The sequence below is a fragment of the Pseudotenacibaculum sp. MALMAid0570 genome (assembly GCF_040151415.1).
Classification (GTDB): domain Bacteria; phylum Bacteroidota; class Bacteroidia; order Flavobacteriales; family Flavobacteriaceae; genus Polaribacter.
This window is the reverse complement of record NZ_JBDKWF010000049.1, coordinates 229,857-345,199: the sequence shown is the minus strand read 5'-3', so window position 1 is coordinate 345,199 and position 115,343 is coordinate 229,857. Positions and strand designations below refer to the sequence as shown.

The 115,343-nt window shown below is 32.4% G+C and carries 112 protein-coding genes (2 of these 112 cut by a window edge); 48 read left to right on the top strand and 64 right to left on the bottom strand.

Features of this window, described 5'->3' with window-relative positions; translation table 11 throughout:
* The 9 genes from def to AAON49_RS11880 all read left to right on the top strand — a co-directional run.
* A protein-coding gene (gene def, locus AAON49_RS11920) for a peptide deformylase (RefSeq protein ID WP_349554862.1) crosses the window boundary here: on the top strand, window positions 1-270 show its final stretch. The gene continues 318 nt to the left of window position 1, outside the view; only the last 270 of its 588 coding nucleotides appear in the window; its start codon lies beyond the left edge, outside the window; the stop codon is at window positions 268-270.
* Between the two features lie 3 nt (window positions 271-273).
* The gene (locus tag AAON49_RS11915) at window positions 274-693 is read left to right on the top strand and encodes a DUF5606 family protein (protein ID WP_349554860.1); all 420 of its coding nucleotides are present in this window, start codon (window positions 274-276) and stop codon (window positions 691-693) included.
* Window positions 694-1,473 (top strand): nucleoside triphosphate pyrophosphohydrolase, encoded by a 780-nt coding sequence (gene mazG / locus AAON49_RS11910; RefSeq protein ID WP_349554859.1) that lies wholly within the window; start codon window positions 694-696, stop codon window positions 1,471-1,473.
* Window positions 1,473-2,558: a glycosyltransferase family 4 protein gene (locus AAON49_RS11905; RefSeq protein ID WP_349554858.1), complete on the top strand. Its 1,086-nt coding sequence runs from the start codon at window positions 1,473-1,475 to the stop codon at window positions 2,556-2,558. Before mazG ends, AAON49_RS11905 begins: the two co-directional genes overlap by 1 nt.
* Before the next feature lie 48 nt (window positions 2,559-2,606).
* Window positions 2,607-3,113, top strand: coding sequence for a nuclear transport factor 2 family protein (locus AAON49_RS11900; RefSeq protein WP_349554857.1), 507 nt, complete (start codon window positions 2,607-2,609; stop codon window positions 3,111-3,113).
* A 2-nt stretch (window positions 3,114-3,115) separates the two neighbouring features.
* A complete protein-coding gene (locus AAON49_RS11895) occupies window positions 3,116-3,442 on the top strand; it encodes a hypothetical protein (protein WP_349554855.1) in 327 nt (108 codons plus the stop codon).
* Window positions 3,443-3,449: 7 nt separating this feature from the next.
* Window positions 3,450-4,268, top strand: a complete 819-nt coding sequence (locus AAON49_RS11890; RefSeq protein WP_349554853.1) for a mechanosensitive ion channel family protein — start codon at window positions 3,450-3,452, stop codon at window positions 4,266-4,268.
* A 55-nt stretch (window positions 4,269-4,323) separates the two neighbouring features.
* Entirely contained in the window at window positions 4,324-5,574 is a 1,251-nt protein-coding gene (locus tag AAON49_RS11885) for a paraquat-inducible protein A (protein WP_349554851.1), read from the top strand.
* Between the two features lie 70 nt (window positions 5,575-5,644).
* Window positions 5,645-6,778, top strand: coding sequence for a serine hydrolase domain-containing protein (locus tag AAON49_RS11880; RefSeq protein ID WP_349554849.1), 1,134 nt, complete (start codon window positions 5,645-5,647; stop codon window positions 6,776-6,778).
* A 26-nt stretch (window positions 6,779-6,804) separates the two neighbouring features.
* On the opposite strand, the gene lon is transcribed toward AAON49_RS11880, so the two are convergent.
* Window positions 6,805-9,261, bottom strand: coding sequence for an endopeptidase La (lon, locus tag AAON49_RS11875; protein ID WP_349554848.1), 2,457 nt, complete (start codon window positions 9,259-9,261; stop codon window positions 6,805-6,807).
* A 243-nt stretch (window positions 9,262-9,504) separates the two neighbouring features.
* On the opposite strand from lon, the gene AAON49_RS11870 reads away from it, so the two are divergent.
* From AAON49_RS11870 to AAON49_RS11855, 4 genes are read left to right on the top strand one after another with little or no spacing between them, the layout of a single operon-like run.
* Window positions 9,505-10,071, top strand: a complete 567-nt coding sequence (locus AAON49_RS11870; protein ID WP_349554846.1) for an RNA polymerase sigma factor — start codon at window positions 9,505-9,507, stop codon at window positions 10,069-10,071.
* Window positions 10,061-10,585 (top strand): hypothetical protein, encoded by a 525-nt coding sequence (locus AAON49_RS11865; protein ID WP_349554844.1) that lies wholly within the window; start codon window positions 10,061-10,063, stop codon window positions 10,583-10,585. Before AAON49_RS11870 ends, AAON49_RS11865 begins: the two co-directional genes overlap by 11 nt.
* Entirely contained in the window at window positions 10,569-11,651 is a 1,083-nt protein-coding gene (locus AAON49_RS11860; RefSeq protein WP_349554843.1) for a hypothetical protein, read from the top strand. Before AAON49_RS11865 ends, AAON49_RS11860 begins: the two co-directional genes overlap by 17 nt.
* A gap of 22 nt (window positions 11,652-11,673) precedes the next feature.
* Window positions 11,674-12,402: a head GIN domain-containing protein gene (locus AAON49_RS11855; protein ID WP_349554842.1), complete on the top strand. Its 729-nt coding sequence runs from the start codon at window positions 11,674-11,676 to the stop codon at window positions 12,400-12,402.
* 53 nt (window positions 12,403-12,455) lie between these two features.
* Here AAON49_RS11855 and AAON49_RS11850 read toward each other — a convergent pair whose 3' ends face one another.
* Entirely contained in the window at window positions 12,456-13,634 is a 1,179-nt protein-coding gene (locus AAON49_RS11850) for a GlmU family protein (RefSeq protein ID WP_349554841.1), read from the bottom strand.
* Window positions 13,635-13,759: 125 nt separating this feature from the next.
* Window positions 13,760-14,536, bottom strand: coding sequence for a choice-of-anchor V domain-containing protein (locus AAON49_RS11845; RefSeq protein ID WP_349554839.1), 777 nt, complete (start codon window positions 14,534-14,536; stop codon window positions 13,760-13,762).
* A 385-nt stretch (window positions 14,537-14,921) separates the two neighbouring features.
* On the opposite strand from AAON49_RS11845, the gene AAON49_RS11840 reads away from it, so the two are divergent.
* Complete coding sequence (locus AAON49_RS11840; RefSeq protein ID WP_349554837.1) at window positions 14,922-16,238, top strand: lipase family protein; 1,317 nt, start codon at window positions 14,922-14,924, stop codon at window positions 16,236-16,238.
* Between the two features lie 35 nt (window positions 16,239-16,273).
* On the opposite strand, the gene carB is transcribed toward AAON49_RS11840, so the two are convergent.
* Together carB and rpmH are read right to left on the bottom strand one after the other, a co-directional pair.
* Complete coding sequence (gene carB / locus AAON49_RS11835) at window positions 16,274-19,126, bottom strand: carbamoyl-phosphate synthase large subunit (RefSeq protein WP_349554836.1); 2,853 nt, start codon at window positions 19,124-19,126, stop codon at window positions 16,274-16,276.
* 106 nt (window positions 19,127-19,232) lie between these two features.
* Complete coding sequence (gene rpmH / locus AAON49_RS11830; protein WP_349554834.1) at window positions 19,233-19,391, bottom strand: 50S ribosomal protein L34; 159 nt, start codon at window positions 19,389-19,391, stop codon at window positions 19,233-19,235.
* A 231-nt stretch (window positions 19,392-19,622) separates the two neighbouring features.
* Between rpmH and pyrG the strand changes: the two genes are divergently transcribed.
* The 3 genes from pyrG (at window position 19,623) to yidC (ending at window position 23,839) form a co-directional block, all read left to right on the top strand.
* A complete protein-coding gene (gene pyrG, locus AAON49_RS11825) occupies window positions 19,623-21,236 on the top strand; it encodes a CTP synthase (protein WP_349554833.1) in 1,614 nt (537 codons plus the stop codon).
* A 5-nt stretch (window positions 21,237-21,241) separates the two neighbouring features.
* A complete protein-coding gene (locus AAON49_RS11820) occupies window positions 21,242-21,814 on the top strand; it encodes an adenylate kinase family protein (RefSeq protein ID WP_349554832.1) in 573 nt (190 codons plus the stop codon).
* A 141-nt stretch (window positions 21,815-21,955) separates the two neighbouring features.
* Window positions 21,956-23,839 (top strand): membrane protein insertase YidC, encoded by a 1,884-nt coding sequence (yidC, locus tag AAON49_RS11815; RefSeq protein WP_349554831.1) that lies wholly within the window; start codon window positions 21,956-21,958, stop codon window positions 23,837-23,839.
* Between the two features lie 49 nt (window positions 23,840-23,888).
* Here yidC and AAON49_RS11810 read toward each other — a convergent pair whose 3' ends face one another.
* From AAON49_RS11810 to AAON49_RS11800, 3 genes are all read right to left on the bottom strand, one after another.
* Complete coding sequence (locus AAON49_RS11810) at window positions 23,889-25,196, bottom strand: sugar MFS transporter (protein ID WP_349554829.1); 1,308 nt, start codon at window positions 25,194-25,196, stop codon at window positions 23,889-23,891.
* A gap of 2 nt (window positions 25,197-25,198) precedes the next feature.
* The gene (locus AAON49_RS11805) at window positions 25,199-26,197 is read right to left on the bottom strand and encodes an isoaspartyl peptidase/L-asparaginase family protein (RefSeq protein ID WP_349554828.1); all 999 of its coding nucleotides are present in this window, start codon (window positions 26,195-26,197) and stop codon (window positions 25,199-25,201) included.
* A 92-nt stretch (window positions 26,198-26,289) separates the two neighbouring features.
* Complete coding sequence (locus AAON49_RS11800; protein WP_349554826.1) at window positions 26,290-29,202, bottom strand: GH92 family glycosyl hydrolase; 2,913 nt, start codon at window positions 29,200-29,202, stop codon at window positions 26,290-26,292.
* 63 nt (window positions 29,203-29,265) lie between these two features.
* Here AAON49_RS11800 and AAON49_RS11795 point away from each other — a divergent pair, with 63 nt between their 5' ends.
* Genes AAON49_RS11795 through AAON49_RS11785 form a run of 3 tightly spaced genes read left to right on the top strand, consistent with a single transcriptional unit; the run spans window position 29,266 to window position 34,812 of the window.
* Window positions 29,266-31,566, top strand: a complete 2,301-nt coding sequence (locus AAON49_RS11795) for a beta-N-acetylhexosaminidase (protein WP_349554824.1) — start codon at window positions 29,266-29,268, stop codon at window positions 31,564-31,566.
* Entirely contained in the window at window positions 31,566-32,285 is a 720-nt protein-coding gene (locus AAON49_RS11790) for a copper homeostasis protein CutC (protein WP_349554822.1), read from the top strand. Before AAON49_RS11795 ends, AAON49_RS11790 begins: the two co-directional genes overlap by 1 nt.
* Window positions 32,278-34,812 carry a beta-mannosidase gene (locus AAON49_RS11785; protein ID WP_349554821.1) on the top strand — a complete coding sequence of 845 codons (2,535 nt, stop codon included), beginning with the start codon at window positions 32,278-32,280 and terminating at the stop codon, window positions 34,810-34,812. Before AAON49_RS11790 ends, AAON49_RS11785 begins: the two co-directional genes overlap by 8 nt.
* Here the strand turns inward: AAON49_RS11785 and AAON49_RS11780 are convergent.
* The 11 genes from AAON49_RS11780 to AAON49_RS11730 form a co-directional block, all read right to left on the bottom strand.
* Window positions 34,751-35,707 (bottom strand): glycosyltransferase family 2 protein, encoded by a 957-nt coding sequence (locus AAON49_RS11780; protein ID WP_349554820.1) that lies wholly within the window; start codon window positions 35,705-35,707, stop codon window positions 34,751-34,753. The two genes, AAON49_RS11785 and AAON49_RS11780, sit on opposite strands and share 62 nt — an antisense overlap.
* 79 nt (window positions 35,708-35,786) lie before the next feature.
* Window positions 35,787-37,865, bottom strand: coding sequence for a T9SS type A sorting domain-containing protein (locus AAON49_RS11775; RefSeq protein ID WP_349554819.1), 2,079 nt, complete (start codon window positions 37,863-37,865; stop codon window positions 35,787-35,789).
* A 141-nt stretch (window positions 37,866-38,006) separates the two neighbouring features.
* On the bottom strand, window positions 38,007-38,822 hold the full coding sequence (locus AAON49_RS11770; RefSeq protein ID WP_349554817.1) for an enoyl-ACP reductase FabI: 816 nt from the start codon (window positions 38,820-38,822) through the stop codon (window positions 38,007-38,009).
* A gap of 44 nt (window positions 38,823-38,866) precedes the next feature.
* A complete protein-coding gene (gene recN / locus AAON49_RS11765) occupies window positions 38,867-40,519 on the bottom strand; it encodes a DNA repair protein RecN (protein ID WP_349554816.1) in 1,653 nt (550 codons plus the stop codon).
* Window positions 40,520-40,543: 24 nt separating this feature from the next.
* Window positions 40,544-41,431, bottom strand: coding sequence for a type IX secretion system protein PorD (gene porD / locus AAON49_RS11760; protein WP_349554814.1), 888 nt, complete (start codon window positions 41,429-41,431; stop codon window positions 40,544-40,546).
* A complete protein-coding gene (coaBC, locus tag AAON49_RS11755; RefSeq protein ID WP_349554813.1) occupies window positions 41,424-42,635 on the bottom strand; it encodes a bifunctional phosphopantothenoylcysteine decarboxylase/phosphopantothenate--cysteine ligase CoaBC in 1,212 nt (403 codons plus the stop codon). Before coaBC ends, porD begins: the two co-directional genes overlap by 8 nt.
* Window positions 42,635-42,955 carry a DNA-directed RNA polymerase subunit omega gene (locus tag AAON49_RS11750; protein WP_349554812.1) on the bottom strand — a complete coding sequence of 107 codons (321 nt, stop codon included), beginning with the start codon at window positions 42,953-42,955 and terminating at the stop codon, window positions 42,635-42,637. Before AAON49_RS11750 ends, coaBC begins: the two co-directional genes overlap by 1 nt.
* 2 nt (window positions 42,956-42,957) lie before the next feature.
* A complete protein-coding gene (locus tag AAON49_RS11745) occupies window positions 42,958-43,779 on the bottom strand; it encodes an outer membrane protein assembly factor BamD (RefSeq protein ID WP_349554810.1) in 822 nt (273 codons plus the stop codon).
* 116 nt (window positions 43,780-43,895) lie between these two features.
* Window positions 43,896-44,411, bottom strand: a complete 516-nt coding sequence (locus AAON49_RS11740) for a ferritin (protein WP_349554808.1) — start codon at window positions 44,409-44,411, stop codon at window positions 43,896-43,898.
* A 93-nt stretch (window positions 44,412-44,504) separates the two neighbouring features.
* A complete protein-coding gene (gene dapA / locus AAON49_RS11735) occupies window positions 44,505-45,380 on the bottom strand; it encodes a 4-hydroxy-tetrahydrodipicolinate synthase (RefSeq protein ID WP_349554806.1) in 876 nt (291 codons plus the stop codon).
* A 115-nt stretch (window positions 45,381-45,495) separates the two neighbouring features.
* A complete protein-coding gene (locus AAON49_RS11730) occupies window positions 45,496-46,011 on the bottom strand; it encodes a DUF6913 domain-containing protein (protein WP_349554805.1) in 516 nt (171 codons plus the stop codon).
* A gap of 64 nt (window positions 46,012-46,075) precedes the next feature.
* On the opposite strand from AAON49_RS11730, the gene AAON49_RS11725 reads away from it, so the two are divergent.
* From AAON49_RS11725 to AAON49_RS11715, 3 genes are read left to right on the top strand one after another with little or no spacing between them, the layout of a single operon-like run.
* A complete protein-coding gene (locus AAON49_RS11725; protein ID WP_349554803.1) occupies window positions 46,076-46,825 on the top strand; it encodes a 5'-nucleotidase C-terminal domain-containing protein in 750 nt (249 codons plus the stop codon).
* 1 nt (window position 46,826) lies between these two features.
* Entirely contained in the window at window positions 46,827-47,738 is a 912-nt protein-coding gene (locus AAON49_RS11720) for a bifunctional metallophosphatase/5'-nucleotidase (RefSeq protein ID WP_349554801.1), read from the top strand.
* 46 nt (window positions 47,739-47,784) lie between these two features.
* Window positions 47,785-48,171, top strand: coding sequence for a DoxX family protein (locus AAON49_RS11715; RefSeq protein WP_349554800.1), 387 nt, complete (start codon window positions 47,785-47,787; stop codon window positions 48,169-48,171).
* Window positions 48,172-48,216: 45 nt separating this feature from the next.
* On the opposite strand, the gene AAON49_RS11710 is transcribed toward AAON49_RS11715, so the two are convergent.
* From AAON49_RS11710 to AAON49_RS11680, 7 genes are all read right to left on the bottom strand, one after another.
* A complete protein-coding gene (locus AAON49_RS11710) occupies window positions 48,217-48,876 on the bottom strand; it encodes a lysoplasmalogenase (RefSeq protein WP_349554799.1) in 660 nt (219 codons plus the stop codon).
* A gap of 14 nt (window positions 48,877-48,890) precedes the next feature.
* Window positions 48,891-50,723 carry a sensor histidine kinase gene (locus AAON49_RS11705; RefSeq protein ID WP_349554798.1) on the bottom strand — a complete coding sequence of 611 codons (1,833 nt, stop codon included), beginning with the start codon at window positions 50,721-50,723 and terminating at the stop codon, window positions 48,891-48,893.
* Window positions 50,724-50,796: 73 nt separating this feature from the next.
* Window positions 50,797-51,459: a tetratricopeptide repeat protein gene (locus tag AAON49_RS11700; protein WP_349554797.1), complete on the bottom strand. Its 663-nt coding sequence runs from the start codon at window positions 51,457-51,459 to the stop codon at window positions 50,797-50,799.
* Between the two features lie 42 nt (window positions 51,460-51,501).
* The gene (gene ligA / locus AAON49_RS11695) at window positions 51,502-53,499 is read right to left on the bottom strand and encodes an NAD-dependent DNA ligase LigA (protein ID WP_349554796.1); all 1,998 of its coding nucleotides are present in this window, start codon (window positions 53,497-53,499) and stop codon (window positions 51,502-51,504) included.
* Between the two features lie 3 nt (window positions 53,500-53,502).
* Window positions 53,503-54,069, bottom strand: coding sequence for a DinB family protein (locus AAON49_RS11690; RefSeq protein ID WP_349554795.1), 567 nt, complete (start codon window positions 54,067-54,069; stop codon window positions 53,503-53,505).
* Between the two features lie 223 nt (window positions 54,070-54,292).
* Window positions 54,293-55,735, bottom strand: coding sequence for a glyceraldehyde-3-phosphate dehydrogenase (locus tag AAON49_RS11685; protein ID WP_349554794.1), 1,443 nt, complete (start codon window positions 55,733-55,735; stop codon window positions 54,293-54,295).
* Window positions 55,736-55,835: 100 nt separating this feature from the next.
* Window positions 55,836-57,215 (bottom strand): trypsin-like peptidase domain-containing protein, encoded by a 1,380-nt coding sequence (locus tag AAON49_RS11680; protein ID WP_349554793.1) that lies wholly within the window; start codon window positions 57,213-57,215, stop codon window positions 55,836-55,838.
* 134 nt (window positions 57,216-57,349) lie between these two features.
* Between AAON49_RS11680 and dapF the strand changes: the two genes are divergently transcribed.
* From dapF to AAON49_RS11655, 5 genes are all read left to right on the top strand, one after another.
* Entirely contained in the window at window positions 57,350-58,129 is a 780-nt protein-coding gene (dapF, locus tag AAON49_RS11675) for a diaminopimelate epimerase (protein ID WP_349554791.1), read from the top strand.
* A complete protein-coding gene (locus AAON49_RS11670) occupies window positions 58,126-58,650 on the top strand; it encodes a GNAT family N-acetyltransferase (protein ID WP_349554990.1) in 525 nt (174 codons plus the stop codon). The genes dapF and AAON49_RS11670 overlap by 4 nt, the downstream gene beginning before the upstream one ends.
* Window positions 58,643-59,671 carry an endolytic transglycosylase MltG gene (gene mltG / locus AAON49_RS11665; RefSeq protein ID WP_349554789.1) on the top strand — a complete coding sequence of 343 codons (1,029 nt, stop codon included), beginning with the start codon at window positions 58,643-58,645 and terminating at the stop codon, window positions 59,669-59,671. The genes AAON49_RS11670 and mltG overlap by 8 nt, the downstream gene beginning before the upstream one ends.
* Window positions 59,668-60,567 (top strand): DUF2279 domain-containing protein, encoded by a 900-nt coding sequence (locus AAON49_RS11660; protein WP_349554787.1) that lies wholly within the window; start codon window positions 59,668-59,670, stop codon window positions 60,565-60,567. Before mltG ends, AAON49_RS11660 begins: the two co-directional genes overlap by 4 nt.
* A 116-nt stretch (window positions 60,568-60,683) precedes the next feature.
* On the top strand, window positions 60,684-61,232 hold the full coding sequence (locus tag AAON49_RS11655; protein ID WP_349554786.1) for a peptidoglycan-binding protein LysM: 549 nt from the start codon (window positions 60,684-60,686) through the stop codon (window positions 61,230-61,232).
* A 63-nt stretch (window positions 61,233-61,295) separates the two neighbouring features.
* Here AAON49_RS11655 and AAON49_RS11650 read toward each other — a convergent pair whose 3' ends face one another.
* From AAON49_RS11650 to dnaA, 3 genes are read right to left on the bottom strand one after another with little or no spacing between them, the layout of a single operon-like run.
* Complete coding sequence (locus AAON49_RS11650; RefSeq protein WP_349554784.1) at window positions 61,296-62,000, bottom strand: SAM-dependent methyltransferase; 705 nt, start codon at window positions 61,998-62,000, stop codon at window positions 61,296-61,298.
* 1 nt (window position 62,001) lies between these two features.
* Window positions 62,002-62,451 carry a low molecular weight protein-tyrosine-phosphatase gene (locus AAON49_RS11645; protein ID WP_349554783.1) on the bottom strand — a complete coding sequence of 150 codons (450 nt, stop codon included), beginning with the start codon at window positions 62,449-62,451 and terminating at the stop codon, window positions 62,002-62,004.
* Between the two features lie 12 nt (window positions 62,452-62,463).
* Window positions 62,464-63,891: a chromosomal replication initiator protein DnaA gene (dnaA, locus tag AAON49_RS11640; protein WP_349554782.1), complete on the bottom strand. Its 1,428-nt coding sequence runs from the start codon at window positions 63,889-63,891 to the stop codon at window positions 62,464-62,466.
* A 171-nt stretch (window positions 63,892-64,062) separates the two neighbouring features.
* On the opposite strand from dnaA, the gene AAON49_RS11635 reads away from it, so the two are divergent.
* Window positions 64,063-64,461 (top strand): acyl-CoA thioesterase, encoded by a 399-nt coding sequence (locus tag AAON49_RS11635; protein ID WP_349554781.1) that lies wholly within the window; start codon window positions 64,063-64,065, stop codon window positions 64,459-64,461.
* Here AAON49_RS11635 and AAON49_RS11630 read toward each other — a convergent pair.
* Genes AAON49_RS11630 through ribD form a run of 4 tightly spaced genes read right to left on the bottom strand, consistent with a single transcriptional unit; the run spans window position 64,450 to window position 67,607 of the window.
* Window positions 64,450-65,058 (bottom strand): IMPACT family protein, encoded by a 609-nt coding sequence (locus AAON49_RS11630; RefSeq protein ID WP_349554779.1) that lies wholly within the window; start codon window positions 65,056-65,058, stop codon window positions 64,450-64,452. The two genes, AAON49_RS11635 and AAON49_RS11630, sit on opposite strands and share 12 nt — an antisense overlap.
* Entirely contained in the window at window positions 65,058-65,921 is an 864-nt protein-coding gene (locus tag AAON49_RS11625; RefSeq protein ID WP_349554777.1) for an EamA family transporter, read from the bottom strand. Before AAON49_RS11625 ends, AAON49_RS11630 begins: the two co-directional genes overlap by 1 nt.
* Window positions 65,918-66,532 (bottom strand): HAD family hydrolase, encoded by a 615-nt coding sequence (locus tag AAON49_RS11620; RefSeq protein WP_349554776.1) that lies wholly within the window; start codon window positions 66,530-66,532, stop codon window positions 65,918-65,920. Before AAON49_RS11620 ends, AAON49_RS11625 begins: the two co-directional genes overlap by 4 nt.
* Window positions 66,525-67,607, bottom strand: a complete 1,083-nt coding sequence (gene ribD / locus AAON49_RS11615) for a bifunctional diaminohydroxyphosphoribosylaminopyrimidine deaminase/5-amino-6-(5-phosphoribosylamino)uracil reductase RibD (protein WP_349554774.1) — start codon at window positions 67,605-67,607, stop codon at window positions 66,525-66,527. The genes AAON49_RS11620 and ribD overlap by 8 nt, the downstream gene beginning before the upstream one ends.
* Here ribD and AAON49_RS11610 point away from each other — a divergent pair.
* The 13 genes from AAON49_RS11610 (at window position 67,598) to AAON49_RS11550 (ending at window position 79,150) form a co-directional block, all read left to right on the top strand.
* Window positions 67,598-68,089 (top strand): GNAT family N-acetyltransferase, encoded by a 492-nt coding sequence (locus AAON49_RS11610; RefSeq protein ID WP_349554773.1) that lies wholly within the window; start codon window positions 67,598-67,600, stop codon window positions 68,087-68,089. The two genes, ribD and AAON49_RS11610, sit on opposite strands and share 10 nt — an antisense overlap.
* Window positions 68,086-68,949 carry a peptide chain release factor N(5)-glutamine methyltransferase gene (prmC, locus tag AAON49_RS11605; RefSeq protein WP_349554772.1) on the top strand — a complete coding sequence of 288 codons (864 nt, stop codon included), beginning with the start codon at window positions 68,086-68,088 and terminating at the stop codon, window positions 68,947-68,949. Before AAON49_RS11610 ends, prmC begins: the two co-directional genes overlap by 4 nt.
* Window positions 68,946-69,515 (top strand): sigma-70 family RNA polymerase sigma factor, encoded by a 570-nt coding sequence (locus AAON49_RS11600; protein WP_349554771.1) that lies wholly within the window; start codon window positions 68,946-68,948, stop codon window positions 69,513-69,515. The genes prmC and AAON49_RS11600 overlap by 4 nt, the downstream gene beginning before the upstream one ends.
* A gap of 71 nt (window positions 69,516-69,586) precedes the next feature.
* Window positions 69,587-69,991, top strand: a complete 405-nt coding sequence (locus AAON49_RS11595; protein WP_349554769.1) for an ArsI/CadI family heavy metal resistance metalloenzyme — start codon at window positions 69,587-69,589, stop codon at window positions 69,989-69,991.
* A 60-nt stretch (window positions 69,992-70,051) separates the two neighbouring features.
* The gene (locus AAON49_RS11590) at window positions 70,052-70,816 is read left to right on the top strand and encodes a cyclase family protein (RefSeq protein ID WP_349554767.1); all 765 of its coding nucleotides are present in this window, start codon (window positions 70,052-70,054) and stop codon (window positions 70,814-70,816) included.
* Between the two features lie 10 nt (window positions 70,817-70,826).
* Window positions 70,827-71,336, top strand: coding sequence for a hypothetical protein (locus AAON49_RS11585; protein WP_349554766.1), 510 nt, complete (start codon window positions 70,827-70,829; stop codon window positions 71,334-71,336).
* Between the two features lie 32 nt (window positions 71,337-71,368).
* Window positions 71,369-72,052 (top strand): tRNA (guanosine(37)-N1)-methyltransferase TrmD, encoded by a 684-nt coding sequence (gene trmD / locus AAON49_RS11580; protein ID WP_349554764.1) that lies wholly within the window; start codon window positions 71,369-71,371, stop codon window positions 72,050-72,052.
* Window positions 72,039-73,553 (top strand): ArnT family glycosyltransferase, encoded by a 1,515-nt coding sequence (locus AAON49_RS11575; RefSeq protein ID WP_349554763.1) that lies wholly within the window; start codon window positions 72,039-72,041, stop codon window positions 73,551-73,553. The genes trmD and AAON49_RS11575 overlap by 14 nt, the downstream gene beginning before the upstream one ends.
* Window positions 73,554-73,663: 110 nt before the next feature.
* Complete coding sequence (rplS, locus tag AAON49_RS11570; RefSeq protein ID WP_349554762.1) at window positions 73,664-74,014, top strand: 50S ribosomal protein L19; 351 nt, start codon at window positions 73,664-73,666, stop codon at window positions 74,012-74,014.
* Window positions 74,015-74,742: 728 nt separating this feature from the next.
* On the top strand, window positions 74,743-76,968 hold the full coding sequence (locus AAON49_RS11565) for an NADP-dependent isocitrate dehydrogenase (RefSeq protein WP_349554760.1): 2,226 nt from the start codon (window positions 74,743-74,745) through the stop codon (window positions 76,966-76,968).
* 71 nt (window positions 76,969-77,039) lie between these two features.
* On the top strand, window positions 77,040-77,849 hold the full coding sequence (gene murQ / locus AAON49_RS11560; RefSeq protein WP_349554758.1) for an N-acetylmuramic acid 6-phosphate etherase: 810 nt from the start codon (window positions 77,040-77,042) through the stop codon (window positions 77,847-77,849).
* Window positions 77,849-78,094, top strand: a complete 246-nt coding sequence (locus AAON49_RS11555; RefSeq protein WP_349554756.1) for a DUF6095 family protein — start codon at window positions 77,849-77,851, stop codon at window positions 78,092-78,094. Before murQ ends, AAON49_RS11555 begins: the two co-directional genes overlap by 1 nt.
* Window positions 78,095-79,150, top strand: a complete 1,056-nt coding sequence (locus AAON49_RS11550) for an ATP-grasp domain-containing protein (RefSeq protein WP_349554754.1) — start codon at window positions 78,095-78,097, stop codon at window positions 79,148-79,150. It abuts the gene before it with no gap.
* On the opposite strand, the gene AAON49_RS11545 is transcribed toward AAON49_RS11550, so the two are convergent.
* The 5 genes from AAON49_RS11545 to AAON49_RS11525 all read right to left on the bottom strand — a co-directional run bounded on the left by AAON49_RS11545 (window position 79,147) and on the right by AAON49_RS11525 (window position 83,643).
* Window positions 79,147-80,811 carry a serine hydrolase domain-containing protein gene (locus AAON49_RS11545; RefSeq protein WP_349554753.1) on the bottom strand — a complete coding sequence of 555 codons (1,665 nt, stop codon included), beginning with the start codon at window positions 80,809-80,811 and terminating at the stop codon, window positions 79,147-79,149. The two genes, AAON49_RS11550 and AAON49_RS11545, sit on opposite strands and share 4 nt — an antisense overlap.
* The gene (locus AAON49_RS11540; RefSeq protein ID WP_349554751.1) at window positions 80,808-81,224 is read right to left on the bottom strand and encodes a nuclear transport factor 2 family protein; all 417 of its coding nucleotides are present in this window, start codon (window positions 81,222-81,224) and stop codon (window positions 80,808-80,810) included. Before AAON49_RS11540 ends, AAON49_RS11545 begins: the two co-directional genes overlap by 4 nt.
* A complete protein-coding gene (locus AAON49_RS11535) occupies window positions 81,221-81,985 on the bottom strand; it encodes a type 1 glutamine amidotransferase domain-containing protein (RefSeq protein ID WP_349554749.1) in 765 nt (254 codons plus the stop codon). The genes AAON49_RS11540 and AAON49_RS11535 overlap by 4 nt, the downstream gene beginning before the upstream one ends.
* A gap of 77 nt (window positions 81,986-82,062) precedes the next feature.
* Window positions 82,063-83,106 (bottom strand): helix-turn-helix domain-containing protein, encoded by a 1,044-nt coding sequence (locus tag AAON49_RS11530; protein WP_349554747.1) that lies wholly within the window; start codon window positions 83,104-83,106, stop codon window positions 82,063-82,065.
* A 39-nt stretch (window positions 83,107-83,145) separates the two neighbouring features.
* A complete protein-coding gene (locus AAON49_RS11525; protein ID WP_349554745.1) occupies window positions 83,146-83,643 on the bottom strand; it encodes a DinB family protein in 498 nt (165 codons plus the stop codon).
* A gap of 236 nt (window positions 83,644-83,879) precedes the next feature.
* Between AAON49_RS11525 and AAON49_RS11520 the strand changes: the two genes are divergently transcribed.
* Window positions 83,880-84,656: a hypothetical protein gene (locus AAON49_RS11520; protein ID WP_349554743.1), complete on the top strand. Its 777-nt coding sequence runs from the start codon at window positions 83,880-83,882 to the stop codon at window positions 84,654-84,656.
* A gap of 33 nt (window positions 84,657-84,689) precedes the next feature.
* Here AAON49_RS11520 and ettA read toward each other — a convergent pair whose 3' ends face one another.
* The 9 genes from ettA to AAON49_RS11475 form a co-directional block, all read right to left on the bottom strand.
* Window positions 84,690-86,381 carry an energy-dependent translational throttle protein EttA gene (gene ettA / locus AAON49_RS11515; protein WP_349554742.1) on the bottom strand — a complete coding sequence of 564 codons (1,692 nt, stop codon included), beginning with the start codon at window positions 86,379-86,381 and terminating at the stop codon, window positions 84,690-84,692.
* A 46-nt stretch (window positions 86,382-86,427) separates the two neighbouring features.
* Entirely contained in the window at window positions 86,428-86,604 is a 177-nt protein-coding gene (locus AAON49_RS11510) for a CAL67264 family membrane protein (protein ID WP_349554740.1), read from the bottom strand.
* A 36-nt stretch (window positions 86,605-86,640) separates the two neighbouring features.
* Window positions 86,641-88,665 (bottom strand): oxidoreductase, encoded by a 2,025-nt coding sequence (locus tag AAON49_RS11505; RefSeq protein ID WP_349554738.1) that lies wholly within the window; start codon window positions 88,663-88,665, stop codon window positions 86,641-86,643.
* A gap of 111 nt (window positions 88,666-88,776) precedes the next feature.
* Window positions 88,777-89,649, bottom strand: a complete 873-nt coding sequence (locus tag AAON49_RS11500; protein ID WP_349554736.1) for a pirin family protein — start codon at window positions 89,647-89,649, stop codon at window positions 88,777-88,779.
* Between the two features lie 24 nt (window positions 89,650-89,673).
* Complete coding sequence (locus AAON49_RS11495) at window positions 89,674-90,111, bottom strand: MarR family winged helix-turn-helix transcriptional regulator (RefSeq protein WP_349554734.1); 438 nt, start codon at window positions 90,109-90,111, stop codon at window positions 89,674-89,676.
* Window positions 90,111-90,359, bottom strand: coding sequence for a glutaredoxin family protein (locus AAON49_RS11490; RefSeq protein WP_349554732.1), 249 nt, complete (start codon window positions 90,357-90,359; stop codon window positions 90,111-90,113). The genes AAON49_RS11495 and AAON49_RS11490 overlap by 1 nt, the downstream gene beginning before the upstream one ends.
* 72 nt (window positions 90,360-90,431) lie before the next feature.
* Window positions 90,432-90,647, bottom strand: a complete 216-nt coding sequence (locus AAON49_RS11485; protein WP_349554730.1) for a (4Fe-4S)-binding protein — start codon at window positions 90,645-90,647, stop codon at window positions 90,432-90,434.
* Between the two features lie 2 nt (window positions 90,648-90,649).
* Window positions 90,650-93,169, bottom strand: coding sequence for a S9 family peptidase (locus tag AAON49_RS11480; protein WP_349554728.1), 2,520 nt, complete (start codon window positions 93,167-93,169; stop codon window positions 90,650-90,652).
* A gap of 144 nt (window positions 93,170-93,313) precedes the next feature.
* Complete coding sequence (locus AAON49_RS11475) at window positions 93,314-93,841, bottom strand: NADPH-dependent FMN reductase (RefSeq protein ID WP_349554726.1); 528 nt, start codon at window positions 93,839-93,841, stop codon at window positions 93,314-93,316.
* A gap of 148 nt (window positions 93,842-93,989) precedes the next feature.
* Between AAON49_RS11475 and AAON49_RS11470 the strand changes: the two genes are divergently transcribed.
* From AAON49_RS11470 to AAON49_RS11460, 3 genes are all read left to right on the top strand, one after another.
* A complete protein-coding gene (locus AAON49_RS11470; protein WP_349554724.1) occupies window positions 93,990-95,618 on the top strand; it encodes an acyl-CoA carboxylase subunit beta in 1,629 nt (542 codons plus the stop codon).
* Window positions 95,619-95,701: 83 nt separating this feature from the next.
* Window positions 95,702-96,421, top strand: coding sequence for a YebC/PmpR family DNA-binding transcriptional regulator (locus tag AAON49_RS11465; protein ID WP_349554722.1), 720 nt, complete (start codon window positions 95,702-95,704; stop codon window positions 96,419-96,421).
* Between the two features lie 37 nt (window positions 96,422-96,458).
* Complete coding sequence (locus AAON49_RS11460; protein ID WP_349554720.1) at window positions 96,459-96,941, top strand: hypothetical protein; 483 nt, start codon at window positions 96,459-96,461, stop codon at window positions 96,939-96,941.
* A gap of 20 nt (window positions 96,942-96,961) precedes the next feature.
* On the opposite strand, the gene AAON49_RS11455 is transcribed toward AAON49_RS11460, so the two are convergent.
* The 15 genes from AAON49_RS11455 to AAON49_RS11385 form a co-directional block, all read right to left on the bottom strand.
* Window positions 96,962-98,020: an AMP-binding protein gene (locus tag AAON49_RS11455; protein ID WP_349554718.1), complete on the bottom strand. Its 1,059-nt coding sequence runs from the start codon at window positions 98,018-98,020 to the stop codon at window positions 96,962-96,964.
* The gene (locus AAON49_RS11450; RefSeq protein WP_349554716.1) at window positions 98,004-98,966 is read right to left on the bottom strand and encodes a CPBP family intramembrane glutamic endopeptidase; all 963 of its coding nucleotides are present in this window, start codon (window positions 98,964-98,966) and stop codon (window positions 98,004-98,006) included. The genes AAON49_RS11455 and AAON49_RS11450 overlap by 17 nt, the downstream gene beginning before the upstream one ends.
* A 1-nt stretch (window position 98,967) precedes the next feature.
* Window positions 98,968-100,005 (bottom strand): o-succinylbenzoate synthase, encoded by a 1,038-nt coding sequence (locus AAON49_RS11445; RefSeq protein ID WP_349554714.1) that lies wholly within the window; start codon window positions 100,003-100,005, stop codon window positions 98,968-98,970.
* A 1-nt stretch (window position 100,006) separates the two neighbouring features.
* The gene (locus AAON49_RS11440; protein ID WP_349554712.1) at window positions 100,007-100,531 is read right to left on the bottom strand and encodes a GNAT family N-acetyltransferase; all 525 of its coding nucleotides are present in this window, start codon (window positions 100,529-100,531) and stop codon (window positions 100,007-100,009) included.
* Window positions 100,531-100,917 (bottom strand): VOC family protein, encoded by a 387-nt coding sequence (locus AAON49_RS11435; protein WP_349554711.1) that lies wholly within the window; start codon window positions 100,915-100,917, stop codon window positions 100,531-100,533. Before AAON49_RS11435 ends, AAON49_RS11440 begins: the two co-directional genes overlap by 1 nt.
* Before the next feature lie 3 nt (window positions 100,918-100,920).
* The gene (locus AAON49_RS11430; protein ID WP_349554710.1) at window positions 100,921-101,436 is read right to left on the bottom strand and encodes an SRPBCC family protein; all 516 of its coding nucleotides are present in this window, start codon (window positions 101,434-101,436) and stop codon (window positions 100,921-100,923) included.
* A 10-nt stretch (window positions 101,437-101,446) separates the two neighbouring features.
* Complete coding sequence (locus tag AAON49_RS11425) at window positions 101,447-102,286, bottom strand: DUF4349 domain-containing protein (protein ID WP_349554708.1); 840 nt, start codon at window positions 102,284-102,286, stop codon at window positions 101,447-101,449.
* Between the two features lie 16 nt (window positions 102,287-102,302).
* On the bottom strand, window positions 102,303-103,199 hold the full coding sequence (menA, locus tag AAON49_RS11420) for a 1,4-dihydroxy-2-naphthoate octaprenyltransferase (protein ID WP_349554706.1): 897 nt from the start codon (window positions 103,197-103,199) through the stop codon (window positions 102,303-102,305).
* Window positions 103,190-104,686, bottom strand: a complete 1,497-nt coding sequence (locus AAON49_RS11415) for a PH domain-containing protein (protein ID WP_349554704.1) — start codon at window positions 104,684-104,686, stop codon at window positions 103,190-103,192. The genes menA and AAON49_RS11415 overlap by 10 nt, the downstream gene beginning before the upstream one ends.
* The gene (locus tag AAON49_RS11410; protein WP_349554703.1) at window positions 104,679-105,188 is read right to left on the bottom strand and encodes a PH domain-containing protein; all 510 of its coding nucleotides are present in this window, start codon (window positions 105,186-105,188) and stop codon (window positions 104,679-104,681) included. Before AAON49_RS11410 ends, AAON49_RS11415 begins: the two co-directional genes overlap by 8 nt.
* A gap of 12 nt (window positions 105,189-105,200) precedes the next feature.
* Window positions 105,201-105,977: a (Fe-S)-binding protein gene (locus tag AAON49_RS11405; RefSeq protein WP_349554701.1), complete on the bottom strand. Its 777-nt coding sequence runs from the start codon at window positions 105,975-105,977 to the stop codon at window positions 105,201-105,203.
* Between the two features lie 68 nt (window positions 105,978-106,045).
* Window positions 106,046-107,356 carry a 4Fe-4S dicluster domain-containing protein gene (locus AAON49_RS11400; protein WP_349554700.1) on the bottom strand — a complete coding sequence of 437 codons (1,311 nt, stop codon included), beginning with the start codon at window positions 107,354-107,356 and terminating at the stop codon, window positions 106,046-106,048.
* 17 nt (window positions 107,357-107,373) lie between these two features.
* Entirely contained in the window at window positions 107,374-107,979 is a 606-nt protein-coding gene (locus tag AAON49_RS11395) for a carboxymuconolactone decarboxylase family protein (RefSeq protein WP_349554698.1), read from the bottom strand.
* Window positions 107,976-108,944 carry an MlaD family protein gene (locus AAON49_RS11390; RefSeq protein ID WP_349554697.1) on the bottom strand — a complete coding sequence of 323 codons (969 nt, stop codon included), beginning with the start codon at window positions 108,942-108,944 and terminating at the stop codon, window positions 107,976-107,978. Before AAON49_RS11390 ends, AAON49_RS11395 begins: the two co-directional genes overlap by 4 nt.
* A 61-nt stretch (window positions 108,945-109,005) precedes the next feature.
* Window positions 109,006-110,007 (bottom strand): N-acetylmuramoyl-L-alanine amidase family protein, encoded by a 1,002-nt coding sequence (locus AAON49_RS11385; protein WP_349554696.1) that lies wholly within the window; start codon window positions 110,005-110,007, stop codon window positions 109,006-109,008.
* 249 nt (window positions 110,008-110,256) lie between these two features.
* Between AAON49_RS11385 and AAON49_RS11380 the strand changes: the two genes are divergently transcribed.
* Window positions 110,257-112,938, top strand: coding sequence for a putative LPS assembly protein LptD (locus AAON49_RS11380; protein ID WP_349554694.1), 2,682 nt, complete (start codon window positions 110,257-110,259; stop codon window positions 112,936-112,938).
* Window positions 112,939-112,948: 10 nt separating this feature from the next.
* A complete protein-coding gene (locus AAON49_RS11375) occupies window positions 112,949-113,329 on the top strand; it encodes a Rid family detoxifying hydrolase (protein WP_349554692.1) in 381 nt (126 codons plus the stop codon).
* Window positions 113,330-113,376: 47 nt separating this feature from the next.
* On the opposite strand, the gene gap is transcribed toward AAON49_RS11375, so the two are convergent.
* Window positions 113,377-114,378, bottom strand: a complete 1,002-nt coding sequence (gap, locus tag AAON49_RS11370; protein ID WP_349554691.1) for a type I glyceraldehyde-3-phosphate dehydrogenase — start codon at window positions 114,376-114,378, stop codon at window positions 113,377-113,379.
* 18 nt (window positions 114,379-114,396) lie between these two features.
* Window positions 114,397-115,343: the 3' portion of a 6-phosphofructokinase gene (gene pfkA / locus AAON49_RS11365; RefSeq protein WP_349554690.1), read on the bottom strand. 37 nt of this gene lie beyond the right edge of the window; 947 of the gene's 984 nt are visible here — the last part of the coding sequence; its start codon lies off the right edge, out of view — the gene reads right to left on this strand; it ends in the stop codon at window positions 114,397-114,399.

Sequence of the window (115,343 nt, the reverse complement as noted above, 5' to 3'; positions counted from 1 at the left end):
AGTATTCCAGATATTAGAGAGGATGTTTTTAGACAAGAAAATGTAACTTTTGAATATCAGGATGAAAAATTTGAAACTCATCAACAAACATTAACAGGTATTGCTGCTCGAGTTTTTCAGCATGAATATGATCATTTAGAAGGAGTTTTATTTACTGATAAGTTATCATCCTTAAAAAAGAGAATTCTAAAAAAGAAATTAGAAAAAATATCACAAGGAAAGATTAATACAGAGTATAGAATGCGCTTTCCTAATTTAAAGAAAAAATAATACATGGAGTTTAGTAAAATTATTGCCGTATCTGGTAAGCCAGGATTATATTCAGCAATTTCACAAACCAAAACAGGGTTCATAGTAGAATCTTTAACAGAAAAAAAACGTTTCCCAATTCCTTCTACAAATAATGTAAGCTTGTTAGAAAACATTGCTATTTACACCTATGAAGAAGAAATTCCTTTGTTAACAGTTTTTAAATCTATTTACGAAAAGGAAGAAGGAAAAGAAGCTATGAGTCATAAAGAAAGTGGAAACAAATTAGCAGCGTATTTTGCTGAAGTTTTACCAGAATATGATGATGAACGTGTTTATACTTCTAATATCAAGAAAGTAATTCAATGGTATAACATCTTAGTAAAAGCTGGATTAGATTTTTCTCAAGTAGAATCTGTACAAGAAAACACAGAAGAAGTATAGATGAACACTAGAGCACAGCAATTAGAAGCTTTCAACAGATTACTTGACATTATGGATGATCTTAGGGAAAAATGCCCTTGGGATCGTAAGCAAACCTTAGAGTCCTTACGTCATTTAACTATTGAAGAAACTTATGAACTTGCTGATGCCATTTTAGACAACGATCTTGAGGAGATAAAAAAAGAATTAGGAGATCTTCTTTTGCACATCGTTTTTTATGCAAAAATTGGTTCTGAGAAAAAAGCATTTGACATGGCAGATGTTGCCAATTCTATTTCTGAGAAACTCATTAGTAGGCATCCTCATATTTATGGAGATGTTACCGTAGAAAATGAAGAAGAAGTTAAGCAGAATTGGGAAAAGCTCAAATTAAAAGAAGGCAAGAAATCTGTTTTAGAAGGTGTTCCTAAAAGCTTACCTGCAATTGTAAAAGCCAATAGAATTCAAGACAAAGTTTCAGGTGTTGGTTTTGATTGGGAAGAACCTCATCAAGTATGGGAAAAAGTACAAGAAGAACTTTCAGAGCTAAATACAGAGATCCAAAAAGGCAATCAAGAACGTATTGCTTCAGAATTTGGTGATGTTTTGTTTTCTATGGTTAACTATGCGAGGTTTATTAATGTAAACCCAGAGAATGCTTTAGAAAGAACCAATAAAAAATTTATTCAGCGTTTTCAATATCTAGAAAAAGCCGCCCAAGAAAAAGGAAAGAAACTAGCAGACATGTCTTTAGCTGAAATGGATGTTTTTTGGGATGAAGCTAAGAAAATTCATCAGTAATGAATGTGCTATTTGTCATCAAAGGAAATGAACCTTATGTTTCTCAGCAAGCGCAAATAGAATTAGCTGCTGGGCTTCAAAAACAAGGCGTTAAAATTTTATTGACGGGTAATTTTTCTAAAGAAGTAGAACATCACCTAAAAGACTTGAATATTCAATACAAAAAAGTCTTCCCTCTAAAATCTATTGATAAAAAATATACTAAGGACTTTCAAAAACTTGTTACCGATCATAATATAAATTTGGTTCATTTTGTTGATGGGAAATCATGTAGAAATGCTATTCCTGTCTTACGAAAAACAAACATCAAATCGGTTATCTATTTCGGGTCAGCTAGCTTACATTGGTATGATTTGAGTTCTTATTTGACGTATTTGAATTCTAATCTAGATGCAATCATTTGTAATAGTCAGTTTGTATACAATCATGTAAGAAACCAATTGTTTGGCAAGAACAAACAAAAAGCTATCAAAATTTATAAAGGATATAATCCAGATTGGTTTCAGAAAAGCACTTCTAAAGATTTGTCTGAGTTTGGCATTCCCAAAGATGCTATTGTAGTGAGCTTGGTTGGAAATCATAGAAAGGTAAAAGGAACCAAGTATTTTTTACGATCATCATATCATTTAGAAACAGATAAAAATGTTCATTACATCTTAATTGGAGAAAAAACTCAACAAGCCTCTTTTCAAAAGTTGAGGAATCAAAGTCCTATTAAAGATCAAATTCACTTATTAGGAAGAAGAGAAGATGTAATTTCTATTTTAAAGAGTACGCATATCTATGCTCAAACTTCTTTAGAAGAAGGTTTTGGAAGAGCAATTAGTGAGGCTATGTCTGTTGGAAAACCTATTGTGATGACTGATGCTGGCGGCTGTACTGAATTAATTGATGAAAGCTCAGGAATTATTGTTCCAAAAAAGAATTCTAAGGCCATTGCAAATGCCATCTCCAAATTGATTAATAATGATGACTTAAGACAGAAAATGGGAGAAAATGCAAAACATCGAATAGAAACTGTATATCATATTAATGATACTGTAAACGATACGTTAAAACTTTACCAACGACTTCTCAACTCATAGAGTTTCTCATTTTAATTGTTAACTTTAGACAAACTAAAAAGAAATCACATGAGAAAATTAGCTTTACTTTTTTGTGCATTACTTATTACAAGCACCTTGTTTCTTTCTTCTTGTAAAGGAGAGAATAATCATGAAAATGACAATCACAAAAAGCATAAAAAAGAATGGAACAACAAAGATCATCAAGATGTTAAAGCAGCCATCTTAGATTATGTTGAGGGAATTTATGAAGTAGATTCCACTAGAATTGAAAAAAGCGTGGACACTTCCTTAAGAAAAATAGGATATTGGTATAATAAAAAAGATAGTGCATACATGGACAATCTACCCATGACTTATGAGCAATTGGTGAGATTAGCAGCTCGTTGGAATAAAGATGGAAAAAGAACAGATGAGAATTCTCCTAAAAAAATCGAAATTTACGATATCAATTCTAAAACAGCATCAGCTAAATTAACTGCTGAATGGGGAATTGATTATTTTCATTTGGGGAAATACAATAATCAATGGAAAATTATCAATGTAATATGGCAAAGCATGCCTGAAAGCGAGTAATAATGTGGGAAGAACATTTAAAATTGTATGATGCTATAGCTGCAGATGCTACTATTGAAAGAAAGGGTAAAACTATGCCTTATACATCATCTAATGGATATATGTTTTCATTACTAAATAAAGATGCTCAGTTAGGAATTAGGTTATCTAAGGAAGATCAAAAAAAGTTTATAGAAGAATTTCCTGAATCTGGTATTTTTAAATCTTACGGAGCCACAATGCGTGATTATGTATTGATTCCTAACTCCTTATTAAAATCCAACAAAAAAGTAGTGACTTTTTACCTCAAAAAGGGTCTTAGTTATGTAAATACTTTAAAACCTAAATAACCAACTTATGGACGCAGACAAAATCTTAGAAAAAATTACAAACATGGCCATTGAATATGGTCCAAAATTAGTAGGAGCAATTCTAGTTTTGATTATCGGATCATGGATTATCAAAATCATTTTGAAAAGCTTCAATAAAATTCTCGATAGACAAAAAATTGATGTTTCTCTAAAGCCTTTCCTAAAAAGCATTTTTGGCATACTATTAAGAGTTATGCTCATCCTAAGTGTTCTAGGGCTGGTAGGTATTCCAATGACTTCTTTTGTAGCTATTTTAGGAGCCGCAGGTTTAGCAGTTGGTTTAGCCTTATCAGGTACGCTTCAAAATTTCGCTGGGGGTGTTATGATTTTATTATTCAAACCCTTTAGAGTTGGAGATTTATTAGAAGCTCAAGGTTACAAAGGAATAGTTCATGAAATTCAAATCTTTAATACCATCTTAAAGACTCCAGATAATAGAACTATAATTATTCCGAATGGAGGTCTTTCTAATTCTTCAATGGTGAATTTTTCTAACAACGATTTAACAATGGTAGAATGGACTTTTGGAATTGCTTATGGTGATAGTGTTGAAAAAGCCAAAGAAGTATTAAAAACACTAGTAGATGCAGATAACCGATTGTTAAAATCGCCAGACGCGCCTTCTATAGTACTTTCTTCTTTAGGAGATAGTTCTGTAAACTTCACTGTGAGATCTTGGATCAAAGTAAGTGACTATTGGGGAGCTTATTTTGAAATGAATGAAAATGTATACAATACTTTTGCTAAAGAAGGATTAAATATTCCTTATCCACAAATGGATGTACATTTATACAAAAACGACTAGTTAAGTAACAAAATTCTTATAAATTAGTCTTAAGGCTAAGTAAACTAATAAACACATGAAAGCTTTAAGACTAATTTTTTTGACTGCTCTTTTAGCAGTTTCTGCATTTTTCGGTTATAAAACCTATCAACAGGAAAAACAAAATCAAACCTATCACGATCATTTAGTTGAACTCCAAGACATCAAATACGGATTGTTCAATGTAGATGAATGGAAAGAAGTTTTTGCCGGACTTATTGCAAAAAAAATGGATGACTTCAACATCGCTAACACAGATGAAGAAGCCATGAAAAAAGAAATTTCAGCTTTCTTAGGAAAGGCCATTGATAATTTTGAGAAAAGATATAATGAGGAAAATAAAGGTGGAGGCATTACCAGTTTATTAAAAAGAAGTATCTCGTCTTTTGCTGGTATTTTTGAGCAAGTAAGAAAGGATATTCCCATTTTTACTGATGAAATTTATAGTTTTCTAACTGAAGGTGGCAGTCGAGAAATGCTTCAAAAATATCTAGAAGATCAACTAGACACATATACCAAAGACACTTTTTTAGCAACAGATTATACTGCTCTAAATAATATCATTAACAAATATGAGGCAAAAGATAAAACAGATGCTGTTGTTATTATTAGCAAAAAAATTGAAGAAAACAATTCTAATAAAAACACTTATAATTATATATTACTTGCCTTATTTATTGTAACAATCTTATCTCTGATTTTCTTTACTGCTAAAACCAAGGTAGAGTTTCTATTATTTACATTGTATAGTATTCTTTTACTTTCTCTAGGAATTTTCTTACCTATGATAGCTATTGATGCCAGAATAGAGGAATTGAATTTTCCTTTCTTAGGAGAAACTATTCAATTCAAGGATCAAGTGCTATTTTATAAGAGTAAAAGTATTATGGAAGTTGTTGACTTAATGATTTCTCAAAATCGATTTGATTTACTCTTTGTTGGTATTCTAGTGCTCTTATTTAGTGTACTTTTCCCAGTATCTAAATTATTGGCTTCAATAGGATATGTATTCAGCTCAAAACTAAAAAATAATAGAGTCATCAAATTCTTTGTGTTTAAAACAGGAAAATGGTCGATGGCAGATGTATTTGTTATTGCTTTGTTCATGGCATATTTAGGTTTTGATGGGTTAATTACTGAACAGTTAAATCAATTACAAAGTATTACAAAATCTACAGCAGTTCTTACCACCAACAATTCTGGATTGTTGTTTGGGTTTTATGCGTTTACAGCCTTTGTATTGGTAAGCATTTTTATTTCACAAAAAGTAGAGAAGCTAAAGTCTTAGGATTATTCTTACATAGTAATCTTAGTCTAGAATCATTTATCTTTAAAGAATAATTCTATTCCATATTCTTATGAAAAAATTATTCTTTTCAATAGTTTGCTTGTTTTTAGCAACAACATTTGTTGCTCAAAATAACAGTAACGTTTTTGATACAGTTGATCAAAAATTGGATGAAATTTGGAAAAACTCAAATGCTCCTGGAGTTTCATTATCTGTTGTTCTTCCTAATGGAGAAGTAAAAACTTTTACAAGAGGTTTTGCTGATGTTGAGAAAAAAATTCCGATGTCTGCAACTACAAAAATGTTAGGAGGAAGTACTGGAAAAGTATTTTATTCTGTTGTTGCCTTACAACTAATTGATGAAGGGAAATTAAAATTGGATGAGCTAATTTTTTCCAAAATGAAAGCCTATGATTGGTTTCAAAGAATCCCCAATGCAAAAACACTTACGGTAAGACACTTAATGCGTCATCAAACGGGAATACCGAGGTATGTGTTTAGTCCAGATTTTCAAAAAGATGTACTTAAAGATGCGAATAAAGTATGGAAACCTGAGGAGTTATTGTCCTATATTTTTGATGCAAAACCAGAATTTGAAGTAGGAACAAATTTTGCGTATTCTGATACCAACTATATCATTCTTTGTATGTTGATTGAAAAAATTACTGGTAATTCAATCTATGATGAAGTTCAAAAAAGAGTATTGAACAAAGCAGGTCTAAAAAATGTTGTTCCGCAGACAAAAAGAAGTTATCACAACATTGCTCAAGGATACAATGCAGAAAATGACCCTTTCTACCCTGGTTTGCAATTTGATAAATCTGGAAAAAGCAAGTACAATTTGCAATTCGAATGGGCTGGTGGCGGATTGGTCATAACCACACACGATTTAGCTGTCTTAGGAAAGAAAATTTATGAAGGTAAAATGTTTAATCCGAAACTCTTAGAAGAGTACTTTAATGGTGTTGATGCTGGGAGATTAGGCGGAAAATGGGGATTAGGTGTTCACATAAAAGAAACCCCAAATGGTACTACTTACGGACATAGTGGTTATATGCCAGGGTATATTACTAATATGGTTTATAATGCTAAGGATAAATTTACTGTTTGCTATCAATTAAATACTTCAGATAGAAGTAGGTTATCAATCATGAGAAGTCTTCCTTCATTAATTAACTTCATTAGCAAAGAATTGAATAAATAAAAAAGCCACTCTCTGAGTGGCTTTTTTTATACTAGTTTCTTAGCATTCTTTGCTTTTTGCTTTGTAAGTGCAATTTCTATGACCTCGCTCATTTCTGTTACGTAATGGAATTTTAATCCCTTCAGGTAACTTTCTTTAATTTCAGCAATATCTTTCTTGTTTTCTTCACACAAAATAATTTCTTTGATATTGGCTCTTTTAGCAGCCAAGATTTTTTCCTTGATTCCTCCTACTGGTAATACTTTACCTCTAAGAGTAATTTCACCTGTCATTGCCAGTCTACTTTTTACTTTACGTTGCGTAAATACAGATACCAACGATGTTAACATGGTTACCCCAGCACTAGGTCCATCTTTAGGAGTTGCTCCTTCTGGCACGTGAATATGTACATTATAATTCTCTAGAATTTCTGGATTTATCCCAAATTCTTCTGCATTTGCTTTGATATACTGCATAGCAATTGTAGAAGATTCCTTCATCACTGTTCCTAAGTTTCCTGTGATACTTAATCCTCCTTTTCCTTTAGAAAGAATAGATTCTATAAATAAGATATCTCCTCCAACACTTGTCCAAGCCAAACCTGTAACTACTCCAGCAACATCGTTATTCTCATATTTATCTCTTTCTAATCTTGGTGCCCCTAAAATATTTTCTATATCCTCATTAGTCAGTGCCACGTTGTACTCCTCTTCTAAAGCAATAGATTTAGCTGCATATCTTACTACCTTAGCAACTTGTTTTTCTAAACCTCTTACACCAGATTCACGAGTATATCCTTCAACAATTTTTTCAATCTGCGCTTTTCCTAATTTTAAGTGTTTAGACTCTAGACCGTGTTCCTTTAATTGTTTTGGAAGTAAATGCCTTTTAGCAATTTCTACTTTTTCTTCAATAGTATATCCGGTTACATTAATGATCTCCATTCTGTCACGCAATGCCCAAGGAATCTGTCCAAGATTATTAGCCGTCGCAATAAATAAGACTTTAGATAAATCATAACCTACTTCTAAATAATTGTCATAGAACTCTGTGTTTTGCTCAGGGTCTAAAACTTCTAGCATTGCAGAAGAAGGATCTCCTTGGTGGCTCTGACCCAATTTATCAATCTCATCTAAAACAAAAACAGGATTGGAAGTACCGGCTTTTTTCAAATTCTGAATCAAACGACCTGGCATAGCACCTATATAGGTTTTACGATGTCCTCGTATTTCAGCTTCATCTCTTAATCCTCCTAAAGACATTCTAACATATTTACGTCCTAAAGATTCAGCAACAGATTTCCCTAAAGATGTTTTACCAACTCCTGGAGGGCCGTACAAACAAATAATTGGCGATTTCATATCACCTTTTAGTTTTAAAACTGCTAAATGTTCTATGATTCTTTCTTTTACTTTCTCTAGTCCAAAATGATCGCGATCTAGAATTTTTTGTGCATTTTTTAAATCAAATTTATCTTCAGAATATTCGCCCCATGGCAATTCCAACATTAACTCCAAGTAGTTTCTTTGCACACCATACTCAGCCATTTGAGGATTCATTCTTCGTAAACGCGCCAATTCTTTATCAAAGGTCTCTCCTACTTCTTTAGTCCATTTTTTCTTTTTGGCTTTCAAACGCATCTCATCCAACTCCTCTTCATTAGAAGCTCCTCCTAACTCTTCTTGGATGGTTTTTAATTGTTGATTTAAATAATATTCACGCTGTTGCTGATCAAGATCAGAACGAGTTTTAGATTGAATATCATTTCTCAATTGCAACTTTTGAAGTTCTTTGTTTAAGTTCTTCAATGTTAATAAAGCGCGCTCTTTCAAGCTGTCTTTTTCAAGCAGCACTTGCTTTTGCATCACAGACAAATCCATGTTAGATGCAATAAAATTCACTAAGAACGAATTACTTTGAATATTTTTGATTGCAAATGAAGCTTCAGACGGTAACATTGGGTTTTCTTTAATTACCTCTAATGCTTGATGTTTAATAGAATCGATTATGGCATCAAATTCTTTTAAATCATCTACATCCTTATCTTCAATTGCTTCTTGGACATTCGCTTTCAAATAAGGCTGTTCCTGAATCATATCAAGAATTTCGAAACGTTTTTTACCTTGAATGATTACTGTGGTATTACCATCAGGCATTTTTAACACTCGTAAGATCTGAGCAACAACTCCAGTTTGATAAATGTCATCTTTGGTAGGCTCTTCTATTTCTTCATTTTTTTGTGCTACTACTCCAATTACCTTATCTCCTTTATTGGCATCATTAATTAGCTCGATAGATTTATCTCTTCCAGCAGTAATAGGTATAACTACTCCAGGAAATAAAACTGTGTTTCTTAAAGGTAGAATGGGTAATATCTCAGGAACATCTTCTTTATTGATAATCTCTTCATCTTCTGGAGTCATCAATGGAATTAATTCCGAATCTTCATTCAATATATTGGAAAGCGACAAACTGTCTAGTGTGACTATTTTTGATTTACTCATAGTTTATTTATCTGTCATTGTGACATTGCTCTCTTTACAAAGAAAACAATAAATCCTTCTCTAATTCATTATAAACACTTAATTAACAGTAAATTAATTAAAAACCATTAATTAAGCACACTATATAGAGTCAATTGTTATGCCAAGTAGAAAACCTTTCTATATCAATTAAATTTCTCTAACTTTCCTCTGAAAACTGTCACAAATTATCAAGTGGTTTGTCTCTAGTATAGAACTGTTTCTTTGGAAGCTCATAATCAACATATCAACCAACTGTTAGAACGCTGTAAAAGATCTGATCAAAACGCTCAGATGCAGATATACAAAGGCTATTACAAAGCCATGTATAATGCTGCGCATAGAATTTTGAAGGATGAATTTGAAGCAGAAGATATTATGCAAGAAGCATTTTTAACAGCGTTTACCAAATTAGATTCATTTAAAGGTGAAGTTACATTTGGAGCTTGGTTAAAACGAATTGTAATTAATAAGAGTTTAACTCAGTTAAAAAAGAACAATCGTTATCAAGAAGTAAAAATGGAAGTCATTCCTAATTATGAAGTTCAAGAGGAAAGAATTGATTATTCGATGTTAAAAGCAACAAAAGTAGCAGAGAAAATCAACACGTTAAAACAGAATTATCAGTTAGTACTCAATTTAAATTTAATTGAAGGATACGATTACGAAGAAATTGCTCAGATTTTAGGATATACAAATGAAAATGTTAGAACAACAATTTCTAGAGCAAAGAAAAAATTAAAACAAGTCTTAGTAGAAGACTCTATAAATACACAGATGTATGGAAGATAAATTACATAACTTTTTTAGTGAAAACGAATTTGATTTTCACGAACCTCATTCTGGTCATATACAACGTTTTGAGAAACGTCTTCAAGGAGTAAAACCACAAAGAAAATTTTCTTGGAAATGGATGAGTGTTGCCGCTTCTATTATATTAGTTGTTGGATTCTATTTAGGAAAGACATCAGAACCTAACGGAGATGTATTAAGTAAAATATCACCAGAAATGGAAGAAGTAGAAACTTATTTTGTAAATACAATTAATGTTAGTCTTCAGGAAATGGAGGGTTCTAGAAGCCTTCAAACAGAAGAAATTATTGAAAAAGCACTGGATAGATTGGAAGAATTAGAAGACGATTACAAGCTTTTTATTAAAGAACTAAATGACAACGGTCAACAAAGACGAATTATTAGTCAAATGATCGAAAACTATAGAAAAAGATTAGAAGTTTTAGAAAACACTCTTAGACAAATTGAATTAGTTAAAAATCCAAAAACTTTAGATGATGAAATCTATATATAAACTAACCTTATTATTATTACTGATTCCGTCTATTGCCTTAGCAAATAACGATAACGGAAAGAAAAAACACGAAAGAAGTAAATCTATTAAGAAATCTTTTGATGTAAACAGTAATGCAACATTAACCATTACCAACAAATATGGTGATGTGAATGTAACTTCATGGAACCAAAACAGGATTGAAATTGATGTAAAGATTACTGTAAAAGGAAACGATCTAGATGATGTAGAAGATCGATTAGAGAAAATTGATGTTGCTTTTAATGGATCTTCTAGCTTAGTAGAAGCCAAAACTATGCTTGGAAAGAAAAATAGTTGGAGTTTTTGGAAAAAGAGCAAAAACATTTCCTATAAAATCAATTATACGGTTAAAATGCCTATTACCAATAATGCGAATTTAAACAACGACTATGGAAGTATTAGTTTAAATGAATTAGAAGGTCAAGCAAATATTAATTGTGATTATGGAAAAATTAGTATTGGAGACCTTAAAGGAAATGACACCAACATCAACTTAGATTATTGCTCTAGCTCTACAATTAGCTCTATGAAAGATGGAAATGTTAATGTAGATTATTCTAGGCTTACCATAGAAAATGCTACCGATGTTAAACTGAATACAGATTATTCTACTGTGAAATTAAAGGAAATAGAAGACCTAACATTTAATGCAGATTATGGTAGCATTGAAGCTGAAGAAGTTGTGAATGCTAATGGAAATGGAGATTATACTGGGTTTAAGTTCGGAACAGTAAAGAAGAATTTGAAGATTGCTTCAGATTATGGTTCTATTAGAATTAAAAATCTAGCCAAAGGTTTCGAATCTGTATATATCAATAGCGAATATGCTGGAATCAAAATTGGAACTTCTTCAGATAATAACTTCAATTTTGTCATCGATCTTCAATATGCAGGCTTCAAAAGAAATGACAACAATATTGAAATGTTCAAAAGAATTGTAAAAAGCACCAAAAAATATTACGAAGGTGTTTATGGAAAAGGAAAATCTAATTCGAAAATTACTATCAAATCGGAATATGGTAGTGTTTCACTATATGAAAATTAATCAAAACTAATAATAAATTAAAATGAGAAAATTAATCATCACAGCATTTATCCTAACCATTACATTTTCTGTAGACGCTCAGAATTGGTGGGGTAATAAAAAAGTTCGTGGTAACGGAAATGTAACAACTGTAACTCGTAATACAGGAAGTTATGACGGTGTTAGCGTAGGAGGTTTCTTTGACGTAATCTTGGTAAAAGGTACTGAAGGAAAAGTAAAAATTGAAGGAGAAGAAAATTTAATGGAGTACATTGTTACTGAAGTTAAGAAAGGAACTCTAAAAATCAAAGTAGAAAAAGGAGTTAATCTTAAAACTACAAGAAGGTTAACTGTTACAGTTCCTGTAAAAGATATAGATCATGTTTCTTTAGGTGGCTCTGGAAATGTAAAAAGTGAAACTCTTTTAAAGGCTGAAGATTTTGGAGTTAGTTTAGGAGGCTCTGGAAATATTACCTTAGAAGTAGATGCTACCAACGTAAAAAGTTCTATAGGAGGTTCTGGAAACATCAAATTAACAGGAAAAGCAGACTATATGAAAAGTTCTATTGCTGGTTCTGGAACTATTAAAGCTTATGAATTGCAAGTAAACTCTATAAAAGCAAGTATTGCAGGTTCTGGCGATATTAGAATTAGTGTAAAAGACGAAATTAAAGCTACTGTAGCTGGTTCTGGAAGTATTTATTACAAAGGGAATCCTCCTAAGATAGATACCAAATCTGTAGGATCAGGAAGCGTAAGAAGTAGAAACTAATTATATATTTCCCCAAATAAAAAGCCTTGAATATTATATTCAAGGCTTTTTATTTATTGGTAGTTTCTATATTGATTTGTTTCTTCAAAAATTGCTTCCAATATCTTGCTTTCAGTTTCAGTAAATTCTAATCCTCTTCTTTTCATAACTACTTCGGCAACTTCAAAAACTTTTCGTAATTGATAGGTTGTAAATCCTGATGCTCCTCCCCAGCTAAAAGATGGAACATAGTTTCTAGGAAAACCACTTCCAAAAAGATTTGCACTTACTCCTATTACAGTTCCTGTATTAAACATTGTATTAATTCCGCATTTAGAATGATCACCCATCATTAAACCACAAAACTGAAGACCAGTTTTAGCAAATCTACCTGTTTCGTAATTCCATATTTTCACCTCTGCGTAATTGTTTTTAAGATTAGACGTATTAGTGTCCGCACCAAGATTACACCATTCACCTAAAACTGAATTCCCCAAATATCCTTCATGTCCTTTATTAGAGTTAGCAAACAAAACCGAGTTATTTACCTCTCCTCCTACTTTACAATTAGGTCCAAAAGTTGAGGCTCCATAAATTTTTGCTCCCATTTTAACAATGGCATTTTCACACAATGCAAAAGGTCCGCGTATAGATGAAGACTCCATAATTTTGGAATCTTTACCAATATAGATTGGACCTTTAGAAGCATTTAAAGTAGAAAATAGTATTTCAGCTCCTTCTTCTATAAATATGTTTTCTTTATTGATATATTGAACTCCTTCTGGAATAGGTTGAGACTTTCTTCCTTCAGTAATAAGTTCAAAATCAAATTGAATAGCCTTATCATTTAATGAAAAAATATCCCAAGTATTCTTTACTTGCAATAATTCACCTTCAAAATCTATTTGATCATAAGACGAAAAATCAACCTCTTCCTGAGTTTCAACAGTGTAAAAAGCCACAACTTCTTCGCCATAAAATATTGCTTGATTCTGAGAAAGTCCTTTTACTTTTTCAACAAGTTCTTTGTTGGGTAAAAATGAAGAATTAATTAATACATTTTCTTCCATTTCTACCATTGGGTACTTTTCTTCTAAATATTCTTCGGTAATCGTTGTTGTTGTAAGACCAAGTATTTTTTCCCATTTTTCACGAATGGTTAAAATTCCTACTCTTATATCAGCAACTGGCCTTGTATAAGTAAAAGGCAATAAAGCATTTCGTACGTTTCCATCAAAAAGTATGTAGTTCATCTCTTATCTTAGGTTGTTAGTCGTGTTTTCTTTGCAAAAAGCATTTGTGCAAACTTACTTTAAAAAAAGGCATAAAAAAAACCGATTGTCTTACCAATCGGTTTAAATTATAATATTTTATCAGATTAGCTTTTAATAAAGCGTTGAGCTCCAATCTTATTATCGGCTGTTACTTTAACAATATACATCCCAGAAGACAGGTTTGTTACATCTACTCTACCGTTTGAAGGAGTTACATCTTGAGAACTTACTAATCTACCTGTGTAATCAAATACACCTACTTTGGCTTTACTAGTTCCTGTTGGTAATTGAATGTTTAATACATCTGAGGATGGATTTGGATACATTTCAAATTTTAACAATCTAGCATCAGAAATACTCAAAGAACTAATAGATCCAGTGTTTCCTGTTACAACTTGGTCACCACCAGTTCCGCCACCACCATCTGCAGCTACTGAAGATGCATAAAATGTAATGGGACCTTGTTCTGTAGATGGAGAAGTCCAAGTAAATGTCCAAGAATTTTGAGAATCATTTGTATGTGTCATGTGAGTTCCACTGTTTACAATCTGATTTCCAGAAGTAGCAGTATAAGTACCTACATTCGCATTATCACTATCTCTTTCTGCAGTTAATTGAAAACCATGTTCAGAAGCAGAAGAACTTGTGGTTACTGTGATTGTATAAGGAGTATTAAAAGCATAACCGCTTCCAGGAATATTGGTAGAGATAGACACATTTGCTCCAAAAGATCCTCCACTATGACAAGCAGAACATGTATTTCCTGCATCTCCAGGAGAGCCAGAAAATGCACCGTCTCTACCACCAGAAAGAGACATTAGCGCAAATGCCGTAATGGGTATTAAAAAAAGTAAGGGTTTAAAAAAGTAGTTTTTTTTCATGGGTCATTGGTTTAGAGATTATTGATTTCAAATCATGATTTATTTGTGAAATCGTTTTGTGAATTTAACTAATTATTTTTATAAATAGAAAATTAACACACTAACAAACAAATATTTAACATTTAGTGTAAAAGTATATGCTTCTTTATTCTTTATAAAGAATATTCATCTAAAGTGGAAAAAAAAAGTTTAAAAAGGAAAAAAGTATCATCGAAATGAAACAAATAATTCTGGTGTTTTTATGGCTTTGGTTAATTAAAGCAGATTATACTCATTTTTTCGTTTAGGTATTTCTACTCTTAAAATTCCACTTATTATATATTACTTTGGTTAACAGTGTTTTACAACTTTAGTCCCTTTATTGTCTAACCTTAAAAAATCAAAAATGAGTAAAAAAAATCTGGATACAACCTATCCAAAAGAACAACAGATTTACAGTTTATCATTCTCCGCAAACTCTGCTTTTAATCTCTCATGGGATCAAACTAATTGTGAAGGAGGGATGAATGAAATGCAAGCTTACGTTAGTAAGGTTTCAAACCTAGTACTTGAAGACACTAAAGCATTTTTAGGATCAGATTGGCAAAGAGTTTGGGGGCCAGTTGTATATGCAGATGATCCTACTTCAAAGTCAGTGCATGCAGATAACACAATGGGATTATATTATAGTAAAAGTGGGAAACTTTTTGTTGCTGCTATCGCAGGAACAAATTTAAATTCGCCTTTCGGGTGGTTTGTTGAAGACTTTAGTGTAAATGATACTGTTACATGGGAATCTATCTCTGGTGAAGCAAACTCTGGAAGTATAGCAAAAGGAACTAGTATTGGTTTGAATATATTGCTAAATATGAAAGATCCTAAAACTGGTCTTCAAATGATGGATGCTTTAAAAAATTTTATTGAAAATAATTCTATCGCTAAAGGAACTGAGGTAGCTGTGGCCGGACATAGTTTAGGGGGAGCTTTATCTCCTGTCTTAGCATTGTATTTACAAAACAAGCAATCGCGTTGGGATCCAAATGGATTAACAATTATTGGTGCATATCCAACAGCTGGTCCAACTCCAGGAACTAGTAAATTTGCTAAATACTACGAGAAGCTCATTAAACAGAAAAAAATTATTTATGTAAGTAGACACAATGCATTGGATATTGTTCCTCATGCTTGGCAAGCTTCAGACATCTCAGAAATACCTACTATTTACGCCGATTATATTGAAGATCCTAAAGGAGCCAATCCAACAAAAGTAGTAAACGGAACATTAGCTTGTGCTGCAGCATTAAATGCTTTAGCTGTAAAAATCAACTATAAAGGTAAAGAGATTCCTTTCTACAACCCATATACACAAATTTCTCCTTCTACTCTTCTTCAAGGAACTTTTGATTCTGACCTTGATGATAGCATCAATGATAAACTTAGTTTAATAGGGCTAGTGATTCCTAAGCTTAAAACTTATGCTCCTTATTTCAGGAACTTAGTGCGTTTTGCCGCTCAAGCTGGCACACAACATACTACGGCTTACAATACATTACTTAGCATTTCTGAGTTTATGGAGGTTTATGATCAAATACTAAAAGACAACAAACCTGCTAACAACATAAATATGAGTCCTGAAGAACTATCTGTAATGGAACTAACGCGTCTTGATTTACAAAACATTGATGAAAAGACTTTAGAGAAAGCTCTAAAAGAGCAAGGATAATAATAAAAAAGGCTTCCAATTGGAAGCCTTTTTTATTATTTACTTAAGTACATTTTTCTTTTTGAATAGAGATCATAAAATTGATCATCTCTTAAACTATCAATAAACAAAATACTTTCTCCAGTACTTTTCATTTCTGGCCCAAGAGTCTTGTCTACATTCGGGAATTTATTAAAAGAGAAAACAGGCTGCTTAATTGCATAGCCTTCTAATTCTGGCTTAAATTCAAAATCTGTTACCTTTTTAGCTCCTAACATTACCTTTGTAGCATAATTTACATAAGGTTCTTTGTACGCTTTTGCAATAAAAGGAACTGTTCTGGAAGCTCTTGGATTAGCCTCAATGATATACACAATATCATCTTTAATTGCAAACTGAATATTAATCAGTCCAACAGTATTTAGCTCTTTAGCAATCGTATTTGTATGATCTATAATCTGTTGCATTACCAAATCCCCTAGGTTAAATGCAGGTAATGTAGCATTAGAATCTCCTGAATGAATACCACAAGGTTCAATATGTTCCATGATTCCAATGATATATACATTTTTACCATCACAAATTGCGTCAGCTTCAGCTTCAATAGCTCCATCTAAATAATGATCTAACAATAACTTGTTATTTGGTATTTTCCTTAGTAAATCTACTACGTGTTCAACCAACTCCTCTTTGTTAATTACAATTTTCATTCCTTGACCACCTAACACATAAGAAGGCCTCACTAAAATTGGAAAATCTAACTCATCTGCTAAAGCCAATGCCTCATCAGCCGATTCTGCAACTCCAAATTGTGGATAAGGAATATTGTTATCTTTTAACAATGTAGAAAAACTTCCTCTATCTTCTGCTAAATCTAGTGACTGGAAGCTTGTCCCAATAATTTTAACACCATAACGATCTAACTTCTCAGCTAACTTTAATGCGGTTTGCCCACCTAATTGAACAATAACACCTTCTGGTTTTTCATGGCGGATGATATCATAGATATGTTCCCAAAAAACAGGCTCGAAGTATAATTTATCAGCAGTGTCAAAATCGGTAGAAACCGTTTCAGGATTACAGTTAATCATAATAGTTTCATAACCACATTCTGAAGCAGCTAATACTCCATGCACACAACAGTAATCAAATTCGATTCCTTGTCCAATTCTATTTGGACCTGAACCTAGAACAATAATTTTCTTTTTATCAGAAACAACACTTTCATTCGCTGTAATTACATCTCCTTCTTTAGTTTCTATTACATTTTCAAATGTAGAATAGTAATAAGGTGTCTTTGCAGTAAACTCAGCAGCACAAGTATCAACAAGCTTGTATACTCGTTGGATGTTCATTTCTTCTCTCTTATTATACACCTGACTTTCTAAACAACCTAGCATATGAGCAATCTGACGATCTCCATAACCTTTTTGCTTAGCTTCCAATAACAAGTCTTTTTCTATTGTATCAATTTTATAAGTAGAGATTTCTTTCTCTAATTGATACAACTCTTCATATTGTTTCAAATACCACATATCTATTTTAGTGATATCATAGATTTGACTTAATGGGATTCCCATAGCAATTGCATCATAAATTACAAACACTCTGTCCCAAGAAGCATGTGTTAACTTCTCTATAATTTGATTGTAATCTTTGTATCCTTTCCCGTCGGCTCCTAATCCGTTTCTTTTAATTTCTAGAGACTGTGTTGCTTTGTGTAAAGCTTCTTGGAAAGAACGACCAATTCCCATAACTTCTCCAACAGCCTTCATTTGTAAGCCTAAAGTTCTATCAGAACCTTCAAACTTGTCGAAGTTCCAACGTGGAATCTTTACAATTACATAATCTAAAGTAGGTTCAAATAATGCTGAAGTTGATTTAGTAATTTGATTTTCTAACTCGTCTAAAGTATATCCTATAGCAAGTTTAGTTGCTACTTTTGCAATTGGATATCCTGTAGCCTTACTTGCTAATGCTGAAGAACGTGATACACGTGGATTGATCTCAATAGCAATAATTTCTTCTCTTTCATCTGGACTTACAGCAAACTGTACATTACATCCTCCTTCAAAATCTCCAATACTACGCATCATCTTAATGGCCATATCACGCATTCTTTGATACGTTTTATCTGACAAAGTCATTGCAGGTGCAACGGTAATAGAATCTCCAGTATGAATTCCCATAGGGTCCATATTCTCTATTGAACAGATAATAACAACATTGTCATTTTTATCTCGCAACAACTCCAATTCATACTCTTTCCATCCCATCATTGCTTTATCAATCATCACCTCATGAATAGGTGAAATCTCAAGACCTCTTCTTAGCAACTTATCAAAGTCTTCTTCTTCATAAACAATTGCTGCTCCAGCACCACCTAAAGTATAGGAAGCTCTAATACACAATGGAAAACCAAATTCTTGAGCAATCTCTTTTCCTTTTAGAAATGAAGTAGCTGTAGCTTGAGGTGCCATAGGCACATCAATTTTACCCATCAATTCTCTAAACTGTTCTCTATCTTCAGTAATATTAATTGCATTAATATCTACTCCAATCATTTTTACATCAAAATCCTCCCAGATTCCTTTCTCATCAGCTTCAATACACAAATTTAGCGCTGTCTGACCTCCCATTGTAGGAAGCACAGCATCAATTTGTGGATGCTCTTTTAAGATTTTAATAATGGACTTGGTGGTTAATGGCAACAAGTATACATGATCAGCCATAGAAGGGTCTGTCATAATTGTTGCAGGATTCGAGTTAATTAAAATGGTTTCAATACCATCTTCTCTTAGTGATCGTAAGGATTGAGATCCTGAATAATCAAACTCACAAGCTTGACCAATTATAATAGGACCTGAACCGATGATTAAAATAGATTTGAGATCGTCTCTTTTTGGCATGTTTTTCGTCTAATTTCTTTCAGTTTGTAAAAATAGTTCGTGATTAGATATAAAAAAAGGTGTTACTTAAAAAAGCAACACCTTTATTATTAACAATTGTTAATCATTATTTCTTATGTCTTGATTCAGATGAAACAGACAGTTTCTTTCTTCCCTTTGCTCTTCTACGAGCTAACACTTTTCTACCATTAGCAGAAGCCATTCTTTCCATGAAACCATGTTTGTTTCTTCTCTTTCTTTTCGATGGTTGATACGTTCTTTTCATTTCAAATAGTTATTAAATAACGTCTTAATTCTTTAATTTGCTTTGCTGAAATTCCGTCTGCTAAAAGCGTTGGCAAATATACAACTGTTTTTAAGTTTGACAAACACAATTTTTAAATTTTTTAAAAATATTTTTTTTGTTCTTTTTTTCTTCAAATTGTTAGTTCTTTTTTTTGATTTTTATTTGCGGTAAAATCTAGAGTTAGTACTTTTGCTCAAACCTAAGGAAACCATGAACAACACTAAATACGTTTTCGTAACTGGAGGCGTAACTTCATCTCTTGGAAAGGGAATTATTGCAGCATCTTTAGCAAAACTTTTACAACAAAGAGGATTTTCTGTCACTATACAAAAGCTAGATCCATATATAAATATAGATCCTGGAACACTAAATCCTTACGAACATGGAGAGTGTTATGTTACAGATGATGGCGCAGAAACCGATCTTGATTTAGGTCATTATGAGCGTTTCTTAAACATTCCAACATCACAAGCAAATAATGTTACTACTGGGCGTATTTACCAATCTGTAATCGACAAAGAACGTAAAGGAGAATTCTTAGGAAAAACTGTACAAGTAATTCCTCACATCACAGATGAGATTAAACACCGTATTCAAATCTTAGGAAATACAGGAGATTATGATATCGTAATTACTGAGATTGGCGGAACTGTAGGGGATATAGAATCTCTACCTTATGTAGAATCGGTTCGTCAATTATTGTGGGAATTAGGTGAAGAAAATGCTATTGTTATTCATTTAACATTGGTTCCTTATTTATCTGCTGCAGGTGAATTAAAAACAAAACCTACACAACACTCAGTAAAAATGTTGATGCAAAGTGGTGTAAGTCCAGATATTTTAGTGTGTAGAACTGAACATGAAATTTCTGATAACATCAAAAGAAAACTTGCATTGTTCTGTAATGTAAAAAAGGAAGATGTAATTCAGTCTATTGATGCAGAAACAATTTACGATGTTCCTAACTTGATGTTAGAAGAAGGCTTGGATGAAGTAGTTTTAAAGAAATTACAACTATCTTCCGAGAAAGAACCGCATTTAGAGGCATGGAATAATTTCTTAAAGAAACATAAAAACCCTACTTCTACTGTAGAAATTGGATTGATTGGAAAATATGTAGAATTACATGATTCTTATAAATCTATTACTGAAGCACTAATTCATGCTGGCGCAACAAATGAAACAAAAGTTAAAGTTCGTTGGATTCATTCTGAAGAATTAACTCCTGAAAACGTTTCTGAACAACTAAAAGGCTTGAATGGTGTTTTGGTTGCTCCTGGTTTTGGAGATCGTGGTATTGAAGGTAAAATTAAAGCAGTTCAATATGCTAGGGAAAATAACATTCCTTTCTTTGGTATTTGTTTAGGAATGCAAATGGCTGTAATTGAGTTTTCAAGAAATGTGCTTGGCTTACAGGATGCTAATTCAACTGAGATGAATCTAAATACTCCACATCCTGTTATAAGTTTAATGGAAGAGCAAAAAGATATTACAGATAAAGGTGGAACAATGCGTTTAGGAGCTTGGGATTGCAAAATAACTGAAGATTCTAAAGTATTTGGCGCTTACGGAAACATTTTGATAAGTGAACGTCATAGACACCGTTATGAATTTAACAACGATTATTTGGGACAAATCAAAACTGCAGGAATGCAGACAACCGGAATCAATCCTAAAACAGGATTGGTAGAAATTGTTGAGATTCCTTCTCACCCTTGGTTTGTTGGTGTACAATACCACCCTGAATACAAAAGCACTGTGTTAAATCCACACCCATTATTTGTTGATTTTGTAAATGCCGCATTAAGCCATTCAAAGAAATAATCTAGATGGAAATTTTAATAATCATGGGACCTCCATATTCAGGAAAAGGTACCCAATGTGAAGTATTGAAAAACAAGTTAGGCTACAAGCATATCTCGACTGGAGATCGTTGCAGACTTGAAAAAAATCAAAAAACCGAAATTGGTTTAATCATGTCTCAATATGAAGAGAACGGCGATTTAGTTCCTGATCAAATTATGAAAGATCTCTTTTCAAAAATTCTAGATGAAAATATTCAAAATAAAGGGATTATTCTTGATGGCTACCCAAGAACAATTCCTCAAGTAAATGATCTTTTGGAATTAGTTGATTCTAAAAAACTATCTATTTCGAAAGTTTTAAATATTGAAGTCCCTTTCAAAGAATTATTAAAAAGGGCTTCAAAAAGAGCAGAGACGTCAGATAGAAAAGACGATAAAGACTCTGAAATCCATTTAAAAAGAATTCGAGTATTTGAGGAACTTACTCTACCAGCTATTAATTACACTAAAGCTTTAGTTTCTGTAACAAATTTTAATGGTATGGGTCAAATAGAAGACATTACGCAAGAAATACTGAACAACTTACAACAATCATAAAACGGAATACTGTTTGAACTATCATTGATAACGAAATAATCAACAATAGAAATACGAAAAACAGGTCTATTTTACTACATTTGTCATCGATTTTCTGGAGTCTGATCATAGAAAATGTGACAAACTGACATTTAAAAACATATGGAGCAAAAAAAATTTGATGTGAATTCCTTTATAGGAATGGTTTTATTAGGAGGTATCCTTTTATGGTGGATGAATACAAGTCAGCCAGAAGTTACGAACGATACAACAAATCCTACAGAACAAATCTCGGATAGTACAAAAACAACAAAAGTTACAACACCAACTAACTTAACGAATCCTACTGAAAACGATTCAATAAATAATGTTGCTTTACAAAACAAGCTGGGTGCTTTTGCATATAGCGCCTTACAAGGAAAAGAAGGCACAACTACTATTGAGAACGATAAACTTCTCTTACGTATTAATAATAAAGGAGGACAAATTGTAGAAGCTTTAATCAAAGGATATCAAACTTATGATTCGTTGCCTTTATATATGGTTAAAGATAACAACGCAACATTTAATATTAATTTCGGAACAACTGATAACCGAATTTTAAATACCAAAGATTTATTTTTTGAGCCTGCTTTGACTCAAAATGGGGATAATCAAGTACTATCAATGAAGCTAAAAGTTTCAGATACCCAATTCTTGGAATATCGTTATGAAATGAAACCTGATGATTATATGGTAAATTTTGCCGTTCGTTCTCAGGGGCTGAATTCTGTTATTAATTCTTCAAACGCAATCAACTTAGACTGGACCTTAAAGGGATATCGTCATGAAAAAAGTTTGCGAACAGAGAATACCATGTATTCCTACTACTACTATAAAGCCGAAAATGAAGTAGATTATATCAATGCTGGTGGCAACGAAGTAATAAACGATGTAGATTGGGTTGCTTACAAACAACACTTCTTTACGTCTATTTTATTATCTGACAAGCCTTTTAGCAATGCTGCGATAGCTTCTGAGGATTTAGTGAAAGATGAGAAGATAGATAGCATTTTTACTAAGAAGTTCAGTTTAAAAACACCCTTAGAATTGAGTAATGGTGAATTGAACTATGATATGAAATGGTATTATGGGATTTCTGATTATAACACTTTAAAAGCTTATCAAGGAACTAGTATAGATGAGACTGCCGATTTAGGTTGGGGTATTTTTGGAACCATTAACCGTTGGATATTTATTCCAATTTTTGGAATGTTAGAAGGCTTTATTGGTAACTACGGTTTGATTATTATTTTGATGACTATTGTAGTTAGAATTTTAATGTCTCCATTGGTATACAAATCATATCTATCTAGTGCGAAAATGAAAGTTATTCGCCCTGAATTGAATGAGTTAAATAAGAAATATCCAGGAAAGGAAAACGCTATGAAGCGTCAGCAAGAAACAATGGCTGTACAGCGAAAAGCAGGAGTAAGTATGATGTCTGGTTGTATTCCAGCGCTTTTACAAATGCCTATTTTCTTTGCGCTGTTTAAGTTTTTCCCAACCAATATTGCATTGCGTGGTAAAAGCTTCTTATGGGCAGATGATTTGTCTTCATATGATACTGTTTTCAACTTACCTTTTGACATTCCTTGGTATGGGAGTCACGTAAGTTTATTTCCAATATTAGCTTCTATTGCGATCTTCTTCTATATGAAGATGAATCAAAGTCAGCAAATGAATATGCAAGCACCAACGCAAGAAGGAATGCCAGATATGAGTAAAATGATGAAATGGATGATTTATTTCTCTCCTATTATGATGTTATTCTTCTTCAACAATTATGCAAGTAGTTTAAGTTTGTATTATTTCATCTCTAACTTACTTACAATTGTTATCATGTTGGTAATCAAGAACTATGTAATTGACGAGAAAAAAATTATTGCTCAAATTGAAGAGAACAAAAAACGACCTGAAAAGAAGAAGAGCAAGTTTAGACAGCGTTTAGACGATGCAATGAAGCAAGCACAAGAGCAACAAGCTAAACAACAGAAAAGAAAATAGTATTTCTTAGATACATAAATAAAAAACCCCGCAAGTTTTGCGGGGTTTTTTATGCTTTTTTATTACTTAATCTTCCGTAAAAGAAGATATATCCATAACATAATATTACAAGAACTAATGCTAATTTAAATCCAAAGTCGTCTGTAAGTTTACCATATAAAGGAGGTATAATAGCTCCACCAACAATCATTGTACACAAGATACCAGAAGCTTGTGGTTTTAAGTCATCCAAGCCATCTATAGCCAAAGTGAAAATAGTTGGAAACATAATAGAATTAAAAAGCCCTACAGTTAAAATACTCCACATAGCAATAAATCCTGTAGTTGACATAGATAGTGTAACCATAAGTAAAGCTCCAATAGCGAAAGCGCTTAAAACTTTAGCAGGTTTTAACACCTTGGTTAGGTAGGCACCAATAAATCGACCTACCATAGCACCACTCCAATAAAATGTAACAAATGCACCAACTATTGCTTTGTTATCAATTTTGCTTAAGTCTTCACGCAATATTCCTTCAGAAATGTTTTTCATGAACTCATTGTTCTTAATAGCATCAAAAAGCTGCATGTCAATAAAATAATCAACTAAATAACTACCTATAGCTACCTCTGCACCAACATAAAAAAAGATGCCTATAGCTCCTAAACGTAAATACTTATTCTTTAAGACTTTTAAATAGCCTTCTTTTGGCGCACTCCCACTTAAAATCTTTGGAAGCCTTACAAATAGAAAAATCAATACTAACAAAAAAATAAATCCTGCCATGCCTAAAAATGGCGATTGAATAGCTGCTGCTTCAGAATTATAATATTCTTCCTTTGCTGTTGTAGACAGCAACTTTATTTCTTCTGAAGATTTTATGTCATCACTCAAAATTAACATTGCTCCAACTGCCGGAGCTATTGCAGTTCCTAACGAATTAAAAGCTTGCGATAAATTTAATCGGCTAGATGCTCCTTCCTCTGAGCCCAGTGCAGCAACATATGGATTGGCTGCAACTTGTAAAACTGTCATTCCGCTTGCCAAAACAAATACTGCTAGTAAGAATACTATATAGATTCTTGAAGAAGCTGCAGGGTAAAACAATATACATCCAAGCGCCATAATAATGAGTCCCAAGATTATTCCTTTCTTATAACCAATCTTAGAAAGTATAAACCCAGTGGGAATCGACAATAGGAAATATGCGCCAAAAAAAGATAATTGAATCAATCCAGATTGAAAATTTGTAAGTTCAAAAACCTCTTTCAATCTTGGAATTAGTGGATCAACAAAAACTGTTATGAACCCCCATAAAAAAAACAAGGTGGTTAAAAATATAAAGGCACTTTTGTAAGATTTGTTTTGCTGAGTCATCGTTACTTTTTGTTATAAAAATCTGATTTGTGGTTTTTATTTTCTCCGTCTTTGTATAGGTTGTAACTAAAATGTTCATGAATAGAATATGCTCCGTATTCTCCCTGTTTATTAACAGCGATATATCCTACCTGAAAGTTTTTAAAATTACTATCTGGTTTATTTACAATTCTTCCTATAGCTTCTTCACATGCTTGTTGCGGAGTTCTTCCTTGTCGCATTAATTCTACAATTAAAAAACTTCCTACAGTTTTTAATACCTCTTCACCTAAGCCAGTGGCCGTTGCTCCTCCAACTTCATTGTCAATAAACAATCCAGATCCAATGATTGCAGAATCTCCTACTCGTCCTGCCAATTTATATGCCAATCCACTTGTTGTACAAGCTCCAGAAATATTCCCATCTTTATCAATTGCCAACATACCAATGGTATCGTGATTTTCTATATTGATAATAGGTTTATATTCTGATTTTACTTTCCATTTTTCCCAAGCTTTTTTAGAAGCTTCCGTTAACAAGTTTTCTCTTTCAAAACCTTGGGAAACTGCAAACTGCTCAGCTCCTTTTCCAGCTAATAGCACATGAGGTGTTTCTTCCATAACCTTTCTAGCTACAGAAATAACGTGCATAATATTTTCTACACATACAACAGCTCCATAGTTACCTTTGCTATCCATTATACAGGCGTCTAAAGTTACATTTCCGTCTCTGTCTGGTAACCCTCCTTTTCCTACAGATTGTCCTTTTTCATTAGCCTCCTCAACTCTACAACCATATTCTACAGCATCTAAAGCTGATCCTCCTTTTGCTAAGGCTTCAGCAGCTGCATTAACTGCTAAAGGGGTATTCCAAGTAGCTATTACTAGAGGTCTAACAGGGTCTTTTAGTACTAATGCAGTTGAATTTTCTTCTTTTTTTGTTTCACATCCTACTGCATTAACAGCGGCAACTACCCCTATAGTTGATAAAGATGCTTTTTGGATAAATTTTCTACGTTTCATTATGATTTGCTTTAAGGCCGATGAAACTAGTATTTAAATTCCAATTCTAAAATTCTTACACATAGAAAATATATGTACATATTTTAATTAAACTATTTAATCTGAATTTCATCGATAAAGATCCAGGACCTACCATCATGTGGATATCCTAAATGCCATGTTGGCAATTTACCCAATTTTTTTGCAACAACTTTAATATATCTTGAATTGATCGTTTGAGAAGTTTTTACTTTTTGGATAATAACGTCATCTGTATTAAAAGGTTTTGGCGCTTTCCAATTTTTTATTTTTCTAAATCGTTTTCCATCTAAAGAATGATAAATTTCAACATTTGTTGGTAAAAAGATCCAACTTCGTTGATCTCGTAAGAAATTTACCTCAACAGATGATATCTTTCTATTCTTCCCAAGATCAACAATAGCAATCACATCTTCATTCCAATACCCTTGCCAAGTTCCAGTTCTGAAATCTTGGGCTCCTACTATTCCGTCAATTAAAGCATCATTTCCTCCTGCATTGTATTGATTTGCATATTTAGTTTTTAATTCGATCTTAACATTAGGATCTATTTTATAAAAATCTGTTGAAATTACGGCGCTTTTACCTTCTCCTTTTTGCGCATAAACTTTTAAAGTAGACTTCTCAGATATTTCGAAAGGTGACATATACTTAACAAAATCAGTCCCCAGAGAATAGTATATTTCAGATTCTTTATCTACAGATGCCAATGTAATTTTTGTCTTTCCTTTAAAAGCTACGTCTCCTTCGGCAATAAATGGTGCAGGAACAATTTGATGTTCTTTAATTTCAGTTGAAGGAACATATGTGTCTTGAGTTCCCCAATCTGAAGGAGTATCAGTCATTTCAAAAATCAAACTACCCCCATTAACAATATCTTGATGGCTGATGTAAGAATATGGATGCTTATCTCCATTCAAATAAGCCGCTTTGATGTATATATTTTTGTCTGATAAGGATTCAGCAACTACAGTGAATGTCTTTCCATTTTCTAAATTTATGCTTGCTTTATCAAATAATGGAGTTCCAATAATATATTGATTGGATGCTGGTGTCACAGGATAAAATCCTAAAGAACTAAAAATATACCAAGCACTCATTTGCCCACAATCTTCATTTCCAGAAATTCCATCTGGTGTATTAGTATATAGTTCTGTTAAAATCTGATAAACTTTTTCTTGAGTTTTATGAGGTTTATTGACAAAATTATACAAATATGCCATGTGATGACTCGGTTCATTTCCATGGGCATATTGACCTATTAAACCTGTTATATCTGCTTGATTTCTTCCAGAGGTTTCGTTCTTAGCAACAAACAATTTATCTAATTGTGTTTCTAAACTTTTTTTACCACCTAATAATTGGATAAATCCAGTAATATCTTGTGGTACATAAAAACTATACTGCCAAGAATTAGCTTCTGTATAATTGAAATTCACTTCATAAGGATCAAAAGGAGCAAACCAAGTATTTCTAAATCTACCTCTCATAAATTGACTCTCCGGATCATAAATATTTTTATAAAACTGAGCTCTTTTAGTAAAGGTTTTATAATCATCTTGTTTACCCATTGCTTTAGCCATTTGGGCTATCGTCCAATCATCATAAGCATATTCTAGGGTTTTAGAAACCGATTCAGACTCTTTTTCTACTGGAATGAAACCATAGTGCTTATAACTTTCTAAACCTAATTTATCGCGAGTAGCAGAGTGCTTCATTGCTTCTAGAGCTTTCTCTGTATCATATCCTTGAATTCCTTTTAAATAAGCATCTGCAATTACAGGAACTGCGTGGTATCCAATCATACATCCAGTATAGCAAGCTGATAAATCCCAAATAGGCATGATACCTCCTTCTTCATATTTTGCCAAAAATGTATTGATAAAATCATTTGTTCTTTCTTGTTCTAAAATAGTATATAATGGATGCGCAGCACGATAGGTATCCCATAAAGAAAACACTGTATAGTAGTCAAAATTCTCTGTTTCATGTACTTTCAAATCCATTCCTCTATACTTACCATCTACATCTTGATATAAGTTAGGCGCAATCATAGAATGATACATTGATGTATAAAAGTTCGTTTTATAATCGTTGTTTGTACTTTCAATGACAATTTTTTCTAATTGACTTTCCCACTCTTCTTGAGCTATTTTTTTAACTTGATCAAATGACTTATCTCCTATCTCAGCTTTTAAGTTCTTTTTAGCTCCTTCTTCATCAACAGGAGAAATTCCAATCTTTACATAAACAGGTTCATTTTTAGGGTTGATCATCTCAATCGCTGCAATTGAACCTTCTTTATTGTAATCAATTCCCGCAATTTTATGTGAAAACTCCATGTGATAGAACAACATTTGCTTGGTTGCCCAGGCTTTTGAATGCCTAAAACCTGATAATGTATGCTTGTCGTGCTGATCTATTTTAAAATCCAACACTTCATCTCTGTGTTCTAAGTCCAGTATAATTATTTGATTCTCTTTCTTAGGGAAATTATACTTATGAATTCCACTTCTTTTGGAGACAGTTAATTCAACATGAATATTTGTATCGTCTAAATAAACTTTATAATATCCAGGCTCGGCAGTTTCGTTTTCATGCGAAAAATGAGCTCGGTAACCTTCTTTCTTATTTGCTCCATTATTGAAAACAACTTTATTTGTAGGCATCAACAAAATATCTCCATAATCAGAAACTCCTGTTCCACTCAAATGTGTATGAGAAAAACCATAAATAAACTCATCTGAGTAATGATATCCTGAACATCCGTCCCAGCCATCTAAACGAGTATCTGGGCTCAATTGCATCATACCAAATGGCATAGTTGCTCCTGGGTATGTATGACCATGACCACCAGTTCCAATAAATGGATTCACGTATGAAATTAAAGCTTTATCTTTTTTAGCTTTGGTTGGAGGTTGTTTTTTTTCGCAAGAAACAAAGGAAATTAGAATCGCTAAAATGGTGATAGAAAAATATTTTTTCATCGAAATTATCAGTTTATTTTTTTGTCTAAATTAGCAAGATAACGATAATCAATCAATTGACAAATGGGGCTTTTTAGACGAACAACGCAAGTTCTCGCATGTACGACATTAATTTTACTACAAACAGCATGTAATGGAGAAAAAATAAAACCAATAACACCTTCAATAGTTCCTGTTCCTGAAGCCCTCACTGTAAATAATGGTGTGTTTTCTATAGATAATAGCACTTTTTTAAGTTATGATGATGAATTCAAAAGTGTGGCTTTATTTTTCAAAGATTATATAGAATCTTCTAGCTCTATTAAATTAAGTGATTCCAAAACAGAGAAGAAAATAAGTTTTCAATTAGATACGTCTTTAAAAAATGAAGAAGGATATCAGCTTTCAATAACTCCTAATTCTATTTTGATAAAAGCCAAATCTTCGAAAGGGGCTTTTTATGGTTTTCAAAGTTTGCGTCAATTACTCCCCAGCGATTTTGAAAGTAAAAAATATAAGAACAGTTTTGTTCCTGTTCAATGTTTAGAGATTTCTGACGCTCCTCAATTCTCTTATCGCGGAATGCATTTAGATGTAGGTAGACATTTCTATTCTGTTAAGTTTATAAAAAAATTTATCGATTTAATTTCACAGCTAAAAATGAATACATTTCATTGGCATTTAACAGAGGATCAAGGTTGGAGAATAGAAATTAAAAAATACCCAAAACTTCAAGAAGTTGCAGCTTACAGAAAAGAAACTTTAGTTGGACATTATAGCGATCTTCCTCATCAGTTTGATGGAAAAAAATATGGTGGTTATTACACCCAAGAACAAATTAAAGATATTGTTGCGTATGCTGAAAAAAGACATGTTAATGTGATTCCTGAAATTGAAATGCCTGGACATTCACAAGCTGCCATTGCTGCTTATCCAGAATTAGGGTGTACTGGAAAACAAATTGAAGTTGCTACAAAATGGGGGATCTTTGAGGAAGTTTATTGTCCGAAAGAATCAACCTTTCAATTTTTAGAAGATGTGATAGATGAAGTTGTTGAGTTATTCCCAGGAAAATACATTCATATTGGTGGAGATGAAGCTCCTAAAACTCGCTGGAAAAACTGTAATCATTGTCAAAAGTTAATCAAAGAAAAAGGGCTAAAAGATGAGCATGGTTTGCAGAGTTATTTTATTTCGAGAATGGAGAAATACATCAATTCTAAAGGAAAACAAATTATAGGATGGGATGAAATTTTGGAAGGAGGTTTAGCTCCTAATGCAACTGTAATGTCATGGAGAGGAATTAATGGTGCTGTTGAAGCTGCCAAAGAACATCATGATGTTATTTTAACTCCAACTTCGCATTGTTATTTTGATTATTATCAATCAGATAACGAAAAAGAACCTATAGCTATTGGAGGTTATTTGCCTTTAGAAAAGGTTTATTCGTTTAATCCTATTCCAAAAGAATTGACCGAGGGTGAATCAAAATACGTATTAGGAGCTCAAGGAAATGTATGGACAGAGTATATAACTAATCAAGAGAAAGTAGAATATATGGCTTTTCCTAGAGCTATCGCTTTAAGTGAAGTGGTTTGGTCATCGTCAAAAAACAAAAATTATAAAGATTTTATCCAACGTTTAGAGCAGTTTCAAAAAAGATTAGATGCTTTGGGTGTTAATTATGCCAATCACATTTACGAGGTAAAAGGAAAGTTAAACAATACAGAAGGTGGTTTAACTTATGAACTTCATTCTACTTCTACATCAAAATCTATCTATTACTCTATAGATGGTAGTCAACCTACATTACTATATAAACAGCCTATTTATGTTGATAAGACCATGACGATTAAAGCTATGGTTGGTGATGATGAAAAGAGAGCTTTGGGTTATGAGTTTGAAGAACAAATCAATTTACATAAAGCTGTAGGAAAGAAAATTACAATAGATAAAGAACCCCATGCAGCTTATAACAAGGGTGGAAAAAAAGCTTTAATTAATGGAATCTCTGGAAACAACAAACGTTATGGCGATAAAGAATGGTTAGGTTTCTGGGGTGAAGATATTACCATTACAATAGATTTAGGAAAACCAACAAAAATTAATTCTATTTCTACTCGTTTTCATAATGGAAACGGTCAATGGATTTATGCGCCAAAAGAAATAGGCATGGAATTAAAGTTAAAAGGAGGTAGAACTCATGCTAGCATTGGCAGAGTTAAAGATCGTCAATCTTTAATTTCTAACTACCAAAAAACTTTTGAAGATATGGAGTGTCAATTTATTGAAATAACGATTCCCAACTATGGTATCATTCAGAAAGGAAAACAAGGAGCAGGCAACAAAGCATGGACTTTTATTGACGAAATAATTATTGAATAATGATTGTAGAAATTTGCGCTAATTCTTACCAATCAGCTATCAACGCAGAAAAAGCTGAAGCTAACCGCATAGAATTATGTTCCGAGCTTACTTTGGGTGGCATTACTCCATCTTACGGATTATTGAAAAAAGTAATGCAAAACATTTCCATTCCGGTACATGTATTAATTCGACCTCGAAGTGGAGATTTCACCTATTCTGATGAAGAGTTTGAAATTATGAAAAAAGACATCTTACTATGTAAAGAGTTAGGTTGTGCAGGAATAGTTTCTGGTATTTTGAATTCTGACAATACAATTAACATACATAGAACACAAGAATTAGTTGCAAGCTCTCAACCTATGAGTTTTACCTTTCATAGAGCATTTGATTGGGTTAATAACCCAAAAGAAGAAATTTTAAAACTTTCAAAAATAGGCGTAGCTAGAGTATTGACCTCAGGTCAACAAACAACCGCCGAAAAAGGAATCTCTTTATTAAAAGAGCTTAAAGACAAAACAACCATTAGTATTTTACCTGGAGGTGGAATCAATATAAAAAACGTTCATTTGTTTAAAGAAGCTGGATTTGATGAAGTTCATTTATCTGCTTCTTCTCAAATTCAAACCATTGAAAGTCCAAAAATTTCTATGAATAGTTCTAAATTGTTCGATGAAACAAAACTTACATTTTCTGATATTCAAAAGATAAAGAACATCATCAGTAATCTCAATGAATAAAGAACTCTTTACATATTTTATCCTAGGATTCTTTCTACTTGGTTGTCAACCTAAAGATGAAACTCCTACCGTTCAAAAATTAAATACAAATTGGTCTTTCAAATCGAAAAACGAATCCGATTGGCGCACAGCAACAGTTCCTGGAAATATTTTTACAGATCTTTTAGATAACAAAATTATTGAAGACCCTTTTGTGAAAACAAATGAAGAAAAAGTACAATGGGTTTCAGATTCTACTTGGATCTATAAAACAATATTTTCTGTAGATGAAAAAACCTTGCAAAAAAAACACATTGAACTCAATTTTGAAGGTTTAGACACTTATGCTAAGGTATATCTTAACAACAAATTGATCTTATCTTCCAATAATGCATTTCGCAAGTACGAGATTCCTGTTAAGTCGGTTTTGTCAAAAAACAACGAATTAAAAATAGAATTTGAAAGTACTTCTATCTCAGAAGAAAAGGAAAAAGAGAAACTAGATTACGAACTGCCAGAAGGAAATAGAGTTTTTACTAGAAAAGCACAATTTCAATATGGTTGGGACTGGGGACCTAAGCTTAATACATCTGGTATTTGGAAAGATGTTTATTTAAAATCTTGGGATGATATAATCTTAAAAGATGTCTTTGTTTCTCAAGGAATGATTACAGAAACAGATGCATCACTTTATACACAATTAACCATAGAATCTGATATATCTTCAGAAGTTAAAGTGATTGCCAAGGTAAATGGAGAAACATTTCAAAAGACCTTGCAATTAGAAAAAGGAATTTATGATTACACTCTTCCTATTTCAATAAACAAACCTAAACTGTGGTGGCCTCATAATATAGGAGAGCCATATTTATACGGTATAGACATAAAGCTTATTGAAAAAGGAAAAGTTTTAGATTCAAAAAGAATCAAACGCGGTATTAGAACCATTGAATTGGTTACTGAAAAAGACAGCATTGGAGAATCTTTTTATTTTAAGGTAAATAATGTTCCTGTTTTTATGAAAGGAGCCAATTATATTCCTCAAAATAGCTTCCAAAACCAAGTGAGTAAAAAGCACTATGAAAGTCTTTTAGATGATGCTGTGAATGCCAACATGAATATGCTTAGAGTTTGGGGAGGTGGAATTTATGAGAATGATATTTTTTATGATCTATGTGATGAAAAAGGGATTTTAGTTTGGCAAGATTTCATGTTTGCTTGCGCTATGTATCCTGGAGATGAAAATTTCCTTAAAAATATCCAACAAGAAGCCATCGATCAAGTAATTCGATTAAGAAACCATGCAAGTATTGCTTTGTGGTGTGGAAATAATGAAAACTCAGAAGGATGGCATCGTTGGGGTTGGCAAAATGGTAAAACTGAAGATCAGAAAAAAGAGATTTGGGACAATTACAAAAAAGTCTTTGATAGTATCTTACCTTATACTGTTGATCGATTGAGTGAAACTTCTTACTGGGAAAGTTCTCCTAAATACGGACGCGGTAATCCAAAATATAAAACAGAAGGAGATGCTCATGATTGGTGGGTATGGCATGATGGCTATCCTTTTGAGCATTTTGAACAGAATGTACCAAGGTTTATGAGTGAATTTGGCTTTCAATCTTTTCCAAGTTTTGAGACTATTACGTACATCAATCAAAATGACAATATTGATGATATTAATAGCAGTGCTATAAAGTCGCATCAAAAACATTCTAGAGGATTTCAATTAATTGATGAGTATATGAAGCGAGATTACCCTAATGTAAATAGAAATAGAGAATATGTCTATTTGAGTCAATTAACGCAAGCTAAAGGAATAACAATGGCTATTGAAGCTCATCGTAGATCGAGACCCTATAATATGGGAAGTTTGTATTGGCAGTTAAATGATTGCTGGCCTGTGGTTTCTTGGTCGAGTATTGATTATTTTGGAAATTGGAAAGCCTTGCAGTATAAAGCTAAAAGATCCTTTGAGAATCTTTTGATTTCATCTAAGCAAAAAGAAAATATTGTCTCAACTTACATCATTAATGATGAATTACGAAATAGTACAGATACCTTAACTCTTAAAATCATCGATTTTTATGGAAAAGAATTATGGTCTGCAAAAAAGAAGGTTTCTGTTAATGGAAATTCGAGTACTAAGGCTCATGAATTATCAATAGATGAACTCAGCATGAATCAAAGTGAAGTAGTAATGATTACTTCTTTTAAAGATCAATCATCACAGTTTTATTTTACAAAACCCAAAGAGCTTACACTTCCTAAAGCTCATATAGATCAGTCTATCCAAAAAACAAAAGGCGGTTTTTTCATTGAAATAAATGCTTCTTCTTTGCAAAAAGATGTTTTCTTATTCACAAATGAAAAAGGTCATTTCTCAGATAACTTTTTTGACATATTCCCTGGAAAAACAAGAAAAATTTTCTTCAAAACAACTTCAAATACTATTGATGATTTGAAAGTTATAAGTCTCAATGAAATTATGTATTCGGAAAAAACCGGGATTGTAAAAACCCAAAACCATACCCAAAAAACTGAGTAAGTGAAGTAATTATACTCAAGAAACCTACTTTAAAACTTTTATTCTCTACAGTTGCATCTGAAAAGAGAGCTATGAGATACAAGCCGAAAAAAGCGGATAATTGCCAATATCCAAAGAATACCAATAAAATAGAGAGATCAAACCCTAAAGCAAATAAACTCGGAAACCAGTAAGTTAACTTCTTTGTCTTAGGATATTTTTTATTCAACTTAGGCCTAGCTGTACCAAAAGCAAATGTTTGATTGAAAAAACTTGAAATTGTATTTCTTCTTTTATGGTATACAAAAGCTTCTTCTATCAATTGTGTTTCTATACCTGATTCCCAAAGTCTAAAAGTTAAATCGATGTCTTCTCCAGCCCTCATATCAGAAAAACCTTGAGTAGCTTCAAAAGCTTTTTTTGAAATTCCCATATTGAAACTTCTAGGTTGAAACTTACCAACTCCTTTTTTCTTACCACGGATTCCTCCAGTAGTTAAAAATGAAGTCATAGAATAATTAATGGCTTTTTGTAGAGAAGTAAAATCTGGATGCGCAGCATCAGGTCCGCCAAATGCATCAGTATAGTTTTCTTTTAATCGTTTATCAATTACGTTTAAGTATTGCTTAGGAAGTACTACATCAGAATCTAAAACGATAAAGTAATTTCCATTCGCTCTTTGCATTCCATAGTTTCTACTGGCACCAGGACCCGAGTTTTCTTTATAGAAATACTGAATTTCGAGTTTAGACTTGAAATTATCTACAACTGTATCACACCTATTTGAAGAACCATCTTCGATAATAATTACCTCAAAATTACCTGAAAAATTAAGCTGAGAAATACTAGACAATAGTTCTTCAACTTCTTGAGGTCGATTATAAATAGGAATAATTATGGAGAATTCTAATTTCAAGTTGGAAATTTACAAAAATGTCTAAACAAAAAACGCAAACCTTAAAAGGTTTGCGTTTTTATTTTTTAGTAAAATGTATTTATTCTTTCACGATTTTATACGATCCTGTTAAATCTCCTACTTTTACTTTTACAATGTAAATTCCGCTTCTTAAACTAGATAAGTTTACAAATGAATTTGCCTGATTAGGTTTAGAAGAAAATACTTTTTGTCCTAATAAATTATATACAGACAGTTCACTTACGTTTTCTTGAGCTGTAAAGTTTAATTCTTGTTTTACAACTGTAGGATACAATGAGAATCCTGCTATCTCCTCATTATCTCTTGTACTTAAAGTAGTAGTAGTAACTTGGAAATTATCTACATAGAAATTATTATCTTCATTACTTGTATCAGAAAAAGCATAGAATGCAAATTTTACGTTTGCTCCGTATCCAGAAAGCATAATTTCACTAGCAGCTTCACCAGTATTACTAATAGTACTTCCAGAATCCCATCGTGTTAACTCAGTCCAGTTTGTTCCTCCGTCTTGAGTTACTAATAAGGCTACATAATCGTCAGATCCAAAAGTAGCAGCTGCTGTTGTTGAAAACTCAGTATAAGCTATATCAAAATTCAGATAGTACGTTGCTCCAGATAAATCGAACGCTGGAGTAATTAAATATTCATCTGTTGTTGTACCAAAAATATTTACTCTAGCTGACTGTCCATTAGGGCTTCCAGCATCATTTCCAAAATCATCTGAAGTAAAAGATGATGATGACCCAGTTGGATTCATAAATGCTCCGGAAGCTTCAGACCATCCATCACCAGGGTATGTTGAAAAATCATTCATGTAATTAGGCACAATCGGAGTAGCGTAATAACCACATAAATCAAAGGTTCCGGTTTGATCATTACCATAATCCCATACTCTAACATAATAAGTATTTCCTGCTGTAAGACCAGAAACTGTCCAAGGCCATCCAGAACTAAATTCAGTACACGATTCTTCAGTTAAAGACCCAACAGTTCCAGAATAAAATGCTCCTGCAACTGAGGTCAACCCAGTTACATTGTTTACATCAAAAGTAATTTCTCCTGTTGAAGGTGCAACAACTGTATACCATAAATCTCCTCTATTTGTTGGTGTTCCATAGCTTCCACAACTAGGAGCTGAGACTCCAGAATCTGTAGTTCCACCATTAGATATGCCTGTAATTCCGTTTGCTCCACATGTCAATCCTGGGTCTAACATTAACGGTATAGCATTAGCTGGCAAGTCATTTGGCGGTGGTGGCAAAGGCTGTGTCCATGTTGTAGAAACCCAATTACTATCTCCATTACCTCCACCACAGTTAGCTTGCACGCGAACTTCATAGGTTTCTCCTGGAATTAACATTGTTAAGCTTTCAGAATTTGTAGTAACTGCAACCATTCCTCCAATTCCTGCTCCTTGTGCAAAACCTACTAATCCAAATTCATAAGTCCAATCAGTTTCAGATCCTCCAGCTGTCCACGAAATACTAGCTTCAGTAGTAGAAGTAGAGGATGCCATTAACCCTGTAGGTGTAGGACAAGCTTGAGTAATCCCATTAAATGTGATGTTTCCTCTGTTTTGTCTTAATGTTCCTGTCTCTGGTGTAGTAGGATCTGAATTCACAGAGTCACTTCTATGATCTAAAGTCATGTCTGCATTTGGTCCATTAGTTGATAATGTATAATCACTACTTGATCCAAAACCAGACTCATTGGCATCTACAGCAATGATTAAATTATCTGTTCCGTTGTACGTAAAAGGCGAGCTAAAAGTAATAGTTAAAACATCTCCAGAAGCTGTGACAGTACCACTTGTTAAAACTTGTGTTAGAGTGGTTACATCCACCCAATCTGAAGTTGAACTAAAACTTGTTTTTGTTGTATGACCAATCCATACATCTACCATATCATCAGCAGATGATATATCTGTTCCAGCATTTAGCGCTATTTCAATTGATGTAATATCTCCACTGGCTCCAATTTCAGAAGCTAAATAAATAGATTGCGAATAAGAAAATCCGTAATATGGATTTATTGGGGGAGAGTTAAACGAACTTCCATCATCTCCAGTCCCAATAGTTACTTGAGAGAAGGAAATAGAAGTCATAAAAAGTAATAATAGTAAAGTAATTTTTTTCATATAATAAATTGATTGATTGTCAACAAATTACATTTTTAAAACCGAAAAAAAAAATTGAACTTAATATTATTTCTTTGGGGCAAAGAAAACAGGCTGCAAATCACTTGATTTGCAGCCTGTTTTTTATTCATTAATATTTCCTTATTCTTCAGTAAATTTATCCATTACTGCATCGCTAACTCCCATGTTAGAGAATCCTCCATCATGGAATAAATTCTGTAAGGTTACTTTCTTTGTTAAGTCTGAGAATAATGAAATGGTATAATCTGCACATTCTAATGCGGTAGCATTTCCTAATGGCGACATTTTTTCTGCATAAGCTAAAAATCCATCAAATCCTTTTACCCCACTTCCAGCAGTAGTTGGTGTTGGAGATTGAGATATTGTATTTACTCTTACTTTGTGATCGCGTCCGAAGAAATAACCAAAACTACGAGCAATACTTTCTAAATAAGCTTTGTTATCGGCCATATCATTATAATCTGGAAAAACACGTTGCGCAGCCATGTATGTTAATGCAACAATACTTCCCCATTCACTCATCGCTTGTTTGTTGTACAATACATTCATCACTTTGTGAAAAGACACTGCAGAAACATCCCATCCTTTGGTCGTGAAATCATACTTAGAATCTGTATAATGACGTCCTTTACGTACATTTACTGACATTCCAATAGAATGCAATACGAAGTCGATTTTTCCTCCTAAAATCTCCATAGATTTTTCGACAAGATTTTCTAAATCTTCCATAGATGTTGCATCAGCAGGAATGATTTCTGAACCTGTTTTAGCTGCTAAATCTTTAATTCCTCCCATTCTCATTGCTATTGGTGCATTCGTTAGCACAAACTCTGCTCCTTCTTCATGAGCTCTTTCAGCCGTTTTCCATGCGATAGAATTTTCGTCTAACGCTCCAAAAATGATTCCTTTTTTTCCTTTTAATAAGTTGTAAGACATACTTAAAATTTTAGTTGATGTTTTAAGAGGACAAATATACTCGATTAATTTAACAATTCTCTAGCATGTGATATTGCGCTATCGGAAATATCTTTTCCACTTAACATCTCCGCAATTTCTACTATACGTTCATCTTCTGTTAATTTTTTTAACTTCGTTATAGTTGTTTCTTTAGTTTCTTCTTTATATACTTTATAATGTTGATTTCCTTTGGCTGCTATTTGAGGTAAGTGAGTAATTGTAATTACTTGCATATTTTCACTCATTTCGTGCATGATTTTAGACATCTTATTGGAGATTTCTCCAGAAACGCCTGTATCAATCTCATCAAAAATAATAGTGGGTAACTGACTATTTTCAGACAATACTTTTTTAATTGCCAACATAATTCTAGATAATTCCCCACCAGAAGCCACTTTCTTTAACTCTCCAAACTGTCCTCCTTTGTTGGCAGCAAATAAGAATGATAATTCATCTTTACCATTCTTATAATAAGTTTCAGATAAATTCACTTTTACTGAAAAGCTAGCTTGAGACATTCCAAGATCAGAAAGAATCGATTCAAGCTCTTTGGTTAATTTAGGAATTACTTTTTTTCTGGTTTCAGAAATTTTTGTTGCTAGTTCGTCTAGTTTCAAGCTTATTGCAGCTAGTTCTTGTTCTTGCTCTTGTATGTTATGCTCTGCATTTTCTACAGTAGCTACTTTCTCAGAAAGATTTTGCTGAATTTCCAACAACTCTTCATTAGACTGAACATAATGCTTCTTTTGGAGGTTATAAATTAATTGCAATCGATCATTGATTTGCTCAGCCTTTTGAGGATTAAAATCAATATTTTCATTTGCATTTTCTAGCTCTACAGTTATATCATCTAATTCAATCTTAGCACTTGTTATTCTAGAAGCTAATTCTTCATACTCTTTAGAATAAGACGCTATTTTATTCAACCTATTTTCTAAAGTGTTAAGTAAGTTTTGAATTCCAATTTGTTCGTCTTGAGTGATCTGTAATGCTTCTGACAAGTTTAACTTTATATCTTCTACATTGTTTATTTTCTCTAACTCTTCTTCTAATTCTGGTTGTTCATCTTTAGTAAGATTGGCGTCAACAAGTTCATTATAGAGATGAAGATTATAATCATACTGTTGATGTGCTTCTCTCTGCTGAATTTGAAGTTTTTCTAACTTTCTTTTGGATTCAGCATACTGCGTTAATCCTCTTTTGTAAGAAGCTAATTTATTTTCGTTTCCAGCTAAGGTGTCTAACAATTGAAATTGAAACTCTTGATCTGAAAGCTGTAATGTTTGATGTTGAGAATGAATATCTATAAGTTTAGATTTCAACTCATTTAATACACTTAATGTTACAGGAGTATCATTAACAAAAGCTCTTGATTTTCCTGAAGGCAAGATTTCTCTTCTAAGGATTGTATTAGGCTCATAATCTAAATCTTGACTCTCAAAAAATTCTTGAAGATGATATTTGCCAATTAGAATTTGAGCTTCTACAACACATTTAGTGTCTAAATCTTTTAATGTAGTGCTATCTGCTCTATTTCCTAAGACCAAACCTAGAGCACCTAATAAGATAGATTTTCCTGCACCAGTTTCACCTGTAATAATAGACATTCCTTCCTGAAAGTCGATATTCAGTTCATTGATAAGAGCGTAATTTTTTATGGATAATGAAGCTAGCAAGTGTCTTGTTTTCTAAAATTAAAATTAATTAATTTTTTGCCACTTACTACTATTATTTGGTGAGATTTTTTGAACCACTACAAGCATTCTTTGTTTGCTTCTGGTATTAGGTCCTTCAGAATATAGATTTACAATTTCATCTGCTTTGGCATCAAAAAACAAACGAATCATCGGATTTCCAATTACTTTATTAAACAATCTATCTAATGTGATAATGTTGTTTTCTATAATTTGTTTCCCTCTTGATTTATTTTCGTTCAGTATATCAAATCCTTTTCTATGGTAATTGTACATCACAGAACGAAATTGTCTCATGTTAGGCGATAATAAATTGTCTATTAATTGAAATCTATTTTGCTTTCCTATTTGATTTGCCCATGCATTTAAACCGCTTTGCTGTGCAAGTAGCATTACATTTTCAGCTTGTTTAAAGTAAGCTTCACCTCCTCTTAATGCAAACGTATCTGCATCCATTCCTAAAATTACATATACGTAAAAGGAAATCATAGATACCAAATTGCTATCGAAATTCGTAGGATTGTAAATCAGTTGATCAAACTCGTTGTATTTGAAATTAAAATCGTTGTCTTTTAAATTTAAAACTGGGGTTTCGTAGGAAGTTTTGTAGACAGGTCTAGTTGATTGAATTTGAATTGTGCCTTCAAACTGATTATTATCTCTTTTGGTAATAATAATATTCATCGCACAGTTGATACGCTCTTGTGGCTTTACATTTTTGTTTGTCCATTTTTTCTGATTCACAAACTCGGTAATAGATCTTTCTAAAGTTCTAAAAACCTGCTTATTTGAACCTGCTACTTGTTCATCATTAATTGTTACTAAACAATTTAGTTCTTGCGATTGAGAAGCAAGTGAAAAAAATAAAACAATAAGAGTAAATAATTTACGCATAAATTCTTTTTACTATTTCATTGAGAATATCATCAGCAACTTCGATTTTAGACTTTAACTCAAAAGGAATTTGAGTTTTATTCTTATCTATAAAGGTAATCTTATTTGTATTAGTTGCAAAACCTGCTCCTTTATCTCTCAACGAATTCAGGACAATTGCATCTAAATTTTTTCTTTCTAATTTACCTACAGCATGCTCTAGTTCATTATTTGTTTCTAGAGCAAAACCTACTAAAAACTGGTTCTCTTTTATAGCCCCTAAAGATGCCAAAATATCTTTTGTGGGTTCTAACGCTATCTCTAACGAACTATCTTTCTTTTTTATTTTCTCGCTCACTACATTTTTTGGTCTGTAGTCTGCCACTGCAGCAGAAAGAATTGCTATATCGGCTTCTGAAAAATATTTATGACTTTCATTATACATTTCTTCAGCTGACGTTACGTCTACTCTGTGAATTAATGAATGAGATATCTTTTCATTACTAGGACCAGAGATTAAAAAAACTTCTGCACCAAGATTAGCTGCTGCATTTGCAATAGCAAATCCCATTTTTCCTGAAGAATGATTCCCAATAAATCGAACCGGGTCAATAGCTTCATATGTTGGACCAGCAGTAATCATAACTTTCTTGCCTTTTAATGGCAATTTCGATAGAATATCATTTTCTATAAATGAAACAATATCTTCAGGTTCAGCCATTCTTCCTTCACCAACCAAGCCACTAGCTAATTCTCCGCTGGTTGCGGGAATCATTACATTACCAAATTCTTGAAGCTTTTCTAAACTTTGCTTTGTTGATGGATGCTTATACATATCCAGGTCCATAGCTGGAGCAAAATAGACAGGGCATTTTGCAGAAAGGTAAGTTGCTAACAATAGATTATCACAAACTCCATTGGTCATTTTAGACAGTGTGTTTGCTGTAGCTGGTGCAATAATCATATAATCTGCCCATAATCCGAGATCAACATGATTATTCCACAATTCATTCTCTTCTTCTTTATCATAAAAAGTAGAGTGAACAGGGTTTTTAGAAAGTGTGGATAAGGTTAAAGGTGTGATAAAATCTTTTGAGGCAGGAGTCATAACAACTTGCACTTCTGCCCCTGATTTTATAAATAAACGAACCAAATTGGCCGTTTTATAAGCGGCAATTCCGGCAGTAACGCCTAAAAGAATTTTTTTACCGCTTAAAATGGACATTATTCTGAATCTGGAGTTCTGTGGTATACTTTACTTTCTAACCACTCTTCAACAGCAATTGCAGTTGGTTTTGGAAGTTTTTCATAAAACTTAGAAACTTCAATTTGTTCTTTATTTTCAAAAACTTCTTCCAAACTATCATTATAAGTAGCAAACTCGTCAAGTTTCTCAATCAATTCCTTTTTTAAATCGGTATTGATTTGAGTAGCTCTTTTTGCAATGATTGAAATTGCCTCATAGATATTATCTGTTGACGCTTCAATCGCATCCTTGTCATACGTTACTGTAGTAACTGCAGCATTGGTTTCTTTATAGTTCATAATTAACTCTTTACTAACTGTTTTTGTTCTTTCTTTATAGTGGCAAGCATTTTATCAGAATCACTTGAAAACTTAGTTTCTGGAAAGTTTCTTTTTAGTTTTTCATAAGCAGCGATTGCATCATTAATTCTTTCTGCTTTCTTTCTATCTGTGCTCACTAAAACTAAATCGTGATATGCTTTTAATCTGTAATATAGTGCTTCTTCTTTTAACTCAGTTCCTAAGTATTCAGAAATTAGGTTGTCAAAAGTTACAATAGCAGCTTTGTAATTTCTAAAGTCTGTTACTGCAGTTCTATAATAGGTTTTTCCTACTTCAAAAATTTTCTTCTCTAATTTATAGCGCAATTCTTTGTAATGTTTATTAGCTTCCTCTATACGAGAAGAATTTGGATAATCATTAATAAACAATTGAAAAGCTAACAGTGCTTTATTGGTATCTGTTTGATCTAAACTAAATCTTGGTGAAGCTAATTTATAGCTATATGCAGATAAAAAAGCTGCTTCTTCTTTTTTAGAACTTCTAGGATAATTCTTAGTAAATCGATCAAAATAGTAACCAGAAAGTGTATAATTTTTCTCATTAAAATTTGATTGAGCTACCATAAATTGAATTCTTTCCATCTGAGGTTTTCCTCTATAGGCAGGCGTTACTTTCTCAAACAAACGAAGTGCTTTAGAGTAGTTTTTTGACTCATATAACTTCACAGCCATTTTATACTGCTCTTGAGTAGTTCCTTTGTTTAATACTTTGTTGTACTCTCCACAAGAATTCAATAGAAGAGTGCTAATAAAAATAAGCGTTAAAATTTTGATTTTTCGCATTCGGCAAAAATAAGGATTTTTAATGGATTACTAAAACGCAATTTTCAATTAAAAATTGCAATGGCAATTAACCACAAAAACTCTTAAAAGCTAGATAAAGAGGTATTAAATGTTTGTTAATTTGGCTCAGGAGGAGCTGCATTGGTAATCAACTGTTTTACATCATTATCAAACAAGTACAATCCACCTTTGTCATCACCAATTAAGTTAATCTTATCAAGAATGTTTCTAGCAAGTGCTTCTTCTTCTATTTGTTCAGAAACATACCATTGCAAGAAATTGTGAGTTGCATAATCTTTGTTCTGTAATGAAATATCTACCAAATCGTTAATTGAAGCAGATACTTTAACCTCATGTTTAAATAGGATTTCAAACATATCTCTAAAAGAACCAAACTCTGTTGGAGGTGCTGCTAAATCAGAAACTTGAGCATGCCCACCTCTTTCATTGATAAACTTAATTAGCTTAAGCATATGTTCTCTTTCTTCATCTGAATGAGCATACATAAAAGTTGCTACTCCTTCAAATCCTTGAGTTTCTGCCCATGAAGCCATTGCTAAATATACCTGAGACGATTCTGCTTCTATGGTTACTTGCTTGTTTAAGGCTTCTTCTATAGTTTTTGATAGCATAATTTCCGAAAATTTTGTTCGTCAAATATCTTAAAAAAAGCCCACATTAAACGAAACGCGAGCTTTGAATTTTAATATTTTTGTTTAGACAAATTAAAAATTGTCGACAAAATCTGCAATTTTGCCTTGCAATTCGTCTGTAGCTTTTACCAAAGGTAATCGAACTTCATCCGATGTAATATTCAATTTGTTTAACACTGCTTTTATTCCAGATGGATTGTTCTCTGAAAATATCAACCCAATCATATCCATTAATTTGTAATGCAATCTGTAAGCTTCTTTGTTTTTTCCTTCTAATCCTAATTTAATTAAGGATGAAAATTCTTTAGGGAATGCTTGTCCTATCACAGATATTACTCCTGAAGCTCCAGCTAAAACAACATTTAATGCCAAATCATCATCGCCAGAAATTATTAAGAAATCGGCTGGTTTGTTTTTTATGAGTTCTAAATACTGTTGTACATTATTTCCAGCTTCTTTTACAGCAATTACATTTTCAAAATTATTGGCTAAACGCAAAGTAGTTGCTGGCTCCATGTTTTTAGAAGTTCTTCCTGGAACATTGTATAAAATGATGGGTTTAGGACTTGCTTGAGCTATTGCTTTGAAATGCTGATACAAACCTTCTTGCGTAGGCTTACTATAATAAGGAGATACTGATAAAATAGCATCAATATGAGATAAGTCTGCAGTTTGTAGTTCGTTAACAACGTCAGCAGTATTGTTTCCTCCTACTCCTAAAACCAATGGTAATCTTTTGTTGTTGGTTTTGGCAATAACCTCAATAATTTCTTTCTTCTCTTCTTTCGTAATTGTAGCACTTTCTCCTGTTGTACCGTTGATGACCAAATAATTGATTCCATTTTCGATATTAAATTTTACCAATCTAACAAGCGCATCAAAATCTACTGATTTATCTTCCTTAAACGGAGTTACCAATGCTACACCTGTTCCTATAAACTTTTGCATAAAAAAGCGATTAAATTTTTTGTAAAATTACTGTTTTCAAAAGAACTTCTAACGTTTAGAGTTGAATTTAAAACTCATTTTTACAAATTCAATTGGTTTGTTAAATTCTAAACGATTAAAGCTTGTTTAATATTTTAAGGTACTTTTTAGTTTCTGCTAAAAAGTTATCTATTTCAGACATTTCTACCGCTACTTCTAAATCAAATAATTGATTGTGAATATTTGCTAAACCTACTTTAAAAGTGGCATTAGAGAGCAATGTAAGATACTGTAAGTAAGTTTTTTTCTTTGGGTAAAAACAAATTAACAAATCCAAAGGTTCGTCTACAAAGCTTTTCAAACTAGTATCTATAATCTCTCCTTTCCAGTCAAAATCTTTTTCAGAAAAGTGCTTATATGATTTCTCTAGATTTTTATCAAACTTTCTGTAATTGTACAATTTAGGATTTCTAACTTCTAAATTTTCAGAAACAATATCTTGTAGATTAAATTGATTAGACAGCTTTTCATCAGATAAGATTCCTACTGAAAAAATCTTTTTATTGCTCCCATTTTTTTTATGAGTTTGCTGTTTGAGCAACTTGGCTATTTTCTTCTGTATAAAATGTTGTCTTAATTTCGCTGAAACCATGTGTCTAAAAAAACAAAAAAGCTATCTTAGTGTCACAAATGTAATTAAAATCATCTGCTCTCAAATGAAAAATTTTATAGCTCTTTTTACTCTTGGGCTTTTATTAGTTTCTTGTAAGAATGAGCCACAAACTCTTACCAAAATTTCTGGAAAAACAACTTTAATAGATTCTCTTATTAATCAAGACAGTCTTATCATTAAGGAATATCTACCTTATAAAGAAAAAATGATTACCGAAGTAAACAAGGTCCTTTCTTATACTACTCAGAATTTGGTTCGTACCGATGGGAGATTACAAAGTAGTTTAGGAAATTTGATAGCTGATTTATCTTTTGAAAAAGCCAATGAACTTTTTGAAAAGCAAACAGGAAAGAAAGTCGACTTTGCCATGTCTAACTATGGAGGAATCAGAGCTGGAATATGGAAAGGAGAAGTTAAAGTGATTCATGCTTTTAACCTGATGCCTTTTGACAATACTATTGTAGTTGTAGAATTAACTGCCGATAAAGTTCGTGAGCTTTTCAAGTATTTTATTACTCAAAATAGAGCGCATCCTTTATCCAAAAATATTCAACTAACAATTTCTAAGAATACTATTGATATCAAAATTAATGAAAAACCTATTGAAGATGGGAAGACATATTTTGTGGCTACTTCTAATTACCTCCAAAAAGGTGGAGATAACATGAACTTTTTTGCTAAGCCTGAAAGCTTATACGACAGTAATTTTTTAGTAAGAGATGCAATTGTTGAGTATTTTAAAAATCAAGACACTTTACGATCAAAACTTGATAATCGTATAATTATCCGTTAATATGAAAAGAAGAGATTTTATTAAACAAACTTCAGCTGGAATTGCCTATGCTGGTTTAGGAGGGCTTACATTAAGTTCTTGTACTTCAGAAACCTCAAAACACATCACAATTCTTCATACTAATGATACTCACAGTCAGGTTGAACCTTTTGAAGCGAATCATCGTAGATATGCAAACAAAGGAGGTGTTGCAAGAAGAGCTGTGATGGTAGAACAGATAAGAAAAGAAAATCCAAATACCTTGCTATTGGATGCAGGTGATATTTTTCAAGGCACTCCTTACTTTAATTATTTTGGCGGTGAACTTGAATTTAAATTGATGAGTATGCTAAAGTACGATGCTGCAACTCTTGGTAATCACGATTTCGACAACTCTATTGAAGGCTTCCACAAACAATTACCTAATGCTAATTTCGATTTTGTTAGTGCCAACTATGATTTTAAGAATACTGTTTTAGATACTCTTGTAAAACCTTATAAAATCTTTATAAAAGAAGGAATTAAAATAGGTGTATTTGGGCTTGGAATCGAATTGAAAGGTTTGGTAAATCCGAGTTTATATAAAGAAACTAAATACTTAGATCCTATAGAGATTGCCCAAGATATTAGTAGAGAATTAAAGGAGGATAAAAATTGCGACCTAATCATTTGTTTGTCACATTTAGGATACAATTACAGAAACTCAGACAAAGTATCTGATTTAAAATTAGCTCAAGCTTCCGAAAATATTGATTTAATTATTGGAGGTCATACTCATACTTTTTTACCAAAACCAACGGTGATTAAAAATAAAAAAGGCGAAAATATGCTGGTAAATCAAGTAGGTGCTTATGGTGTGAATTTAGGGCGAATCGACTTCTTTTTTGATGCTGAAAAAAACAAAACTTCTCGAGAAAAAATCATTCTTGTGTAAGTTCATTTTTTTTCATCGTCTAAATCTGCAAACAACCATTTTAGATATGAAAAAATATATTCCATTGATTTTAAAGTTAGTAGCTGCTATTATTATGCTACAAACTCTATACTTTAAATTTGGAGGAGCGCAAGAAAGTATTGATTTGTTTACTAAAATTGCGGGAGATAATGAAGCATCTATGCGAATCGGAACTGGCGTTATAGAGTTAATTGCTTCTATCCTATTATTTGTTCCTAGAAAAACTTGGTTAGGAGCCTTGCTAGCTGTTGGGACTATGTCTGGAGCTGTTTTTTCACATTTGACTATTTTAGGTATTGAGCATGATAATGATGGTGGAATTTTATTTGCAAGTGCTTTGGTGACTTTAATAGCAAGTGGAATTTTACTATTGATGAATAAACAAGATATTCCTTTGATAGGAAAAAAATAAATCTCACCCGATTTGTTAACTAAATAAGTGCCTAGTGATTAATTCCTAGGCGCTTTTTGTTTTTATAATCATCGCTCTACAAATCAAATATTGAGCAAGGATGTAAGTAATCATAATAGAAATTCCTAAGATTTCAGAAGCCTCATAAAACTTGTTTAATGCGAGAATACTATCTGAAACAATAAAAGTAAAGGCTCCTAAGAACAACCACAAATTTTCTGTAGTTTTCTCCTGAGCATAAACCAAAAGCGTAACGACTCCAAAAACTGAGATTACGATTCCGTAAATAACTACAGGAATAAGTAGGTCTCCTAGATTTGGATAAATTGTATAAAGTAAAGCCGCTAAAATTAGCAAAAAAGGAATAGAATGTGTTACGATTTTAGCAACTGGCACTTCTTGTAAAAACTTTCTCGAAATAACAATATACAAGATATGAGCAAAGAGAAAAGAGGCCAATCCTAGGACAAAAAATTTTTCTGGAAACATTAGTAAGACATCACCCCAAAAACAGAAAAACAGAGCTGAGACATACCAAAAATTAGGCTTTTTTACAGACAATAGATACAGTACCACTAATGATGTTGTTATTAATGGTTTTGCAATCATTTCAATGTCTCTATTACCGTTTAGAATAGCATATATATCTGCAATGCAGACTACTAAAAATAGTAAAGAGGCTAGTGTGGTTTTTGTTGGTTTCATTTATTTTATATTATTTATACTACCGGAACTTTGAGTTCTATGGTAGTTCCTTTATCTATCTCAGAAGCAACATTCAAAGTTGCTTTTAATGTTTTTATTCTTGATTTCATGTTTTTTAAGCCAATTCCTTTGGATTTCTTCGATATATCAAAACCAACACCATCATCTTCAATTGTAACAATTAGAAAATCATTCTTTGCTTTAAAACCTACAGTAACATTTTTTGCTTTGGCATGTTTTAAAATGTTTTGCAAAGACTCTTGAAGAATTCTAAACACATTCATCTCAATAACTCCATCTAGTTCTTTCCATGAAAATCCGTCATCCATTTTTAATTGAAAATTAAACTTTCCTAAAGTACTTTTTTCTTTGAGCAATTGATTAATAGCATTTAAAAAACTTGTTTCTGAGAGAGAAATATCACTACTTAATTGATGAGAAACTTCTCTAATTTCTTTTTCTATGTTGTGTAAGTCTGCTAAATACTTTTGGTATTGACTTTGTGTTTCTGCATTACTATCCAATTCTAAATACCCTAAGCCCATTCTGCTTCCAAACAGTTTACTTAATACTCCATCATGCAATTCTTGAGAAATTCGTTTTCGCTCTGCTTCTTGTCCTTTTAGATTAGCATTGAGTACCTGCATTTCAGATTCGGTTTCTTTTTTTGATAGTTCTAAACTTAAATTCTTTTGACGTAGTTTGTTTTGGTTTAGTAAAAAGCCTAGAAAAATAATCACGGTAATACTACTCAATCCTATAATCCAATTATTTCTTTCTACTTTTTGGCGTTTGATTTCTTCTTGAAAGATTCCTTCTTGTTTTCCTTTTTCGTAGTTTCTGTCTGCATTTATTTTCATCAATTCTTTCTCATGTTTATCTTTATTAAACTTATCATATAATTCCCAAGATTTTTTCTGATAACTGTAAGCATTGTAATCTTTCAATCTATTCATACAATAAGCAATATTCAAATATATAGCAGCTCTAAGTTTATCAAACTTTTCCCCTTTCATTCCATTTAAAGACTCTAAACTTTTAAATAATGTTTCCTTGGATTTTTTATATTGTTTTTTAACATAATAAATATTTGATACAGTAATATATCCAACAACAATTGAATAATTATCTCCTAAGGTTTTTTTTATTTTCAATGACTTTAATGCATAGTCTTTTGCTTGATCATAAAGTGAATCTCTAATATATTGTCCTGCAATATTATTATAAACCAATGATTTTAAGGTTAACGAATTATTAGACAATAAATTAGATTTTAATATTTCATTATAATAATATAATAAACTATCTCTAAATTTCACTTTCATAGTTGAATCGTTTACATTAAGTATGCGACTCTCATTTTCATCTTTAGAATTAAGACTTTCAAATGATTTTTGATAAGCTTTGCCTATTTCAAAATTTAAACTTAAATATTTGTAATTATTCAATAGTAATCTTTTATCAACTTTACTTTTGATAGAATTTTTTTCCCTTAAAATCCCTATAAGTTCATATAAACTTTGTTTAAAATAACTTACAGATTTCTGATATGAATAACTATCATACCAAAGTTTTCCTATTAAAAGATTAATCTTATATAGGTGCTCTTTGTCATTTACATCAATTGCCTTATCTAAGGCACTATGAGCTTCTCTTAACGATTCTACATAGAGTTTAGCTTTATAAAGACTATCAGCTCTTTCGTACATCTTATACAAAGTGGAGTCTTGTTTTTGTTGGAAAATCAATAAAGAAGTTTTAGTATCAAGAGAGTAAGCGCTATAATTACTAAAGAACATTAACGCTATCAAAACAATAAGCGCTCTTATATTGAGTTTCTTTTTCATGTATTATAAGTATAGATTCCCGTTTTCACGGGAATAGAATTAGGTTGGTTGTATATGTATAATCTATAATGAGTTATTTCTCTTTACTCATCTTCCTCTTTAAAAAATTTATTAATGGAGTCACCAATTCTTTTCCTGCCTTTGTTTGTGCTAATATGTTATAAATTTCTAGTGCCTTGGTATATTCTTTTTTCTTTTCATATATCCAAGCTAAATTAATGTAATCATCATAACTAGCAGTATATAATCTCATTACTTTCTCCAAATCCTTTTTAGCAAGGTCATAATTATCATAAGCAAAATTCAACTTAGATCTAAACACTAGAGATTCTCGAATAATAGATGACCTACTATTTAAAGAATCTAAATAGGCTCTGGTTTTTATTTCTCTGAGTTTTAACCTTGTCTCTTCCTTATTTTTATAAAAAAGAGAAATAAATGAATCACATGAAGCCATCATATTCATCATCATTCCTACATTTCCTGTACAATCAAATTCTCTTGCTATTTTTGATATAGAATCAGATGCTATTTTGATATTTCTTTTCTCGTAATCTTCTGAAATAGCTTTCACAATAATATCTTGGGACGCACATTTAGTAATTACCTCTTCCAATGTTCCTTTATTGTCTTGTGTAATACATTCACATAGTTTATCAGAAACAATTTTCTCAAAATTTTGACTAAACCCCAATAATGAGAATAGTAAAAAAATACTTAGTAAAATCTTTTTCATGTATTATAAATTATAGATTCCCGTTTTCACGGGAATGACATTCTAGTTTATCATCTTAATAAAATCATCCTCAGAAATAATAGCAACTCCTAAATCTTCAGCTTTTGTTTTTTTGCTGGGTCCCATATTGTCTCCCGCTACAACATAAGTCGTCTTCTTAGAAATAGACGAACTTACTTTTCCTCCATTATCTTCTATGGCTTTTTTAAGTTCTGTTCTACTCATTTGGTGAAACACTCCAGAAACTACAAAGACTTTGCCTTGCAATTTATCGGTTTGATTCGCCAAATCTTCTTCAGAGACTTGTAGTTGTACTCCGTAAGACTTCAATCTGTCTACCAATAGAATATTGCCTAAGTCGTTCGAGAATTCTATGATGCTTTCTGCAATCTTATCTCCTATTTCATCTACAGAAATTAAAGTCTCAAAATCGGCAGCCATTAAATTGTCAATCGACTTAAAATGCTTGGCCAACTTTTTTGCCACAGTTTCTCCAACAAATCGGATTCCTAAAGCATATAAAACCTTTTCAAACGGAATCTCTTTCGATTTTTCAATTCCTTCAATCATGTTCTGTGCAGATTTCTCTGCCATTCTTTCTAAAGGAATAATTTGTTCTACGCGTAAGTCGTATAAATCGGCGTAGTTCTGAACCAACCCTTCTTTTCTTAGCAACTCAACAGTTTCTCCTCCTAAACCATCTATATCCATGGCTTTTCTGCTGATATAATGTTGAATTCTTCCTGAAACTTGTGGTGCACATCCATAGGTATTCGGACAATAGTGCTTGGCATCACCTTCAGTTCGAATTAGTTCAGTATGGCATTCTGGACAATGAGTTGCGTATTTCGTAGGAATTGAATCTTGTGACCGCTTAGAGAAATCTACCGCAATAATCTTTGGGATGATCTCACCTCCTTTTTCTACAAAAACGGTATCGTTAATTCTAATGTCTAACTTTTCTATTTGATCTGCATTGTGTAACGAAGCTCTCTTTACAACGGTTCCTGCCAATTGTACTGGTTCTAAGTTTGCTACAGGAGTAATTGCGCCAGTTCGTCCAACTTGATAAGTGATTTCATTGAGTTTGGTAATGGCTTGTTCGGCTTTGAATTTATAAGCAATAGCCCAACGTGGTGATTTGGAAGTATATCCTAATTCTTCTTGCTGTTGAAGATTATTCACTTTGATTACAACTCCGTCAGTTTCGTAAGGCAAATCATGTCGCTTTGTATCCCAGTCGTTGACAAAATTCAATACCTCATCAATGGTTTTGGCTTCTATAATGGTTGCAGGAACTTTAAATCCTACTTTTCTCGCTCCTGATAGGCTTTGGTAATGTGATGCATATTTTCGTTCATCTGTAACCACTTGATATAGCAAACAATCTAAAGGTCGTTTTGCTACTTCAGCACTATCTTGTAATTTTAAGCTTCCACTAGCGGTATTTCTGGGATTTCTATATTCTTCTTCTCCATTGGCAACACGTTCTTCATTCATTTTTTTGAAACCATCCAACGGCAAAATAATCTCACCTCTCATTTCAAAATTGGAAACGAAGTCCTCTCTTATAACTAATGGAATAGATTTAATTGTCTTGATATTGGTTGTTACATCATCTCCTTGAAAACCATCACCGCGAGTTACTGCTTTCACAAATTTTCCATCTTCATAGGTGAGATTAATTGAAGCTCCATCATATTTCAACTCGCAAGTATATTCGATTTGATTAGTTCCTAATATTTTTTGAATACGCTTTTCCCAATCCAACAAGTCTTCTTTGGAATAGGAATTGTCTAAAGAATACATTCTGTTCTTATGCGTAAAGGTTTCAAAGTTCTTAGTAATTTCTCCTCCAACTCTTTGCGTTGGCGAATTGGAATCAAAGAACTCAGGATGATCCGTTTCTAATTTCTCTAACTCCTTAAGTTTTAAATCAAACTCTAAATCAGAAATAGTGGCATTGTCAAGAACGTAGTAATTGTAATTGTGTTGACGTAATTCTTCTCGTAAAGATTCGATTCTTTCTTTAACGCTCATGTATTATTGTCTCTTTTTACCTGTTAACACACTTACTCCTTTTGGAAATGGATTCCCTGACGATCTCCTAAAGGAAACAACTTGACCTGTATGCCATAGCGCGTCAGCGATGGGTCCGTTAATATTGTTCCAAAAAGGGAATTCTGTTTTGCCAAAAATTATCTTGAATTCAGAAAGGTCTTTACTTTCCCTTAGGATTTTACTTGCTTTTTCTAAATTTTCTAAAGTCTTTTTTCTCTTTTCTGCGAAGGTCATTTTTGGTTGTGGTGTTCCGTTTGCTACTTTTAAAGTTGCATTTAAAATCACTTGTGAAAGTCCTAAAATATGATCAATTGTTTGTTCTGTAGTTCTGGCTTCTTTATTAGGTCGAAAACTTAAATCTTCAGGACGTAATCCTTCTGTAGCCCAATAGTATCTAAATCCCAATCCGTCTACCATTCTACTTGCTACTGTTCCAGCCGTATATTCTTCTGCTGCTTCCGGAATTTCGTAATAAGGTAATTTAGAGTCTTGTGCCATGCTTGCTGTTGATATAAAGATTGCAAAAATTAAAGTGTAGAAAATTTTCATTGGTGTTTGTTTTGTGTTAAAAATAATGAAAAACATCGTGTAAAATAAAACCCGAAACAAATTTGTTTCGGGTTTATGCTAATCTCTTTTTAGTTAGAATTTAAAAAATATTCAAGTTTATGTTTTAACTAGAGCGCATACTTTTTGAAAAAGATGTCTCGACTACGCTCTTCATGACATTCAAACTTGTTTTTAAATACGCTAGTACCTTGCGGACTAACTACTAATAGTATGTATATCTTCTAACTTTGGCGATATGTTTCGCTAGACGAATTACTTGATGACTATATCCATATTCGTTATCGTACCATACATAAATAACAATGGTATCCTTGTCTGTAATTGTTGCTTTGCTATCAAAAATTGAAGGTGCTGTTGTACCTACAATATCAGAAGACACCAATTCATTATCTATAGAATACTGAATTTGTTCTACTAAATCTCCTTCTAATGCATTGTGTTTCATCATTGCATTTAAAGCTTCAGTAGTTACTTCAGAATGCAACTGTAAGTTTAAGACAGCTAAAGATCCGTTTGGCACAGGAACTCTAATTGCATTGGATGTTAGTTTTCCTTCTAAAGCGGGTAAAGCTTTTGCTACTGCTTTTCCTGCTCCAGTTTCAGTAATTACCATATTTAATGCCGCGGCTCTACCTCTACGGTATTTCTTGTGCATATTATCAACTAGGTTCTGGTCATTTGTATACGCATGAATGGTTTCTAAATGTCCTTTTTTGATTCCGTAGTTATCTTCAATTACTTTTAAAACTGGTGTAATTGCATTGGTAGTACAAGAAGCTGCTGAGAAAATATCCACTTTGTCTGGATCGTGATCTATATGATTTACTCCGTGCACAATATTTGGAATTCCTTTTCCAGGTGCCGTTAATAAAACTTTACTTGCTCCTTTTGCTTTTAGATGACGGCTTAATGCTTCGTGATCTCTAAATGCTCCTGTGTTGTCTATAATTAAAGCTTCATCAATTCCGTATTCAGTATAATCTATCTCTTCTGGCGCACCAGCAGAAATCATATACACTGTAGTTCCGTTAATAATTAAAGCTTTGTTTTCTACATCTACCTGAACTGTTCCTAAGAAATCTCCATGAACAGAATCAATACTCAACAAAGAAGCTCTTTTTTCTAATACTGTTTGATTGATTTCTCCACGAGTAACTACAGCTCTTAATCGTAACTGAGAACCTTTTCCCATTTTTGTCATCAATTCTCTAGCCAACAAACGTCCGATTCTTCCAAAACCATATAGCACTACATCTTTTGGTTGAATGTCTTTCGCTTCTGTTACATCGCTTAATTGTTTCTTTACAAACTCTACTTTGTCTTTACATCCATCTACATTTAAATAGCATTCGTAAGCTAACTTTCCGATATCTAATTTAGAAGACGGTAAATCTAATTGTTGAATTGCTTTTGCAATATCTAATGCATCAAGAATAGAGATTGGTTTTGCTACAAATTCTCTAGCATAATCGATTAAATTTAATACTTCACTTGCTCTTTTGTCTACTAATGGGTTTCTAAACAAAACCAATTCGATAGACTTATCATACCATAAGTCATTTACAATATTGATAAACTCAGTTGTAGCTCTTCTAATTTGAGCTTGAGAAGCAACTTCTTGTTCGTAATTTGTGAGTGGTGACATGTGTTGTGTTGTTGTATTTAAAATTTGGTGCAAAAGTATTAATTTCAAACGATTTCGTAATACTTTTTACAATAAAAAAATCCTGATGATTATCAGGATTTTATCTGAATACATAACGTTCAACTTCACCTTCTGTGTTAATCATTTCTACCTTGATTCGATATCTACTTCTTGCCAAATTATCTAACAGCTTGCTAGCTTCATCGGCTGTATTTATTCTTTGTCCATTAATAGATGTAACAATAAATCCTACTAAACTATCATTCCCGTTGTCATTTCGCGCTTCTCTGATAATTTTTGCACCTCCAGACAATCCGTATTTTTTAGTTTCTTTTTTAGACAAATCTTTAAATTCTAATTGAAACGCATTAGAGATAAATCGCTTTATCTTTTTACTCAATTTAACCTTCCTAGTAAGTATTTCCCCACTTCTATCTACTGTTACATTAACATACTCCCCAGGTCTTTTCGCTTTCAATTGACCACTCAACTCTGAGAATTTTGAAATTTTTACATCATTGATCTTTACAATTACATCTCCTTCTTTCAATCCAGATTTTTTAGCATCACTATCTTCCGAGATTTCTTTAATAATAACACCTTCTAAATCCTCTTTAATTTCAGGAATAAAACCAATAACTGCTTCTTGTACTTTTCCATATTCTAAAATATCATCAATGATTTTCTTTGTGATATTGGATGGAACAGCAAATGAATACCCGATATAAGATCCCGTTCTTGAAGTAATAGCGGTGTTAATACCCACTAATTCTCCTCTGGTGTTTACCAAAGCACCTCCACTATTTCCAGGGTTTACCGCAGCATCAGTTTGAATAAAAGAATCTGTAATCCCTCCATTTCCTTCTAAATCTCTTCCTTTAGCACTCACGATTCCTGCTGTAACTGTAGATGTTAAATTATAAGGGTTTCCAACTGCTAGCACCCATTCACCAATCTTTACATTATCAGAATTAGAAAAAGGAATATAAGGTAGTTTTTCATCAGCATCAATCTTTAGAAGAGCAATATCGTTTTCTGTATCTGTTCCAACTAATTCGGCCTTATATTTTTTTCTATTGTTGAGCGTAATTTCTAAATCAGTTGCATTTGCAATAACATGATTATTAGTAACAATGTATCCGTCTGAAGAAATAATTACACCACTTCCTGTTCCAACTTGCTCATACTTTCTTGGTCCGTTAAACAAATCTGACCACGATGTTATTCCAGATTTTTCTGCTGTATTTTTAACGTGTACTACAGCATTTACTGTTTTTTCAGCAGCTTCAGTAAAATTGGTTGGTGCATAACTTGCATTTGTAGTTTCAAAAGCAGGTTGAAAATTGGTTTGAAAGGTTTGAATAGGTTGCTCATTTGTTCTTTCTATCACAACAGGTTTTTCTAAAAACGCTTTATATCCTCCTAAAGCAATCACCCCTCCTAGAATAGCAATACTTAAAAAACTAAAAAACTTCTTCATCTTATTCTCTATTTTACTTACAATCAAAAATACTAATTTTAACAATTCAATCAAGAGGCTTAACAGTTGTTAACGGTTTTTAACCCTGCTTTAACAGATATTATTTGAGATGCATTTTTGTATCTTTGCTTGCTATGAGTCTAAACTTTTTTAAATATCAGGGAGCTGGAAATGATTTCATTTTTATAGACAATAGAAATGATGTTTTCCCAAAAGATAACGCAGAGTTGATTATTCATCTTTGTGATCGACACTTTGGGATTGGTGCTGACGGACTGATATTGATTGAAAATGATATTGACAGCGATTTTAAAATGATCTATTTTAATGCTGATAGTAGTCAGACCATGTGTGGAAATGGTGCCAGATGCGCCGTAGCTTTCGCCAAAAAATTAGGAATTATAAATTCGTCAACTACCTTTACAGCTTATGATGGACCCCATCATGCTAAAGTAAACGAAGACAATACTGTTTCTTTAGAAATGATTGATGTTGACAAAGTAGATGTTTTTGAAAACCACGTTTTTACCAATACAGGAACCTTGCATCATATTGAATTGGTTGATGATTTACAAAACTATCCTGTAGTAGAATCTGGAAGAAAAATTAGAAATGAGGTCTATGGTAAAGAAGGTAGTAATATCAATTTCATACAACAAGTAAACGAAAATACTTTTGACATTAGAACCTACGAGCGTGGTGTAGAAAACGAAACACTGGCTTGCGGCACTGGAGTTACAGCAGCTGCTATTGCTGTTCATAAAATTGGCAAGACTTCAGACACTACTGTAAATCTTAACGCAGTTGGCGGTAACCTAACGGTTGATTTTGATGTTATTGACGGAATCTATAAAAATGTGATATTGACAGGGCCTGCTCAGTTTGTATTTCAAGGAACTTTTGAAATTTCATAATGTTGTTAGAAGGAAAACATAGCAAACTTAGGGCATTAGAGCCAGAAGATTTAGAGTTTCTTTTTCAGATAGAAAACGACACACGACTTTGGGAAGTAAGTCATACCCAAGCTCCTTTTTCTAAATACATTTTAAAACAATATTTGGAAAATGCTTATCAAGATATTTACGAAGCGAAACAACTTCGATTGATGATTGTTGAAAAAGAAAGCAATCAAAAAATTGGAATGATTGATTTGTTTGACTTTAACCCTCAACACAAAAGAGCAGGAATTGGTATTTTTATTGCTCCCAAATATCAGAAAAACGGATATGCATCTGAAGCTTTAGCGCTCTTAATATCCTACAGTTTTTCTCACTTAAACTTGCATCAGCTTTATGCAAATATTAGTGTTGATAATAAAAAAAGCATAGGGCTTTTTACAAAATTTGGCTTTAAAAAGGTTGGAGAAAAAAAGGATTGGCTTTTTGTAAATGGTCAGTATAAAAACGAACTTATTTTTCAATTAATTTATGAATAGAAAAGTTATTCTTAGTGCAGTTATAGTTCTACTTATTGGTGGTGGAATTTTCGGATACAATTATTATCAAAAGATTTTTGGGAATAACGTTGTTAAAACTGGCTTTTTATTTATAAAATCATCAGATAAAATTGATGATGTAGTTACTTCTTTAAAAGAATTCATTAAAGACGAAGATGCTTTTCTTTGGGTTGCCGAGAAAAAGAAATTTACAAATATCAAAGGAGGAAAATACAAGTTAGATAAAGGAATGTCTAACAACGACTTGATTAACTTATTAAGAAGTGGAAATCAAACTCCCATTAAAGTTTCCTTCAACAATCAAGATACTTTAGAAAAATTAGCAGGTCGAATTGCTTTGCAAATTGAAGCAGATTCTACTTCTTTAATTCATGCTTTTCAAGATGCTGATTTTCTCGCAAAAAAAGGAATTCAACAGTCTCAAATGTTGGGATATTTTATTCCAAACACTTATGAATTCTTTTGGAATACTTCTGGAGATCAATTCAGAGATCGAATGTTCAAAGAGTCGCAAAAGTTTTGGAATTCTGATAGACTATCCAAAGCCAAAGCTTTAAAAATGACTCCAAATGAGGTAATGGCATTAGCTTCAATTGTTCAAAAAGAGGCATCTCAAGTTTCTGAAAGATCGAGAGTTGCGGGGTTGTATTTGAATAGAATTAAAATAGGCATGCCTTTGCAAGCTGACCCAACAATCATTTATATCCTAAAGCAACAAAACGGGCAAGATTTTCAGGTAAAAAGAGTTCTCTATAAAGATTTAAAAATTAAATCTCCATATAACACATATTTAAATAGGGGTCTACCTCCCAGCCTTATTGCCATGCCAGATATTTCATCCATTGATGGTGTTTTAAACTACGAAAAGCACAATTACATTTATATGTGTGTGAATGTAGAAAAAATTGGGTATCACGCTTTTGCTAGCACTTCAAAAGAACATAGTAGAAATGCTAAGAAATATCATAATTGGCTGAATAAACTAGGTATTAAAAGATGATTAAAAGGAATATTCTAATTTTCTTATTCTTTTTATCGCTAACCTCCTACGGTCAAGATAACTCCACTTTTTGGAAAAAATCAGACACTTTAAACAAATCAAGGAGAAATTCTATTATTATTTCTGAAACTACTTTAGCCAGTGCTACTTTTTTAGCCTTGAATAAAGTTTGGTATGCAGATTATCCTAGATCTAATTTTCATTTTACTAATGACAATAATCAATGGAAACAAATGGATAAAATAGGACATATTATGTCTTCCTATTATATTGGTAAAATTGGAATGGAGCTGTTAGATTGGTCTGGAGTAAGCAAAAAAAATCAATTGATTTATGGAGCTACCTTAGGTTTTGGTTTTTTAACAGGAATTGAAATTTTAGATGGTTTTTCTGATGAATGGGGATTTTCTTGGGGAGATTTCACCGCCAATGCTGCTGGAACTGGATTGCTAATTGGGCAAGAGTTATTGTGGAATGAGCAAAGAGTTACCTTAAAATACTCTTTTCATAAAACGGATTATGCAAAAGTTCGTCCAAATACTTTAGGTAAAAGTTTCTTTGAACAAGCATTGAAAGATTATAACGGACAAACATATTGGCTATCTGCTAATATCTGGTCTTTTGCTAAAGAGAGTAACATTCCTAAATGGCTGAATATCGCTTTTGGTTATGGAGCTGAAGGAATGTTGTATGGTGAAGACCTTCCTAGTAATCAATTTTCACAAAACCCATATCGGCAGTTTTACTTGAGTTTCGATATCGATTTAGTAAAAATTCCCACAAAATCAAAATTTTTGAAATCTGTCTTTTCTGTTATTAATTTTATAAAAATTCCTGCTCCTACTTTAGAATTTCGCAGCAAAGGTGGCTTAAAATTCCATTATTTGTATTTCTAGAAAAATTCAAACTAACTGACTATCAGTTATTTAATTTTTAATTCGTATCTTTGCGCCCGCAAAACAGAAAGGTTTAAATTATTAGACGATTTTTATTTTTAGTTGCTGTATTTCTGATGTTTGTTAACGCAATTGAAACACCAGAAATTTCTAAAGAAGAATTTACTCCCACTCCAGTTTATATGGAGGAGGAATCTTTTGATATTCCATTTTTACAAAACGATTTTGTTGGTTTTAAAGAAGCGGTTGCTTTTAAAGAGTCGCAAGGAAAGTACGGTGTTGTTAATACACTAGGGTATTTAGGAAAATACCAATTTGGAAAAACTACATTAGAACGTTTTAGAATCTATAATACTGAAGATTTTTTAAGAAATCCCGAATTACAAGAGAAGGCATTTATTGCTTATTGTAAAGTAAACAAATGGATTCTACGAAAAGACATTCGAAGAAGTGTTGGTAAAACCATCAACGGCGTAAAAATTACCGAATCAGGTATTTTGGCTGCTGCACACTTAAGTGGTGCTGGAAATGTAAAAAAATACTTGAGAAGTAACGGGAAGTTTAATTTTTCTGATGCTTACGGAGCTACCATCCAATTATACATGAAGAAATTTGCCGATTACGATGTTTCAGAGATTGAAGCAGAACGATTGGCTAAGGTTTAGAGTTAGTAAATAAAGTTAGTAAAAACCGTCAGATTTTATTTGACGGTTTTTTTTATACCTAGATTATTTCTGAATAATAAATATAGCAGGTCTTTTATGAAGATCGGGCTGTTGTTGTTTCCATTCTGCAATTGTATATGTTTTGATATATTCTTCAGGCAATGTAATATCAACAGCAATACACAATCTTGTTTGCGGAGTTAAAGCTGCTTTCAAATCTGAAAACATTTTTTCGTTCCTGTAAGGGGTTTCAATAAAAATCTGAGATTGATTTTTTTCTTTGGACAATCGCTCCAACTCTTTAATTGCTTTTTTCCGATCTGCTTTATCTATTGGCAGGTATCCATTAAAAGCAAAACTTTGTCCGTTCATTCCTGAAGCCATCAAAGCCATTAGTATCGAAGATGGTCCTACTAATGGAACCACTTGTATTCCTTTTTCATGAGCAAGTTTTACAATGGTTGCTCCAGGATCTGCAACAGCAGGCACACCTGCTTCAGATAGCAATCCTACTGAAATTCCTTGTTCGCAAACATCTAAATAGGTTCTCGTTTCCATTTCATCAGCATATTTATCCAACTTCATCATAACCAAGGAAGGTTGAGATTTCTTAGGCGTAATCTTTTTAATAAATCTTCTGGCTGTCTTTTCGTTCTCTACAATATAATGATCTATCAACTCTACCATTTTCCTTACCGAATATGGCATTACCTCTAATGGTTCATTTTCACCTAAAGTAGTTGGTATTAAATATAGTTTTCCTTTCATTTTACATTCTTTTAGCAATCACTTCACAAGCTTCATCTAACATTTGATACACATTTTCAAAACCTTGATCTCCTCCATAATAAGGATCAGGAACACTTTTATTAGAATTGGGTTGTGATTCATTCAAAATCATTTTCACCTTTGCTTCGTCGTCTTTTGTTCTAGCTTTCCAGAGTACATTCTGATAATTACTGTCGTCCATAACAAAGATCTCATCGAATTGATCAAAATCTACAACTTCAAACTTTCTTGCCCTTTGATAGGTTAAATCTATTCCATATTTTCTTGCAACATCTATAGATCTTGAATCTGGTAATTCGCCTACATGATAGGCAGCTGTTCCAGCCGAATCTACAAAAACTTCATCAACATCAATTTTTGAACGCAATATTCCTTCTGCCAACGGAGAACGACATATATTCCCTAGGCAAACCATCAGTATTTTTTTCATTATTTATGAAGTTTAGAACGTCAACTTCTTCGTAAGGTCTTCAACGTATTTTCTGAACTGCTTGTCAGTTTCCGTTAAGTTATCAACTGTTTTACAAGCATGTAATACAGTAGCGTGATCTCTTTGCCCAATTTGTGCTCCAATACTTGCTAAGGATGTTTTGGTCATTCTCTTCGCAAAATACATAGCCAATTGACGAGCTTGTACAATATGTCTCTTTCTAGTTTTAGATTGTAACGTAACTACATCCATATCAAAATACTTCGAAACTACTTTCTGGATATAATCTATAGAAACTTCTTTCTTGGTATTCTTTACAAATTTATCTACAATCTGTTTTGCTAATTCAAGTGAAAACTCTTTTCTGTTAAAAGACGCTTGAGCAATCATAGAGATAATAACTCCTTCTAACTCTCTTACATTAGACTTGATATTTTTAGCAATATATTCAACAATTTCATCAGACATTTCTACACCGTCTCTAAACAGTTTGTTTTGAAGAATAGAAATTCTGGTTTCATAATCTGGTAATTGCAATTCTGCAGAAAGTCCCCATTTGAATCTAGACAACAATCTTTGCTCGATATCTTGCATATCAACCGGAGCTTTATCAGAAGTTAAAATTACTTGCTTTCCATTTTGATGTAAATGATTGAATATATGGAAGAACACATCTTGTGTTCCTGCTTTTCCTGATAAAAATTGCACATCATCAATCACCAACACATCAATCATTTGATAGAAATGAATAAAATCGTTTCTCGTATTTGATTTTACAGAGTCAATAAATTGTTGAGTAAATTTCTCTGACGATATATATAATACGGTCTTATCTGGGTATTTGTCTTTGATATCAACACCAATGGCATGAGCCAAATGTGTTTTTCCGAGTCCAACACCTCCATATATTAATAATGGATTAAAAGAAGTTCCTCCAGGCTTGTTGGCAACAGCCATTCCCGCCGATCTTGCCAAACGATTAGAATCTCCTTCTACAAAATTCTCAAAGTTATAGTTAGGATTTAATTGCGATTCTATTTTCACTTTCTGCAATCCAGGGATTACAAAAGGGTTTCTTAACTCTCTTTTGCTAACTTCAACTGGTACAGAAACTTTTTGAGGTTTTAACGGATCTCTATTCGAACTTGGTATTTTAACAATTTGAGGTCTATTACTACTATAGGTGTTCTCCATACGAACATCATAGATTAATTTTGCCTCTTTACCTAACTCTCTTACCAGAGCAACACGTAACAATTTAATATAGTGTTCTTCCAACCACTCATAGAAAAATTTACTAGGTACTTGGATGGTCAGTGCTTCTCCTGACAATTTAACTGGTTTAATCGGTTCGAACCAAGTTTTGTATGCTTGAGGCTTAATGTTGTCTTTTATAAAAGACAAGCATTCATTCCAAACCGTATCCGCAGTTTTAGTCATAAAACAGTATAAAGAATTTAGTCGTTAAAAATTGTTCTTTTTCTTACAGGGGTATCCTTTCTCAACAGCTATACAAAAGTGTGAATAATTTTCAGTATAAAAAAATGAATTTGCTATTGATTATTAATTTTTTTTTGCGTAAAATCAAACCGTCAATCTTGTTCAAAATTTTTGGAAAAATTCTCAACAAACATTCGAGTACGATATGGTGAAACCGATCAAATGGGAGTGGTTTACCACGGTAATTATGCTAATTATTTTGAGGTAGCTAGGACGGAATGGCTTAGAAGTCTGGGAGTTACCTACAAAGACATGGAAGAAAGCGGCATTATGTTACCTGTTGTTTCACTATCATTTAGTTTTATTAAACCGGCTAAATATGATGATATTTTAACTGTGACTGTTTTTTTAAAGAAAAAACCTTTAGTTAAAATTGATTTTGATTATGAGATTATCAACCAAAATAGAGAAAAGATATCAACAGGGAATTCTGTATTAGCTTTTATGGATATGAAAACAAACAGACCTACAAAATGTCCTGATTACATTTTAGAGAAACTAAGCTTCTAATTCTGAGATTTCTAGCTGATAGATCGCCTCAAAAATTTCGAAAGTTTTAGCAGCTTCAGATTTTCTTACTGCAATTTCTATTTGACATTTTTCTTCTAATTTTTGAGACTGAATAGTAAGTTTATAATCTTTAATGATCTTCATTACCTTACTCATTAATTCATATCCGAAAGTTAATTTAAAGGGAACATCAATTGTTTTCTCGATAATATTACTTGCTTCTAGCGCTAATCTTGCTGAATTTCTATACGCGTTTATTAATCCTCCTACTCCTAATTTTGTTCCTCCAAAATAACGAACAGAAACAACTAAAACATTGGTAAGTTCAAAGGATTGTATTTGACCATAAATAGGCATTCCTGCCGAATTACTTGGCTCACCATCATCATTTGCCCTATATCGTATGGTCTCAGTTCCTAATTGCCAAGCATAACAAAAATGACGTGCAGTATAATGTTTCTTTTTAAGCTCTTCTAGAGCTTTTTTAACATCATCTTCTGTTCTAACATGAAATGCATAACCAAAGAATTTACTGTTTCTATCTTTGAAGAGTGTTTCTTCTGAAGAAGATTCTATGGTTTTATAAGAATCCTTCATTAAAACAATGCTACTAAAACAATACTAATTACAGCAATGGCAATCCCTATCCAGTTCTTTTTAATTAGTTTTTCCTTGAAAAGAATCAATCCGAAAAGAGTTGACAAAACTACCACTCCTACATTATTAAGAGTAAACAAAGTAGAGCTTTCTAATCCTTCAGTACTTAAGGCTTTCAACAGAAAATGAATTGAATAATAATTAGGTATTCCTAATAAAACTCCTCCAATGAGGTTTCTAATATGAAACTTAAAATTACCTTTTATGATTTGAAAGATTAAAAAGGCCAATCCTAAAAAAAATGCTATAAAGAAAATAGTGGCAGAGAAGATTGGCACTCCTCCTTCAGGAACATAGGTAGTTTCTACATATTTTAAAGAAGTATCTATACACCCAGAACCTAGGAATAGTAATAATGGGTAAATTAGATTTTTCGTTTTAAGAGGTTGATTGTCGCTCTTAGAAGAAGTAAGATATACAGCTACCAAAGCCAATAAAATACCAAATATCTTTACAATTCCTACCGATTCATTGTATACAATAATTCCAAAAACAATAGGTATTACTACAGACATTTTCCCAGCTACAGCAGCAACTGAAAGTCCATTTTTTTGAGAAGTAATTGCCATTACATTAAACACAGTAATAAAAAGGATTCCTAAAAAAAGAGCTCCTAAAAACCAAGGTTGTTCTGGTATCTCTTGAAACTTTAATGACACATCCGATACATAAACTCCTAAAGTTCCAGCTACTAAATAGTTTACAATAATAGCCTGCAATGTGTTTACTTTAAAAACTTCAAAAAGCTTAAAGATTACAAACAGTAAACTCAGAATACAAATACTAATAATTAAATAGATCATTTCTCAAATTCTTTTTGGGCCAGCAAATCTACAACATCTTCAGTTTCTGGATTAATATTCCATACATGAATTCCTAACTTTTTTGCAGCATCAGTATTTTCTTTGGTATCATCTATAAAAAAGGATTCTTCAGGTTTTAATGCATTTTCATTTAACACAAACTCATAAATATTGGCATTGGGTTTTCTTAATTGAATTTCATGAGACAAGTAAAATTGTTCGAAACAATCTTTGAATTCATTATACAACTCCATTCTCCAATCATTTTGAATCCATGAAATGTGAAGCTCATTTGTGTTACTCAATAAAAACAAACGATACTTTCCAGAAGCAGCAAGTTCTTTTATAAACTGCAATCTATGTAGTGGGAAATCTTTCAAAATAGCATTCCAAGCATCGATAAATTGTTTTTCAGAAATTGCAGGATACATTGTAGTAAATGTTTCCACAAATTCTTGCGTAGAAATTTGACCAGTTTCATACAATTTGCAAACATCTAGCATTTCTTCTGTAATCTGCTCTAATCCTAACTTAAGTAGATGCATTTCAGTTGCAGGTTTATCTAAATTGATAAACACATCACCGTAATCAAAAATGATATTCTTAATCATTTCGATATATTTTTAATTGATCATTTTCTATTTCTCGTAATGCAATAGAATCATATGTAAAAGTCGGAGCTTTAACTCCTTCAACTAAATTATCTTTCCCAACAAAAACTTTAGCTTCATCCCACAAACCTTCATTTATAAAAGTTTGCAAAGTTTGAGACCCTCCTTCAACTAGAACTGATTGTATTTGATGTTTGTGTAAAACTTTACACACCTCTTTAGCTAGAGGTTTTGAAAAGTCTACTTTCTCGAAAAACAGTTCTTTTGAAGCCTCACGTTCTTTCTCTGTAATAAAAATAGTCTTCACAGAACCATCATATACATTAGAATTTTTGGAGATTTTCAACTCTCTATCGATGATAATTCTAACAGGATTTTGCCCTTTCCAATTTCTTACATCTAGTTTTGGATTGTCTTCAATTACCGTTTTGGTTCCTACTAATATTGCATGTTCTTGACTCCTCCATTGATGAACCAACTGCCTAGAAACCTCACCTGAAATCCATACAGGTTTTCTTTCATCCCTTTTCAAAGGAGCAATAAATCCATCTTTAGATTCAGCCCATTTTAAAACAATATAAGGTCTTACTAATTCATGGAAAGTGAAAAATCGTCTGTGATGTTCTTTGCATTCTTGCTCTAATACACCTACAGTTACTTTGCATCCTGCTTTTTCTAATCTACTAATTCCTTTACCCGCGACTACAGAATTAGAATCTACACAACCAATAACAACTTCAGGAATTCCTTTTTCTATAATTAAATCTGAACAAGGAGGTGTTTTTCCATGATGCGAACAAGGTTCTAAAGTGACATAGATAGTAGCTTCTTTTAGCAATTCTACATCCTTTACAGATTCAATTGCATTTACCTCAGCATGGTTTCCTCCGTAAGCACTTGTATAACCTTCTCCAATAATTTTGCCGTTACTTACGACAACTGCTCCTACAGAAGGATTGGGTCTAGTAAATCCAATGCCTTTTTGAGCAATTTCAAGACATCTTTTTATGTATTGTTCGTGGTTCAAAAAATCGATAACTTCGTAAAACAAAAATAAAGGAATAAATGACATCATCAGACTTTATCATAAGAGAAATAGAACCCAAAGACAACGAACAGATGGCAGACGTGGTTCGTGAAGTTATTCTTGAAATGGGAGCACCCAAAACAGGCACCGCTTATGAAGATAAAGCATTGGACAATTTGCATGCGACTTATCAAAAAGAAAAAGCAATTTATTATGTTATTGAACATCAAAACAAAGTAGTTGGCGGTGGTGGTGTGGCCCAATTAGATAATTTTGATGGCAATACCTGCGAATTACAAAAAATGTATTTTAAACCCATTGCCAGAGGTCGTGGGCTTGGTTCTGCAATGATTACCAAATGCCTACAAAAGGCTAAAGAGTTTGGTTTTGATGAATGTTATCTAGAAACGATGCCTTATATGACAGCAGCTAGAGCTTTGTATAAAAAAAATGGTTTTACTCAAATTGACGGCCCAATGGGAGATACTTGTCATTATTCTTGTGATGTTTGGATGATTAAGAAACTATGACTTTAAAAGAATTTCAACATCATTTTACCTCTGAATTATCTTCTTTGTATCCTAAAACTGAAGTCGATTCATTTTTATCTATTTTAATTGAAGAGTACTTAAACCTACAAAGAATAGATTTGGTATTAAAACCAACTTTAGAAATCCCCCATAAGAAGCTTAAGTTATTCAATATCGCCATTCAACAATTACAAAAAGAAGAGCCTATACAATATATTATAGGTAAAACAGAATTCTTTGGATTTCCTTTTTATGTAAATGAAGATGTACTTATCCCAAGGCCTGAAACAGAAGAATTGGTAGAATGGGTAATATCAGAAGCCAAAGCGTTGAGCAAATTTAAACCAGAAGAACCTCTTAACATCCTTGATATTGGAACTGGAAGTGGATGCATTCCTATCTCTTTAAAAAAACATCTTCCTAAAGCGAATATTAGCGCTATAGACATTTCACAAAAAGCATTAGAAACAGCAAAAAACAATGCAACATTAAATAATGTTGAGATTAATTTTATCGAAAAAGACATCTTAAACACTAGAAAATTAGGAGAAAAATATGACATTATTATCTCTAATCCTCCCTATGTTAGAGAATTGGAAAAAGTTGAGATTAAAAATAATGTATTGGAAAATGAACCTCATCTGGCTCTGTTTGTAGGAGATGATAATCCATTAGTTTTTTACCATAAGATCTCTGAGCTTGCTAAAGAAAATTTGAAAGAAAACGGAATCTTATTTTTTGAAATCAATCAGTATCTCGGAAAAGAAATGTTGGATTTGATGCGTCTTTTTAAATTTAAAAACGTCTTGCTAAAAAAAGACCTTTTTGGAAAAGATAGAATGATTAAAGCTACTGTATGAAAATACAAAACTATCAAGAAGTTTGGGATATCTGGCTTTCATCGAAAGATCGGTTATACCTTTATATGTTATCGCGATTTCAAGATGAAGAATTTGCAAAAGACATCACTCAAGAAGTTCTTTTAAAAATTCACAAGTCTTGTTGTTCTAATCGAGAGATTAACAACATTAACTCGTGGCTTTATCAAATTGCACATAATACCGCCTTAGACCACATCAAAAAGTCTAAAAAAGACTTGCCTTTTTTCTCAGAAGAGGAAGACAATTCTTTGAATACTTGGACCGAACTCTCTCTCTTTTTAGAACCTTTAATGGGTTGTCTTCCTGAATCATACTCTATTCCTTTAAAAATGTCTGATATAGACGGCATTAAACAGCAAGATATTGCAAATCAATTAGGAATTAGCTTGACAGCCACAAAAAGTAGAATTCAAAGAGCTCGAAAAAATCTAAAAGAACAAATAAGAACCTGCTATCATATAGAAATGGACAAAAACGGTACTCCAATTTCATTTGAACTTAAAAACAGTTGCTCTTTAAAGACAACTTCAGACAAAAAAATATAATTCTTTTGCGTCTTTTCATGATAAAATGTGTCTAGCAACAAAACACAATTCAATCATTAAATTTTAAAACCATGAAAAGATTCCATGTACATATTAGAGTAAAGAACTTAGATGAAAGTATTCAGTTCTACAACACACTATTCAACACAACCGCTTCAAAAGTGAAATCAGATTATGCTAAATGGATGCTAGAAGACCCCAAGGTTAATTTCTCTATTTCTACCGGAGATGGTCCTAAAGAAATTAGACATCTTGGACTTCAAGTAGAAACAGAAAAAGAACTAGAAGAAGTATACGAGCATATGCAAAAGGCAGAAGGACAAATGTACGAAGAACCTCAAGTAACCTGTTGTTATGCTTTTAGTGACAAATCTTGGATTTCCGATCCTCAAAACATACAATGGGAAGTATTTCATACTCATGGAGATGCTACAGTATATGGCAGCAAAACAAGTAAAGAGTGCGAAATCAATTGATTTTTCAATGAAAAAATTCATGTACATTTGGGTTAAAGTCTTCTTTAACCCTTTTTTATTATGCAAATTATTGACCTGTCGAAACCCATTCAATACAATAAAACCGATCCATGGTTTATGAAGGTTAAGATTAAACACAAACCTCATCAAAAGGCTGGATTGTTATTGAAATTTTTAGGACTTCCAAAAAAATTGTTTCCAAAGAACTTTAAAGGATGGGCTGATGATACCATTCAAAAAATGGGCGTACATTCTACTACTCATATAGATGCACCTTGGCATTATTCTCCTACAGTAAATGGCAAACGTGCAAAAACTATTGATGAAATACCTTTAGATTGGTGTTATGGAGATGGAATTGTTATCGACATGAAACACAAGAAAGACTTTGATGCTATTACTACTGAAGATATCTCAAATTTTTTAGAAAAAGAAAAGCTAAGTATACAACCTGGAATGATTGTATTGATTAAAACTGGAAGAGATATTTACAACGGAACCAAAGATTTTCCTGACAAAGGAACCGGAATGAGTGCTGAAGCAACAGAATGGTTAATAGACCAAGGAATCAAAGTTATGGGGATAGACTCTTGGGGCTGGGATTTACCTTTAAAATATTTAATTAAAAAAGCGAAAGAGACCAATAATTCTGAACTCTTTTGGGAAGCGCATCTTGTTGGAGCAAGAAAAGAGTATTGTCATATGGAACAATTGGTTAATTTAGATGCATTACCTTACAGTGGATTTAAAGTAGCTGTATTTCCGCTTAAAATTGTGGGAGCTTCAGCAGCACCTGCAAGAGTGGTAGCAATGCTAGATAACTAAAACAAAAATTATGAGAAAAATCATCTTTATTTTACTGTTAAGTCCAGTTTTCTTAACAGCTCAAAACAATGAATATATACAGAAAGTTCAAACCATAGATAGTACTATTGAAACTTTATACTCCGTTATTTCTGGTGAAAAAGGAGAAGCAAGAAATTGGGATTTATTCAAGTATTTATTTCATAAAGACGCTAAGTTAATCCCATCTGGAAATAACAGACAAGGGGTTGTAGGAGCAAGATTCATGACAGCCAAGGAATACATCGAAACTTCTGGAAAATGGCTATTAGAGAACGGTTTTTTTGAGAATGAAATTGGAAGAAAAACCGATCGTTTTGGAAATATGGCTCAAGTATTCTCAACATATGAATCTTTTAAAAGTAAAAAAGATACTAAGCCATTTATGAGAGGAATTAATAGCATACAACTCTTGAATGACGGAAAGCGTTGGTGGATTATAAACATTTTTTGGCAAGGCGAAACTCCTAAACAACCCATTCCTGAAAAATATATCGATTAGTAGTCATTGATGAAAACTTGTACATTTGCGCTATGCGAATAGATATTATTACGGTAGCACCTGAATTGCTAGAAAGCCCTTTTAACCATTCCATTGTTCAAAGAGCAAAAGACAAAGGGCTTGCAGAAATTCACCTACACAATTTAAGAGATTACGGATTGGGTAACTATCGTCAAATAGACGATTATCAATTTGGTGGTGGAGCTGGCATGGTATTAATGATAGAACCTATTTCAAATTGTATTGATAAATTGTTGGGTGAAAGAGAATATGACGAGATTATTTACATGACTCCAGATGCAAAAACACTAAATCAAAGCACCTCTAATTCGCTTTCCTTAAAAAAGAACATTCTTATCTTAACTGGACATTATAAAGGAGTAGATCAAAGGATTAGAGACAAGTATGTCACTAAAGAAATTTCTATTGGCGATTATGTTTTAACTGGTGGCGAATTGGCTGCTGCTGTTCTTTGTGATAGTATTATCCGTTTGATTCCTGGAGTTTTGGGAGACGAAACTTCTGCCTTAACAGATTCGTTTCAAGACAATTTATTATCGCCTCCAGTTTATACAAGACCTTCTGAATACGATGGAATGAAAGTTCCTGAAATATTATTGTCAGGAAATTTTCCTAAAATTGAAGAATGGCGATCAGAAAAGGCATATGAAAGAACTCAACAAATAAGACCTGATTTATTAGATGAAACCTCATAGAGGTTTTTTATACAACTCTACTTTGAAAACAATTACATCCTACATAAAAAACAATAAAGCACTTTCTTGGGTGCTTGGGTTTCAACTATTCCGTCTGTTATTACTCCCATTTATGGGATTAATGCCTCAAGACGCTTACTATTATTTATACGGTCAAAACTTATCACTCTCTTATTTTGATCATCCTGGAATGATAGGATATTTCTTGAGAATTTTTAGTGAAATTTTTGGTCAATCAATTTTTGTAGTCAAATTCACCGATTTTGTAATTACCTCATTAACTATCTACAGTTTTTATAAATTATCTTCTATTTTCCTTTCAAAACACCGAATGTGGAAAAGTATGATATTATTAGTATCTACAATTTGTATTTCTATACTCTCATTCAATTCAACTCCAGATGTTCCTTTATTGTTATTCTGGACCTTGAGTATTCTTTTCTTATACAAAGCAATTTTTGAACAAAAAAAATGGTTTTGGATTCTTGGAGGAATCACAATGGGTTTTGCTTTTGTAAGTAAATACACAGCAATATTACTACCTATAGGACTTATCGCTTTCTTATCATTTTCTAGTAGGTATAGAAAATTATTAATCTCTCCTTGGTTATGGTTAAGTATTGTTTTATTTGTAGGAACCACTTTTCCTGTTTGGTGGTGGAACTACCAAAACGAATTTGCTTCATTCGCATTTCAGTCAACGGAAAGAACGGGATCTATTTCTAAATTTGAGATTCAACCAAAGAATTTCTTTGGAGCAATCGGGCATCAAATGTTCTTACTGCTTCCAATTTTGTATTGTGTTTTTATTGTATTCTCATTTAAACATATTAAGAAAGCCATCCTTAAATTTAAATTACCATCACAAAAAACACTTTTTTTGCTAGCCTTTTTTGTACCCACTTTTGTAGGTTTCTTTTTGATTACTCCTTTTTATTGGGTGAAATTAAATTGGATGATGCCTTCTTATATAAGCGGAATTATCATAGCTGCTATGTATATAAGTAGAAAACTTGTCAAAGTTCAACTGATCTTTTCGGTAGTTTTTCATATAGCCCTAGCTACACAAATTATTTTCTTTTTTGTTCCTATCAAAAGTGATGATACTTGGGTTGGATGGAAAGAATTATCTGAAGAAGTAAAAACACTTCAGCAAGAATATCCTGATACTTTTTTGTTTTCTATGGATGGATATAAGACCTCCGCTCAACTTCGTTTTTTCCTTAACCAAAAAGTTTATGCTCAAAATGTAGTTGGATTAAACGCACTGCATTTTGATTATTTGGGTGACGACATGGAAGCCTTATACGGACAGAATGCTTTATTTATTGATTCAGACAAGCGTTTTAAAAACAATAACAAAAAGGGAGAGCTAGATGCTAATGTCTTAAGCAACTTTACCAATGTAATAGAATTAGACCCAATAGTTCTGAATGAAAACTCAGGAAAGGCAAGAAAGTTTTGGGTTTTCTATTGCATTAATTATCAGCCAAAAAAATAATCTTAATAGGTTTTATTTACAAAAATAAATTCCTAAATTTGCACTCGCTAAAATTAACCTCTGACGAGAACCGTGAATGTTGGTTTTGGATAACCCATAAATTATTAAAAATGGAATCTTTAGTAAAGTTTGTACAAGACGAATTTGTTACAAGAAAAGAAAATCCAGAATTTGCAGCTGGTGATACTATTACAGTATACTACGAAATTAAAGAAGGAAACAAAACACGTACACAGTATTTTAGAGGTGTAGTGATTCAAAAGAGAGGAAGCGGAACATCAGAAACTTTCACAATTAGAAAAATGTCTGGTACTGTTGGAGTAGAAAGAATATTCCCAGTAAACTTACCTTCTATTCAAAAAATTGAAATTAACAAAAAAGGTAAAGTACGTAGAGCTCGTATCTACTACTTTAGAAACCTTACTGGTAAGAAAGCTAGAATTAAAGAGAAAAGAAGTTAATTCTACCTTACATACAATGCAAAAAAACGGGCTTCAAATTATTGAAGCCCGTTTTTATTAACAAATGTTGAAAACCCATGTTAGTAATTTGTTGATTTTAAATTACTTAAAAAATTTGCATCTTTCAATTTCAGTTCTATATTTGAGTCATAATTGCAAAGGGAAGTACGAAAGGATTCGCAAGAAAAATAGAATACAGACTGAGCAATGAATAAAGTAACGTTCTTTATTTAATGGATTTCTAGACCTAATCAAACTGTCGGAGTTTGAGTTTCCTCAGCGAAGACAAACCGGGAATAGTAAAGTTACGAAAGTAACCAAGCAAAAACCCAAAATGTATAATTATTTAGTTGTACAAACAGATTAAGTTAGAGGTTCAGTAGAAACTTCATTAAGTCTCGTGGAAGCAACATGCCAAAACAAGGCGAAGTATCTACAGAGGTAGAAAAAGAAGCAGTCTTTTTGTTTGAAAAAGACATAGAGAGCAATCTCTATTTGATTGTGTAGCAATACAAATCGTTGTTTACAATTTACCTCAAAGAAGCCATATCAGTCAAGAAATTGAATGATATGGCTTTTATTTTTTATATCATTTAGTTATTTCTTCAAATAACACATTCTTCACTCGTAAAATAGACTGATAATTCTTAAATTTGCGCTGCTTTTAAGCAAACCTTATACTTTAATTTTTAAGACTTTTAACTAAAGTTTACCTAGAAAACATCATTATGACGCAAAAAGCTAAAATTATTTACACAATTACAGATGAAGCTCCTGCATTGGCAACTCGCTCATTTTTACCTATTGTAAAATCATTTACCAAAAGCTCAAACATAGAATTTGAAACCAAAGATATTTCTTTAGCCGGTAGAATTTTAGCCAATTTTTCTGATATGTTACCAGAAAATCAAAGAGTAGAAGATGCATTAAGTCAATTAGGAAAACTTGCTAAAACTCCAGAAGCTAATATAATTAAGTTACCAAATATTAGTGCTTCTGTTCCTCAATTAGAAGCTGCTATTAAAGAGCTTCAAGCTCTAGGATTTGATTTACCTGATTACCCAGAATCTGCAGATACTGATGAAAAGAAGGCGATTTTGGCCAGATATAATAAAGTGAAAGGATCTGCTGTTAACCCCGTTTTAAGAGAAGGAAATTCAGACAGAAGAGCACCTAAAGCTGTTAAGAATTATGCCAAAAAGAACCCTCATTCTATGGGAGCTTGGTCTGCAAATTCTAAGTCTCATGTTGCCACTATGACTGAAGGTGATTTTGCTCACAATGAAAAATCTACAACAATTAACGGAGCAACTAATGTTGCTATAGTACATACAAGTTCTAATGGCACAAAGACTATTTTAAAAGAATCGATTGCTTTACAAGACAAAGAGATTATTGATGCTACTGTCATGAATAAAAAAGCTTTGATTAGCTTTTTAGAGGAACAAGTAATAGATGCTAAAGAAAATGGAGTCTTATTTTCTCTTCATATGAAAGCGACTATGATGAAAGTTTCTGACCCCATTATTTTTGGGCATGCTGTTCGAGTTTTCTTTAAAGATGTTTTTGCTAAACACAACGAAACATTTAAGTCTATTGGTGTAGATGTAAATAATGGTTTTGGAAATTTAGTAAGTAATCTTAACGAATTATCTGAGGAGAAGCGTAAAGAAATAGAGGCTGATATTACCAAAGCTTTTAACGCTAATCCAGATCTAGCAATGGTAGATTCCGATAGAGGTATCACCAACTTACATGTTCCTTCTGATGTGATTATTGATGCATCTATGCCAGCAATGATTAGAACATCTGGTCAAATGTGGAACAAAGAAGGAAAACAACAAGACACTAAAGCAGTAATTCCAGACAGTTCTTATGCTGGAATTTATCAAGCTACCATAGATTTCTGTAAAAAGCACGGTGCATTTGACCCTACTACAATGGGTACTGTACCTAATGTAGGATTAATGGCTCAAAAAGCTGAAGAATACGGATCACATGATAAAACTTTTGAAATTGCTACGGAAGGAACCGTTCAAGTAATCACTACTGAAGGAGCAGTTTTACTAGAACATTCTGTTGAAGCTGGCGATATCTGGAGAATGTGCCAGGTAAAAGATGCGCCTATCCAAGATTGGGTAAAACTAGCTGTAAATAGAGCAAGAGCAACGGGTACACCAGCAGTTTTTTGGTTAAATGAAGACAGAGCTCATGATGCCGAAATCATCAAAAAAGTAAATCAATATCTACCAAATCACGATACAAATGGATTAGATATCAGAATCCTTTCACCTGTAGATGCTACTCAATTTAGCTTGGAAAGAATTAAAGAAGGGAAAGACACCATTTCTGTAACAGGAAACGTTTTACGTGACTACTTAACAGACCTCTTCCCTATTTTAGAATTAGGAACTTCTGCTAAAATGTTATCTATTGTTCCTTTGATGAATGGTGGAGGATTGTTTGAAACTGGTGCAGGAGGATCTGCTCCTAAGCATGTTCAACAATTTGTAAAAGAAAATCATTTACGTTGGGATTCTTTAGGCGAATTTTTAGCTTTGGCTGTTTCTCTTGAACATTTTGGAGATGTAAACAACAACGCTAAAGCTAAAGTATTGGCAAATGCGTTAGATGAAGCTACTGATAAATTTTTAGACAATAAAAAATCGCCGTCAAGAAAAGCAGGTGAACTAGATAATAGAGGTAGTCATTTTTACTTAGCAATGTATTGGGCTGAAGCTTTAGCTGCCCAAAATGAAGATACAGAACTAAAGAATGAATTTACTGGGGTTGCAGATCAAATGTTAGCAAATGAAAAAGTTATTATTGAAGAGTTAAATACTATTCAAGGAAGTCCTGTAGATATTGCAGGATACTATCAGCCTAACAATGAAAAGGCTAATAATGCTATGAGACCTAGTGAAACATTGAATAGAATCTTAAATTTGATTTAAAAAATTATCCATTCTAAAAATAGAGCAGGCTTTTGCCTGCTTTTTTTGTGGATTAATGTTTACTTTTGAGTATGAGTTTTACGAAAACTACAGAACAAGATTCTTCTTATAACCATTTAGAAAAAATGAGTACGTATGAACTCATTCAAAACATCAATAGAGAAGATCAAACAGTTGCAGAAGCTGTTCAAAAAAGCGTCTCTAAAATTGCAGAACTAACAGATCAAATCGTTACCAAACTTCAACAAGGTGGGCGATTGTTTTATATTGGGGCTGGCACTAGTGGTAGACTTGGAATATTAGATGCTTCTGAATGTCCACCCACATTTGGTGTTTCACATGATCTAGTTATTGGGTTGATTGCTGGTGGTGATACTGCTATTAGAAAGTCTGTTGAATTTGCTGAAGACTCCACAACTCAAGGATGGAAAGACCTCCAAGATTATTCAATTTCTGAAAACGACATCGTAGTTGGAATTGCAGCTTCAGGAACTACTCCTTATGTAGTTTCAACTTTAGAAAATTGTAATAAGAACAATATTGTAACAGGTTGTATAACTTGTAATGTTAACTCACCTTTAAGTCTAGTTGCACAGTTTCCTATAGAAGTTGTGGTAGGGCCTGAATTTGTTACTGGAAGCTCTCGAATGAAAGCAGGAACGGCTCAAAAAATGGTTTTAAACATGTTGTCTACAGCTACCATGATTCGACTGGGAAGAGTAAAAGGAAACAAAATGGTAGACATGCAACTTTCTAACGATAAATTGGTTGATAGAGGAATTAGAATGTTGGTTAAGGAATTAGACATTGATTCGTCTAAGGCTTCAGAGTTGTTAGAAGAATACGGAAGCGTTAGGGCAGCAATTCAAAATTATAAATAATGGGTACAGATTTTAACATCTTAAGAAAAGGATTAAAGCAACTTGGCCTCTTATTGCTTTTATTTATTGCTTCTCCTATATTGTTAAGCATGTCTTTCAAAGCAATAGCTATCTTCAAAGAAGGAATTCAATATTGGTTTAGTATTGCCTTTTTGATCGTTTCTTCATTGCTAATGTTGTTTACCGTATTTTACGCTTTTAAAACTTTTAGAACTATTTTAAGTTCTCTTTTTCACGATAAATAATTGGCAAATAGTAAACTTCATAAGATTTTTCATTGGGAACATTGGCCTTTATTAATGTTCTACATTCCTAATATTCCTTATGCATTTGTACATGGCTTGGTAGCAAGAAATTTAGTTTTTTATACTGCTGTTAATCCAGGAATTACCAATTCTGGAATTGGCTCTGAATCAAAATTCAAGACATTACACATCTTACCAAAAGAGTACATTCCAAAATCTATTTTACACGACCAATCATCAGATATCAGTGATACTTTACAAGAACTTACAAGACAAAATATTCAGTATCCCATTATTGTAAAACCTGATGTTGGCTTTAGAGGATTACTTGTTAAAAAGATTGAGAATAGCGAAGAACTTATTGCTTATTTAAATAAATATCCCGTTCCAATTATTATACAAGAGTTTTTAAACCATAAGAACGAATGCGGTATTTTTTATTACAGACATCCAAATCAGAAAAAAGGAAAAGTTACTTCTATTACCTTAAAAGAGTTTTTAACCATTACTGGCGATGGAAAATCTACAATCAAAGAATTGGTTTTATCAGACAAGAGAGCTTTTTTATATTACAATTTAATTAAAAACGACTCTTTAATCGATTGGGAGTCTATTCCTCATCTCAATGAATCCATTAAACTTTCTTCTATTGGAAATCATTCAAAAGGAACTCGATTTATGAATGGAAATCATTTGATTAATGAAGAGCTTGAAGAAGCTTTAAATCGTTTAAGTAATCAAGTAGAAGGTTGGTATTATGGAAGGTTGGATGTAAAATACAACACATTGGATGAGCTTAACCAAGGAAAGTTTAAAATTCTGGAATTGAATGGAATTTTAGCTGAACCTACTCATATCTATGATACCACAGATATGAATTATTGGAAAGCGTTAAAAACAATAAGAACACACTGGAAGCAACTTTACAAAATTGCAATCTACAATCACAAGTATAATAAAGTTGCTTACAGAAAAGTGATTCCTTTTTTAAAAGAAATGTTTGCTTTAAAGGCCTATTCTAATCGTTTGAAGAAATTATCTAAACAAGATATTTAAAGAATTCTCTCAAAAAAGAGCTCTTTTACACCATCAGTATTGATATTAAATCCATTTACTTTATTATTCTTTCGTGTGAATTGAACTCCTGAATAAATGTATGTATTGCTTCTAAAGGCATCTTTTACAATTGGATAAAATCTAATTGTTTCTGTTTTAAGATTAGACACTGTTAACACGCTTTCTTTCAATGAAAATTTCACAATAACATCCAATTCTTTATTGTAATAATGCCCTACATAATCAGATAAATGAAGGGTATTAGGATCAACCAAATCTACCTTATTATAAACACTTACATCGCTTCCTAAAGAAGAGACTTCAAAAGTATTCTTTGTAAATGTTATAAAAACTTCAGTATCGCCTCTTAAGTAAAACTGAAATTTATTATTGCCTAAGGCTAATAATGCAGTTTCTCTGTTACTTTCTAATCTTTTATAACGAAGCGTGTCATTTTTCACATAAATCTCTCTCACTAAACTATTAGTTTTGTCCCAATAAACACCTTCAAAATTCTTTAAATCCCTCTTAGACAATGTCTTAAAATCAATTTCAGAATACTCTATTTCGGCAGGTTCTGTAAATTCTTTTTCCATCATGTGATTTCCCAACAAACCAGCTGGCATTCCATTATATCGATTGTTATTACCCAACACAAAAGAAACTACATCATGAGATTGATATCTAAAAACATTTGCCCCATAACCAGCAACTAAGCCATACTGCCAAGACATTTTAGGCAAACCTCTTTCTGGATGATCAAAATATCTTCCTAAGGTTAATTTACCCCAAGTTGAAGCAAACTCTTTTCCTGAATCTAACGTTACATAAGCGTCTAGCTTTTTAACTAAATCGGAGAGTTTTTTGTTCGTGTAATAGAGTTGAAACCATTTTGCAAAATCTTCAACTGTTGTATATAAATTAGAAACTCCTAGCGTTAAATCGTTAACTGGATTATAGTTAGTTTTCTCATCAATTGAATAAGATTTAGCCAAATTAGAGAGTATATTTCTTGAATTGTTAAAAGAAGTATTCTTCATTTCCATAGGTTCAAAAAGTTGCTTCTTTGTAAACTCTTGAAATGTTTGCTTAGAAATTGACTTCACTATTTCTACCATTAGTAAGACCTCAGTATCTGAAGTATGATATGAAAACTGAGTTCCAGGTTTAAAGTTTAATTTTTTTTGAGAAGAAATAATGTTAATAGCATCTTCATGAGTAAAAACATCAGTAGATCTAATGTTTAATAGTTCCTTGAGTGGATGCAAGGTGTGTAAGCCGCTCGTATGATTTAACAAATGTTTTACTTTGAGGGTAAAACTATATTCAGGCAAGCTTGGTAAATACTTCCTCACATCATCCTCTAAAGATAATTTCCCTTCTTGTTCTAGCAATAGAATAGCTAGTACCGTAAATTGTTTTGCTAAATCATCTACTTGAAATTTAGTTTGAATGGTTATTGGCTTTTTTGTTTCAATATCTTCAAGTCCAAATCCTTTTAAGTATACTACTTTCCCATCTTTAATTACTCCTGCAGCCAAACCTGGTTTATTTGCATTTACATAATTAGCCAATAAACTATCAAGTTTTTCATCTAGATTTTTACTTTGAGAATAACCTGTAAATGAAGTCAATAGAATCAATAATATTAATTTTCTCATTCTGGATAATTTTTAAAAGTGAATGACTTATGAATAATCTTCCATTGATTTTTAACCTTTAAAAGCAAAAAATAATCAGTATAAATTCTTTTACGCGAAGGCATTAAAATTTCAACTTTGGCAACTCCAGCATTTCCTTCATAATCAATAGAGAGTACTTTTCCTATTCTGTTACTCTTTCTTCCTTCTTTTACATTTGCCACATATTGCTTACCAGACCAAGCTCTCAAAGAATCATTCGCAACAAAATAGAGGTTAAAATTCTCATCAAAAGCACTTTTAAGTCTTTGTGGTTCGCCATTCGCAGTTCCTTCTATGTAATCATACAAGACTTTATTTATAGCTTCAATTTCTGATTGTGCTTGAATAGACAAACCTGCAAAAAGGATAAAAAGTAGAATTAGTTTTTTCATTTTTTTAATGTTTTTAATTTTTTAATAATTTCATTAGCTACTGATGCAGCCGCTGTTGGATCTTGCCCTGTAATTAACCTACCATCAACTTTAAAATAGTTATCCCATCCATTTTTTGAGTAACTAAACTTCCCTCCTCTTTCTTTGATGATTTCTTCAATAGAAAATGGAAAAGTTTTATAATATTGGGCGCTTTTATTCTCAAATAGGTCTGGAAATCCATTTACATCTTTATTAGCATATAAATAATTATCATTATCTATTTTTAAGTTTACTATTCCCGCTGTACCATGACAAATAGATGAGATAATTCCATTACTATTATACACATCGGTAGAAATTTTTTGTATGCTTTTATCTTCTGGTACACCAAACATTGCAGCTCCTCCACCTCCATAATAAACAGCTCTATACTCTAAAGAATTCACTTGATTTGGAGTCTTCGTGTTTTTGAGTTTATTCATAAAATTAGAATCGTATAAGTAATATTTTTGAATGCTATCCGAAGTATTTAAATAACCTATAGGTATTGCCCCTCCTTTTGGGCTTACAAAATCTACTTGGTATCCATTCTTTATTAAAACATCATAAGCCAAAACAATTTCTCCAAAATGATTTGCTGTATTTATTTTTGTATCCCCATAAGTATGTTGATTGGAAACAATGAATAGAATTTTATCCTTAATTTCTTTTCTGCTATCTTTTGAAGACTCACAAGAAACTAACAAGAAAACAGAAAAGCATAAAATGACGGTTCTCATAACTGAATATAAATTTCAGCTAATATGAATTATATCTTTTTAAAAGTGTTTTTGAGTTATAAATTAGAAGTTCGGATTTATAAATTTGAACTTTTAAATTGCGTTGGAGTTACTCCTTCAATTTTCTTAAAAGCAGTGTAGAACGTTGATTTTGAATTAAAACCACAATCATACGCAATTGCTTCTAAAGTAAAGTTAGAGTTTGAAAGCAATCTTTTTTTAGCTTCTTCTATTCTATATTCATTGATAAAACTCGCGAAGTTTTTTCCTAGGTTATCATTTAACAATTGAGAAAACTGATGAGTGGTTAATTGAATCTTTAAAGCTACATCTGAAGATTTTAAGTTTGGGTTCTTGTAAAGAGATTCTTCATTCATCACTTTTTTCAAGGTCTCAATTAATATCATCGCTTCTGAAGAATCAAACCTCTTGTCAGCATATTTTTCAGTAGGACTAAAAATAACCTTGTTCTTTTTCTTGTTGTAAACCAAAAACAATATCATTATGTAAAAAAGAAAAGAAAAAGTTAATGCACCTGTAATATAACTAGTAAAGTAAGAGAATTTATAGGATGCCCAAACTGCAAAATTTCCAAAGAAAATACTTAAGACCCAAATATCTAAACTGGCAACTTTAGATCTGTTAAAAAGTATGCTTCTTAAAGTTGGTACCAACTTATATGCTGCGAATAAAGTGTAAGCTAACCATATGTAATAAATAGCGTTAATAAAATAAGGTCGCCATAGATGTATATTTGCCTCAAAAGGATATAAGAATCCAACAATTAAAGCAGTAATTAGTAAAAACCCAAAATGGTATTTCCATTCCTTTTTAATTAAGTTATGAAAACCTTTAACAGACATTACATAAAAATATAGAAAAGGACCTATGAATAGGCAAGCTGTTAATCCAAATTGCAAATAATGAAATGATAAATCAGGATTGAAATAGAAGAAAACAGACTTTCCAGTTCTAATACTCATCATTAGCAAAAAAGCTCCTAAAAACTTATTGGAAATATGTTTGGATTTTACAAAGAATAGAAAATATAAGCTTAAGACGATTCCGTTGAATGCTCCTAAAGCACTAAAGAAAAATAAAAGCTCTTTACTTATTTCCACTCAAACTATTGTTTACAGTAAATATAGAAAAAGAATCTCTTAAGAATTTACTAATTCTTTTTTTGGGGTTGTTGGGTTGTATCCAAAATCTTCATCTGGCAATTCTACTCCTAATCTATTGATGATAAATCCAATAGTAGCAAAATGATGAATAGCATGACTATGAGCTTGAATCAAAGCACTTCCTAAGGTGTAATTGGCAGTAACATTTCCGGTTCCTAAATCATCTGTAACAGAAATCATTAAGTTGAAATCGTTTTCTGAAAGTTGATGTAATTTGGAAATAATTGAATTAAAATATTCGATACCTGCTTCTGTAGTTTGCTCTGCAAGTGGGTTTCTTTCCCTTGCAGAAAAATCAACTTTTTTACTTTCCAGGCCATTAAAAATACAAGAAAAAACGTCTAAAATATGTCTCATATGAGAACCAATACTAGAAAAATAGGGAGGTGTAGAAGTACAACTATATTGTTCGTCGGTAATAGAATTAAGTAATTTGATTCCCCTATTAAGGTTCTTTTCAATGGCGTCAATCATAAATGTGATTTTCTCAGTGATAAATATATGAGTTTAATTTAAAATTTGTGAAATTTTCTGTTGATTTCTATTAAAAATACTTCACAACACAACAGTAGTCGTAATAAAGACTTTCTATTACAAAAAACGTTTCAAAAAGGGTTCTTATTATTTTTTGGCACGCTCTTTGGAATTTGTTTATCAAATGCGGAAGCCGAAAAGCATACGAGTAGGCAAAAACCCTAAAACCATAAATTATGAAAAAAGGTGTACTATTTTTATTAGCAATGTTCATGATGGTTTCTTATGTTGAAGCCAACAACGGCCAAAAATCAACTAAGATCTTTGGGGTAGAAAATCGTTACGATGATGCAGTATCCTTTGTAGAAAAAGGAATTAGATTTCATGTCTTCTTAAATGGAGATTTCGATTTTGACTCAAGGTATCTTAGGACAAGGAGAAATCGAAGAATTCCAATCCAAAGAGATTATCAAGGAAGAGTTAAAAGAATTGGAAATGTTTACATACGATATGATTTCAGAGGAAATGTTAGAAGAATCGGTTCTGTATATATGAGATATAATAGAGGAAGGTTGACCAATGTTGGCGATCTAAGAATTAGATACAACAGATGGGGAACTCCAAGGTTCTACGGACAGGTAAGGTATAACGACTATTACTACAATGGGTATGATAGTTTTTCTGTAGGATTTAACCTTAACTTAGGTACAATCTGTTTATTTGACGACCCTTATTTCTACAGAAGTGAGTTTAGAAACAATTATGTGCAAATTAGAGAAGATGATAATTTTTATTACTACAGAGCGAATAAAAATGCTAAGGTTTCTAGAGATCGAATTTTAAAAAGAAGAAAACCTGCAAAGAGAACTACTCAAAAAAGAAGAGGAACTCAAGTAGACTCTAAGAAGAGAGCACAATCTAAAAGAAGTTCAGAGAATAAAAAAAGAATTTATACGAAGAAGAAAAAAGTTGATCAAAAGAAAAAAGAATTGAAAAAAAGAAGAAGATCTTAACAAAAAAAAACCGAGCGGAATGCTCGGTTTTTTTTATCTAATTAGTTTTTTATACTTAATTCGTTTTGGCATTAAATCGCCTCCTAAACGTTTTTTCTTGTTTTCTTCATAATCTGAAAAAGAACCTTCAAAGAAATAGACTTGACTGTCTCCTTCAAAGGCTAAAATATGAGTACATATTCTATCTAAAAACCATCTATCGTGGCTAATTACTACTGCACAACCGGCAAAGTTTTCTAAACCTTCTTCTAAGGCTCTTAATGTATTTACATCTAAATCATTTGTTGGCTCATCTAACAACAACACATTACCTTCTTCTTTTAAGGTCATTGCTAAATGCAATCTATTTCGTTCACCTCCTGAGAGTGTATTGACTTTTTTGTTTTGCTCGCTTCCAGAGAAATTAAAACGACTTAAATAGGCTCTTGAGTTGACTTGCTTTCCGCCCATCATCACTAAATCTTGACCATCAGAAAAGTTCTCCCAAATAGATTTATTAGGGTCAATATTAGAATGTGACTGATCTACGTAAGCAATTTTTGCCGTCTCTCCTACTTTAAAGTTTCCTTTATCTGCCGATTCTTCTCCCATAATCATTTTGAAAATGGTAGTCTTACCAGCTCCGTTTGGACCAATAATTCCAACGATTCCAGCTTGAGGTAAATTAAATTCTAAATTTTCATAAAGCAACTTATCGTCATAGGCTTTTGAAACTCCTATAGCTTCAATAACATTCGTTCCCAATCTTGGTCCGTTCGGGATAAATATCTCTAGTTTTTCTTCTTGTTGTTTTTGGTCCTGACTCATTAAACGTTCATAACTTTTTAAACGAGCCTTTTGTTTGGTTTGTCTTCCTTTAGCTCCTTGTCGAACCCACTCTAACTCTCGCTCAAGTGTTTTTTGACGTTTGGATGCTGTTTTACTTTCTTGTGCTAATCGTTTTGATTTTTGATCTAACCAAGATGAATAATTTCCTTTCCATGGAATTCCTTCACCTCTATCTAATTCCAAAATCCATCCAGCAACATTGTCTAAGAAATATCTATCGTGAGTTACAGCAATAATGGTTCCTTTATATTGTGCCAAATGATGTTCTAACCAATGTACAGATTCTGCATCTAAGTGGTTGGTAGGCTCATCTAACAACAAAATTTCTGGTTCTTGCAACAACAATCTACACAAGGCTACTCTTCTTTTTTCTCCTCCAGAGAGTACTCCTATTTTTTTATCGGAATCTGGAGTTCTTAATGCATCCATAGCAATTTCTAACTTGGTATCTAATTCCCAAGCATTAGAAGCATCAATCTTGTCTTGTAATTCTGCTTGCTGAGCCATTAATTTCTCCATTTTATCAGCATCAGAATACACTTCTTCTAAACCAAACATGTCATTGATTTTGTTGTACTCATCTAAAATAGCGACTGTTTCTGCTACTCCTTCTTTTACAACTTCAATAACTGTTTTTTCAGGATCTAACTGAGGTTCTTGTTCTAAATAACCAACTTTATAGCCTGGAGAAAAAGTAACATCTCCTTGAAAATTCTTTTCAACTCCCGCTATAATTTTTAGCAATGTAGATTTTCCGGATCCATTCAATCCTAAAATCCCAATTTTAGCTCCGTAAAAGAAACTTAAGTAAATATCTTTTAAGACTTGTTTGTTTGTACTTTGATAGGTTTTACTTACTCCAGACATGGAGAAGATTACCTTTTTATCATCAGACATTAGGCAGTATTTTTAATATATTATTTTAGAAAATTTTGAGAGTGATTTACACTCTTCCTTTTAGTGCGTTAAACACCCAAGCTATTGCAAAGAACCCTATACCAACAGCTCCAAATCCCCAACCAGCAACTTCATTATAACGAAAAGCTCCTAACCCTATAAGAGCAATTCCGACAACAATCATAATGATGGTTGCCCATGCCAAAACTCCATTTTTATTCATAAAAGGTTTTATTAGTGAAGTAGCAAATATATAACTTTATAAAGTTGCAGCCAATCTACTTCCTTGATCGATGGCTCTTTTGGCGTCTAATTCTGCAGCTAGATCAGCTCCTCCTATTACATGAACTTTTTTTCCAGAATCTTGTAAAGAATTATATAGATCTCTTAAAGGAGTTTGTCCAGCACAAATAACAATGTTATCAACTTCTAAAACTTTCTCTTCTTCATTTTGAGTGTAGTGTAATCCTTGATCATCAATTTTTGTGTACTGTACTTCATTGATGAATTGAACATTTTGTTTTTTCAAATTAGCTCTATGAATCCAACCTGTTGTTTTTCCAAGATTTCCTCCAAACTTTCCTTTACTTCTTTTAAACATAAATACTTTACGTTCACTTGGATGAATGATAGGGCGAACACCTTCGATTCCTCCACGAGCTTCCATAGTCTTATCAATGCCCCATTCTTCTAACCATTTATTTAAATCTAAGGTAGTAGACTTTCCTTCGTGTAAGAGATATTCTGATAAATCAAAACCAATTCCTCCAGCTCCAATAACTGCAACTCTTTTTCCTACAGGTTTTTTCTCTTTAAGAACCTCAAGGTAACTCAACACTTTTTTGTGTTCAATTCCTTCTATCTTAGGAGTTCTTGGTTTGATCCCTGTTGCAATAACAACCTCGTCAAAATCAGAACTTTTTAAGTCTTCTTCAGTAACACGAGTGTTTAATTTTACTTCTACATTATGAAGTTCTATTTGTTTGTTGAAATATCGAATTGTCTCATAAAACTCTTCTTTTCCAGGAATTTGTTTGGCTATATTAAACTGACCTCCAATCTCTTTATCAGCATCAAACAAGGTTACTTGATGTCCTCGTTGCGCAGCAATTGTAGAAACGGCTAATCCAGCAGGACCTGCTCCAACTACAGCTATTTTCTTTTTGTTTTTGGTAGGTAAGTAATTTAGTTCTGTTTCATGACAAGCTCTTGGGTTTACCAAACAGCTTGCTACTTTTTGTTTAAAGACATGGTCTAAACAAGCTTGATTACAGGCAATACAAGTATTAATTTCATCTTCTCGTTCTTGCTCTGCTTTATTCACCCATTCTGGATCTGCTAAGAAAGGTCTTGCCATAGAAATCATATCGGCATCTCCTCTGGCTAAAACTTCCTCAGCCACGTTAGGCATGTTAATTCTATTTGAAGTAACTAAAGGAATAGAAATTTCTTCTTTCATTTTTTTTGTCACCCAAGTAAATGCGGCTCTTGGAACAGAGGTTGCAATGGTTGGAATTCTAGCTTCATGCCAACCTATTCCTGTATTAATAATTGTAGCACCAGCTTTTTCAATTTCCTTTCCTAACATCACAACTTCTTCCCAAGAACTCCCTTTTTCTATCAAATCTAACATTGAAAGTCTATAGATAATGATGAAGTTTTCACCTACAGCTTCTCTTACAGATTTTACCAAAGCAATAGGAAGTTTCATTCGATTCTCATAAGAGCCTCCCCATTCATCTGTCCTTTTATTGGTGTGCTCAACAATAAATTGATTGATTAGATACCCTTCTGAACCCATAATTTCAATTCCATCGTAGCCAGCTACTTTAGAAAGTTTAGCACAGTTGACAAAATCTTTGATGGTTCTTCGAATTCCAGATTTTGTTAATTTAAAGGGTTTGAATCGATTGATAGGCGCTTTTATTTTTGAAGGAGCCACATTAAATGGATGATATCCATATCTTCCTGCATGCAAAATTTGCATACATATTTTCCCACCTTCAGCATGAACTGCTTTCGTAATCTTTTGGTGATGTTTAGCATGCTTTTTTGAAGACATTCTTGCAGAGAAAGGACCAGTCCATCCTTGAATATTTGGAGAAATCCCACCAGTAACAATTAGTCCTACTCCACCTTTTGCTCTTTCTGCATAATACTTTGCTATCTTATCAATTCCATTTTTCTCTTCCTCTAAGCCAGTATGCATAGAACCCATTAAAATTCTATTTTTTATTGTGGTAAAACCTAAATCTAAGGGTTCAAATATGTGCTTGTACTTCATAAAATTCAATTATTTACTATGCATGCATAATATTTAGCAAGATACAATTTTTTAGGATAAAAAAACCAGAAGATTTCTCTTCTGGTTTTTAATGACTTACAGTAAGCTATTTTAGTATAGATACCCCATTTTTCCTTGTTGAAAATCTCGTAAAGCTTCCATGATTTCAGTTTGTGTATTCATTACATATGGTCCCCAAGAAGTTACTTTTTCATTGATAGGTTCTCCTGAAAGTACTAATAGATTACTTTCTTGGCTAGATCTTATATGTATTCTATCACCATCTTGATTGAAGGTTAACATTTGCATCTTCCCTTTTTTCAAATTGTGTTGATTATTCACTATAACTTCTCCATCAAGTAAATACAATGCTGCATTGTGATGTATTGGAAGTTTAATATTCATCTCACCATTTTCCTTAGCTCTTATTGTAAATACATTTACATCTGTTTGGGTTTTTATCAATCCTTTTTTATCAGCTTGCTCTCCAGCTACAACTTTTAAAGCTATACTAGTATCATCATTCATTACAACTGGTATTTCTTCGTTTTTTATATGCTGATATGCTGCGGGTATCATTTTCTTTTTAGCGGGTAGATTTAACCACAGCTGAATTCCTTCTAACTCTCCTCCTCTTTCAACAAATTCTTTACTAGGTCCTTCAGCATGAATAACTCCTCTACCTGCAGTAGTCCATTGTACATCCCCAGCTTTTACCAACATTTCGTTTCCTAACGAATCTCTATGCAATTGTTCTCCTTTAAATAACAATGTAATGGGTTCGAATCCTCTATGAGGATGCGGTCCTAAATCAAATGGATTATTTAACAGAGATATTGCATAAGGTCCATAATGATGTAATAATAAAAATGGGTCTACTTGCTCTATTCCTTGATTAGGAATAGGTTGTCTCAATCTTACTGGTCCCATACTCACCATAGGACTATCAGTTTTATGCTGTATTGTTTTTAATTTATTTTCCATGGAAAATATTTGTTTAAATTTTTTTTAACGGATTTTATCTAATAAATCACTTAGAATAGTAGCTTCTTCATTACTGAAATTTTCTAAAAACTCAAGTTTGATATTCTTATCTATTTCCGATAACAATGTCAGTCCCGAGTCAGAAATATTGATATAAACTACTCTTCTGTCGTGTTCACATCGTACTCGTTCTATAAGACCTTTATCACATAGTTTATCCATTAAACGAGTAGCGTTTGGAGCTCTTTCAATCATTCTATCTTTAATTGTTTGAACTTTAATTGGTTCTTTAGCTCCTCTTAATATTCTTAGAATATTATACTGTTGAGGCGAAATTCCATAGGGTTTAAAAGATTCATTTTCGTGACTGTTGATCCAATTAGCTGTGTACTTAATATTAATTAAAGCTTTAATTTTAGGATCGGTGAATTTCGAATTGATATCTTTTGCTATATCTCCCATTAACCTCTTAATTTTAAATCTTTCATGATTTTATTAAAGTCATCAGATGATGGTGTTAAATAAATCTCATCATCTACAAACAATGTTGGAAACTTAATTTGGCCTTCGTACAATTCACTTGTATGCTGTTTGGCGTCTTCATTCTTTAGCACATCAACATAATGAAAATCTATATCTGATGTTCTTAAAAAGTTTTTGAATGCTACCGAGTGTGCGTGACCTTGTTTTCCGTATAAAGTAATTTTCATGTTACCTCCTTTCAAGGCACAAAATTAAGGAAAATAAATTTATTTTCCAAGGAATATAATTCCGTTTCACACTTATTTTATAGACAATGCTCTAGAAGGGCATTCATTTACTTGCGCAACTATCTTTGTACTAGAAGCTGCATCCATATCTACCCAAGGTTTTCTTCTAGGGTCAAAAACAGGTAACAAGCCTTTCCAGCATTTTTTTGAGTGAGTACACAAGTGAGGTTGCCAAAGTACAGTAATGTCTCCATTACTATACTCTTTTACAATCTTTTTATCACTCATTATTATTTATTTTTTGGTTTTTCTCTATTCATCTCATTCACATTCACATCATTAACTTCAACTCCTAAAAGATGTTTGCTAAAGTAATCTGCTTTCAACCAAAAGAAATATTCAGTCATTCTACCAAAACCATGTCTTTGTCCTGGCATAATCATAAAATCGAAACGCTTATTTGCTTTTATCAAAGCATCAGCCATTCTAATTGTTCCGCCTGGGTGAACGTTATTATCAACGTCTCCAGTAACTAACATTAATTTTCCTTTCAAATTTTTAGCTAGTGTTTGATTTTTATCAATTTGGTATTTGTAAGAAATATTTCCTTTCGCATCTTTAATTTCTTCAATACCATGATGGGTTTCACTCCACCAACTATTATAAATTGTGTTATCATGATTTCCTGCTGAAGAAACTGCTACGTGAAAGAAGTCTGGGTACACTAGCATGGCAGCTGTAGACATAAATCCACCTCCAGAATGGCCAAAGATTCCTACTTTTTCGATATCTATAAAATCGTGTTTGTCTGCTAATTGTTCTGCAACATATTTTTTATCAGCTAAACCATAATCTCTTAAATTACCATAACCATAAGTGTGGTACCATTTGGAGCGGCTTGGGTGTCCTCCTCTGTTTCCTAATGTAATTACAATAAAACCTACTTGAGCCATTCTATCAGTACGATTCATTCTTGGTGAGAACGATTTACTTACAGCTTCAGTTTGTGGTCCGGGATATACATACTCTATTAATGGGTACTTCTTATTCGGATCAAAATCAAATGGCTTGTACATTACTCCGTAAATATCTGTAATACCATCGTCTGCTTTTACTTTAAATGGCTCTGGAAATTTATATCCAGTTGCAAAAAGTTGAGAAAGATCTGCTTCTTCTAACTTCATAATTAAAGCTCCAGCCGAATTTCTTAATTCAGATTTAGGAACTGTATTTACTCTAGAATAGTTACTTACAAAGTACTTTTTAGAATCGGAAACATTTACTCCAGTATTAAAATCTCCTGGGTTTAAGTTTCTCATTCCAGTTCCATTCAGGTTTATTCTATATAAATGAGAATAGTAAGGATCGATACCCTTTTTAACTCCATTTGCAGTAAAATATAATACTCTATTCTTTTCATCTACACCTTCAAATCTATCTACATGAAAAGGACCGTCTGTTACCTGACGCTTAAGATTTCCGTTTGAGTCATATAAGTAGAAATGTCCCCAACCATCTCGTTCAGACCAATGTAGAATTTCGCTTTCATTATTAAATAAACGAATGGCTTTACCTCTATTCTCTATGTAGGTGTTAGAATGTTCTTCAATAAGTGTTTTAACTTCTCCTGTATTGATATCTGCTACATGAATATCCAACCTTTTTCTATCTCTACTCACAGTGCTGAAATATACTTTTCCTTTTTTAGACAACAAGTAGTTCGGATTTAACTCATCCCAATCTATTGCCTTTTTTCTTGGAGCTGAGTATACAGAAACGGATTGTTGAACAGTTGTATCTAATTTTACTTTGACTACATCTTTTGAAGGAACATCAAATATTAACAATTGAGGCTTGTAAAAATCTTTTTCGCCAGCCATATGATACTTATAAGTTTCAAGTGTTGGTCTTTTTCCAGATGTAGTATTGATAACCCATAAATCATTAATATGACGTGAGTCTGTTCTCTGAAAAACAAACTTTTTAGAGTCTCGAGTCCAGTTTACAAAAACTCTTTTCTTTTTGTCTTTATTTTTCTTTTTTGTCTCGTTGTTCTCACCCCAAGAACCTCCACCATATCCAAAATTCTCAACACCATCTTTGGTCCATTGGTTTTCTACAATGGTAGAATCTTTTTCATCTTTTGTAGCTTTTAAGAAGTTCTCTTTATCCATCCAATATAAGTTGTGATTTTTAGAATAAATCACTATTGAGCTATCTGGAGCAACATTAGCCCAGCTTTGCCATTTTTTTCTTTCTTCTTTATCATTATCAATGATAGTTAGTCCGTTACCACCCAATCTATATTCTAAGTGATATACTTTCTTTTCCATCTTTGGTTTCTTCTTAGACTTTTTCTTCTTGTCGTCTTTTTTGCCATCTTTTTTATCGTCTTTTACCTCTACTTTCTCGTTAGAAGTTACACGAAAACGAATAGCTGTTTCATTCTTTACAAACTTGAAGTTGAATCTTGGTAAGTGTTTTGCTTCATATGGGTCTTTTGTAATCTCAGACAACCATTTTGCCATTTTCACGTTGTCAAATAATGGAGTTCTTTTTCTAGCATCGGCATCTACCAAATAATACTTAGAACCTTCGCTGGTCTTGTATTGATACCAAAAACGATTTCCTCTTTTTAACCAATTAGGTCTTACAGAAGTTGAGTGTACCAATTTTCCAATATTTGTTGGTGAAAATCTAGCAGCCAAACGGTAGTTAGGCTTAGGAGTTTTCTTTTCATCAGAGTTTTCCTGAGCAAAATTAGAGGTAGAAATAAATAACAATAAAACTAAAAATGTAAGCTTTTTCATGATGGGTTTAGTTGAAATTAGAAGTTTGTCCGACGAATTTAATAAATTAAAAGTTAGGTTTTTTTATTTTAACATAATCAAAAAAAGGATTCAACATATCTAGTGTAATTGTTAAATCCTTTCTAATTTATCATTATCAGCTATTTATAATACTGATTCGAAATTTACCACTTTAGTTTTTAGAGTTTCATTGAGTTCTTCCTCAGTAATTCTTCCTTCTTGAAAATTATCATAGAATTTTGGCAGCGAAAAATCTTCAACTACTTGAGCTCCAGCGTGTGGATAATAAGCTTTAGCAGCTGCTAATACTCCAACACCTCCTCTTCCTCCAGGTGAAGTAGCCATTAATAACATGGGCTTTCCATTAAACATATTTCTTTCTACTCTCGATAACCAATCAGTTGTATTTTTATAAGCAGCAGCATAGGAACCATTGTGTTCCGCTAAAGAAACTATAAAACCATCAACAGAATGTAGCTTTTTAGCCAATTCTTTAATAGCATTAGGAAAACCATTCTTCTCTTCATCTTCACTAAACAAAGGAACATTATAATCGTTCATATCAATCACTTCAAATTCTGTATCATTTAAAAGTGATGCTGCATATGTAGCTAGTTTTTTATTTATAGAAGTAGAGCTGGTGCTTCCTGCAAAGGCAAGTATTTTTTTCATTATTGTTGTTTTTTTCTGAGACAAATGTACTAATTATATTTTTATTTTCCAAGGAATATATTTCCATGTAACTTTTTAAAAACTTTTTAAGAAACAGAAACTTCTACTTCAAGCTAAACTTTTGTAAATTCGCAATAAATTTTTTTGAATGGATATTAACTTCAATAAAAACGAAGATCACAATAAACTTTTGGCCTCGGAATTACGAAGAAGACTTGCGCAAGTAAAATTAGGTGGAGGTCAAAAAAGAATAGACAAACATCACGAGAAAGGAAAGATGACGGCTCGTGAGCGTATTGACTATCTTTTAGATAAAAACGCCGAAAGTATTGAAATAGGTGCTTTTGCTGGTGAAGATATGTATAAAGAGCATGGCGGATGTCCTTCTGGTGGGGTTGTTGTGAAGATTGGTTACATTCAAAAAAAACAGTGTATTGTTGTTGCCAATGATGCTACTGTAAAAGCTGGTGCTTGGTTTCCAATTACTGGAAAGAAAAATTTACGAGCTCAAGAAATTGCGATTGAAAATAAACTTCCTATTATCTATTTGGTAGATAGTGCTGGAGTGTATTTGCCTATGCAAGATGAAATTTTCCCAGATAAAGAACACTTTGGACGTATTTTTAGAAATAATGCGGTAATGAGTAGTATGGGAATTACCCAAATTGCTGCTGTTATGGGAAGTTGTGTTGCAGGAGGAGCTTACTTACCTATTATGAGCGATGAAGCGTTGATTGTAGATAAAACTGGAAGTATTTTCTTAGCAGGAAGTTATTTAGTGAAAGCCGCTATTGGCGAATCTATAGATAACGAAACTTTAGGAGGAGCAACAACTCATTGTGAAATCTCTGGAGTAACAGACTACAAAGCTAAAGACGATAAGGATGCTCTAAACACAATTAAAAATCTTGTTGGAAAAATAGGCGACTATAACAAAGCTGGTTTCAACAGAATTGAAGCTACAAAGCCTAAAGAAAATGAAGATGACATCTTTGGAATCTTACCAAAAGCACGTCATGAGCAATATGACATGAAAGAAATTATCAAACGCTTGGTTGATAATTCTGAGTTTGATGAATATAAAGAAGGTTATGGAAAAACCATTATTACTGCTTATGCTAGAATTGATGGTTGGGCAGTTGGAATTGTAGCCAATCAACGTCAGGTAGTAAAAAATGCAAAGGGAGAGATGCAGTTTGGCGGAGTAATTTATTCTGACTCTGCTGATAAAGCAACGCGATTTATTGCTAATTGTAATCAGAAGAAAATTCCGTTAGTTTTCTTACAAGATGTAACAGGGTTTATGGTAGGTTCTAAATCTGAGCATGGAGGAATTATAAAAGACGGCGCTAAAATGGTAAATGCAGTAAGCAATTCTGTAGTACCAAAATTCACAATTGTTGTAGGAAATTCTTACGGAGCAGGTAATTATGCGATGTGTGGAAAAGCTTATGATCCTAGACTAATTGCTGCTTGGCCAAGTGCAGAACTTGCTGTAATGAGTGGAAATTCGGCCGCTAAAGTTTTACTACAAATAGAAACAGCTGCCTTAAAGAAAAAGGGAGAAGAAATTACCAAAGAAAAAGAAGAAGAATTATTCAATCAAATAAAATCACGTTACGACGAACAAATATCTCCTTATTATGCTGCTGCCAGAATATGGACAGATGCTGTAATTAACCCATTAGACACTCGTAAGTGGATTTCAATGGGAATTGAGGCTGCTGACCATTCTCCTATAGAAAAAAAGTTTAATTTGGGTGTGATACAGGTGTAAAGAAAAGAGTAAAGAGAAAAGAGAAAAGAGAAAAGAGAAAAAAGTAAAGAATTTAGAATTTAGAAAACTTACAACAATACTGCATGGGAAGAGCATTTGAATTTCGAAAAGCACGTAAAATGAAACGTTGGTCGGCAATGGCCAAAACGTTTACCAGAATCGGAAAAGATATAGTAATGGCTGTAAAAGAAGGCGGTCCTAATCCTGAAACAAACTCAAGATTAAGAGCTGTCATTCAGAATGCCAAGGCAGCTAATATGCCAAAAGACAATGTTGAACGTGCGATTAAGAAAGCTTCTGATAAAGATACTGCCAACTACAAAGAGGTTTTATTTGAAGGATATGCTCCGCATGGGATTGCTATTTTGGTAGAAACCGCTACCAATAACAACAACAGAACTGTTGCAAATGTAAGAGCTGCATTTAACAAATGTGAAGGAAATCTTGGAACTTCTGGATCGGTTGTTTTTATGTTTGATCACACGTGTAACTTCACCGTTAAAAAAGAAGATATTTCTATCGATATGGAAGAGTTAGAATTGGAGTTGATTGATTTTGACGTTGAGGAAGTATTTGATGATGAAGAAGGAATTATCATTTATGCACCTTTTGAGCAATTTGGAGCCATTCAGTCTTTTTTTGAAGAAAACAACGTAGAAATTATTTCTTCTGGTTTTGAGAGAATTCCAACTTCAACAACCAAATTAAATGACGAACAAAAAGTTGATGTAGAGAAACTTTTAGAGAAGTTAGAAGAAGATGATGATGTTCAAAACGTCTATCATAGCATGGTCGTTGAATAGTAGTCAAAGAAAAGAAGAAACAAGTTTTGCATAATTCATGAAAAAACTCTTAAGAATTTTATTCATTCTTGTACTGACTTCTATTTTTATTCTTGGTATAGTTATCTTATATACCGAAATAGCTGGCCATGATATTGCTTACAAATTAGAAAGTGACCCTAGCTTACTAATTCCTCTTTTTTATACTTTAGTTTGTATTCCTAGTATTATTTTTAATGTCAAAAAATTTACTGCTAGTTTTGATAGAAGCACGGGTTTTTACAAAATTATTCGAATTAGTGATCTTGTATTCGCTGTTTCATCATTTTTATTATCTGGAGCAGCCGTTGTTATGCTTATAAAAAACAATCTATTCTTCAATCAAACTGGTGTTGGTTCTGAATTTTTTATCATAAGAGATATTATTTTCCTACTCTTATTCGTGATAAGTATTCTTCTTTTTATAGATAACCTAAAAGTTCATAAAACTCCATTAGAAAAAGTAGCTTTAGATTCCATTGATGATATCGGTGGTAGTTAAAAATCAGTTTGCCTGAATTCTCAAAATATCAAATCCAATGTTTTTTGACGTTGAATTTTTTTTGTTTCTGTCTCTACAAACTGTTTGACAAAAAAGATCTCTTTAGGTTTTTCGTATTTAGAAAGTGTTTTGAGATTTCTCATTTCATTCGAAATGACAGTATCAAAATCTCCTTCCACGACAAGAATTAATTTTTCTCCTAGAGAATCATCTGAAATTCCAGCAACAAAGAATCGCGATTGTATACATTCTGAAAGTTTTCTTTCTATCTCTTCTGGATGTAATTTCACTCCTCCTGAATTGATCACATTGTCATAACGTCCTTTCCAAAGAAATTCTGTTTCTGAAATTAATTCTATGACATCATTAGTAACAATTGTTTCATCTGAAACCTTTGGAGCTTCAATAACCAAGCAATTTCTGTTATCTTGTTTTATGGAAATATTTGGTAGAATCTGATAATGAGGTTTCTCACATTCGTTAGAAATGACAGTTCTCAAATGATTTAACTTTTTAACAGCAATATGTGTAATAGTCTCCGTCATTCCATAAGTGGCATATACTTGAGTAGAAACTTCCTGCAACTGCTTCTGTAATTCTAATGACACCACTCCCCCACCAACAATCAGTTTTTTGATTTGAGCTAATTTATCAAGTGAGTTTTTTAATTGTAACGGCACCATTGCAGAAAAATCGTATGATTTGTTATTGTGTTGTAATGGCGAAGAATCAGGCTCAATTACATCAATATTCCAGCCTAAAACCATAGCTCTAACAATCATCATTTTACCGGCAATAAAATCAATAGGCAAACAACACAAAGCTGTTGTTTTGTTGCTAAGTTCAAAGAATTCTCCTGTAGCCTTAGCAGAGTTAATCATGTATTCTTTTTTTAACTCTATTGCTTTTGGTTTTCCAGTAGATCCGGATGTTTTTACTGTAATCGATTCTTCATCAGAAAACCAATCTTTTAAAAAATCACATAGAACATTTGATAAAGTATTTGAATACTCCATGATTTCCTTTGCAGAAACAAAAGAAATTCCATTTAATTGAAAATCTTTATGAACCAAGTTCATCAATAACCGCAGAATTTACAGGTTCTTCTACTTTTCCAAATAATTTATCCTTCCAGTTTGTCCATCCATACTTTTTAGTAAAAATAAACAGCACTATTGGATACAAAACAAACACAGGTAATAACATTTCTATTCCAAGTGTAGGTTCAGAGATATCTACATACAAAGCATCCGTTTGAAAAACGGTCCAATCTGTTGTTACAAAAAGAGCTGCTAATACATTATTTACAGCATGCATACCTATAGCCAATTCAGCTCCTTCATCTAATAAGGTTGTAATTCCAAAAAAGAATCCAGTTCCTATATAAAAAACTAAAATGGTATATCCCAACTTATCTATCTCTGGATTGAAAATATGGAGTACTCCGAAAACCACAGACATAATAATAAGTGGAGCCCACCTATTTTTAAGCCAAAGCGCTAAACCTTGCATATAATATCCTCTAAACAATACTTCTTCTAAGGTAGTTTGCAAAGGAATAAACAGTATGGAAACTAAACAAAGCGTGAAAAATGGAATAGGTTTAAAATTCCAAACATAATTTTCAGGAGCTAAAAATATATCTATTCCAATAAATCCAATTGTAACTATTCCCCAAATGGCTACACCATACCAGACTCTTTTCCAATCTATTTTTTCTCTAGATGTAACAACCCAAGAGAATTTTTTCTTGTGCATTCCTTTTAAAATTAGAATGAAAAATATGAGAGGTACTATAAAAGATAAAAGTATGAGAAACAAGTATAGATTAGAATCTATTCCAAGATCTGCAAAATTATTTTGCCCACTTTCTGTAAATAATTGCATATCGCCTCCAACTTTACTTAGTGCTAAAAAGGTAATTGGGAGTTGCCCTAAAATACTTGTGAAAAAAATGACAAAGAACATCACTATGTACATCCACCAATCGTTTCTTCCTTTGTATCCTGTTTGAAAAAAATTCATACTATTCTAAATTAAAATTCCAATTTTTGGTTTTATTGTATTGCAAATATCCACTTTTTACTTCTAACGGACTTTCAAAGTTATTTGTAAACAAACTTCCTGTTCCTAATCCTTGTGGCATGTTGTTATCAAGAGTGTGTGTCCATTGCGCTATTGCATTCAACCCTACATTACTTTCCAAAGCACTTGTTATCCACCATCCTATCTTGTTTTTATCAGCAAGATCAATCCACTCTTTACTTCCTTTAAATCCTCCAACCAAACTTGGCTTAAGAATAATATATTGTGGATTTATTGTTAGTAGTAATTCTTTTTTCTTTGTTACATCAAAAACACCAATTAATTCTTCATCTAATGCTATTGGTAAAGGAGTTTGTTCACAGAGCTTTGCCATTTCTTCTAACTGCTTAGGTTTAATAGGCTGCTCTATAGAATGTAATTGATATTCTGAAAGTTTTTTTAATTTCTCTAGAGCTTCCTTAGGTGAAAAAGCTCCATTTGCATCTACTCTTAATTCTATATCTGAGATTGAAAATTCATCACGAATTGATTTTAACAAACCGAGTTCGGTTTTAAAATCTATGGCACCAATCTTCATCTTAATACATTGAAAACCTTGAGTTATCTTTTCCTTGATTTGAGACTTCATAAAGTCTTTGTCTCCCATCCAAATTAAACCATTGATATTAATGGCTTGTTTTGATTCTGTGAAATTTGATGGAAACAACAAAAATGGGTCTTCACTTTTTAAGGAAAGAAAAGCTTGTTCTAATCCAAATTGAATACTGGGAAATTCTTTGAGTTCAAGAAGTAATTGATCTAATCCTAGCTTGATATTTTCACAAGTCCACTTCAATTTCTCTTCATAATCTGGAAGATCATCGATACTTAAAGTTCTTAAAATACCGCATTCACCAATTCCTTTCTTTTCATTTTCTTCTAGAATTATGAACCATGTTTCTTTGGTTTTTAAAATACCTCTTGAGGTTCCACTTGGCCTTTTAAAGTTTAGTATGTATTTATGATAACTTGCCCTCATTTTATAAGTCTTTGACCATTACATCAAATTGAAAAAATTCTTTTCCTATTTGAAAATCGTGCTCACCCATTACTTTAAAATCATTTTTCAAATAGAACTGAATAGCTCGTTTGTTTTCTTTTAAAACCGACAACCAAATCGCTTCGCTTTGATTGTTTTTTGCTTCAGTTAGCATTTCTTCTTGAAGTTTTGAACCAACTTTTTTGGATAAAAAATTTTTTAGCACATAGATTTTCTGCAATTGTGATACGTTTTTACCAGAAACGAATTCAGAGGATGAATTTAGCTTAAGTTTGGCATATCCGACAGGAACATCATTCCACAGTCCTAACCAAAAAATATTGTGTTGCTTTTTTATACTCTCTGAAATCTTTTCTAAAGAAAAAGTGCGATTAAAATATTCTAATAGATCATTGGGATCTCTGAAATAATGCCCAAATGTTTCGTTAAATGTTATTTTAGCTAGTGCAGAAATAGTTTCAACATCATTTTGAGTTGCGATTATAATCTGTACTTGGTCACTCATTATTTATTATATAAAGCTACTCTATTTCCTTCGGTATCAAGAATCACAGCCATATAACCGATCTGTTCTGAAATAAGTGTTTTGTCTTGCAAGACTTTTCCTCCTGCATCTTTTACTCTACTAATTTCATTACTTATATCTCCAGACTGGGAATTGAAATAAACCAATGCTCCGTCTGTAGCAGACGGAATATAATCTTCATGCAAAACCAAAGAACCACTTATACCGGGTGCATTGATTTCTTCTGCTGGGGGAAACCAGCCCATAATTACACCTTCAAGATCGTGAATAGAAATTTGTATTTCAAATACAGATTCATAGAACTTTTTAGCTCTTTCCATATCGGTTACTGGTAATTCAAACCAGCTAATCATATTTACTTCCATGAGTTACTGTTTTTCTGCAAATTCTTTGAAATTTTCCAAATATTTTTGATCGATTCCTTTAAATGTTCCTTTGAAATAAGGAAACACACAATTTAAAATGTATGACTTTCCTTGATATGCAACATTTAAAATAATTTTTGTTTTGCTTCCTTCAGACACAAAACTATAATCATCTGTTTTAAACATCCCTTCTGCATCAAAATAAAGTGTAACCTTTTCGTTCTCCACAAAAGCTAAAACTTTCTCTTTCATTGTCATTACCTGACCTTCATTGTCCATTGTAATTCTGTACTCACTTCCTGTAATTCCAGGTTTCTCATTAATGGCTTCTATTTTTGTGATTTCTGGAATCCATTCGCTAATTGTAGATTGATCATTAAAAATTTTAAAAGTTTCAGAGAGTGGTTTGTTAATTTCTATCTCCATAGTGTAATTACTCTCTTTGACAACCAACCCTGTGCCAAAGAAAATAAGCGTTAAAGCTACCAATATATATAAGATGATTTTTACGGCTTTCATATAGTTTGTTTTAGTTTTTTCTTCGTTTTAATCTTCTTCTAAGAAGTAACACCAATATAATTCCAATGATGATGAATGGCCAAGTACTTACTATAAATAATAAAAATGATTTTACACTTTTATAACCATCTTTAAAAGCATTCTTAAACTTTTTCGAGAAACTTGACTCATTTGAAACTACTTTGTAAAATGATACTTCTAATGTGGAGAATGATATTTGATCTTTAAGGAATTTCATTCTTCCTTCTGCAGATTCTATATCTTCTCTAAGTTTTCCTACTTCTCTTTCTACTTCTAGTATTTCTTTTACGTTTTTAGCTTTTTTTAATATTTCTAGATATCTTTTTTCAAGTTCTTTTTTATTCTTTAATCTAGATTCTAAATCAACAAATTCTTCGGTTACATCTTTAATCTTGATTTGACGATAATCAAACTTCTCAACTCCTTTAGAAATATCAATGATTAGTGAATCAAATTTTTTTGCAGGAACTCTTATGTTTAAATGGATATTTTGCCTATTATCTAGTTCATTTTGACTATCTCTCGAAAGATAACCTCCATGTTTTAAGACTAACTGATTGATTCTAATTTTGGTTTTACTTAAATCATTAGTTTCAAAAGTGAGGTTCCCATTTTTGATTAACTTTCGATTCGAGTAATCAGCATTTTCATTCGAGTTTTTAGAGTTTACAGAAAATTTTAAATAACCATTATTCCTATTTGATAAAATTTCATCAGTATTAAAATTATCTGAGTAAGCTAGATATTCTGTTTCATTTACAGAATCATCTGAGTTACATGAGAAAATTAAGAGTAACATTACGCAAATACCTAAAATTCTATTTTTCATATTTTATTTTTTTACGTTAAACTACTAGGCCTATCCCAAAAAGAATAGAAAATAAAAAAGTACTTAAGGCTACTATCTTTAATTGTCCGTCTAACTGAGATTCATCTTTATTATGATATACAAACAACATGTGTCTGAATAACGGAATATAAGCAATTAAAAAGATAAATTGTATCGGTTTAACATAATGCATAGATATATATGCTAATGCAAATAATAATGAAGCGCCAATTAAATAGTAATGATAGTATTTAGCAAATTCGTTTCCTATTTTAACAACTATGGTGTTTTTCCCAACTTTTTCATCATTTACTCGATCTCGCATATTATTTAAATTCAATACAGCAGTACTCAGCATTCCAACAGAAAAAGCAGGTAAAAAAATATAAAAGTTAATCTCTTTAGTAAATAAAAAATAACTTCCCACAACGCTTAACAATCCAAAGAAAACAAAAACAAAAAAATCGCCATAACCGCTATACCCATAAGCAGTTTTCCCGACGGTATATTTAATAGCTGCTGCTATGGAAGCTACTCCCAATAAAAAGAACAAAATAGAATACTGAAAATTGTCTTTTCCAAAAGCTAAGTAAATTAAAAACAATGCAGTTATAAGAGTAATAATTGTTGTAACTACCATTGCTTTTTTCATCTGGTTAGGAGTAATTGCTCCAGAAGCTACCATTCTTTCTTCGCCTTTTCTTTCGTTATCAGTTCCTTTGACTCCATCTCCATAATCATTAGCAAAGTTTGATAAAACTTGAAATCCAATAGTGGTTAATAATGCTAATAAAAAGACTACCCAATCGAACATATCTTTAGACAAGGCTATGAGACCTCCAACAATAATTCCAGAGATTGAAAGCGGTAATGTTCTTAAACGTGCTGCTTTTATATAACTTTTTACATCCATGGTTTATTATTTGTTTCTACTTTATATAAAAGGTAATTGTATATCTTATTGGCTGTTTGTTTCTTTACACAAGGAATTCTAATCTTTCCAGAAGCCGTTTGTAAAACTAAATCTACTAAATCTCTTCGTTCTTGAAAAATAGTTTGTTTCATCTTTACATTTTGGACTTTGAATAATTCAAAATAGGTATAATGCGTTTCTATTAATCCCTTTCCTACCAACAATAGTTCATCAGTAATTGTATAAAATCTCTTTTTGAACTTTTTATGAACTAAAAAATAAAACAATGGAGCTAAAAAAATATTAGCAAAGAATACATTTGTATTCGAGTATATAAGATAGGTTACAAAGTTTAAAAGCAACAATAAGAATAAACTTTGTATAAGCATTCTTATTTTATAATACACATCTGGATGTTCTTTTTGCTGATTTTCTAGAGCATCTGTATAAAATAGATAATCTTTTAGCTTTTGCACTTGTTGTATCTTACATCCAACAACACGTATCAGTTTATCTTTTTTCTTTTTTACTTTTCCGCTTACTGCTTGCTTAAAAGTGACATAGGAAATTCCCGCCCATCTTTTTAAGGGGTTCGTAGAGATAGTAATGCTTTGTACTTTTTGCTTTTTTAAAATGATAGACTTCTTGGTAAATAATCCTTGACTAATTTCTAAAGCTGTTTTTTTGATAAAAAGTGTCAAATTAAAATGACGAAGAAATACTCTAACAAAAGAACTTATAATAGCAATAACCAATAAAAAAAATAGAAGTATTGCTATTAGAATAATACTTCCAAATACAACCTCAGCTCCTTGATCTATAAAGTTCCCTACAAAATCTTTATGTCCAAAGCTTTCAAAAAGCTGTTCTATTTGTTGAAAAAAACCAATTAAAATGGCTAAAAACAGTACTAAACTTTGCAAGTGATTTTCTGTTAAGCTCACTTTTAATAATTCTTTGGGATGTATTCTTAACAAAGGCTTTTCTTCTTCCTTTTTAGTAGTTGCACTAGATATTGAAGAAATTGAAATTTGAGCCTTTAATGCTTTGGCTTTGCTATGGGATAAGGCTTTAATCTCAATCTCGGTTTTTTGAGACCCTGCAGTTTCAATGCCTACTCCGTATACATTAATAACTTGTTGAATTACGTTTTGTTTGAAATTGATATTTTGTATTCTATCAAATGAAATAGAAATATTGGTCTTTTTTAGAATTCCTTTTTTCAAAATAAAGTGACCATCTTCTATTTTGAACTGAAAATTTCTGTAGGATATATAGGATCTGATTAAGGTGAAAATAAAAACGATAATGACTCCTATATAAATATAAATCAACTGATCTTCTGAAAATTTTGAAAGTCGAGTTAAAAAAATAGCGGCTAGTATCCAAGTCTGCTTTAATACTTTGTACAAGGCATCTCCATAAATAACTAAGATTCCTTTTGAGGATTGTCTTGAGAATTCGGAAAAAGAATATTGATCATTCATTAATCTTAGAACTAATAAATTCTTTAATTCTTAGAGCTTCTTCTTTTTTGATTCCGCTTATATCAAGATCATCACTACTATCACCCGCAGTATATACACTTAAAGATGATAATCCAAAATATCTTGAGATAGGTCCTTCATCAATTTCTACGTGTTGAATTCTAGAAAAAGGAACCGTAGTAATTGTTTTAACAATTACACCACTTTTGTAGGAAAGATCTTTTTCTCTTAATGCATATTTTCTTCTTTTAAACCCTACAATCAAATACAAAAAAATAAGTGCAAAGACCATAAAAAACAGCACATAAATAAGTGTAATGTATTCTGGAATACTCTCGTTTAGTTTTTTATTTATAAAAAAAACTAGGCCTATAAATACAGGTATAAATACGAAAAAGGTATTGATTAAAATTACTTTTAAGTAATTCTTATGGATTCTTTGAAATTCAACTTTTGAAATGTCTGGTAAGTCAGTAACTACATCATTCTTGAATGTACTCATAAACAATGATGATTACAGATTATTTGCCTCAGCAATTAATTCGGCAATATCCTTTACTTGAATTTCTGCTTCTTTTTCGTGAAATTTCACTCCATCTGTCATCATTGTATTGCAATATGGGCAGCCCGTTGCAATTACTTTTGCCTTGGTTTGCAAAGCATCCTTGGTACGTAGTACGTTAACATCCATATCTCCTTTTTCTGGCTCTTTGAACATTTGTGCACCACCTGCTCCACAACATAAAGCTCTGTTTTTGTTACGTTTCATTTCTACAAGGTTTACTCCAAGTCTACGAATTAAATCTCGTGGCGATTCATATTCATCATTGCCTCTTCCTAGGTAACATGGGTCATGAAAAGTTATTTTTTCTCCCTTCATAGAATCGTTAATAGATAATCTACCTTCTTCTATTAACTGCTTTATGTATTGGGTATGGTGATATACTTCATAAGTACCTCCTAAGCCTGGATATTCATTCTTCAAAGTATTGAAAGAATGAGGATCGCAAGTGACAATTTTTTTTATTTCGTAAGCATTTAAAACTTCGATGTTTGTCATTGCCTGCATTTGAAATAAGAACTCATTTCCCGCTCTTTTTGCTGCATCTCCTGTTGAACTTTCTTCTGTTCCTAATACAGCAAAATCTACATTGGCTTGCTGTAAAATCTTTACAAAAGCTCTTGTTATTTTCTTAGCTCTATCATCATAACTTCCTGCAGAACCAACCCAAAACAACACTTCTGGTTGTTTTCCTTGAGCCATCATTTCTTCCATTGTAGGTACATTCATATATTGAGTTTTTAGTGCTTAGTTATTAGTGGATCTTCATTGATATATTAATTCATTTTCACACTGAATTATTCGTCTTTCCAATTTAATCGATCCATAGGACTGTATTGCCACATAGCTCCATTATTCTCAACATTGGTCATCATCATATTCAGTTCTTGAGGAGCAGCAGATTGTTCCATTACTAAATATCTTCTCATATCCATTATAATAGATAAGGGATCAATATTTACAGGACATTCTTCTACACAAGCGTTACAACTTGTACAAGCCCATAATTCTTCTGGTGTGATATAATCGTTTAGTAATTGTTTCCCATCATCTTTAAACTCGCCGTTCTTATCTATATTTTTCCCAACTTCTTCTAAACGATCGCGAGTTTTCATCATAATTCCTCTTGGTGATAGTTCTTTTCCAGTTAGGTTTGCTGGACAAGAAGATGTACAACGACCACATTCTGTACATGTGTATGCATTTAATAATTGAATACGATTTAAATCCATTACATCACTAGCTCCAAATTTTTCCGGAACATCTTCCTCAGTTCCTTCGGCTGGCATAGCATAAGGATCTGCACTTGGATCCATCATCATTTTCACTTCGTTAGTAACAGATTCTAAGTTATTAAACTGTCCTTTAGGATTCAGATTCGCATAGTAGGTATTTGGGAATGCTAATAGAATATGTAAATGCTTAGAGTAGTATAAATAATTTAAGAAAATTAAGATTCCCACAATATGTACCCACCAAGCTGATCTTTCAATGAAATGAATTGTATCTGGAGACAATCCTGAAAACCAAGGTGCAACAAACTGACTTATTGGATTACCAACTCCTGCTTGTTGAAAGCTAGGATCTGTAGCATTCATGACAATGAAAAGTGTCATTAGAACCATTTCAAAATACAGAATGAAATTTCCATCATTTTTTGGCCATCCTTTCATTTCTTTATTTAAGAAACGTTTCAATCGTATCGCATTTCTTCTCAACCAGAAAATAATTACAGATACAAAAACTAAGATTGCCAATATTTCAAAAGTCCCTATTAAGAATCCGTATACTGATGCGCCCAAAATAGGTTCAAAAACACGGTGAGTTCCTAACAATCCATCAATTACGATTTCTAAGACTTCTATATTGATAATGATAAATCCGATATAAACAATTATATGGAGAATTCCTGCAATGGGTCTGCTTACCATTTTAGATTGCCCTAATGCAACTCGTATCATATTCTTCCATCTTGCAGATTTATTATCTGAACGATCTACACTTCTTCCTAGTTTGATATTTCTGATCAATTTTCGAACATTCATTGCAAAGAATCCAATTCCTGCAATTAATACGATCGCAAAAAGTATGTTCGATAGGTATTCCATATATTTGGTTTAGTTAATTATTGATGATTCCAGTTTGTTTCGTCACTTGAATCGTTAGGAGACAAGCCTAAGATATCTCCTTTTGTTGAAACTCCCAAACCAAGTACAGTTCTATTTGCATAATTAAAATAACTCACTACTTGGTTGATTTCAAGAATTTCGCCATCAGTTAGGCCCAACTCACGTAAAGCAACTACTTCTTTTTCTTTGATATTACTAGCTTCCAAGGTTAACTTTTCGGCATAGATTAATCCTTGTACAAATTTATCGTTTAAAATGTTTAGAAACATTCTATTTTGCAGTCCTTTTCTTATTTCTTCTGAGCGATTGTCATCTTTCAACAATCTTTTCAAACCAGAATAATGGTGTTCTATGCAATACTCACAATGATTTAACATGCTAACATAAACTCCTAAGACTTCTAAGTACCATTTTGGTAATGTGTTATTGCTATTATGCAACACATTTTTGTACAATGACATATGACCTACCATAGTGTGAGGCCTTAATCCGTGTACCATCATAATATTGTCTACATTATGATTTGGTCCAGTAACCTTATCGTATAATCTTCTTAGTTTTCCTGTAGATTCTTTATAGGATATGAGTTTGATCCAACTCATTTTTTATTGGAAACATTATTCTTGTTATTCTCTGCGTTATAGCCTTTTGCTTTTTTTCCAAATAACGAGAAGTGTACAAATCGTTTTGGATTCAACTTCATTTCTCTTAGTAATTCTTCCAATTCTTTAGAGGCATTGGTTAGGTTCACATACAATGAATCGTTGGTAACTAATTTTCCTATGGTTCCTTTTCCTTGTTCTATTCCTTCTAACAATCCATTTACATTGTCTAAAGTTCCTTGTAAGGTTTTTATGGTAAGTCCAACATTTGAATTCACTAATGTATCGGATATTTTTGCAAAATTCTCTGTAATTGTCTTTGTATTCTCTAAAGTAACATCAAGACCCGAACCTGTAGAATCAATCATTTGATTTAAAGAATTCAATGTTTTATTTACTGAAGAAACTGTAGTTTCAAATCCACGAATTGTTCTTTTGAAACTTTTTCTAGTATCGGTATCTAAAACATCATTCAAAGCAATTAGTAAAGAATCTGCTTCTATGATTACTCTTTCAACTTTGGCCTTTAATGGATTCAGTGTTTGTCCGACTGAAGTAAATATATCAGATTCTATTTCTCCAGTTAGATAATCACCAGAAACAGCAATTTCGCCTTCATAGCTTGGAATAATTGCCAATGCTTCTCCTCCAATAATTCCAGTTGAATAGATTTTAACAATACTTTCCTTTGAGAATTCGATGTCATTATCCAGCGAAATCTTTACAATTAATTTCCCTTTCTTTTCTGGGCTTGTATTGAAATCGATTTCAGAAACTTTTCCTACTTGCAGTCCATTTATACTTACAGTACTTGCTTTATTAAGCCCTCTAATGTTATCGTATTCGATATAAAAAACTCTTGAACTTGCTTCAAATAAATTTTGACCTTTTAAGAAATTATATCCCCAAATGAAGAGTGCGATAATAATAACTGATACAATTCCTGTTTTTACTTCTCTAGACATCGTTGCATTTTTGTACTACAATAATACTCATTTTTTTCCTCAGAAAGGAAGGTCTTGTCATCTATTTCAATGCTTCTGAAAGCGACACTTTTTCTCCATTCTTAAATGCCACAATAAACGCAGATGAATATCCTTTCTTCTTAGCTAAGGCGAAAGAGGTCTTAGTTTCATTGTAATTGGAAGAATGACCATAATAATACTTATAATACTTTCCTACTTTTACTCTTTCTACATTTTTTAGCCCTTTAAAATTATATGCTTTTGTTTTAATTCTTTTACGGCTAGATGCTATTTGTATTTTAAATAAAATATCTTCTTTTACTTCTTTGTCTTTAACAATTGACTCTTTCTCTTCAAATTCTACAACTTCATCATCAGTATCTATTGTATTCAATTTAAGTTGATTGATATACTTTTTAATTGCTTTGGCTATAGACTTTGCCATTTGTTGTTGTCCTTTTTTAGAATTCAAATACCTTCCTTCATTCTTATTGGTTAGAAATCCTAATTCGATTAAGACGCTTGGCATATATGTTTGATGCAATACTATAAAACCAGCCTGTTTTACACCTCGATCTCTTCTTTTTAAATTACCTCTAAAATTCTTTTGAACACTGTGTGCTAAAGACAAACTCTTGTCTAGGTTTTCTTCTTGCATTAGAGACAACCCTAATATTGATTCTGGTGAGTCAGGATCGAAGCCTTTGTACCTTTCTTTATAATTTTTTTCAAGTTTTATAACGGCATTTTCTTTTTTAGCTACTTCAAAGTTTTGCTTATTGGCATGTAATCCTAACACAAATGTTTCTGTTCCGTAAGCATTTGAATTATGAGCATTGCAGTGAATAGAAACAAATAAATCTGCTTTCGCCTTATTGGCAATTTCACCTCTCTTCCAGAGGTCAATAAACACATCTTTCTTTCTTGTGTACTTTACCTCAATAGAAGTTTCGTTTTCTAATTCTTTGCCTATAGCTAGAACTACTTTTAAAGCGATATTTTTCTCTCTGTATCCGTTTCCTATATTACCTGGCTCGTATCCACCATGTCCAGCATCTAACATGACTGTGAATTTTTGTTTTTGCGAAAATGATTCAGATGGAAAACAGAATAAAGCAAAGAATAAAGCAAAGGATAATGCCTTAAAAAGCTTGGTACTAAATTTGCTGTTTTGTAAGAGTTGTATGAACAAAATTTAACTAATTTTGGCGTTTCAAATTTGGTGCTTCAATTATTGAGCCATATTTTTACCCAGACACAAAAATAGCATATTAAAATATTGCAATCAAATCTGTCCTATATACTTCTAATCTTGTTGTTATTTTGTTCATTCAATGTAATATCTCAAGATATTAAACCTAAAGGGAAAGCGATTCCTAGAGAGGTTAAAAAAGACACACTTCCAAAAGTAAAAAAGGACAGCCTCAAACTTATTAAAAAAGACAGCTTGCTTCTTAAAAAAAGAGATACGATTAAAATAGATTCAATAAAACCAAAAGAAGCTATATCTGATTTAATTACTCACACAGCTAAAGATTATACTACGCAAGATGCTAAAAAAAAGACAGTAACACTGTATAATGAAGCGCATGTTACATATACAGATATTGATTTAAAAGCGGGGATTATAATTGTAGATTATTTAAACAATACTTTATACGCCAAAGGGATAAAAGACACTACTGGTTACACACAAAGGCCCGTTTTTAAGCAAGGAGGTCAAGAGTCTGAACAAGATTCTATGATTTATAATTTCAAAACTAAAAAGGCAATTATATACGGTATAAAAACCAAACAAGAGCCAGGAATTATTGTTTTAGGTGAAAAAGCGAAGCGGGTAAATGATTCTACCATTTATATGCGCAAAATTAGATTTACAACATCTGATAAAAAGAATCCTGATTACTATATTGGTGTTAACAAAGCTAAAGTAGTGCCAAATAAAAAGATTGTAGCTGGCTTAAGTAATTTAGTTATTGCTGATGTACCTACACCTTTGTTTTTACCTTTTGCTTATTTTCCATTAGGTCAAAAAAGAACTTCTGGATTTATTATTCCATCTTGGAGTTCAAGCAATAGTAGAGGATTATTTCTTCAAAATGGAGGATATTATTTTGCTATTAACGACTATGTAGATTTAGAATTATTAGGAGATGTTTATTCTAATGGTAGTTGGGCGATACGTTCTAATTCTCAATACTATGTTCGATATAAATTTTCTGGAAATGTAAATTTAAGTTTCGAGAAGATTATTGAAAGTACTCGAGGTTTTGATGACTTTTCTGAAGCATCTAACTTTAATTTTAGATGGAGTCACAGACAGGATGCAAAAGCAAGTCCGAATTCAAATTTCAGTGCATCTGTAAATATTGGTAGTAGCCAATATTTTAGACAATCTCTGAATGAGTTTAACAACTCTAGTTTCTTAAGCAATACTTTTAATTCTTCGATTTCTTATCAGAAAACTTTTGTAGGCACGCCTTTTAATATGAGCTTAACTGCTACACATTCACAAAACACCAATACTGAACTAGTAACGATGACATTACCATCATTACAAGTAAATATGAATAGGATATATCCTTTTTCTGGTAAAGGTGGAATTAAAAAGAACCCTTTTCAGAATATCGGTCTTACCTACAACATGCAAGGTGAATACCGAATAAACACTTCTGAAGAAGAGTTTTTTACTTCAAAAATGTTTGAAACGGCAAGATCTGGAATGCAACATAGAGCAGATGCAAGTACAAATGTGACTCTATTTGACTATTTCACACTTTCTCCAAGTGTTAATTATAGAGAGGTGTGGAGTTTTCAAAGCATCAATAAAACCTATGACCCTACTTCTCAAAATACAGATGGATCTTTTGGAACAGTTGTAACAGATACAATTAGAGGTTTTAGAAGTTTTAGAGAGTATAGTACTAGCTTAAATTTATCGACCAATATTTATGGAACTTTCAACTTTAAAAAAGGGAGATTAAAAGCCATTAGACATACAATAAGACCGTCTATATCTTTCTCCTATAGACCCGATTTTGCTAGCAAATACAATCAGCAAGTACAGCAAAATTCTACAGATCCAACAGATCTACTTACCTACTCTCCTTTTGATCAGGTGAGTATTTATGGTTCACCAAGTAGTGGTTTTAGTAGTTCTATAGGTATTTCTGTGAACAATGTTTTGGAGGCCAAAGTCGCCCCAAAAGACCCAGACAGCGACGAAGAGGATGAAAAAATAACGCTCTTAAACAATTTAAATTTTAGTACTTCTTATAACATAGCTGCAGATAGTTTGCGTTGGTCGCCTGTTAGTATGACTACGGGTACTCGTTTGTTTAAAGATAAGTTAGCAGTGAATTTAAATGCTTCTTTCGATCCTTATCAAGTAAATGATCTTGGTGTAAGAATTAATAAATTTAACAAAGGCATTCTTCGTTTGACTAGTGCTAATTTAACAGCTAATTATTCTCTTTCAAGTGATGATTTTAGCGGAGAAAAAACTACCACTTCTCAGAATACTAATTCTGGAAATGGGAATCAAAATACTCCAGATGTATTAGGAAAAAACATAGATCCTAGCAATAGATTTGCCAATACTCCTAGTAATACTCAAGGCAATAATAAAGAAACTGAAACCGAATTATATCGTGCCAATGTACCTTGGACGTTAAACCTAGCTTATTCCGCTTTTTATGCAAATAATGGTATTAATCCTGGAAAAGTAAGAACACATTCTTTAATGTTTGGTGGCGATTTAGAACTTTCTCCTAAATGGAAAGTTGGTTTTTCTTCTGGATATGATATTTTTAACGGAGGGTTTTCGTTTACACGACTTAATTTTTCGAGAGATTTAGATAGTTGGCGATTGAACTTTAATTGGGTTCCTTTTGGAACCAATCAGTCTTACACCTTCTTTATTGGTGTGAAATCTTCAGTGCTTAGCGATTTAAAATACGATCAAAACAGACCTCCAAACAGAGTGTTATTTTAAACTTATTTTTATGAAACAAATCATTCAAACTTCAAAAGCTCCTGCTCCAATAGGGCCATACAATCAAGCTGTTCTATCTGGAAATACTTTATATACTTCAGGGCAAATTGCTATTAATCCAGCTACGGGCGAATTGCAATTAGGAACTATTCAAGAAGAAACCAAGTTAGTTATGGAAAATATGAAAGCAGTTTTAGAAGCTGCTGAAATGACTTTTGAACATGTGGTAAAAACATCCATTTTTATTTCTGACATGAACAACTTTAACGAGATTAATAAAGTGTATGGTTCTTATTTTGATGACGCTACAGCACCGGCTAGAGAAACCGTAGAAGTAGCTAATCTTCCAAAATTTGTAAATGTTGAAATAAGCATGATTGCTATCAAATAAAATAGCCTGCAAAATGCAGGCTTTTTAGTTTATATTATACTTCTTTATTACAAAGAAGCTGCATATTCGATTAAGTCAACAATTTTTGTAGAATATCCCATTTCATTGTCATACCAAGAAACGATTTTTACAAATTTGTCATTTAGCGCTATTCCTGCCCCAGCATCAAAGATTGAAGTTCTTGTATCTCCTACAAAATCTTGTGACACTACAGAATCTTCAGTATAGCCTAATACTCCTTTCATTTCACCACTTTCAGAAGCTGATTTCATAACAGCACAGATATCTTCATAAGTAGCTGATTTTTCTAATTTCACAGTTAAATCAACAACAGAAACATCCATTGTAGGAACACGAAATGCCATCCCTGTTAACTTTCCATTTAACTCAGGGATTACTTTTCCAACTGCTTTTGCTGCTCCAGTTGAAGAAGGAATAATATTATGTATTGCAGCTCTTCCTCCTCTCCAGTCTTTCATAGAAGGACCGTCAACTGTTTTTTGAGTAGCTGTAGTAGCATGAACTGTGGTCATTAAACCTTCAACAATTCCAAAATTATCATTCAATACTTTTGAAATAGGTGCTAAACAGTTTGTTGTACAAGAGGCATTAGAAAAAATCTTTTGATCTGATTTTAGTTCTTTATTATTAACTCCCATAACAAACATTGGAGTATGATCTTTAGATGGAGCAGACATTACAACTTTTTTAGCTCCAGCTTTTAAGTGTTTTCCAGCTGTTTCTTCAGTTAAAAAGAAACCTGTAGATTCTATAATGTATTCTGCATTTATTTCATCCCATTTTAAGTTTTCAGGATCTCTTTCTGCAGTAATTCTAATTGCATTTCCGTTAACAATTAACTTCCCATCTTTTACTTCTACATCTCCATCAAATTGTCCGTGTACTGAATCATATTTTAGCATATATGCTAAGTATTCTACATCTAATAAATCATTGATTCCTACAACTTGCACATTCTCTCTGCCAATTGCAGACCTGAAAGCTAATCTACCGATTCTTCCAAATCCGTTAATTCCTACTCTAATCATTTTAAAAATTTAATTGTTTTATGTGGTCATAATGTCTGAAACCCTTAGTAGTTCTTTGTTGATTTCATGACCTCCTTTAATTGCTTTTTCTAAATCTGTTGATATGACGGCATTATCTTTTAAACCTACCATCAAGTTTGTTTTTCCATCAAGCAGTAATTCTACTGCTCTTACTCCTAATCTGCTTGCAAGAACTCTATCGAAACAAGATGGAGAGCCTCCTCTTTGCATATGTCCTAAGATTGAAACCCTCACTTCATATTCTGGAAGATTATCTTCTACATAATTTGCTAATTCGTACACATTTTTTCCTGACCTATCTCCTTCAGCAACAACAACTATACTTGAAGATTTGCCTGTTCTTCTGCTCTTTTTTAGGGATTCTAACATTCTCTCTAACCCTAAATCTTCTTCAGGAATTAAGATTTCCTCTGCTCCAGCTCCAACACCAGCATTTAATGCAATAAATCCTGCGTCTCTTCCCATTACTTCTACAAAGAAAAGTCTGTTATGAGATGAAGCTGTATCTCTAATTTTATCAATAGCTTCCACAGCTGTGTTTAACGCTGTATCATACCCTAATGTATGTGAAGTACCATAAATATCATTATCTATCGTTCCTGGAATTCCAATGATTGGGAAATTATATTCTTTATTAAAAACTACGCCTCCGGTAAAAGATCCATCACCACCAATAACCACTAAAGCATCAATTTGATGTTCTAGTAAATTCTCATGTGCTTGTTTTCTTCCTTCTGGTGTACGGAATTCTTGAGAACGAGCCGATTTTAAAATCGTTCCTCCTTTGTTGATGATATTATTTACGCTCCTAGCTGTTAGGGTTACAAAATCACCTTCAATCATTCCTTGGTATCCTCTATAAATACCAATACATTCTGTTCTATAATATGCACATGCTCTTACTACAGAACGTATTGCAGCATTCATTCCAGGAGCATCTCCTC

Coding starts and splice junctions, on each gene's coding strand:
- AAON49_RS11655 (WP_349554786.1), top strand. CDS start 60,684: ATGTTTGTTAACGCAATTGAAACACCAGAAATTTCTAAAGAAGAATTT.
- AAON49_RS11705 (WP_349554798.1), bottom strand. CDS start 50,723: ATGAAAAAGAAACTCAATATAAGAGCGCTTATTGTTTTGATAGCGTTA.
- AAON49_RS11845 (WP_349554839.1), bottom strand. CDS start 14,536: ATGAAAAAAAACTACTTTTTTAAACCCTTACTTTTTTTAATACCCATT.
- AAON49_RS11685 (WP_349554794.1), bottom strand. CDS start 55,735: ATGTCACCACTCACAAATTACGAACAAGAAGTTGCTTCTCAAGCTCAA.
- AAON49_RS11575 (WP_349554763.1), top strand. CDS start 72,039: ATGAAACCTCATAGAGGTTTTTTATACAACTCTACTTTGAAAACAATT.
- AAON49_RS11905 (WP_349554858.1), top strand. CDS start 1,473: ATGAATGTGCTATTTGTCATCAAAGGAAATGAACCTTATGTTTCTCAG.
- ettA (WP_349554742.1), bottom strand. CDS start 86,381: ATGTCTGATGATAAAAAGGTAATCTTCTCCATGTCTGGAGTAAGTAAA.
- AAON49_RS11610 (WP_349554773.1), top strand. CDS start 67,598: ATGACATCATCAGACTTTATCATAAGAGAAATAGAACCCAAAGACAAC.
- AAON49_RS11430 (WP_349554710.1), bottom strand. CDS start 101,436: ATGAAAGCCGTAAAAATCATCTTATATATATTGGTAGCTTTAACGCTT.
- AAON49_RS11500 (WP_349554736.1), bottom strand. CDS start 89,649: ATGGAAAATAAATTAAAAACAATACAGCATAAAACTGATAGTCCTATG.
- AAON49_RS11395 (WP_349554698.1), bottom strand. CDS start 107,979: ATGAGTTGGATCAAACTCATATCCTATAAAGAATCTACAGGAAAACTA.
- AAON49_RS11405 (WP_349554701.1), bottom strand. CDS start 105,977: ATGAATGTACCTACAATGGAAGAAATGATGGCTCAAGGAAAACAACCA.
- AAON49_RS11445 (WP_349554714.1), bottom strand. CDS start 100,005: ATGAGGGCAAGTTATCATAAATACATACTAAACTTTAAAAGGCCAAGT.
- AAON49_RS11730 (WP_349554805.1), bottom strand. CDS start 46,011: ATGGTTTCAGCGAAATTAAGACAACATTTTATACAGAAGAAAATAGCC.
- AAON49_RS11630 (WP_349554779.1), bottom strand. CDS start 65,058: ATGAAGGATTCTTATAAAACCATAGAATCTTCTTCAGAAGAAACACTC.
- lon (WP_349554848.1), bottom strand. CDS start 9,261: ATGAGTAAATCAAAAATAGTCACACTAGACAGTTTGTCGCTTTCCAAT.
- AAON49_RS11425 (WP_349554708.1), bottom strand. CDS start 102,286: ATGAAAAATAGAATTTTAGGTATTTGCGTAATGTTACTCTTAATTTTC.
- AAON49_RS11885 (WP_349554851.1), top strand. CDS start 4,324: ATGAAAGCTTTAAGACTAATTTTTTTGACTGCTCTTTTAGCAGTTTCT.
- AAON49_RS11720 (WP_349554801.1), top strand. CDS start 46,827: ATGAAAAGAAGAGATTTTATTAAACAAACTTCAGCTGGAATTGCCTAT.
- porD (WP_349554814.1), bottom strand. CDS start 41,431: ATGCGTAAATTATTTACTCTTATTGTTTTATTTTTTTCACTTGCTTCT.
- AAON49_RS11415 (WP_349554704.1), bottom strand. CDS start 104,686: ATGAATGATCAATATTCTTTTTCCGAATTCTCAAGACAATCCTCAAAA.
- AAON49_RS11385 (WP_349554696.1), bottom strand. CDS start 110,007: ATGTTAGATGCTGGACATGGTGGATACGAGCCAGGTAATATAGGAAAC.
- AAON49_RS11375 (WP_349554692.1), top strand. CDS start 112,949: ATGAAACAAATCATTCAAACTTCAAAAGCTCCTGCTCCAATAGGGCCA.
- AAON49_RS11400 (WP_349554700.1), bottom strand. CDS start 107,356: ATGGAATACCTATCGAACATACTTTTTGCGATCGTATTAATTGCAGGA.
- AAON49_RS11595 (WP_349554769.1), top strand. CDS start 69,587: ATGAAAAGATTCCATGTACATATTAGAGTAAAGAACTTAGATGAAAGT.
- AAON49_RS11520 (WP_349554743.1), top strand. CDS start 83,880: ATGAAAAAAGGTGTACTATTTTTATTAGCAATGTTCATGATGGTTTCT.
- AAON49_RS11775 (WP_349554819.1), bottom strand. CDS start 37,865: ATGAAAAAAATTACTTTACTATTATTACTTTTTATGACTTCTATTTCC.
- coaBC (WP_349554813.1), bottom strand. CDS start 42,635: ATGTCCATTTTAAGCGGTAAAAAAATTCTTTTAGGCGTTACTGCCGGA.
- AAON49_RS11440 (WP_349554712.1), bottom strand. CDS start 100,531: ATGAGTGACCAAGTACAGATTATAATCGCAACTCAAAATGATGTTGAA.
- AAON49_RS11850 (WP_349554841.1), bottom strand. CDS start 13,634: ATGAACTACATACTTTTTGATGGAAACGTACGAAATGCTTTATTGCCT.
- yidC (WP_349554831.1), top strand. CDS start 21,956: ATGGAGCAAAAAAAATTTGATGTGAATTCCTTTATAGGAATGGTTTTA.
- AAON49_RS11590 (WP_349554767.1), top strand. CDS start 70,052: ATGCAAATTATTGACCTGTCGAAACCCATTCAATACAATAAAACCGAT.
- AAON49_RS11650 (WP_349554784.1), bottom strand. CDS start 62,000: ATGAAAGGAAAACTATATTTAATACCAACTACTTTAGGTGAAAATGAA.
- mltG (WP_349554789.1), top strand. CDS start 58,643: ATGAATAGAAAAGTTATTCTTAGTGCAGTTATAGTTCTACTTATTGGT.
- gap (WP_349554691.1), bottom strand. CDS start 114,378: ATGATTAGAGTAGGAATTAACGGATTTGGAAGAATCGGTAGATTAGCT.
- AAON49_RS11710 (WP_349554799.1), bottom strand. CDS start 48,876: ATGAAACCAACAAAAACCACACTAGCCTCTTTACTATTTTTAGTAGTC.
- AAON49_RS11855 (WP_349554842.1), top strand. CDS start 11,674: ATGAGAAAATTAATCATCACAGCATTTATCCTAACCATTACATTTTCT.
- AAON49_RS11660 (WP_349554787.1), top strand. CDS start 59,668: ATGATTAAAAGGAATATTCTAATTTTCTTATTCTTTTTATCGCTAACC.
- AAON49_RS11470 (WP_349554724.1), top strand. CDS start 93,990: ATGGATATTAACTTCAATAAAAACGAAGATCACAATAAACTTTTGGCC.
- AAON49_RS11745 (WP_349554810.1), bottom strand. CDS start 43,779: ATGCGAAAAATCAAAATTTTAACGCTTATTTTTATTAGCACTCTTCTA.
- AAON49_RS11725 (WP_349554803.1), top strand. CDS start 46,076: ATGAAAAATTTTATAGCTCTTTTTACTCTTGGGCTTTTATTAGTTTCT.
- AAON49_RS11510 (WP_349554740.1), bottom strand. CDS start 86,604: ATGAATAAAAATGGAGTTTTGGCATGGGCAACCATCATTATGATTGTT.
- AAON49_RS11800 (WP_349554826.1), bottom strand. CDS start 29,202: ATGAAAAAATATTTTTCTATCACCATTTTAGCGATTCTAATTTCCTTT.
- AAON49_RS11880 (WP_349554849.1), top strand. CDS start 5,645: ATGAAAAAATTATTCTTTTCAATAGTTTGCTTGTTTTTAGCAACAACA.
- AAON49_RS11485 (WP_349554730.1), bottom strand. CDS start 90,647: ATGAGTGATAAAAAGATTGTAAAAGAGTATAGTAATGGAGACATTACT.
- AAON49_RS11750 (WP_349554812.1), bottom strand. CDS start 42,955: ATGAACTATAAAGAAACCAATGCTGCAGTTACTACAGTAACGTATGAC.
- carB (WP_349554836.1), bottom strand. CDS start 19,126: ATGCCAAAAAGAGACGATCTCAAATCTATTTTAATCATCGGTTCAGGT.
- AAON49_RS11625 (WP_349554777.1), bottom strand. CDS start 65,921: ATGATCTATTTAATTATTAGTATTTGTATTCTGAGTTTACTGTTTGTA.
- AAON49_RS11805 (WP_349554828.1), bottom strand. CDS start 26,197: ATGAAACGTAGAAAATTTATCCAAAAAGCATCTTTATCAACTATAGGG.
- rpmH (WP_349554834.1), bottom strand. CDS start 19,391: ATGAAAAGAACGTATCAACCATCGAAAAGAAAGAGAAGAAACAAACAT.
- AAON49_RS11865 (WP_349554844.1), top strand. CDS start 10,061: ATGGAAGATAAATTACATAACTTTTTTAGTGAAAACGAATTTGATTTT.
- AAON49_RS11770 (WP_349554817.1), bottom strand. CDS start 38,822: ATGTCTTACAACTTATTAAAAGGAAAAAAAGGAATCATTTTTGGAGCG.
- AAON49_RS11700 (WP_349554797.1), bottom strand. CDS start 51,459: ATGAAAAAGATTTTACTAAGTATTTTTTTACTATTCTCATTATTGGGG.
- AAON49_RS11890 (WP_349554853.1), top strand. CDS start 3,450: ATGGACGCAGACAAAATCTTAGAAAAAATTACAAACATGGCCATTGAA.
- AAON49_RS11490 (WP_349554732.1), bottom strand. CDS start 90,359: ATGAAAATTACTTTATACGGAAAACAAGGTCACGCACACTCGGTAGCA.
- AAON49_RS11900 (WP_349554857.1), top strand. CDS start 2,607: ATGAGAAAATTAGCTTTACTTTTTTGTGCATTACTTATTACAAGCACC.
- AAON49_RS11565 (WP_349554760.1), top strand. CDS start 74,743: ATGACGCAAAAAGCTAAAATTATTTACACAATTACAGATGAAGCTCCT.
- AAON49_RS11715 (WP_349554800.1), top strand. CDS start 47,785: ATGAAAAAATATATTCCATTGATTTTAAAGTTAGTAGCTGCTATTATT.
- menA (WP_349554706.1), bottom strand. CDS start 103,199: ATGGATGTAAAAAGTTATATAAAAGCAGCACGTTTAAGAACATTACCG.
- AAON49_RS11585 (WP_349554766.1), top strand. CDS start 70,827: ATGAGAAAAATCATCTTTATTTTACTGTTAAGTCCAGTTTTCTTAACA.
- dnaA (WP_349554782.1), bottom strand. CDS start 63,891: ATGACTAAAACTGCGGATACGGTTTGGAATGAATGCTTGTCTTTTATA.
- AAON49_RS11895 (WP_349554855.1), top strand. CDS start 3,116: ATGTGGGAAGAACATTTAAAATTGTATGATGCTATAGCTGCAGATGCT.
- pyrG (WP_349554833.1), top strand. CDS start 19,623: ATGAACAACACTAAATACGTTTTCGTAACTGGAGGCGTAACTTCATCT.
- prmC (WP_349554772.1), top strand. CDS start 68,086: ATGACTTTAAAAGAATTTCAACATCATTTTACCTCTGAATTATCTTCT.
- AAON49_RS11455 (WP_349554718.1), bottom strand. CDS start 98,020: ATGAACTTGGTTCATAAAGATTTTCAATTAAATGGAATTTCTTTTGTT.
- AAON49_RS11790 (WP_349554822.1), top strand. CDS start 31,566: ATGATTGTAGAAATTTGCGCTAATTCTTACCAATCAGCTATCAACGCA.
- AAON49_RS11540 (WP_349554751.1), bottom strand. CDS start 81,224: ATGAAAAAACTAATTCTACTTTTTATCCTTTTTGCAGGTTTGTCTATT.
- dapA (WP_349554806.1), bottom strand. CDS start 45,380: ATGCAAAAGTTTATAGGAACAGGTGTAGCATTGGTAACTCCGTTTAAG.
- murQ (WP_349554758.1), top strand. CDS start 77,040: ATGAGTTTTACGAAAACTACAGAACAAGATTCTTCTTATAACCATTTA.
- AAON49_RS11620 (WP_349554776.1), bottom strand. CDS start 66,532: ATGATTAAGAATATCATTTTTGATTACGGTGATGTGTTTATCAATTTA.
- AAON49_RS11600 (WP_349554771.1), top strand. CDS start 68,946: ATGAAAATACAAAACTATCAAGAAGTTTGGGATATCTGGCTTTCATCG.
- AAON49_RS11480 (WP_349554728.1), bottom strand. CDS start 93,169: ATGAAAAAGCTTACATTTTTAGTTTTATTGTTATTTATTTCTACCTCT.
- AAON49_RS11545 (WP_349554753.1), bottom strand. CDS start 80,811: ATGAGAAAATTAATATTATTGATTCTATTGACTTCATTTACAGGTTAT.
- AAON49_RS11475 (WP_349554726.1), bottom strand. CDS start 93,841: ATGAAAAAAATACTTGCCTTTGCAGGAAGCACCAGCTCTACTTCTATA.
- AAON49_RS11690 (WP_349554795.1), bottom strand. CDS start 54,069: ATGAAAATTTTCTACACTTTAATTTTTGCAATCTTTATATCAACAGCA.
- AAON49_RS11535 (WP_349554749.1), bottom strand. CDS start 81,985: ATGAGAACCGTCATTTTATGCTTTTCTGTTTTCTTGTTAGTTTCTTGT.
- trmD (WP_349554764.1), top strand. CDS start 71,369: ATGCGAATAGATATTATTACGGTAGCACCTGAATTGCTAGAAAGCCCT.
- AAON49_RS11740 (WP_349554808.1), bottom strand. CDS start 44,411: ATGCTATCAAAAACTATAGAAGAAGCCTTAAACAAGCAAGTAACCATA.
- AAON49_RS11450 (WP_349554716.1), bottom strand. CDS start 98,966: ATGAATTTTTTTCAAACAGGATACAAAGGAAGAAACGATTGGTGGATG.
- AAON49_RS11860 (WP_349554843.1), top strand. CDS start 10,569: ATGAAATCTATATATAAACTAACCTTATTATTATTACTGATTCCGTCT.
- AAON49_RS11785 (WP_349554821.1), top strand. CDS start 32,278: ATGAATAAAGAACTCTTTACATATTTTATCCTAGGATTCTTTCTACTT.
- ribD (WP_349554774.1), bottom strand. CDS start 67,607: ATGATGTCATTTATTCCTTTATTTTTGTTTTACGAAGTTATCGATTTT.
- AAON49_RS11680 (WP_349554793.1), bottom strand. CDS start 57,215: ATGAAGAAGTTTTTTAGTTTTTTAAGTATTGCTATTCTAGGAGGGGTG.
- AAON49_RS11465 (WP_349554722.1), top strand. CDS start 95,702: ATGGGAAGAGCATTTGAATTTCGAAAAGCACGTAAAATGAAACGTTGG.
- AAON49_RS11795 (WP_349554824.1), top strand. CDS start 29,266: ATGGGGCTTTTTAGACGAACAACGCAAGTTCTCGCATGTACGACATTA.
- AAON49_RS11810 (WP_349554829.1), bottom strand. CDS start 25,196: ATGACTCAGCAAAACAAATCTTACAAAAGTGCCTTTATATTTTTAACC.
- dapF (WP_349554791.1), top strand. CDS start 57,350: ATGAGTCTAAACTTTTTTAAATATCAGGGAGCTGGAAATGATTTCATT.
- ligA (WP_349554796.1), bottom strand. CDS start 53,499: ATGAGCGTTAAAGAAAGAATCGAATCTTTACGAGAAGAATTACGTCAA.
- AAON49_RS11840 (WP_349554837.1), top strand. CDS start 14,922: ATGAGTAAAAAAAATCTGGATACAACCTATCCAAAAGAACAACAGATT.
- AAON49_RS11390 (WP_349554697.1), bottom strand. CDS start 108,944: ATGTCTAGAGAAGTAAAAACAGGAATTGTATCAGTTATTATTATCGCA.
- AAON49_RS11410 (WP_349554703.1), bottom strand. CDS start 105,188: ATGAGTACATTCAAGAATGATGTAGTTACTGACTTACCAGACATTTCA.
- AAON49_RS11555 (WP_349554756.1), top strand. CDS start 77,849: ATGGGTACAGATTTTAACATCTTAAGAAAAGGATTAAAGCAACTTGGC.
- AAON49_RS11915 (WP_349554860.1), top strand. CDS start 274: ATGGAGTTTAGTAAAATTATTGCCGTATCTGGTAAGCCAGGATTATAT.
- rplS (WP_349554762.1), top strand. CDS start 73,664: ATGGAATCTTTAGTAAAGTTTGTACAAGACGAATTTGTTACAAGAAAA.
- AAON49_RS11495 (WP_349554734.1), bottom strand. CDS start 90,111: ATGGGAGATATAGCAAAAGATATCAATTCGAAATTCACCGATCCTAAA.
- AAON49_RS11820 (WP_349554832.1), top strand. CDS start 21,242: ATGGAAATTTTAATAATCATGGGACCTCCATATTCAGGAAAAGGTACC.
- AAON49_RS11645 (WP_349554783.1), bottom strand. CDS start 62,451: ATGAAAAAAATACTGATGGTTTGCCTAGGGAATATATGTCGTTCTCCG.
- AAON49_RS11505 (WP_349554738.1), bottom strand. CDS start 88,665: ATGAAGTACAAGCACATATTTGAACCCTTAGATTTAGGTTTTACCACA.
- mazG (WP_349554859.1), top strand. CDS start 694: ATGAACACTAGAGCACAGCAATTAGAAGCTTTCAACAGATTACTTGAC.
- AAON49_RS11525 (WP_349554745.1), bottom strand. CDS start 83,643: ATGATTGACGCCATTGAAAAGAACCTTAATAGGGGAATCAAATTACTT.
- AAON49_RS11435 (WP_349554711.1), bottom strand. CDS start 100,917: ATGGAAGTAAATATGATTAGCTGGTTTGAATTACCAGTAACCGATATG.
- AAON49_RS11460 (WP_349554720.1), top strand. CDS start 96,459: ATGAAAAAACTCTTAAGAATTTTATTCATTCTTGTACTGACTTCTATT.